Raw genomic sequence first — 113,156 nt, 5'->3', positions numbered from 1 at the left:
CGCGTGCGGCGGCGCGCGGCGTGTCGTGCACGCGAGCTGGAAACCTTCGGCCAGCAGCGCGGTCGAAATATGCGTTCCAATGAAACCGCTCGCCCCCGTCAGCAGTATGCGCATCGATGCCCTTTCCTGATGGGAGTTGGATTCGCCTTTTAGGTTTCAGTTCATTGCCGCATTCACCATAGGAGAACCACCATGCCATCCTTGCCTGCCACCCTGCGTCATGGCGCCCTGTCGGGCAGCCTTGCCTCCCTCCTGTCCGCCGCCGCCCTGGCCCTGTGCGGGCGGCGCGAAACGGGCAGCGTGTTCGCCGCCGTCAACGCCGTCAGCCACTGGCTGTGGGGCGACGAGGCGGCGCGCCGCGACGACGCCTCGCTCAGGCACACCCTGGTCGGCTATGTCATCCACCATTGCAGCGCCATGTTCTGGGGCGTGCTGTTCGAGCGTTATGCGGCGCGCATCCTCGACCGGCGCCGCGTGGCGTCCACCGTCGCGGCGGCGGCCGGCGCCACGGCCGTGGCCTGTTTCACGGATTACCAGCTGACGCCGCACCGTTTGCAGCCCGGCTACGAGATGCGCCTGTCGCGCCCCTCGCTGCTGTTGGTGTACGGCGCTTTCGGCATCGGCCTGGCCGCCGGCGCGCTGTGGCTGCGGCGGCGCTGAGGCGCTGCGCGAGTCACTTTCCTACACGCCGGCCCGCCGCGCGCCTATCTTGCCGGCCGCTGCGCGCCAGTAGCATGGAACTTCATCCACTACCCGAGGAGAAGCGCATGCAGGAAAAACACGGTAATACGCCCCAGCACCCCACCGACCAGGGCCGCAACACGCGCATGGACAAGAGCGACGTCAATCAGTCGCAGGGCGATGCGTATGCCAACCAGGGCGGCGGCAAGCTGGCCAGCGGCAATGCCAACAGCGGCCACTGGGCCAACGACGTCATCACGCCGCAGGGCGGGCTTGACCCGGTGGAGCAGGAAAACCTGCCCACCCTGACGCAGCCCGATGGCAACGCCCACGTCAAGGGCGCGGCGCAGCGGCCGCAAAGCGAAGCGGGCAAGCTGGCCGACGACCGGCCGGGCCGCAACGAGTCGAAAGACATCCACAGATCACTGAATCAGCACGAGTAGACCGGCGTGCTGCGAACGAGGAGAGCACCATGTTTGCACACAACAAGCGACTGCAATACACGGTCAGGGTGGAGCAGCCCAATCCCGGGCTGGCCAACCTGATGCTGGAACAATTCGGCGGCCCGCAGGGCGAGCTGGCCGCCGCCTGCCGCTATTTCACGCAAGCTTTGTCCGAGGACGATCCGGGCCGCAAGGACATGCTGTTCGATATCGCCACGGAAGAACTGAGCCACCTGGAAGTGATCGGCAATATCGTCGTCATGCTCAACAAGGGCGCCAAGGGGCGGCTGGCCGAGGGCGTCGACCAGGCGGCGGAGCTGTACCGCAATATCACGGGCGCGGGCAACGACAGCCATGTGACGCAGGTGCTGTACGGCGGCGGCGCGCCTCTGGTCAACTCGGCCGGCGTGCCGTGGACGGCCGCCTACATCGACACCATCGGCGAACCGACGGCCGACCTGCGCTCGAATATCGCCGCCGAGGCGCGCGCCAAGATCGTCTACGAGCGCCTGATCAACCTGACGGACGACCCGGGCGTGAAGGAAGCGCTGGGTTTCCTGATGACGCGCGAAGTGGCGCACCAGAAGTCGTTTGAAAAAGCCCTGTATTCGATCGAGCCCAATTTCCCGCCGGGCAAACTGCCGGGCGACCCGCAGTACGCGGACGTGTATTTCAATATGTCGCAGGGGCCGGGCGAGGAACGGGGACCGTGGAACCAGGGCGGCAAGTGGCAGTACATTTCCGACCCGCGCCAGCAGATGGCCGTCGATGGCGGCACTGGCGAAGCAGAAGTGAAATTGCCGCAGGACGAACTGGCCACCGTGCAGCAGATGGCTGCGCGCACGGCGTCGAATCCCGATGCCGACCCGCTGACGGGCGCGGAGCTGGGGATGCGGCCCAACGGGCGCGATGGTGGCACCTCGTCCATGCCCTTGTAGCGCAGCTGGCCGGGCACCACCAGCGTGAATACGCCGCGCGCGCTGCAGGCCCTGGCCAGACACTGGTCCTGGCCCCAGGCACTGGGCTTTGCCTTGTGCGGCGGTGGCGCGCTGTGGTTGCTGTACGCGCTGGCGACCGAGCTGGCGCTGCGCCATGCCCATCTGGAGCCGGCCCTGATCGGCGGCAGCATGGCGGCAGCCGCCACGGCGTTGGGGACCGTGCCGGTGCTGCTGTCGCACAAATTTTCGCAGCGCAACTACGACTGCTTCCTCGGTTTTGGCGCCGGCGTGATGCTGGCGGCCACCGCGTTTTCACTGGTGCTGCCGGCGCTGGCGGCGGCCAGGCAGCGCGTGGCAACGCCCATGCACGCCAGCCTGCTGGTGGCCTTTGCCATGGGCCTGGGCATGCTGCTGATCGTGGCGCTCAACCTGGTGGTGCGCGAACGCGTGCAGCACGGCGCGCCCGTCGCCGCCAGCAGCCTGAAAAGAGTGTGGATTTTTGTGCTGGCCGTCACTTTGCACAACCTGCCCGAGGGACTGGCGATCGGCGTCGGCTATGCCGGCGTGGAGTTGGAACGCGCCAATGCGCTGGCAGCCGGCATCGCTATCCAGGACGTGCCCGAAGGCCTGGTCGTGGCGCTGGCGCTGCGCAGCGTGGGTTACAGCCGGCGTCTGTCGGTGGCCATGGGCGCCGCCTCCGGCCTGGTTGAACCCGTGGCGGCGCTGGCGGGCCTGGCCCTGATCGGCCTCTCGTCCGCCCTGCTGCCGTGGGGACTGGCGGCGGCCGCCGGCGCCATGCTGTTCGTCATCGTGCACGACGCCATTCCCGAGGCGCAGCGCAGCGGCAATGGCGGTTTTTCCAGTATCGCGCTGGTGTTTGGTTTTCTCCTGATGATGGTGCTCGATACGGCCTTGAGCTGATGGCGCTGTGCGTGTGCGCTGCCGGAAGCACGATGTGCGTATCATGCGGTTCCTGCATTCGGAGAAAACAAAGATGCGCATAGACACGACATCGGACTCGCCAAGCTGGACCAAGGTCTTTGACATTGGTCATGAACTGCGGCAGCTTGGTCCCTTGATGGAAGAAAAATATCCTGCCCTCGACTGGGAATTGTTTGTGTGCCTGCGCTGCGTGCCGAAAGACTTGCAGAGAAAAACCTTTTGCCGTTACTACGCCAGCGACAACATGTTCGGCCTCGATATCGCCATGGACGAGGAAGACTTCGTGCCGGTGAAAAAAGACACGCCGGGACAACGCAAATTGATCGGCGCCGCTTTCTTCACTTTTTTTGCAGCCAGCATCCGGAAATACGAGAAAAAACTCCCGGGACTCCAGCCGGTTTCAGCACAATTGACCGCCGACGTGCGGCAATGGTGTGTCGAGAATCAGTGGCTCGATTCCGCCGCCTGATCCACCACGCACACACGGCCACTCAACTGAGATCGTGCAAGTCTTTTTGCAGCGCCGGGCCGGTGGAAAACTGCGAAAACACGACTTCAAGTCCAGCGCGTTCCGGCGTGCAGCACATGGGGCCGACGAGGTAGCGCGATGCCACGGGAAACGGCGCCAGGCGCAGCAGCGGCCACAGCTTGCCATCGGTCGAATACTGCACGCGGATGGCGCCTTTTTCCACCGTCACGCGCAGCCAGAAACCGTCCGGCATGGCGGGCGCCAGGCTGACGGCCCAATCGGATGTATCGACCGTCAGCACGGTGCTCAACAAGAGCTGACCGTCGGAAAATTCGACGCCGCACTTGATCCAGTTTTCCGCATCGATGCGCACCATCAGGCCCGCCTGGTCGTACAGCGCTGCGTACTGCGCCGACACATGCAGCTGCGCCGTGAAATCGCCCTCGATGCCGGTGCCGAAAAAGTGGCCGCTGTCGCGGATAAAACCATACGAGGTCTTGCGCCAGAAATCCGTGTTGGCGTCCGTCGTCACGCGCAATTGCGCGCCGTCGGCGGACCAGTTTTCCGGTGCATTGAGCCAGCTACCTTGCGTGAACATCGTCTCTCCTTTTGATCGAAAATACTACATAGTTTGCCCCCATCCCAGCGCCTTGTACAGGGCAATCGCATCGATGTAGGACGCCGTTTCCGCCAGCAGCGCTTCGCGCCGGATATCGTACAAGGCGCGCTGGTTTTCCAGCACGGCCTGGTAGCTGCCGGAACCACCGTGATAGCGCGTGCTGGCGATGCCGAGGGCCGCGTTGCCATGGCGCGCCGACTGCAGCAGGGACGCCAATCGCGTCTGGTTTTCCGCCAGTTGCGTGACGGCGTTTTCCACGTCTTCCTGCGCCAATAACATCGTCTGCTCATAGCGCGCCAAGGCACCTTGCGCTTCGGCCTGCGTGCCGCGCAAGCGTGCCTTGACGCTGCCCAGGCGGAAGGCCGGATAGCTGACCGATGGCGTCACCTCGAACGCGCGCGTGCCGCCGTCGAATACACCGCTGCCGCGCAGCGCAAAGAAGCCGAGGAAACCGCCCAGGCTCAGGCGCGGATACAGGTCGGCCGTGGCGGCCCCCACGTCTTCGCTGGAGGCGGCAAGCAGGCGCTCGGCGCGCACCACGTCGGGACGCTGCTTGATCAGGCGGTTCACGTCGCCGAGCGGCAGCTGGCCCGCCAGCGGCGCCTGTTGCCGCGGCGTGGTCGCCAGCGCGATGGCGCCCGGGGTTTGACCGCTCAAGACATCGAGCCGGTACTGCGCCTGGAGTAAACCCGCTTGCAAGGGCGGCAGCATCGCCTCGCTGCGCGCCAGGTTGGCCAGCGCGTTATGGCGCTCTTCCGGCAAGCCGCTGCCGGCGCGGATGCGCGCGTCGGTCAATGCCACCGTATCGCGCCAGCTGTGCACCTGCGCCTGCGTCAGCGCCAGGTTTTGCTGGTAGCCCAGCGCCTCGTAGTAATTGCGCGCCACTTCGGCGGCGATCGTCAGCTGCACTTGCCGCAAGTCCGCCTGCGCCGCGTCGGCGCGCGCCTGCGCCGAACGGCTCATGTGCCCGAGGCGGCCGAACAGGTCGATCTCCCATTGCGCGTCGAACCCTATGCGCGTGCTGGCGCTGGCGGCGCGGCTGTCTGGCGTGTCCTGCTTGACTGCGCGCTGCCATCCTGCCTGGCCCGTGACGGTGGGCAGTTCATCGAGCCGGCGTTCGTCGAAAACGGCACGCGCGGCCAGCAGATTCGCCTGCGCCTGGGCGATATCGAGGTTGTGTTCGAGCGCGCTGGTGATCAGCCGCGACAGGCGCGCATCGTCGAAAAACGTCCACCAGGCGGCCTCGCTGACGGCGCTCGCGCCGGGTGCGAATAGCGCTTGCTGCGGACTGGCCAAATGGATGGCGGGCGTGCCCGGCGTGACATAGGCGGGGCTGACGGCGCAGCCGGCCAGCACGGGGAAAAGGGCGATAAGATAACGGTAATGTTTCATGGGGATTCCTTCAGCGCCTGCGACAAATCGCGCGCACGCGGCGTGGCATGGTCGGCCGTGTGGCGGCGGGCCAGAAAGGTGTAGACGGTGGGCAGCACGAACAGGGTAAAGAAGGTGCCGATCAACATGCCCGAGACGATCACCACACCGAGGCCGAAGCGGCTGTTGGCGCCCGCGCCCGAGGCGAACAGCAGCGGCACCAGGCCCACCACCATGGCGGCCGTCGTCATCAAAATCGGGCGCAAGCGGATCTGCGCCGCCTTGCGGATGGCCGTGATGCGGTCCAGCTGTTCATGCACCTGCAATTCGTTGGCAAATTCCACCATCAGGATGCCGTGTTTGCTGATCAAGCCGATCAGGGTCACGAGACCGATCTGCGTGTAGATGTTGACGGTGGCGTAGCCGAGGGCCAGCGGAATCAGCGCGCCGCAGATCGACAGCGGCACCGTGATCAGGATGATCAAAGGGTCCGTCAGGCTTTCATACTGCGCCGCCAGCACCAGGTAGATGACGACGACGGCCGCCAAAAAGGCCAGCAACAGCGCATTGCCTTCCGTGGCGAACTGGCGCGCGTCCGACTGCCAGTCATAGCTGAAGCCCGGCGGCAGGGTCTTGGCCACGCCATCGAGGAAGGCGACGGCGTCGCCGAGGGTCACGCCCGGCGCGGGCACGCCCTGGAAGGTGGCCGCATTTTGCTGGTTGAACTGCGTCAGCATGTTCGGTTCGATCTGTTCGCTCACAGACACGACGGCGGACAGGGGCAGCAGGCTGCCATCGTCGGCGCGCACGTACTGCTGCGTCAGGGCTTGCGCCGTGAGCCGCTGTTCGCGCGGGCTTTGCGCGATGACGTCATACGCGCGGCCATCCATGCCGAAGCGGTTCAGGTAATTTTCACCCACCAGCACGGCCAGCGACTCGCCGATATCCTGCATGCGGATGCCCAGGCTGTTGGCTTTTGAACGATCCACGCGCACTTTGACCACCGGGTTGTTGTAATCGAGGTCGCTGTCGACGACGGCGAACAGGCCGCTGTCGCGCGCGCGCTGCTTGACGTCTTCCATGGTGCGGAACAGGGTGGCGTAATCCTGCGCGCTGCGCAGTACCATCTGCACGGGCAAGCCACCGCTCGATCCCGGCAAGGGCGCCAGCTGGAAGGCGAAGATGCTCGTGCCTTCCACGTCGCCCACGGCATGCTGCAATTCGGCCTGGATGACGGCCGCATTGCGCGCGCGTTCGGCCCACGGCGTCAGGTTGATGCCGCCGATGCTCGATGCCGGCCCTTCGCCGCCGTTGATGATCCAGCGCGAGTCCGTTTCCGGGATATTTTTGTAGATGGCATCGAGCTTGTACGAAAAGCGCTCGACGTAATCGAGGTTGGCGTGTTGCGGCGCCTTGATCGCCGTCAGTACGCTGGCCTGGTCTTCCGCCGGCGCCAGTTCGCGCTGCGGCAGCAGGTATAAAAACGGCAAACTGACCATCACCAGCGCGGCGAAACCGGCACTGAGCCAGCGGTGGTGCAGCGAGCGGTCCAGCAGGCGCGCATAGCGGCTGGTCAAGCCTTCGAAGAAATGCTCGGCGGCGCGTGCCATGCGCCCTTCCGATTGTTTGGGCTGCAGCAGCAGGGAGCTCATCACGGGCGACAAGGTCAAGGCCACCACGCCCGACACCACCACGGCGCCGGCCAGCGTGAGCGCGAATTCCTTGAACAGCGCACCCGTGAGTCCCCCCATCATGCCGATCGGCGCATACACGGCGGCCAGGGTGATCGTCATGGCGATCACGGGGCCGGCCACTTCGCGCGCGCCGACGAGGGCGGCCGCCACGGGCGTCTTGCCTTCCTCGATATGCCTATGGACGTTTTCCACCACGACGATGGCATCATCGACCACCAGGCCCACGGCCAGCACCATGGCCAGCAGGGTCAATAAATTGATGCTGAAGCCGAAGGCCAGCATCAGCGCCGCCGCGCCCAGCATCGACAACGGGATCGTCACGACGGGTATCAGCACGGAGCGCAAGGAACCCATGCACAGGTAGATGACGATGACGACGATCAGCAGTGCTTCGAGCAGGGTATGCGCCACCTCGTCGATGGACGACTGGATGAAGCGCGCCGTCTCGAACGCCAGTTCGACTTTTACGCCCGGCGGCAGGGTTTTCTGGATTTCGGGCAGCAGCTTCTTGATGCCGTCGACGATCACCAGCGGATTGCCGCCTGGTGTGGGCGACAGGCCCAGGTACACGGCCGGCACGCCGTCCATGATGCCGCTCGTCTCCGTGGCGGCCGCGCCCAGTTCCACCGTGCCCACGTCTTTCAGACGCACGAGCGACGCGCTGTCATCGCCGCCCTTGCGTATGACCATGTCGCGGAACTCCGCCACGCTGGTCAGATCCGTGTTGACGCTGATGTTCGAGACGACGAATTGTCCTTTGACTTTGCCGGGCGCCGCCTGGTAGTTATTGCGCCGTACGGCGTCGGCCACATCGGCCGCCGTCAATCCGCGCGCCGCCAGTTTCGCCGGGTCGATCCACAGGCGCATGGCCAACTGCTGGCCGCCATATACGTCGACTTTCGCCACGCCGTCGATGGTGGCGAACATCGGCTGCACGACGCGCGCCAGGTAGTCCGTCAGCGCGGGCGCGGACACGCTCTCGCTGGCAAAGCCGACATAGGCGACGGCCGAGGAATCGCCGGCCGAGCGTTCGATGACGGGGTCGAAAGCCCCTTCGGGCAGCTTGTAGCGCACCTGGTTGACCTTGGCCATCACTTCCGTCAACGCCTGCGTGGAATCGCGGTTCAATTCCATGCGCACGGTGACCGTGCTGCTGCCCTGCACCGATGACGAGGTGAGGTAATCGATGCCCTCCACCGACGATACGGCTTGCGCGATCGGCTGCGTGACAAAGCCCTGCATCAGTTCCGCCGAAGCGCCCGGATACGTGGTTTTCACCGTGATGGTCGACGATTCGAGCATCGGGTATTGACGGATCGGCAGTTGCAGGATGGCGACCACGCCCAGCATCAGAATCAAGGTACTGATCACCAGCGCCAGCACGGGGCGGCGTACGAATAAATCGGTAAATTTCATGGTGATGTTTTCCTTTACGAGCCGGTTTTGGGCGCGGCGCGTTTTACTTCGTCCAGGGTATTGGCGACCGCTTGCACGGCCATGCCGTCGGCCAGTTTCAGCTGGCCCGAAGCGACCACGCGCTGGCCTTCGCGCAAGCCGTCCAGGATGGCGATCCGGCCCCCTGCCCGCTCGCCCAGTTTCACGCCCACGCGCTTGACGGTGAGCGGCTGTTTCCCTTCCTGCTGCGCGACGAAGACCGTGTCGCCATACGCGCTGTAGGTCACGGCCGTTTCCGGCACCGTCAACTGCTGGCCCGCCTCACGCGCCACGCGCACGTTCGCGTACATCCCCGCTCTGAGCGCGCCGCGCGGATTGGCGAGCACCGCTTGCACCTGCACCATGCGCGAACGGGCGATCAGCGGGTCGATGGCGTTGATCTTGGCCGTGAAGATGTCATCGGGATAGGCGTCCACCAGCACTTGCACGGCCTGGCCTGGCGCCAGTTTCGCGCTGCTCTGTTCATCGAGGGCGAAGTTCACCATCAGCGACTGCGTGTCGATCAGGCTGGCCACCGTGTCGGCCGCGTTCAGGTACTGGCCCGCGTGCACCTTGCGGATGCCCAGCTGTCCGGCGAACGGCGCGCGGATGGTCTTTTGCGCGATCAGCGCCTGCGTCTGGCGCACGTCGCCCAGCGCCGCATCGCGCGCTGCCAGCGCACTATCGAGCTGCTCCTGCGTGGCTGCCTTTTCCTTGACCATCTGCGCGGTGCGCGCATGGCTGCTTTCCGCGTTTTTCAGTTGCGCGCGCTGGCGCAGCAGGGCCGCCTGTTCCGGCGCATCATTGAGCTGCACCAGCACGGCGCCGGCCGCCACGCTTTGCCCCGATGCGAAGCGGATCCGCGTGATGCGCCCGCCCGTTTCGGCCGCCACCTGCACCTGGCGCGCCGCTTCCAGTTCGCCTACGCCAGCGAAGTAGCGCTCCTGCGTGCCCAGCACGACGGGCACCAGCGCCACCTTGGTGGCGGGGTAGGCGGCGGCATCGGCCGCATGCGCAGCGGCTTGTGATTCAGCGCGCGGATACAGTACGGCGCCGGCGACGGCCAGGGCGATGGCCAGCGCGCAGGCGCCGACGATTTTCGTATTCATGATGAAGTCCTTTACAACTGGGAAGAAGAGGCGCAGCGGAGGCTGATCAGGTCCGCTGCGCGTTGAAAAGAAAGAACAGGCCGAGGGTCCACAGCAGCAGCACCAGGTGCGTCGTCTGCAAGCCTTCCTGTGCGATCCAGTAGCCGAACCACAGGCCGCCCAGGTGCATCAGCAGCAAAAAGGCGGCCATGGCGCACAAGGCAAGGTTCAGCCAGGGCAGCGCCTGCGTCAGGGAAGTGTCGAAGAACAGTGCCACGCCCGTCCAGGCGGCGATGGCGGCTAGCAATTGCAAGGCCAGCACCACGCCCAGCGCCAGCCGGTGCAGGCTCAAGGACGTGAGCGCACGGCGCAGCAGCGGCGTCTGGATGGTCGGGTCCTGGCGCAGCGGGTCCATGCGCATGGTGTTGCCGATGGCCCAGACAGAGCCGTGGAAGGCGTGCAGGTTGTTGATCGCGGCCAGGGTCAGCCAGGTGGCCAGGCCGGTAGCGAGGATGGCGTGAAACAGCCAGATCGAGTGCTGCAGCTGCATGGGATTCCCGTCCAAAGAGTGTCTTGCTGGCATGCGGACGTGGAAACTCCTCGACAGCGGGGAGCTACCGGCCTATTATGCAAGCAATTAGTTGGTTAACTGGCCCCATGATAGTTGAGCGAAATGAATTACACAAGTAAACGTTTGGATAATAGCGAGGCGCCGCAAACGACGGAGCGCATCCTGTATTTCATCAAGACCAAGGGACCCGTCTCCACGGCGACCCTGGCCAAGACCCTGGACATGACGGGCGAGGCGGCGCGCCAGCAAGTGCAAAAGCTGGTGGCGGCGGGTTTGATCGAGGGGCGCCAGGAAGCGCAGGCGGGCGCCGGCCGGCCGCGCCAGAACTGGGTCTTGACGGAAGCGGGCAATGCGCGCTTTCCCGACACGCATGCGCAGCTGACGATCAAGCTGATCGGATCCGTGCGCCAGCTGTTTGGCGAGGCGGGGCTGGACAAATTAATTACCCAGCGTGAAGAGGAAAGCCGCGGCGCATATGCGCTGGCGTGCTCGGCGCCGGACTTGCCCACGCGGCTGCGGCAACTGGCGGCCGTGCGCGACGAAGAGGGTTATATGGCGCGCGTGGAGGCGGACGGCGACGACTGGCTGCTGATCGAAGACCACTGCCCCATCTGCGCCGCCGCGCGCACCTGCCAGGGCTTTTGCCGCTCCGAATTGCAGCTGTTCCAGGAAGTGGTGGGACCGAACGCCAGCATCGTGCGCGAGCAGCACGTGCTGGCCAATGCCATGCGCTGCGTGTACCGGATCCGGGCGCTGCCCTAGGCTTTCGGAAACAGCGGGCGGGCCAGCAGCGCCACCAGCCCCGCCAGCCACCACACGACGGGCCAGTTGCTGGCCGCCAGCAAATGCGGGATGGCAATCGGCGTGAGGAACAAGCCCACGTAGACGGCCGTGTTTGCCATGCCCAGCGCCGTGCCCGCGTTGGCGCCGCCCGCTTCCGTGGCCAGCTCCGTGTAGGCCACGCCATGCCAGGCGGACACGGCGATGCCGGCCAGCACCACGGCGCTCATCAAGACCCAGCCCGGCGCATCGCACGCGGCGGCCATGCCCAGCAGCATGAACGTGGCCAGCGCCACCAGGGCCGAGCCGCGCAGGTAGGCGGGCCGGTTCGCGTGGCGGTCCGTGTGGCGTCCGCTCCAGATGCGCATCACCATGGCGCCCACTTGCAAGGCCACCATCACGGCCGTGATTCCCGCCAGGCCCAGGTGGCCATGGTCGTGCAGGAACACGGTGGCATAGCTGAGCACGGCAAACTGCGGCACGCACAGCAAGCCGATGGCGGCCACCATGCGCCAGACTTTACGATTCTGCAGGGGCCGCGCAGGCTGGACCGCAATCAGGCCCGTGGAAGCGTTGTGCGGCTCCGTGGCGGCCTCGGCAGAGAAATCGGGCTCATGCATCCAGCGCCACGTAAAAAACGCCGACAGGCCGCATACGAGGGCCAGGGCGCCAAATACTGGCATGAAGCCATAGCGTGAAGCCAGGCTGGGCAGGACGAGGGCGCCGAGGCCACCGCCGAACGGCACGGCCGTCTGGCGGATGCTCATGGCGAAACCCCGTTCGCCGGCGCCGAACCAGCGCATCACGGCGCGGCCGCTGGCGCCATTCACGCTGCCGCCCAGCACGCCGACCAGGGCCAGCCCGGCCGCCAGCGCCCATAGGGGCGGCACGGCGCCGTCAGCGGGCGTGATCCACAGCAGCAAGGTCAACAGCGCCAGCATGGTGCCCAGCAAGCCGGTCAGCAGCACGGGGCGGTCGCCCCAGCGGTCGGTGGCCATGCCCCACGGCAATTCGGTCAGGGCCACGCCCAGACCCATGGCGCCCAGCGCCACCCCCAGTTCCGTATTGCTCAGGTGATAGCCGCTGCGCAGCCAGATGGCCGTGGTGGGCATGCCATTGGCGGCGGCGGAAAAGCTGGCATTGGCCGCCACGCCGACGGCCAGCACTTTCCAGCGGTGGGCATCGCCCAAGGCGGGCGTGGTGACGGGGACAGGAACAGGAACAGGAACAGGAACAGGAACAGCTTGGCAATTGGTGCTCATGGCAAGGACAGGAAAGTGGTTGACCCTGACAGTGTTGCGCAGTACGATCATTCTGAATATCAGATAATTTACGTTAAACCATCCCATAAAACCGGACAATTGTATTGATGCCATGAGCTTGCTGAATTTCGACATCGCCTTTCTGCGCAGCTATGTGGCTGGCATCGAGCTGGGCAGCTTTGCCCGCGCGGCGGACAAGGTGGGGCGTTCCACCTCGGCCGTCAGCGCCCAGCTGAAAAAACTCGAGGAGCAGGCGGGCATGCCCCTGTTCCGCAAGGATGGGCGGGGACTGGCGCTGACGCCGGCCGGCGAAGTCTTGCTCGGCTATGCGCGCCGCCTGCTGGAACTCAACGACGAGGCGGCCGTCGCCTTGCGCGGCGCGGAACTGGAAGGCTGGATCAGGCTGGGCTTGCAGGAGGATTTTGGCGAAGCCTTGCTGCCTGACGTGCTGGGGCGTTTTGCCCGTGCGCATCCAAAAGTGCGGATCGAGGCGCACGTGGCGCGCAACACGGCCTTGATGGAAGGCCTGGCCATGGGGCAGCTCGACCTGGCCCTGCTGTGGGGCGGCGCGTGCATCGCCGACGTGGCCGAGTATCCGCCGCAGCAGCGCCAGCATATCGCCGAACCGGCCATGCGCTGGATCGCCTCGTCCAGCCTGGCCTGGCGGCCCGAATCGGGCGAGCCTTTGCCGCTCATTGCGTTTGACCGCGAATGCCTGTTCCAGCGCTGCGCCACGCAGGCGCTGGACCGGGCCGGCATCGCCTGGCGCACGGCGTTTACCAGTCCCAGCCTGGCGGGACTGTGGGCGGCGGCCGCAGCGGGGCTGGGCGTGACGGTGCGCACGGGCCTGGGCTTGCCGTCTTCCGTATGCGCGCTCGATCACGTGGCGGCCGGCTTGCCCGCCCTGCCCCCGCTGTCGCTGGAACTGCTGCGTGCGTCACAAGTGAGCAGGCCGCCCGTCGAGCGGCTGGCGGACCTGATCATCGAGTCGCTGCAGCAAGACGCGGCTTAGAACGACTGCGCCGTCGGGCGCAGCACGATTTCATTGATGCTCACGTCGTCCGGCTGCTCGATCGCATATGCGATGGCGTGCGCCACCGAAGCGGCGGGAATGGCGATCTCGTAGAACTCCTTGACGGCCTTGGCGCTCTCGGCGTGGCTGCTGCCCTCGCTCAATGGCGTGTCCACGGCGCCCGGCAAGATGGTGGTGGTGCGGATGGTGCCGCCGCTGGCCGCCAGCTCATGGCGCAAGCCTTCCGAAATGGCGCTGACGGCAAACTTGGTGCCGCTGTAGACGGTGCCGCCCGGACTGAAGACTTTTTGTCCCGCCACCGACGAGATATTGATGAAGTGGCCGCTGTTTTGCGCCTGGAAATACGGCAGGACGGCGGCGATGCCATTCAACACGCCTTTGATGTTGATATCGATCATGTTGTTCCACTCGTCGACCTTCAAGGCGCTCATCGGTGCGATGGCCATCAGCCCCGCATTGTTGATCAGCACGTCGACCTTGCCGAACACGGCCAGGGCCGTGTCGATCAAATTCTTGACGTCGGCAGGCACCGTGACGTCGGTCTGGGCGATGGCGGCCTGACCACCGGCCGCCGTGATTTCCTCGGCGATGGTGGTGAGCAAGTCCATGCGGCGCGCACCGAGCACGACAGAAGCGCCCAGCGCAGCCAGATGGCGCGCCGTGGCTTCGCCCAGGCCGCTGCTGGCGCCGGTGATGACAACGACTTTCCCTGCGATATGTAGACTCATGATGGATTCCCTGTGGAGGCAGCGGAGTGCTGCGGATGACATCGATCAATGCTGGCACAGCTTAGCGCATTTGCATCCTTTTTTGCTATAAAAAAGATAATTACCAAATGGTAATTGTTAGGTACGAGCAATCAGCACTTGCACGGGCGCCATGGGAAAATCGCTGGCGCCGTATTGCTCCACTTGCTTCCAGCCCGTGTCGCGCAGCAGCTGCGCCAATTCTCCGTGCCGTGTCACCGTGCGGCCCAGCATGCGCATCGGCAAGTAATACGGCAGCACGCGCGCCGCATCGCCCGGCGCCGGGGCGATTTCCGCCTGCACGCAGACGAGTACGCCACCGGGTTTTAACGCCGCCTGCATCTTGCGCAAGGCGGCCGCCATGTCGGGCACGAAATGCAGCACGGACGAGCACCAGATCAGATCGTAATCGCTGCCGATATCGTCGCAGCCCAGATCGCCGCCCACCGTTTCCAGGCGGTCGGATAGTTGCGCATGGGCGATGTTGGCGGCCGCCACGGCCACCGTTTCCGGCCAGTCGAAAACGCAGCCGTGCAAGCCCGCATGGGCTTGCGCCAGCGCAATGGCAACCCAGCCCGGCCCGCCGCCCACGTCGAGCAGGCGCAAGGGCGTGTTGCCGTCCGCAAACGGGGCGATGCGCTGCATCACGGACAGGGCCGCGCGCATGGTGATGGCGCGTTGTTCCTGGCCGATTTGCTGCTGTGCGGCGGCGGCCCAATTGATGCCATTGGCCGTGCTGTACGGCGCCGCCTTGCCGCCGTCGCGCACCAGCGTACTGAGCTGCGTCGCGAAGTGGCGCAGCGCATGCAGCCGGTACAGCCAGGCGTCGCCGCAAAAGGCCACGGAGTTGCGGCAGAAATACTGCAAGGTGCTGGCCGTGCAGCGGTAGCGCTGGGCATCTGCGTCGACCCCGTCGCGCTCCAGCATCTGCATGCTCCAGAGCAGTTCCAAGAGCAGGGCCGTGTGGGGCGCATGCAGCGACAGGGTGTCGGCCAGCTGCGCCGGCGTGTGCGGCGTGGCCAGCACATCGAAAATGCCCAGTTCCAAGGCGGCGGCCAGCCCGTCCGCCTGCACGGGCGCGACGGCCAGGTCCCAGTACGGCTGTAAAGTGTGTTGCGACGTGAATGGCATGGTGCTTCCTTTCGGCGAGATGGGCATGGAAGCTATTTTATGCAACAATGAGAATAATTATCATTTGCATTTGTATGCGACACGGCGCATTTCGTATGCGCGACGGCGCGCAAGGACAGGGAGGAGCGATGATGGAACAGGACAGGGAAGCGGCAGGCTGGACGCGGCGCCAGCTGGACCCGGGAATGGGCGAATGCCGCGCCGACCAGCGCCAGGTCGACCAGGGCTTGCTGCTCGTGCATTCCGATTACCGCCCGCGGCTGGCGCTCGTCGAGCAATCGAAGCATGACGACGCGGGCGGCATGGTGATCACCATCGGCCTGGAAGGCGCGTCCGCCTACGTTACGCGCGATGGCGAACAATTGCGTTTCCGGGGCGGCCATACGACGGTGACGGCGTTTCGCCACACGAGCGGCGAGCGCCGGTTCGAGGCGAATCAGCGGGCGGCGCAATTGCGGGTACTGGTGGGCGAAGAGGCGCTGGCGCGCTACTGGCCGGAAGGTGTGGCGTCCCTGCTGCCCGACGGCGGCGCGCGCCAGCTGGCGCATACGGCCACGACGGCTGCCTCCACCCAGCACGCCCGCGCGCTGCTGCGCGCGACGGACCCGCTGGCCGTGCATATCGGCGTGCTCAGCCTGCTGGCGGAACAGCTGCGGGCACTGCGGCCGGTACCCTCTGCCGTGCCGCGCTGGTCCGAGACCGATATCGCCAGACTGGAACGCGTGCACGCGCTGATGCAGGAACAGATGGCGCAGGAACTCACGCTCGATTACCTGTGCGCGCAAGCGGGGCTGAGCTTGTTCAAGCTCAAGCAGGGATGGCGCTACCGCTACAACGACAGCCCGCAGCGCACCCTGCTGGCGCTGCGCATGCAGCGGGCAAAATTACTGCTGGAAAATCGTTGCCAGGTGGCGCAGGCGGGCTGGCAAACCGGCTATCGCTACCCGGCCAATTTTAGCGCCGCGTTCAGCCGCTATTTCGGCTACGCGCCGAAGACCGTGGCGCGCTCGAAGGGCTGAATAGCCGGTGTAGAATCGGCGGGCAGCACATACTCATACGACCCACAAGGAGACATGATGGCCCGCAAAATATTTGTCAATCTGCCCGTCCAGTCGCTGGAACGTTCCGTCGCGTTTTTCACGGCGCTGGGCTTCAGTTTCAATGCCCATTTCACGGATGAAACGGCGACGTGCATGATCGTTGCCGACGACATTTTCGTCATGCTGTTGACGCACGACAAATTCAAGCAATTTACGCCCAAGCAGCTGTGCGACACCAAGGTGGCGACGGAAGTGCTCGTGTGTTTGTCGGCAGAGAGCCGCGGCGAAGTCGATGAGCTGGTGGCGAAGGCCGTCCAGGCGGGCGGCAGCATCTACAAGGAGCCGATGGATTTCGGCTTCATGTACGGACATAGTTTCCAGGATCCGGATGGGCATCAGTGGGAGTTGATGTATATGGAACCGAGCGCAATATCGCAATAGCAGTAGCGTAGGTCGGATTAGCGGCGGCACGCCGCGTAATCCGACACGATCCGCCTGCCCAGCTTAAGAAGCCAGCGCCAGCAGATCGACCACTTCCAGCCCGGCCAGGTCTTGCGTCGTATTGCCCGCAAACGCGGCGCGGCTCGGCTGGCCGTTTTTCAGCCAGGTGCGCGTGACGGCCTTGATCTGGTCCAGGGTGCAATTGAGCACGCCGGTGCGGAATTGCTGGCGCACGGCTTCCGTCGTGCCACGCTGCTGCATGTTCCACGCCGTCAGCGCTTCCGCGTACGGCGAGTGCGGCTTGTCGAGGCCCTTGATGACGCAGATGATGGCTTCTTCCACTTGTTCTTGCGAGAAATCGCCGTCGAGGATTTGATCGAGGGTCGTGCCGAAGTCGGCGAACGTGCCGGCCAGGCGCGGATCGCGGTAGGAACTCAATGTAAACGTGCCGGCACCGGCCGCATAGCTGGCGCTGCCGCCATACGCGCCGCCTTTTTCGCGCAGGGCCGTATGCAGCACCTGGTTGGTCATCAGTTCGGCGGCGACGGCCAGGGCCGAAGCGTCCGGATTGTGCACGCCCGGCACGGCCCAGGAAACGAAGCAATGGTTGATCTGGCTCGTTGCATGCAGGGCCGTGTTGGCCAGCGGCAAAGCGGCCGGTGCGACGGTTTCCGCCGGTGCGATGGCATCTGTGGTCGCTGCAGGCAATTCCAGCAAACGGGCCAGGGTGATGCCATCCTGCTCCAGGCCTGCGCACAGCACGGTCGGTTGCTGGGCGATGATGTGCGCGTGCAGGGTGTCGAGTTCGCGCGCGATTTCCTGCAAGCCTGCGGATGTTTTGCTCAGCTGCTGCAAACGGCGGTAGAACGGCAAGGCGGCCGGGCCGCCGACGATGTCGTCGAAGCGGCGCGTGGGCGACAGCGGTGCTGCCGAGGCCAGCATGGCGTAGCGGTTGCCGGACTCGGCCAGGCTGGAGAGTTTGTCTTGCACCAGGCTTTCGATCAGGAAAGCCAGGCGCTCTTCTTCATCGAAGCGTGGCTTGGCGATCCAGGCCGACAGCACGGCGGCGATCGCCGCGTGTTCTTCGCGCAAGCCGCTGGCCGAGAACGACAGTTCCACGCGCATCGCTTGTTGCGGACGGGGAATGGCTTCCAGGCCGATGTGGAACGAGGGCACCATGCTCTGGCGCCAGGCGCTGGCGTCGTCGAACGACATGTCGCCCACGCCCAGTTCCGGCGCCAGGTCCGTGTACAAACGCAGCCATGGCCACGACGCTTCCGGCAGATTCGACACGTCGTACAGCACGTTGGCATAGCTGATGCCGTTGGAAGCAATGCTGAACGCCACGGCGCCGTCGACGGCGGCAGGAATCGGCAAGGCCGGACGCGGCAAGGCGCTGACGTCGCCAGGGCGGATGCGCGGCAAGACTTCGGAATTCGATGGCAGTTGCTGATGTGCTTCCAGCGCGGCGGACTCGGCCACGATGTGCTCGCGCTCGGCATCCGTCAGCGTCGCTTGCAGGGCCGCCAGCTTGGCGTCTTCCTGCGCGGCGCGGTCCGTGAAGTAGGCGCTGTCGGGCACCACGTGCGTCGTCAGGCGGGTCGGATTGGCGATCAGCTCGCGCACCAGCTGTTTGAAGAATTCCGGATCCTCGATCTGCTGTTCCAGGGTTTCCAGGATGGCCGCATTGTCGAAGGCGTCCATCACGTCGCCGCCATACATGGCCAGCGGCAAGGCGTGCAGCAAGCGGCCCAGGCCGTAAGGCATGCGGCCGCTGCTGATTTCGCGCTGGCTGTACTTGATGTCGCGCAAGGCGGCGTGCAGCACGGCGGCGGGAATGCCCTCTTCCGCCGTCTCTTCCAGGGCCGTCCAGATGCGCTGGTGCGCATCGGCGATCTGTTCTTTGGTTAAACCTTCCATGCCGATGTGGAACACCATCTGGCGGATGCCCGCGTCGCGGCCATTCATGTCCGATGGGCGGCCATAGCCGGCCGATTCCATGGCGCGCATGACGGGCGCCGACGATTCGCCGAGCAAGCCGTGCGACAGCAGATGTGCGTGGTAATAGGCGATGGGGTCGCTCGACTCACCCATCAGCCAGGCGAATTGCAGGCCGAACTCATCGTCGCGCGCTTCCTGCGACGGAATCTTGACGATGTTTTCCTGTGGCGCCGTCCACGCGGGCGCCAGCTGCGGCAGGCGGCGTTCGGAGAAACCGCTGAGTTTGGACAACACACGCTCGGCGACTTGTTCCTGCACGGCCGACGCTTCGATATTGCCGGCGGTCATGATCACGGCTTGCGAAGGGTGATAGTGGCTGGCGTGGAATGCTTTCAGCATGTCATGCGTCAGTTCGGGGATGTCGAGCGGGTCGCCGCCCGATTCCACTTCATACGTCGTTCCTTTGAGCAAGGCACTGGCGATGCCGCTGTCGAGCGCGCGCATGGGGCTGTTGAAAGCGCCCTTCATTTCATTGAAAACGATGCCCTGGTACACGAGCTTGTCGCCTTCGAACGCATGGCGCCAGCCTTCCTGGCGGAAATTCAGGTAATCGAGGTTCGGGAAGAAGGCCGCATCGAGGTACACGTCGAGCAGGTTGAAGAAATCCTTGCGGTCGGTGCTGGCGAACGGGTACACGGTGCGGTCCGCATAGGTCATCGCATTCATGAACGTGGCCGTCGAGCGGCGCAGCATCGAGAAGAACGGGTCGCGCACCGGGTAGCGCGACGAGCCGCACAAGGCCAGGTGTTCGAGAATGTGGGCGCGCCCGTCGCTTACTTCGGGCACAGTGGGAAAGGCCACCAGGAACACCATCTCAGCCTGCTCGGTATGCATGTGGATATGGCGCATGCCCGTTGCTGGCTCGACATATTGCTCGATGGTTGCCTGCAAGACTGGAATGAAGTTGCTGCTGACTTTTTCAAATGTGCTCATGCGGTATGGGATCTCTGCGGTAGGTGATTCGGAGTGTCGGTGGGGCTGCATCACATGTGGGGGCAAAATGGCGCAATGCCAGGGCCGGCGGCCACTTTGATGCCTGTATGAAGTTTTTCCCTATTGTACTAGGAGTATCTGCGCGCCGCCGCCGACGCTTGCTTGTGGGACGCAAAAGCAACAAGGTTGCCAAATCGGCTATTTTTGACAGCTGGCGCCCCGCAATGGAGGCTTAGCGTACCATGCGCCTTTTGCATTCCAGACTGAACCGAAGGCGCCTACCTTGTCCCGACTTTCCTTTCGCCAACTGTTATTTGCCGCCTTCATTTTGACGACGGGTATTTTGACGGCCACCTCCGTGCAAGCCCTGCTGACCCTCGAACACCTGGCGCGGCTGGGGCGTGAGACGGCGGCGCAGGCGATTGCCCTGACGGAACAGTCGCAGCGCCTGTCCGAGCGCACACTGGCCATGGAGCGCAGCGCGCGCCAGTTTCTCGTGCTCGATGATCCCGTGTTCCGCGAGCGCTTCGCGGCGGCCCGCGACGAAGCGACGGCGGCGCTGCAAGTGCTGAACCGTGCCACGCCCGAGTTCGCTCCCCAGCTGGCCGACGAATGGACGGTGCAGGCGCAATCGGCCTGGGAAGTTTTACAGGCAGGCAAGCGCCGCAAGCGCGATGGCCACGCCGTCGTGTACCGCGCATTTGCCCGCATGACGCAGATCAATGACAGCCTGGCGCGCGAAAGCAAGACGGAAATCGGCAGCCGCAACGACGCCCTGCTGGCCGAGCTGGAACGCCAGCGCCGCCTGCTGGGCGTGCTGGTGGGCGGCGCCGTGCTGCTGGCGGCCGTGCTGGCCACCTGCTTCGGCTTCCTGCTGTCGCGTCCGCTGCGCCGCATCGAGACGGCCATCGAGCGCCTCGGTGACAAGCGCTACGACCAGCCCATCGTCGTCGGCGGCCCGGCCGACACGCGCCGCCTGGGCCAGCAGCTGGACTGGCTGCGCCAGCGCCTGGCCGACCTCGATGCCGACAAGGAACGTTTTCTGCGCCATATTTCGCATGAGCTGAAAACCCCGCTGGCGGCCCTGCGCGAAGGCGTGGCCTTGCTGGAAGACGAGGTGGCAGGCAAGCTCAGCGATAGCCAGCGCGAAATCGCCGGCATCCTGCAGCAAAACACGGCGTCCCTGCAAACCCAGATCGAGGACTTGCTGCGCTACAATACCGCCGCTTTTGACGCCCAGCACTTGGCGCACAGCAAGGTCGATTTGCTGGTCTTGCTGCAAGATGTGGTGGCCGGGCAGCGCCTGCAATGGCTGGCGCGCCGGTTGACGGTCGAGGTGCAGGGTGTATCCCTGATCGTGCAAGCCGACCGCGACAAGCTGGCGACGGCCCTGGCGAATTTGCTGTCGAACGCCGTGCGCTTCAGCCCGGAAGGCGGCACCGTGCGGTTTGCCCTGTCTTGCGCAGGCGGCCGCGTGCGCATCGATTGCATCGACGAGGGCGCCGGCGTGGCGCCCGAGGATGCCGCGCGTATTTTTGAACCGTTTTACCAGGGAGTGCGCCAGGCGGCCGGCGCGCGTAACGGCAATGGCATCGGCCTGTCCATCGTGCGCGAATATATCGCCGCCCACGATGGCAGCGTCACTCTTTTACCGCGCCCCGCCGGCGCGCATTTTCGGATAGAACTGCCCTTATGATGACGAGAATTTCCCTGGCCGCCATGGCCGCCTGCGTATTGCTGTTGGGCGCTTGCGCCGCCAAGCCCCCCGTCCAGACGCCCGTGCTCGTGCAAACGCCGCCGCGCGTCGTGGTGGTGGCCGATCCCCAGCTGACCGAACTGCTCGCGTATCAAAGCGCCCTGCGCCTGATGACGCCGTCGGAACTGGTAAAAGCGCAACTGGACCTGGCAAAAGCCGACCATGCGCCGCACAACACCATACGCCGTGCCATGCTGCAAGCGGCCTTGCGCGGCCCTGGCGACCTGGCCCGCGCGCAAGCCTCGCTGGAACCGCTGGCCACGGCCACGGGCAAGGATGCGCAACTGCTGGCGCCGCTGGCGCAATTGCTGGGCAGCCAATATGCGGAGCTGCGCCGTCAGGAAGAGAGCATCGACAAGCTCAACACGCAGTTGCGCGACGCCCAGCGCCGCATCGACTTGCTCAATGAAAAACTCGAGGCGCTGAAAAACATCGAGCGCAGCCTGTCCGTGCGCCCTGCCGCGGGAGCGCCGAAATGAGCGAGCATGCCCACATCTTGTTGGTCGACGACGATCCCGACCTGCTGCGCCTGCTGACCATCCGCCTGAAGGCGGGCAATTATCGGGTCACGGCCGTGGGCAGCGCGGAAGCGGCGCTGGCGCGCCTGGCCGTGGAATTGCCGGCCCTGGTCATTACCGACGTGCAATTGCCGGGCCGCGACGGCCTGGCCCTGTTCGATGAAATCCGCCGCCAGCATTCGGCCCTGCCCGTCATCCTGCTGACGGCCCACGGCACCATTCCCGACGCCGTCGACGCGACGGCGCGTGGCGCGTTTGCCTACCTGACGAAACCGTTCGACGGCAAGCTGCTGATGGAAAAAGTGGCGTATGCCATCAACTTGTCCACCGTCATGCCGGCGCAAGCGTCCGGCGACGAGAGCTGGCGCGCCGAGCTGATCAGCCGCAGTTCACAGATGGCCGAGCTGCTGGCCGAAGCCAAGCTGGTGGCGGGCTCCGACGCCAGCATCCTGATTCGCGGTCCCAGCGGCACGGGCAAGGAATTGCTGGCGCGCGCCCTGCACAACGCCAGCCGCCGCGCCAAGGCGCCATTCATCGCCGTCAACTGCGGCGCCATTCCCGAGCAGCTGCTGGAATCGGAATTGTTTGGCCACGTGAAGGGATCGTTTACGGGCGCCGTCGGCAACCGCGAAGGCTTGTTCCAGGCGGCCGATGGCGGCACCCTGTTTTTGGATGAGATCGGCGACATGCCCTTGCCGCTGCAGGTGAAACTGCTGCGCGTGCTGCAGGAGCGGGCCGTGCGCCCCGTCGGCGCCGACCAGACGCGTCCGGTAGACGTGCGCTTGCTGTCGGCCACGCACCGCGACCTCGACGTGGCGATGGCCGAAGGGCAATTCCGCGAAGACCTGTATTACCGGCTCAACGTGGTGACCTTGACCTTGCCGCCGCTGGCCGAGCGCCGCGAAGACATCGCCCTGCTGGCGAACCATTTCCTGCAGAAACTGGCGGCCAAGTATCAAAAACCGTTGAACGGCTTCGCGCCCGACGCCTTGACTGCCCTGGTGGCGGCGCCATGGCCCGGCAATGTGCGCCAGCTGGTCAATGTCGTCGAGCAAGTGTGCGCGCTGGCCACGGCGCCGCTGGTGCCCTTGTCCCTGGTGCAGCGTGCGCTGCGCGTGCCGTCGCTGGAAGCGCTCAGCTATAACGAAGCGAAGCAGCGCTTCGAGCGCGACTATCTGATTCAGTTGCTGCGCTTGACGGACGGCAACGTGGCCGATGCCGCCCGCCTGGCCGACCGCAACCGCACGGAGTTTTACCGCTTATTGCAGAAATATGAGCTGACGCCGGCCCTGTTCCGGGCCGATGGCGACCCTGTCGCTGAATAGCGACAAAAATAAAGCGTTAAAAATCAGGGGCTTGGCGTAAAACATTGACGGTCTTGCCACAAGCTGTCGCTGCCAGGCGACAAAAAACCCCATTTTTCCGGCCAGATCGGCGCGAAACGGGCCGGAAAAATCGAGATCGAATGTAAGTTCTTGATTTTAAACGAAATTTAAAAGCTGGCACGGCGCTTGCTGTATGGGTAGATGTGACGCTTCAAAGTGTTGCTTTATCCAAGTAAGAAGCTTTTAACTTCATTGAGAGGAACTACCATGCAAACATCGAAACTGTTCAATACCCTGGTTGCCGCTATCGTACTGTCGGGCGCCTCGATCACCGCTTCGCATGCCGCTGACTCCGCACCAAAAGCACAAGCTCCTGCTGACACCGTCGTGGCCGCCAACGCTGCCGCTGCCGTCCCTGATGAAACCATCACTTCCTCGGCCAAGGCCGCCCTGAGCGCCGATGCGCAAGCCGCTGCCCTGCCGGTCAAGGTAGCAACCCAGCAAGGTGTGGTCGTCCTGTCGGGCGACGTACCGAGCGCCGAAGCGGGTGACCGCGTCGTGCAGATCGTCGCTTCCGTGAGCGGCGTGAAAGAAATCAAGAACGAGCTGAAAGTCAAAGCCGCCGGTTAATCCCCTCGCGCTGTACTTTACTCCGGGTTGCCCTGTCTGCGGACAGGGCATTTTTCGTTTACACCAGCAGTGCGTAGGTCGGGTTAGCGCAAAGCGCGTAACCCGACAACATTGTTGGCCAGCGCTGGTGATGTTTGTCGGATGACGATCCTGCGGACCTAATCCGGCCTGCAAATCGCCCTCCATTGCGCACGGTACGCGGTGAAACCATCCACTTCCATCATGGGCTCCAGCGTCGCCTCCATCGCCGGCACCTCGCCCCAGCGGTGCAGCATCCAGCCGCCGCACGTCGTGCCGCTGGCGTCTTGCGACACGCTCACTTGCTGCCCTGGCCGCAAGGCCGCCAGCAGGGCGGCGAAATGCGGGTTGTCCGTGAAACTGCCTTCCACCGTCACGGTCCCTTGAGCATCGAGGGCATCGAGGCAATAATCGCTCATCAGCGCGCAATACAGGGTGGCCAGCGCATAGCGTTCCTGGGCCGTACGTGGTGCCGGTCCGGCGATGCGCCCCGCCTGCCCGACGAAGGGGCCGCCGGAGACGGCAAAACAGGGCAGCGCCAGCGTACCCTGCTTGACCAGGCGGGCGATATCGTCCACGCCGCAGACCTGCGGCGAGGCTCCCGCCAGCACGGCAAATTCGCGCCCGCCCATGAAGCGCATGCAGGCCACGGGTTGGCCCAGCGCATGCACGTTGGCCAGCATGTCGGCCGTTTCATCGAGCCGGCCGAGGGGCGCGCCCAAGGCGGCGGCAATGGCCCAGGTGCCAGTCGACAAGACCGTGCGCGGCTGGGCTTGCTCTTGCGCATCGAGATAGCGCAGCAAAGAAGCATTGCTGTCATGGATGCCGCACAGCACCTGGCAATCGGGCAGCAAGCCATTGCTCTCGCGCCACTGCGGCAGAACGGGTCCCAGCGCCGTCCATGCCGATTGCAACGGCGCAAATAATGGCGTCCAATCCATGGTCTCCACCAGTGACGAATAGGCCCCTTGCTGCGGCTGCCATAAATCCGTATGGCAACCGAGCGAAGTCACTTCGCTGGCGGCCACGCCCGATAGCCGCCAGGCCCAGTATTGCGGATAGGTCAGGATATGGCGCGCGCGGGCAAATTCCTGCGGGTAGGTTCTGGCGAGCCAGAACAGTTGCAAGCCCAGGTTCAGGCCGCAGGGCAATTGCGGCGACAGGCTGTCGCCGAACGCGGGCCGCAAGCTGGCATACTCGGCCGCCAGCGATTGCGGCAAGGTCGATTCATAGTCGAGGATGGGCAGCACCAGGCCGGCATCGTCGACCAGCGCCGCCGTGGCACCGTGCGTGACGGGCACGATGGCGGTGACGTGCGCCAGGCGCGCGAAGGCGGCCAGGCCCGTTTGCAGCCAGTCCCACAGCCCTTCCGTATCGTGGTGCGGATACGGTCCTGCGTGCACGATGCGGTTCGGGCGGCGCTCTTCGGCCAGGATGGCGCCGGCGGCGTCGAGCAGGGTCAGCTTGGCATTCGTCTTGCCGATATCGAGTACTACGGTGGCGTCGATGGTCACGGCCGTCCTTATGCGAGGTGAAACATGGGGGTTAAAGGCACGGCGACGGGCGACGCATCGGCTTGCGTTTCCATCAGATCGGCCATATGTGCCCACCAGTGGCGCATCACGGGATGCTGCGGCAGCGCTTCCATCGTGTGGCCTTCCACCCGGCGCAGCACGGCGAACAGCGCGCCCGTCTCCTCATCGAGAAAGATGCTGTAGTCGCGCACGCCCGACTCCTGCAGCAGGCTGGCCAGCTCGGGCCAGATGGCGTCGTGGCGGCGCTGGTATTCGGCGGCATGGCCGGGTTTCAACTGCATCTTGAAAGCGATCTGTTGCATGGTTTATTTTCGTGTGTGTTTGCGGTTCAGCAGGCGCGGCAGTGCAATTGTGATCAAGAGCAAGATGCCGACGACAATCGTCATGATGACGCCAGGAATATTGAGCAGCGCCAGGCCATACGTCACCATGCCCAGCAGCAGCACGGCCAGCAGCACGCCGCCGATGCTGCCCTTGCCGCCGGCGATGCTCACGCCGCCCAGGATGACCATGGTGATCACTTCGAGTTCCCAGCCCATGGCGATGTTCGGGCGCGTGCTGCCGATGCGTCCCGTCAGCAGCCAGGCGGCCAGGCCCGCCATGGCGCCGGTGGCCACGAACAGGGCGAAGCGGTAGCGGTCCACGGCCACGCCCGAAAAGCGCGCCGCGCCCGGATTGCAGCCGATGGCAAAGATGCGCCGGCCCCAGCTGGTCGCATGCAGCAGCACGGCAAACAGCGCGCAAAACACCAGCAAGATGACGAAGGGGCGCGGCACGATGTCGAAGAAATAGCCTTGCCCCCAGTCGATCAGCAGTGGCGGATAGCCGGTGTAGGCCTGGTCGCCCAGGATCACGCTGGCCAGGCCGCGGAACAGGGCCACGGTGCCGATCGTCACGACGATCGACGGCAGGGCGAAGCGCGTTACGAGCACGCCGTTCAGGCAGCCGCAGAGGGCGCCCATGGCCAGCGCGACGAACAGCAAGCCTTGCGGCGGCACGCCGTGGTGATGCGCAAACCCCATCGCCACCGAGGACAGCGCCAGGATGCCGGAGACGGAAATGTCGATCTCGCGGCAAATGATCAGCAAGGCCATCGGCAGCGCGATCAGGGCCTTCTCGCTGAAATTGAAGGTGCTGTCGGCCAGATTGTAGGCGTCGAGGAAATTCGGCAGCAGCACGCTGTTTGCCGCAAACACGGCGATCAGCAGCAGCGCCAATAACGCTTCCCAATGGGCAAAATACTGGCCGAGACGGTGCGCCTTGCGGTCGAGGATGGTGTAGCGCGAACGCACGGGTACGCTGTCCGGCGCTTCGCTGTGCAAGGTCTGTGAAGTGGCGTTCATGCGGCGCTCCTGCGGGTCGAGGGGGCTTGCAGCGTGAGCGGCAAGATCTGGCGGCCCATGTTCCTGGTGCCGTGCGCATTGAGCAGCACGGCCGTGAGGATCACGATCCCTGTCAGCGCGCTTTGCCAGAAGGGCGAGACCTTGACGATGGGCAAGGCATTGTTGATGACGGCCAGGAACAGCGAGCCGAGCACTGCGCCACCCACCGTGCCGGCGCCGCCGGCGATGCTGATGCCGCCGATCACGCAGGCGGCGATCACGGTAAATTCAAAGCCATATGCGATTTCCGAATACGCCACGGCGTAGCGGGCCACCCACAGGTAACCGCACAGGCCGGCCATCAGGCCCGACAGGCCATACGTCCACAGCAGCCGGCGCGCCGTGGCGATACCAACATAGCGGGCCGCCTGCGGCTGGTTGCCGATCGCATACAGGTCGCGGCCGAAGCGCGTGTAGCGGGCCAGGAAACAGGTTGCCAGGATGGCCGCCAGCGCGATCCACACGAGGTGCGTCACGCCCAGCAGGCGCGCCAGCGGAAAGTCGATGAAGGCGGCCGGCATCTGGTGCGACGATACCCAGGCGCCGCCCGACAGCACGAATACCAGGCCCCGGTACACGCTCATGGTGCCCAGGGTCACGACGATGGGCGGCAGGTCCAGGTAGCCGATCAGGTAACCGTTGATCAGGCCCAGCAGCAGGCCGATGCCCAGCGCCGCCAGCACCACCAGCGGCAGCGGCAAGTGCGGATACTGCACGGCCAGCAAGGCCGACAGCATGCCCGACAGCGCCAAATTGGATGCCACCGACAGGTCGATGCCGCGCGTAATGATGACGAACATCTGCGTCAGCGCCAGCATGATCAGCAAGGTGCTGTCGGTGAGCAGGTTGGCCAGGCTGCCCGGGGTCAGGAAAACGGGCGAGCGCAGGCCCACCAGCAGCACCAGCAGCACGATCAGCAGTGCCAGCTGGATTTCACGTTGCTTCAGATAGCGCATGTCAATTCCTCGATCGGATGGCCGCTGCCGGAAGCGGCGGCGACGACGTTTTCCGGGGTCGCCTGGGCGCGCGGAAAGACGCGGTGGATATGGCCCTGGTGCATGACCACGATGCGGTCCGCCATGCCCAGCACTTCCGGCAGCTCGGACGACACGAGGATCACGGACAGGCCTTGCGTGACGAGCTCGCTGATGAAGCGGTGCACGGCCGCCTTGGAACCGATATCGATGCCCTTCGTGGGTTCATCGAGAATGATCACGCGGGGCCTGGTGGCCAGCCATTTGGCCAGCACGACTTTTTGCTGATTGCCGCCCGACAGTTCCGACACCATCTGCGTAAAGTGGCTGGCCTTCAATTCGAGCTGCTCGCTCAGGTGGCGCGCGATGGCCGTCTCCTGCGCGCGCCGTGGCCGCAGGAAAAAGCCGATGCTGTCCAGAATCGGCAAGGTGATGTTTTGCACGATGGACATCGACAGGTGCGCGCCCTGATGCTGGCGGTCTTCGGGCACATACGCGATGCCGTGCCGGATGGCGTCGCTGGCGCAGCCGATGCGCACTTCCTCGCCGGCGATGGTGATCGTGCCCCGCACGCCCTCGGTCAAGCCGAACAGCGCTTGCATCACTTCCGAACGGCCCGCGCCGACCAGGCCGTAGAAGCCGACGATCTCGCCTTGCCGCACGGAGAAACTGACGCCGTGAAATTCCGTCGCATGGCACAGTTGCGACACTTCCAGCAAGGTTGGTCCCAGGGGGACGTCGACCTTGGGAAACACTTGCTGAATGGTGCGCCCGACCATCAGCGACACGAGCTGCGGTTCGCTGATGTCGGCCATTGCGCCGGCGGCGACGAAATGGCCGTCGCGCAGCACTGTATAGGTGTCGGCGACGGTAAAGATTTCATCGAATTTGTGCGAAATGAAAATCACCGCCGTGCCCGCCGCGCGCAGCTGGGCGATGATGCGGTACAGCTCATGGATTTCGCGCTGCGACAGCGAGGCGGTGGGCTCGTCCATGATCACCACGCGCGCCTCTTGCGACAGGGCGCGCGCGATTTCCACGAAGTGGCGTTGCGCCACGCTCAATTCCTTGACCTTGGCCAATACGGGTAACTGCACTTCCAGGCGCGCGAAGATCTGCTCGGCCTCGGCCGCCATGCGTGGCCAGTCTATGCGCGGCGGGAAACCCGTTTGCGGCTGGCGCCCGATATAGATGTTTTCGGCCACCGTCAGTTCGTCGAACATCATGGTTTCCTGGTGCACGGCGGTAATGCCGGCATCCATCGCATCTTGCGGATTGGAAAACAGCACAGCCTTGCCGCCCAGTTCCATGCTGCCCGCATCCGGTTGATAAATGCCCGTCAACGTCTTGACCAGGGTCGACTTGCCGGCGCCGTTTTCACCGATCAGCGCCATGACTTCACCGGCGCGTACCGTCAGCGCCACGTCTTTCAGCGCGGTGACGCCATGGAAGTGCTTGCAGATGCCATGCAGGCGCAACACCGGCGCCGCGTTCTGCGCAATAGGGGGATTCTGTGACATAGCCATTCACACTTGAGAGATATTCGCACGTCGGGTTAGCGCGCCAGCGCGTAACCCGACAACATTGTTGGCTTTACCGGTGATATCGGATTACGGCGCTTCGCGCCTGATCCGACCCACGGCCGTCGGTACACAAACAAATCAGAATATCTTCGAGAACTTGTCGACGTTATCCTTGTTGTAGGTGAACGGCGGCGCCAGCGCCGCTTCGCCGCCCGCATCGAGTGTCAGCTTGCCCATGCGGCCGACGGCGATGCTTTCGCCCGGCTTGCCGCTGGCCTTGCCGGTGACGAATTGATGGGCGGCATACGTGGCGGCGTAGCCGAGGTCGATCGGGTTCCAGATGGCAAAGCTTTTCACGGCGCCGCTCTTCACGTGGCCGGCCATTTCCGACGGTAAGCCCAGGCCCGTCACATACACCTTGCCCACGAGTTTCTCGTCGACCACGGCCTTGCCGGCCGCATTGATGCCCACGGTGGTTGGCGCGATGATGGCTTTCAGGTTCGGGTTGCTGCGCAGCAGGCCGATCGCTTCGCGGTAGCTCTTGTCGGACTGGTCGTCGCCATACACGGTGGCCACCAGCTTGATCTTGGCGTACGCAGGCTGGGCCAGCGTTTTTTTCATTTCGCCGATCCAGATGTTCTGATTCGTCGCCTGCGCCGTGGCCGACAGGATGGCGATCTCGCCCGTGCCGCCGATGGCGTCGGCCGCCATTTCAATCTGTTTCTGGCCGATCAGGGCCGGGCTGGACGGGTTCAGCTGCATCAAACGCCCCTCCTTGGCCAGGCCGCTGTCGAAGGAAATGACCTTGATGCCTCGCTGCATGGCTTTCTTGGTGATCGGCACGAGCGCATTGGCGTCGTTGGCGGAAATGACGATGGCGCTGACCTTCTGGCTGATCAGCGAGCTGATGATTTCGATCTGCCCTTCCGCCGTCGCCGTGGTGGGCCCCGTGTAAATGACTTCCACGTCGCCCAGCTGCTTGGCCGCCTCGTTCGCGCCTTCGTGGGCGGCGTCGAAGAAGCCGTTGCCCAGGCTCTTGACGACCATGGCGATCTTGATTTTTTCCGCCGCCTGGGCACTGGCGGCCAGGCAGCCGATCATGCACATGCTCAATGCCGTCACCATCATTTTTTTCAATTTCATGCCGCGTCTCCTTTTTTATTGTTGCTGCCGGGGCGGTAGACACCATGTCTCCAGCCCTCTGTTTTTGTCACTGACTAGGTATTGCCTATTGCTCTTGCCACGCCTGCTCCGCCGGCGACAGCGGCGCCGCCATCGCCTCGGGGGCGACGGCCAGTACCTTGACGCCCGACTGCTCCAGCATCTGCACGGCCGCGTCCGAAGCGCCCGTGTCCGTGATGACGCAGGACACGCGGTTCAGGCCGCACAGGATCAGGCCTGCCTTCCTGGCAAACTTGGAACTGTCAGCCAGGACAATCAACTCCTCGGCCTGGCTGATCAGGCGTTTCTCGGCCTGGATCAGCAAGGGATCCGCTTCCATCAAGCCCAGCATCGACAGGCCGTATACGCCCATGAACATTTTTCCCGCGTAATGATGCTGGCTGATGTCGTTGTCGAAGGGACTCAGGATGACGTTTTGCTCGCGATACACCTTGCCGCCGGGCAGGATGATTTCATTCTCGCTGGACATCAGCAGGCGCTCGGCCATCAGGAAGGAATTGGTGAGGATTTTCAGCCGCTTGTCGACCAGGAACTCGACCATGCGGTAGGTGGTGGTGCCGCCATTGATGATGATGGTGTCGCCATCGGCGCACAGGCCGCAGGCGTGGCGGGCGATGGCGCGCTTTTGCGCGGCGCAGCGGTCCAGGTTGTTTTGAAAGGTTTCGCCCGACAACGCAAACGTGCGCTGTTTTTTTTGCGGCAGGCTCTCGGCGCCGCCGCGGGTGCGGGTCAGCAAATTGCGCTCGGCCAGCCAGGCGATATCGCGCCGCACCGTCGCCGGCGAGGAATTGAGCCAGTCGACCAATTGGTCGACGCTCGCCACGCTATGTTCGGCGAGTAGTTTCAGCAAGCCTTTGCGGCGTTTGTGATTAACCACGTTGTCTCCTTTTTGAGTCCTCTCCCGTACCAGCTGCCCGGGGACGACTTCTTTATCGGTGAGCCAGCCTAAGCAGTTGAGCAGTGCATGTCAACAATCAATCAATCAACATCGTGATTATTTGGATAGCGCGCAAATGCGTGATCGGAGTTCCAATCAACCTGGTGATTATTTGCGTTTCCCTCACGTTTTTGATTGCTTGTTGATTGACATGATTGGCACGCTGGCTTCTACTGAGTGCTGCCGTCATGGCGTCCCGCACACAGATGCGGCCATGGCGATCCGCACGCATAACCAAGAATGGAGACACTGTATGACCGCCACGATGGACACCACACCACCTGCGCCCATGGCCTCGCTATGGGACGATGCGCACGCCGCGACCTTGAGCGAACCGGAGCTTTTGCTGTACCGTTCCAACCTGCTCGGTTCCGACATGCGCATCACCAATTTCGGCGGCGGCAATACCTCGGCCAAGATCCGCATGACGGATCACCTGACCGGCGACGAGGTCGAGGTGCTGTGGGTGAAAGGCTCCGGCGGCGACCTGGGCAGCATCAAGCTCGATGGCTTTTCCACCCTGTACATGGACAAGCTGCGCGCGCTGAAGGGCCGCTACCGTGGCCTGGCGCTGGAAGATGAAATGGTTGCCTACCTGCCCCATTGCACCTTCAATTTGAACCCGCGCGCGGCCAGCATCGACACGCCCCTGCACGCCTACATCGCGCGCAAGCACGTCGACCACATGCACCCGGACGCCGTGATCGCCATTGCCGCCTGCGCCAACAGCCAGGCACTGACACACAAGATTTTTGAAGGCGAACTGGGCTGGCTGCCGTGGCAGCGTCCCGGCTACGACCTGGGCCTGAAACTCGAAGCGCTGTCGCAGTCGCAGCCGCATTTGAAAGGCATCATCCTCGAAGGCCATGGCTTGTTTACGTGGGGCGATACGGCCAAGTCCTGCTACGAAACCACCTTGGCCATCATCAAGCGCGCGGAAGACTGGCTGGCCGCCAACACGACGCAGCCGGCGTTCGGCGGCGCCAGATTCGCACCCTTGCCGGCGCACGAGCGCGCGGCCCTGGCGCAGCGTTTGATGCCTGTGCTGCGCGGCAAGATCAGCCAGGACGAGTACAAGCTGGGCCACTTCGACGACAGCGCCAACGTGCTCGAATTCGTCTGCAGCGCCGACCTGCTGCCGCTGGCCGCGCTCGGTACCTCGTGCCCCGACCACTTCCTGCGCACCAAGATCCGCCCCTTCGTGATCGACTTCGATCCGGCCTATCCTGATTTTGACCGTTTGGTCGCCGGCCTGGACGAGGCGCTGGCCGCCTACCGCGCCGACTACCTCGCCTATTACACGCGCTGCAAGCACGACAACAGCCCCGCCGTGCGCGACGCCAACCCCATCATTTATCTGATCCCCGGCGTGGGCATGCTGTCGTTCGCCAAGGACAAGGCGACGGCGCGCATCGCCGGCGAGTTCTATGTCAATGCCATCAATGTGATGCGCGGCGCCAATGGCGTCGACACCTATGTGGGCTTGCCGGAACAGGAAGCGTTCGACATCGAATACTGGCTGCTGGAAGAAGCCAAGCTGCAGCGCATGCCCAAACCCAAAAGCCTGGCCGGGCGCATCGCCCTGGTGACGGGCGGCGGCGGCGGCATCGGCCAGGCCGTGGCGCGCCAGCTGCTGCAGGAAGGCGCTTGCGTGATGCTCACCGATATCGACGGCGCCGCGCTGGAAGAGGCCGAGCAGAGCCTGCTGAAGGTGGCGGGACGCGACAATATCGCCACGGTGCGCGCAAACATCACGGCCGAAAACGACGTCGAGGCCATCCTGAACGCGGCCGCGCTGCGCTTTGGCGGCATCGACCTGCTGGTGTCGAACGCCGGCATCGCTTCCTCGGCGCCGCTGGAAGAAACGACCCTGGAGATGTGGGAACGCAACCAGTCGATCCTGGTGACCGGCTACTTTCTCGTCAGCCGCGCCGCTTTCCGCATCATGCAGCAGCAGAAGCTCGGTGGCAGCATGGTGTTTGTCGCCAGCAAGAACGGTCTGGTGGCATCGGCCGGCGCCTCGGCCTATTGCACCGCCAAGGCGGCGGAAATCCATCTGGCCCGCTGCATCGCGCTCGAAGGGGCGCCGCACGGCATCCGCGTCAATGTGGTCAACCCCGATGCCGTCATTCGCGGTTCGCGCATCTGGGATGGCAAGTGGAAGGAAGAGCGGGCCGCCTCGAACAAGATCGAGACGGGTGACATCGAGGAATTCTATCGCCAGCGCAGCATGCTCAAGCGTAGCGTGCTGCCGGAAGATATTGCCGAAGCCGTGTATTTCCTTTCCAGCGACAAGGCTGCCAAGAGCACGGGCAATATCATCAATGTCGACGCGGGCAACGCGGCCGCATTTACACGTTAATCTAAAAAAACGACGCAGCCGGCCATGGCGCCGCTGCGCGCAAGGAGACAAGATGCATACCATGATCGACAGCGGCCTGGTGGCCGACCACAATGCCAAGCTGCAAGCGAACCTGGACGCCGACTATGCGGCCCTGGCCGGTGTGCTTGCCCGCCGCGGCCAGGACATTGAAAAACTGACGGCGCTGGCGCAGACGTTTGCCGTGGCCGTACCCAGCTGGGGCACCGGCACGGGCGGCACGCGCTTTGCCCGTTTCCCCGGCCTGGGCGAACCGCGCAACGTGTTTGAAAAGCTCGAAGATTGCGCCGTCATCAACCAGCTGACGCAAGCGACGCCCGCCGTCTCGCTGCATTTTCCATGGGACAAGGTCAGCGACACGGCCGCCCTGCGCGAGACCGCCCAGGCTTACGGCCTGGGCTTTGACGCCGTCAATTCGAATACCTTCCAGGACCAGGCCGGACAGGCGCAGTCGTACAAATACGGCAGCCTGACGTCGCACAGCGCGGCCGTGCGCGCGCAGGCCGTCGAGCACAATATCGAATGCATCGAACTGGGCCGTGCGCTGGGCTCGACGGCGCTGACGGTGTGGGTGGGCGATGGCGCGAATTTTCCGGGCCAGCACAATCTGCGCGGCGCGCTCGAGCGCTACCTCGACAGCATGCGCGACATCTACGGCGCCCTGCCGGCCGACTGGCAATTATTTATTGAGCACAAGCTGTTCGAGCCGGCCTTCTATGCCACCACGATCGCCGACTGGGGCACCAGCTTTGCCTGCGCCAGCGCGCTGGGACCGAAGGCCAAATGCCTGGTCGACCTGGGCCACCATGCGCCGAACACGAACATCGAAATGATCGTCGCGCGCCTGGCGCAGTTCGGCAAACTGGGCGGCTTCCATTTCAATGACAGCAAGTACGGCGACGACGACCTCGATTCGGGCAGCATCAACCCTTTCCAGCTGTTCCTCGTGTTCAACGAGCTGGCCGATGCGGCCGCGCGCGAGGGCGCCGCCTTCAACCCTGCCTACATGCTGGACCAGTCGCACAATGTGACGGACCCCATCGAAAGCCTGATGAGCAGTGCCGTCGAGGTGCAGCGCGCCTTCATCCAGTCCGCGCTGGTCGACCGCGCCGCCCTGCGCCACTACCAGGAAGCCAACGATGTGCACGCCTCGGCGCAAGCACTGAAACAGGCGTTCCGCACCGATGTGAGCGCCATCCTGGCGATGGCACGCCAGCGCTCGGGCGCCGCCATCGACCCTGTGGCCTGCTATCGCGGCAGCGGCTATCGGGAGCAGCGCGGCGTGGCGCGCCCCCCGAAGGCAGGCGCCAGCAGCAGCGGTATCGTGTAAGGCGGGTAGCGAGTGGGAGCCGTGCTGCTTCCAGGCAAGCCGCCTGGAAGCAGGTAGAATGGCTGGCACTGGCGCCGTTCCCGGCGCCGTTTGTCATCCCCGGCACAGCGTGTAAGGCTGCGCCGTTACCAGGCTACCGCATGTCTTCTTTTTCTCCCGCTGCCCTGCTGCGCAATCTGAAACCCGATAATTTCACCATCGCCCTGCTTGTCACCGTGGCGCTGGCCACCTTCCTGCCCTGCACGGGCCAGACGGCCGTGGTCTTCGGCAACATCACCACGGTCGCCATCGGCGCCCTGTTCTTCCTGCACGGCGCCAAGCTGTCGCGCGAAGCCGTGGTGGCCGGCGCCATGCACTGGCGTTTGCACTTGCTGGTGCTGGCCAGCACCTTTGTCCTGTTTCCGCTCTTGGGCCTGGCCCTGCGCCCGCTGGCGCTGACCTTCCTCACGCCCGACCTTTACATGGGCATCTTGTTCCTGTGCGCGTTGCCGTCCACCGTGCAGTCCTCGATCGCCATGACGGCCATGGCGCGCGGCAACGTGCCAGCCGCCATCTGCAGCGCCTCGGCCTCGAACTTCATCGGCATCTTCCTCGCCCCCATCCTCGTGGGCTTGCTGGTGGCCAAGGGCGCGGAAAGCAAGTCGTCGGTCGATGCCGTGCTGTCCATCGTCATGCAGCTGCTGCTGCCCTTCCTGGCCGGCCAATTCCTGCGCCGCTGGATCGGCCGCTGGGTCGACCGCCATAAAGCCACCTTGAAATACGTCGACCAGGGTTCGATCTTGCTGGTGGTCTACACGGCCTTCAGCGAAGCCGTCAGCGAAGGCCTGTGGCATACGATTTCCGTGGAAACCCTGGTCGCCCTGGGCCTGATCAGCACCTTGCTGCTGGCGCTGGTGCTGGGCATCTCGACCTTCGTCAGCCGCCGTCTGGGCTTCAACAAGGAAGACGAAATCGCCATCGTCTTTTGCGCCTCGAAGAAAAGCCTGGCCAGCGGCGTACCGATGGCCAAGGTGCTGTTTTCCACCCGTTCGCTGGGCATGGTGATCCTGCCGCTGATGCTGTTTCACCAGATTCAGCTGATGATCTGCGCCGTGATCGCGCAGCGTTATGCGCGGCGCGATGAGGGACAGGATGTGCCGGCCACGACGCTGTGATGGCTATCCTGCTCTAGCCGCAGCGCCTGCCGCAGCCCCGCCAATATGACCGCGTAAGCCTGCCGCCGGCTGGACTCATCCGGCGCGCGCAGCACATACGCCGGGTGATACACGGTCACCACCGAGCGTCCCGCATGCTGGACCGGCGTGCCGATCAGCGGCGTCATGCTCGTCGCGCCATCCTGCAGGATGGACTTCAAGGCCGTGCTGCCCAGCGCCACGATCACCTGCGGCTGGACGCGCTCAATCTCTTCTTCCAGCCAGCCATGACAGGCGAGGATCTCGCGTTGCGCGGGCGTCTTGTGCAGGCGGCGCTTGCCGCGTGGTTCCCATTTGAAATGCTTGACGGCGTTGGTCAGATAGATGCTGTCGCGCGCCATGCCCGCTTCCTGCATGGCTTGCTCGAGCAGCGCGCCGGCCGGGCCCACAAACGGCAGTCCCGCCAGGTCTTCCTGGTCGCCCGGCTGCTCGCCCACGAGCATGATGCGCGCCTGTGCCGGGCCAATGCCGGGCACGGCTTGCGTGGCGCTTTTCCACAGTTCGCAGCGGCGGCACTGGTCCAGGCTTGTCGCTACCTCGCGCGCCGGCTGGGCGCGCTCGGCGGCAATCGGGATCATGGCCGCGCCGCTGCGCTGGCCCACGCTGGCCGTCTGGCCCGTGCGGCGTTCGCCGTTGGCGGCGCCGCTGAGCATGGCGGGCACGATGGCGCCTTCCGGCAGGTTTTTCCAGAAACGCGAGGGGATATGGCTGTGCAGCAAATCCGCATTCACGCGCGCGGGATTGAAGATGCTGCGGTAGTAGGTCAGCCATAGCGCTTCGCCCGCATCGTCGATGTCGGCCGCGCCTTGCATCAGTGCGGGGCCCGCGTGCAAGGTCGTGCCATCCCACAGCATGCTGGCGGCGGGCGTGGCGATCATCCAGCTGGTAGCTCCCATGCGGCGGGCAAAGTGGCGCGCCACCTGCGGCAGCACCTCGTGCACGGGTTCGAACCAGGCGACAAAACGGGGCGCGCCCTCGCATTCTGGCCGCTCGCGAAAGCGCACATACGCATGCATGTCGTGCTCCTCGCGGTGCACGGCCTTGACCATGGCGTGCAGGCGCGCGCCGTCCGCGTCGGCCGGCGACATCACGTCGTGCTGGCCCAGCTGCCAGCGCCACAGCACCTGGTACAAAAAGGCCCAGCGGTCAGGCACGTTGAAGCAGGCGGCCGCCTGCAGCAGTTCCACCAGGGGACGAGGCAGCCGCAGCCGTGGCGCACTGGTATCCGTGGCATCCGGCGCGGCGGAAAACAGGTCGCCCTCACCGCCTTGCGACTGCCAGGCAACGTCGGCAGGTGGCACGCCAAGCGCGATCAGTTCCCTTGCTGCAGCGCGCCACTCGTCGAACGACTGCGCCAGCCGCACCACCGTACTCATGCGGCTTGCAGCTCCGGCCACAGATTCATTTGCTGCGGTGCCTCCGCCATGGCACGCCGCAGGTGTTCCGAGGCGGTGGTGTCGCGTGCGGGAAAGTAGTCGGCCGTGATGATGAAGGGGGCGATTTTCTTCATGCTGCAGCGCAGGCGCGACAGGTCGGCGTAGCGCACCTGCCGCAGCCTTCGCAGGTCGACGATGCGCTGGGCATTGCGCAAGCCGATACCGGGCACGCGGGCGATCATGTGCTGCGCCGCGCGGTTCAAGTCCAGCGGAAAATGTTCGCGGTGGGCCAGCGCCCACGCCAGTTTTGGGTCGATATCGAGCGCCAGGTTGCCGCCCGTGGCGGGCAGCAGTTCGCTGGCCTGGAAACCATAGCTGCGCAGCAGGAAATCGGCCTGGTACAACCTGTGTTCGCGCAACATCGGCGGCGGCGCCAGCGGCACGCTTTTCGGGCTGTCGGGGATCGGGCTGAAGGCCGAGTAGTACACGCGCTTGAGTTTATAACTGCCGTACAGGGTCTCGGCCGTGGAGAGGATCTGCTGGTCGTCGCTGGCGTCGGCGCCGACGATCATCTGCGTGCTTTGCCCGGCCGGCGCGAAACGCGGCGCGCGCGGTTCTTCCGCTTTCTCGTCGAGCTTGCGGCGTATCGACCCCATCGCCAGCTTGATCGTGTGCACGCTTTTTTCCGGCGCCAGCTTTTGCACGCTGTCCTGCGTCGGCAGTTCGATATTGACGCTGAGCCGGTCGGCATAGCGGCCCGCCTGCGCGATCAGGGCCGTATCGGCGTCCGGAATGGTTTTCAAATGGATGTAGCCGCGGAACTGATGCACCTCGCGCAACTCGCGCGCCACCTGCACCAGTTGTTCCATCGTGTAGTCGGCCGACTGGATGATGCCGGAACTGAGGAACAGGCCGTCGATGTAGTTGCGCAGGTAAAAGTCGCTCGTCAGTTTCACCACTTCGGCCACGGTAAAGCGCGCGCGCGGCACGTTCGACGTGCGGCGGTTGACGCAGTACTGGCAGTCGTACAGGCAGTAATTCGTCAGCAGCACTTTCAGCAGCGAGACGCAGCGCCCGTCCGGCGTGTAGCTGTGGCAAATGCCCATGCCCGAGGTGGCACCAAAGCCATCCTTGCCGATGGAATCGCGCCTGGGCGCGCCGCTGCTGGCGCAGGACGCATCGTACTTGGCCGCGTCGGCCAGGATTTCCAGCTTGTCCGTCAATTCCATGGCTCACCTCAATATACTGTGTTTATATACAGTATATCAGGGAATGCAGCTTGCGCTGGCTTGACCTGTGCGATGGCAGAGCGCTATATATCGGTGTATATTACGGACCTGGTTCTCTTCTCATCAAGGATACGATCATGCGCCTCACCTCCCTCGCCACACTGCTCGGCGCCGCCCTCTTCGCCACCGCCGCCTCGTCCGCCCTTGCCGGTGAAGTGGTCGTGTCGGCCGCGGCCAGCCTGACGAATGCATTCAAGGAGGCGGCGCAAAGCTACGAGGCGCAGTATCCGGGCAGCAAGGTATCCCTGAACTTCGCCGCTTCGGGCGTGCTGCTGCAGCAGATCGTCAAGGGCGCACCCGTGGACGTGTTTGCCTCGGCCGACCAGGAAACCATGGATGCGGCGCAAAAGCAGGGCTTCGTCTTGCCGGCCGAGCGCATGGACTTCGTCGGCAACAGCCTGGTGCTGATCGTGCCGCACGATAGCAAGCTGGGCATCAAGAGCCTGGCTGACCTGACGCACAAGGGCGTGACCCGCGTGGCCATCGCCAATCCAGCCAGCGTGCCCGTCGGCCGCTATTCCGAAGGCGCGCTGAAGAAGGCGAAGCTGTGGGACGCCGTGCAACCGAAAGCCATCGGCACGCAGAACGTGCGCCAGTCGCTCGACTACGTGGCGCGCGGCGAAGTCGATGCGGGCTTTGTCTACGCCACCGACGCGGCCATCATGAAAGACAAGGTGAACGTGGTGCTGGAGGTGCCGCTGGACGCGCCCGTGCTGTATCCGATCGCCACCATCAAGGGCAGCGGCAATGCCGCCGAAGCGAAGCGCTTCGTCAGCTATTTGCAGACGACGCCGGCGCAAGCCATCCTGGCCAAGTACGGCTTTAAAAAGCCATAAAGCAAACGAACGCGCATGGATATCGCCTGGACCGCGCTGGCCCTGTCGCTCAAAGTGGCGGCGTGGGCCACGGCGCTCAACTTGTTGCTCGGCATCGGCACGGGCTATCTGCTGGCGCGCACGCGTTTTCCCGGGCGCGAATTGCTCGACGCCCTGTTGACCCTGCCGATGGTGATGCCGCCCACCGTGCTCGGCTACTACCTGCTGGTGCTGCTGGGCCGGCGCGGCACCCTGGGTATCTGGCTGCAGGACAACTTCGGCATCAACCTCATCTTTACGTGGCAGGGTGCCGTGATCGCTTCCACCGTGGTCGCTTTCCCTCTCGTCTTCAAGCCCGCGCGCGCCGCCTTCGAGGCCGTCGACGGCCAGCTCGAGCAGGCGGCCCGCGTGCTGGGCATTTCGGAAATGGCGATTTTCTTTCGCGTCACGTTACCGCTGGCCTGGCGCGGCATCCTCGCCGGCGTGCTGCTGGGATTCGTGCGCGCGCTGGGCGAGTTTGGCGCCACCCTGATGGTGGCCGGCAGCATTCCCGGCAAGACACAGACCCTGTCGGTGGCCGTGTATGAAGCCGTGCAGGCGGGCCAGGACGACGTGGCCAATACGCTGGTCGTGATCATCTCGGTGGTCTGCATCGTGGTGCTGCTGTCGGCTGGCCGCCTGGCGCCCGGGCGCGTCGCGCACAAAGGACGCTGAGGATGACGCCCATGCAACTCGACCTCGACATCCGCGCCACCTTGCGCTCCGGCAAACGCCGCTTCGACCTGCAGGTGCAATGTACGTCCGGCAGCCAGCGCATCGCCATGTATGGCCCGTCCGGCGCCGGCAAGAGCATGACCCTGAAAGCCATTGCCGGACTCTTCACGCCGAACGAAGGCCATATCCGCCTGAACGGGCGCACCTTGTTCGACTCGGCCGCCGGCATCAATTTGCCGCCGCAGCAGCGCAATGTCGCCTACCTGTTCCAGGATTACGCGCTGTTCCCGCACCTGACGGTGCGCCAGAACGTGGGCTTTGGCCTGAGCCGCGGCTGGTTCAATCCGCGCGCGCGCGAAAAATTACAGAAGGTCGAGCATTGGCTCGACGCCTTCCACTTGCAGGAACTGGCGCACCAGTTCCCCGACGAGTTGTCCGGAGGCCAGCGCCAACGGGTGGCGCTGGCGAGGGCGCTCGTGGCCGAGCCGTCCGCGCTGCTGCTCGACGAGCCGTTCGCCGCCCTCGATCCGGCCCTGCGTGTCAAAATGCGGCTGGAACTGAGCCAGTGGCAACAGCGTCTGGACGTGCCCATGATCCTGATCACGCACGATCCGGAAGATGCGCGCATCCTGGGCGAGCACGTGCTGTACTTGCGCGACGGACAGATCGATAACAGGGAAGACCACATGGCATTGGGTGAACGCATTGGATAAAATCGGCTTGCAAGGCTCGCTATGGATGACGGTGGGCGGGGAAAACCTGGGCGGCGCCGGCAGGGTGGAATTGCTGGGCGCCATCGCCGAATGCGGTTCCATCACGCAGGCGGCCAAGTTGGTAAAGATGAGCTACAAGGCGGCCTGGGACGCCATCGACGCGATGAACAACCTGGCCGGCGAGCCGCTGGTCGAGCGCCTGACGGGCGGCAAGGGCGGCGGCGGCACGCGGCTCACGCAACGGGGACGCCAACTGGTCGACAATTTCCGCATCATCGAGCGCGAACATGCCCGCTACCTGCGCCAGCTGGGCAGCCAGGCCGAAGGCATCGCCGACGATCTTTTACTCATACGGAGAATGGCCATGAAAACCACGGCACGCAATCAATTCCTGGGCAAGGTGGCTGAACTGAAACCGGGCGCCGTCAACGATGAAGTCACCCTGGAATTGCCGGGCGGCCAGCACATCGTTGCCATCGTCACGCAGGGCAGCAGCGCAAGCCTGGGCCTGGTGCCGGGCGCGGAAGCGTTTGCGCTGATCAAGGCTTCGTCCATCATCCTCGTGGCCGACAGCGAAGGCGCACGCTTTTCCGCCCGCAACCAGCTGGCCGGCACGGTCACGCGCGTGCAGACAGGTGCCGTCAACACGGAAGTGGTGCTGGACTTGCCGCGCGGCGGCACGATCGCCGCCATCATCACCAACCAGAGCTGCACCGACCTGGGGATCGCCATCGGCGGCAGCGTGACGGCGATGTTCAAGGCGTCGAGCGTGATTCTCGGTGTACCGGCATAAGTGCGTAGGTCGGATTAGCGCAGCGTAATCCGACAACATTGTTGGCGCGTCCTGTCGGATTACGCGCGTAGCGCTAATCCGACCTACCCTTTTAATCCTTCAACCGCGACAACCAATCCGCCGCCGCCGCCAGCGCCAGTTCCAGCTCCTGCGCCGTGCGCGCCAGCAGGCTTGGGACTTCATCCAGGCGACCCGCGTCGATGGCTTCCTCGGTGGCGAACGCGGCGCGGATCAGGCGTTTCGTGCCCAGGGTGCCCACGGAGCCGCGCACGCTGTGCAGGATGCGCGCCACGTCGCTGTGGCGGCCCGCCTGCAATGCCGTTTCCGCGTCGCGCACGGGCGTCATGCCCTTGTTCAGCGCGTCTTCGACCATGCGCCGCAGCACGCCGCGCCCCTTCGCGTCGCGTCCCATCACGCGCATCAGCGGCGCCATGGAAAACACCTCTTCATCGGCGACGCGTACGGGCTCGGCCGTCTGCACTTGCGGGCGTTTGGGCAGGTGGCGCAGGATGACTTCCATCATCTCTTCCACCACGACGGGCTTGGCGATGAAGTCGCTGATGCCGGCCGTCATGCAGCGCTCGCGCTCGGACGCCAGCACGCCGGCCGTCATGGCGATCACGGGCAGGCTCAGGCGCAGTTCCGTGCGGATGATGTGGGTGGCGCTGAAACCGTCCATGACGGGCATCTGCATGTCCATCAGCACGATGTCGTAGCGCAGCGCTTCCGTGCGCAGCCGTTCCACGGCTTGCAAGCCGTCGCCCACCACGTCGAGGGTGGCGCCCATGTGTTCGAGGATGCCGCGCGCCACGGCCTGGTTCAAATGATTGTCTTCCACCAGCAGGAAATGCACGCCGGCCAGTTCCGTGCCCAGCGGCTGGTGCAGGATGCGCTGCTCGCCGCCGTCGTTCTTCGTGATCAGGGCCTGATGCAGGGCATCGAACAGGCTCGATCCCGTGATCGGCTTCATCAGCACGACGTCGGCCTCGGCCGCGCTGGAGATTTCCTCGAGGTGGTTGCGGGCGAAGGCGTTGACCATCACCACGATGGGCTGGCGCTGGCCGCTGGCCGCCTGGCGGATGGCCTTGGCCGTGGCCAGGCCGTCCATGACGGGCATGTGCCAGTCGGCCAGCACCACGTCGTACGGTTGCTGCTGCGCCAGGCGCTCGCGGTACAGTTCGATGGCGGCAAAGCCGGAATCGACTTCGTCGGCCAGCCAGCCCCATGCCTCGATCAGCTTGACGATCAGTTCGCGCGTGGTGCGGTTATCGTCGGCCACCAGCAGGCGCAGCTGGCCCAGGGCCGGCGTGCGCCGCGTTTCGGCCGGCTGCGCCAGCATCTCGAACGGCACGCTGAACCAGAAGCGGCTGCCCTTGCCTTCGCTGCTGGCGACGGCGATGTCGCCGCCCATCATGTGGATCAGCTGCTTGCTGATGGCCAGGCCCAGGCCCGTGCCGCCGAAGCGGCGCGTGATGCTCTGGTCGCCCTGCGAAAACGCGGCAAACAGCTGCTGTTGCTGCAGTTCCGTCATGCCGATGCCCGTGTCGCGCACTTCGAAGCGCAGCCAGGCGCGGCCGCTCTCGCTCCTGCTCTCGGCCAGGCTGACGGCCACCACCACTTCGCCGTTCTCCGTGAACTTGATGGCGTTGCCGGCCAGGTTGACGAGGATTTGCTGCAGGCGCTGGGCGTCGCCCACGAGGCGCCGCGGCACGTCGGGCTCGACGGCGATGGCCAGTTCCAGTTCCTTTTCGCCCGCATTCATCGTCATCGTCGTGGCCAGGGTATTCATGACTTCGTCGAGGTCGAATTCGACGGGCGACAGTTCCATGCGGCGCGCCTCGATCTTCGAATAATCGAGCACGTCGTTGAGGATGCCCAGCAGCGACTGGCCCGCCACGCGCACCATGGTCAGATACTTGCGCTGTTCCGTATCGAGCTTGGTATTGCCCAGCAAATACACCATGCCCAGCACGGCATTGAGGGGCGTGCGGATTTCATGGCTCATGTTGGCCACGAAATCGCTCTTCGCGCGGTTGGCGGCCTCGGCCCGGTCGCGTTCCTGCTCCAGTTCGGCCGCGCGCGATTCGAGTTCCTGCTGCAGGCGGTCGCGCTCGCTCATCAGGCCGTTGAACGCCTCCGTCAGTTCGCCGATCTCGTCGCGCTGCTGCACCGGCACGGGGGTGAAACGGCTGCCGCTGGTACGCAGGGCCAGCAGGGTGTCGCGTAGGCGCACCAGCGGCGACAGCAGGCGCACGGTGACCCAGCCCAGAACAAATGCGGCTAGCAGCGAAGCGAGGATGCTCCACAGCACCAGCCGGTACAGCACGCCATCGAACGGTTCGAAGGCGTCCGCGACGGGCAGCGAGGTAGCCAGCAGCCAGTTCACCGATTTCAAACGCTTGAAGCTGTTGACGGCCGTGATGCCGCGGCTGTTCGTGCTGACCATGCTGCCTTCGCCATCTTCCTTCAGCAGCTGGGTCGTCGTCAGGTTGGCGTTCGGCTGGCGCGGCTGCAGCAAGCGGCTGGTATCGGGATGCAGCACGTAGCGCGGCACGGCGCCGCGCGTGAGGATGAAGTAATAGCCGCTCTTGCCGATCTTTTCCGAGCGCAGGCGTCCCAGCAGGTTGTCCTTGTACAGGCGCAGCACGCCGATCACCACGCCGGCCACCTGGCCATCGGCGGCCAGCACGGGCGCGACCATCTGCACGATGGGCATGCCGCTCGACTTGCCGAGCATCGGCTCGGTGATCATGGGCTGGCGCGTGCGCAGCACGGTCTGGAAATACTCGCGCTCGGCAACGTTGATGCCGGCGCGCCCCGCCACTTCCGGCATGTCGGCCACGACGGCGCCATGTGCATCGAGCACCAGCACGTCGTCGAACAGCACCAGCATCGAGCGGCGCGAATAGTATTCGCGCAATTGGGCCGGCTGGGCCATCAGTTCCGGCGGCTGCTGCCTGGCCGTCAGGGTGACGATCTGCAGCAGCATGCCCAGCTTGTCGTCGAGCTCGGCAGCGGTGCGGCTGATCAGGGATGACTGCTGGCTCAGCAGTACTCGGGTGAAGTCGTCGCGCATGTGCTGCACCTGGATCATGGTGACCAGCGCGATCATGGCGATCGAGGTCAGGCTGGTGGCCAGCGCGACTTTTGCTTTGATGCCGAGAGGCTTCATGATTTCCTTTTCAGTACCGGGCGGCACAGGCGGCAGATAATGCTGTTAGGAATTTTCCTATCAATACATCAAGTTGGCAAGCGGCGCCGCGCAAATGGCCCTCCCCGCATGGGCTTTTGACGATGTTGCCATATAATTAAAGTCGGAACGTCGTTTATTCGCCGAAATTGCGGTGAAATTGGCACACGGCAACCCTGTATGCAGTAAACTTGTTGTTGCATTTTCTAAAAGGTACCGACATGACTGAAGCGCTACTCACTCCAACCTTGCCCACAGTGACCGTGGAAGCGTTGCGTGCGCGATGCTCGACCTGCAGCATGCATCAATTGTGCCTGCCGATGGGCCTCGATATGGGCGACATGGACAGGTTGGACCAGATCATCGGCCGCCGCCGCAAGATCGTGCGCGGCGCCTCGCTGTTCCGCATCGGCGACTCGTTCCAGAACCTGTACGCGATCCGCCTGGGACACTTCAAGACGTACCAGATCAATCCGGGCGGCGAAGAGCAGGTGACGGGTTTCCAGATGGCCGGCGAACTGCTGGGCATGGACGCCATCAGCGCCGACCGCCACCACTGTAATGCGGTGGCGCTCGAAGACAGCGAAGTGTGTGAAATCCCGTTTTCCAGCCTGGAACAATTGTTGGGCAATATGCCGACCCTGCTGCGTCATTTCCACCGCATGATGAGCCAGGAAATCACGCGCGAGCAAAGCGTGATGCTGTTGCTGGGCAATATGCAGGCGACGCAGCGTTTTGCCGCCTTCATCGTCAACCTGGCGTCGCGCTACGAAGCGCGCGGCTATTCGAGCAGCAAATTCCAGCTGCGCATGTCGCGCGAGGAAATCGGCAACTACCTGGGCCTGACCATCGAGAGCGTCAGCCGTTTATTGTCGAAATTCAAGAAGGAAGGCTGGCTGCGCGTCTCGAACCGCGAGATCGAGATCCTGCAACCAGCCAAGCTGAAAGCCATTACGGCAGGCACGGACGTCTGCAAGTAAGGCTTATAACTCTTCGTCCGCATGCAGCGCGATGCTGCGCTGCACGGGCCAGGTCCAGATGCCGGACAGGCGCCACTCGCGCTTGTCGTTTTCCACCAGCACCTGCCAGCGGCTGCGCTCGAGCATCGGCAGCGCGACCGAGAAATTGCCGGCCGCATCGGGCTGCACCAGCAGCTTGATATCTTTTTCCGGCAGGGTCGCATGCGCCAGGTGCAGCTGCAGCGGTCCCTGGTAGGCCTTGCCGAAGCTGTGCACGGAACCGCTCAGGCGCGCTTGCGCCACGTCGTACGCCAGGCTCGTATCCATGGCCAGGTCGCTGGCGATCGTGTCGCGCTTCAAATCCTGGTTGATCGCCTTGCCCTGCTTGTAATAATCGCCCACCACCAGCGCGTCGGGCTGCGTAAAGGCGATATAGCCCATGAAGCTGCCGACGACCACGGACAGGCCGGGACCGATCATCAGCAGCCATGGCCAGCGATGCTTGTACCACGGTGCAACGGGAGGCTGCAGTTTCAGACTGTCGGACATGGTATTTCTCCTCTGTAAACGGCCAGCCCCCGTGCGGGGACCGGCCTTCCTGCATCACCGCGGCACGATGAAGACCGCGCTTTCACGCACATGCAGCGACGGGTTGTCCAGCGATTGCAATTCGATCGCAATCTTGTTCGACCCCTTCTCGCCCACGCCGTGCGGCACGCGCAGGCGGATCGGCCAGCCCAGCGTTTCCGTCGGCTGCAAGGTCACTTCTTCGCGCGTCAGCAAGGTCAGGCCCGGCAAGCCGGAAGCGCTGATTTTAAAATGCTGGCTTTGCTCGGACGTGTTCATGATCTGCAGGCGGTAGACGTTTTCGATCATGCCGTCTTCCACTTCGCGTCCCATCGAACCGCGGTCGCGGATCACGTCCATTTTCAGGGGCGTGCGCAGGGCCAGCGACGTACATACGGCGATGATGATCAGGGCCAGGATGGAAGTGTAGATCAAGACGCGCGGGCGCATGGCGCGCTGGCGTATCTGCTTCGAATTGAAGTTGTTTTCCATCGCATGGTCGGTGCTGTAGCGTATCAGGCCACGCGGCCGCTCGACCTTGTCCATCACGCTGTTGCAGGCATCGACGCAGGCGGCGCAGCCGATGCATTCATACTGCAGGCCGTTGCGGATATCGATGCCGGTCGGACACACCTGCACGCACAGGGTGCAGTCGATGCAGTCGCCCAGCTTGTCGTTGTTGCCGGCCTTCTTGCTCATGGCGCCGCGTGGTTCGCCGCGCTTGGCATCGTAGGTGATGATCAGGGTGTCCTGGTCGAACATGGCGCTCTGGAAGCGCGCGTAGGGGCACATGTATTTGCACACCTGCTCGCGCAGCCAGCCCGCGTTGCCGTAGGTTGCCAGGCTGTAGAACAAGACCCAGAACCATTCCCAGGGACCGAAATTCAAGGTGACCACCGATTGCGCCAGTTCCTTGATCGGCGTGAAGTAGCCGACAAAGGTAAAGCCCGTCCACAGGGCGATGGCGCCCCATACCACATGCTTGGCCGTCTTCTTGAATGCCTTGCGCACGGACGGGCCCTGCTTGTCGAGGGCCATGCGCGCGCTGCGCGTGCCCTCGATGCGGCGTTCGACCCACAGGAAAATTTCCGTGTATACCGTTTGTGGGCAAGAGAACCCGCACCACACCCGCCCGGCAATGGCCGTGACGAGGAACAACAAATACGCACAGATGATCAGCAGGGCCGCCAGATAGATGAAATCCTGGGGCCACAGCACGACGCCGAAAATGTAGAACTTGCGCGTGGTCAAGTCGAACAGCAGGGCTTGCCTGCCATTCCAGGTCAACCACGGCAAGCCGTAGAACGCGAGCTGGGTAAGCCATACGCATACCCATCGCCAGGTAGCGTAGCGTCCTTTGGCCTCGCGAGGGTAGATCTGCTCGCGGGCCGCATACATCTTGATGACTTGAGGTTCCATTACATCATTTCACGGGCGTCTGAGGATTCGACAGGCTCCAGACATACGCCGACAGCACGTGTACCTTGGATTCGCCGAGGAAATCGCTGAAGGCCGGCATGGTGTTGCTGCGTCCCTTGCGTACGGTTTCCATGATGGTATCGGCGCTGCCGCCGTACAGCCAGACCTTGTCCGTCAGGTTCGGAGCGCCCAGCATCTGGTTGCCCTTCGCATCGGCGCCATGACAGGCCATGCAGGCGCCAAACTTGGCTTTGCCCAGCACGGACTTGACGGGATCCGAGGTCGAACCGGACAGGCTCAGCACATAATGGGCCACGTTCTCGACATCCTTTTCGGAACCGAGGGCGGCGCCCATCGGTGGCATCTGCCCATTGCGGCCGTGCAGGATGGTGGTCTTGATGATGTCGGGTTCGCCGCCATACAGCCAGTCCTTGTCCGTCAGGTTGGGGAAGCCCTTGTTGCCGCGCGCATCCGAACCGTGGCATTGCGCGCAGTAGGTCAGGAACAGGCGCTGGCCGATGGCTTGCGCCTGCGGATCGGCGGCCACCGTCTTCAAGTCCTGGCTCAGGTACTTGTTGAACAGGGGGCCGTAGTCGGCTTCCGCCTTCTTCAGCTCTTCCTCGTACTGGCCCGTCGATTTCCAGCCCAGGCTGCCGGCATAGTTGCCCAGGCCCGGATACAGGAACAGGTAGGCCAGCGCGAAGACGATGGTGATGTAGAACAGCCACATCCACCAGCGCGGCATCGGCGTATTGAGTTCCTTCAAGTCCTCGTCCCAGACGTGGCCCGTGGTGCCGTCGGCGGGGGCGCCGGCGACCACTTTCACTTTCGACTGCGAGTACAGCAGCACGCCACAGCCGATGATGCCCAGCAGGGACAGCACGATGATGTAGATATTCCAGAAGCCATTGGTAAAGTCAGCCATGGTTATGCTCCTTCGCCAGGTTCATCTCGGCCTCGGCCGGATAGTCGAGCGCGTCGTCGGCGAACGGCAGGCGTGCCGCCGCGTCGAAGTCGCTGTTGCTGCGGCTGAACGTCCACCACAGGATGCCCACGAACGTCGTAAAGGAAACCACCGTCATGACGCTGCTGGCGCTGTCAAACAGGTTTTCGATTGCCATGCTAATTCCTTGTTTTGATTAATGTACCGAGGCCTTGCAGATAGGCGACCAGGGCGTCTTCTTCCGTCTTGTCCTGCAGCTGCGCGGGGCCGGCGGCGATCTCTTCCTCGCTGTACGGCTGGCCCAGGCGTTTCAGGGCGCGCATCTTCGGCACGATCTCGTCAGGCACCAGCTTGGTCTTCGCCAGCCACGGGTAGGACGGCATGTTCGACTCGGGCACCACGTCGCGCGGGTTGTTCAAGTGCGTGCGGTGCCATTCATCGCTGTAGCGGGCGCCCACGCGGGCCAGGTCGGGCCCCGTGCGTTTGGAACCCCACTGGAACGGACGGTCATAGACGAACTCGCCGGCGACCGAATAGTGGCCATAGCGTTCCGTTTCCGCGCGCAGCGGACGCACCATCTGCGAGTGGCAGTTGTAGCAGCCTTCGCGCACGTAGATGTCGCGGCCCGCCAGGCGCAGCGGCGAATACGGCTTCAGGCCGGCGACCGGTTCCGTCGTGCTCTTCTGGAAGAACAGGGGGACGATCTCGACGGCGCCGCCGATGCTGATCACCACCGTGACCAGGGCGATCAGCAGCCAGGGGTTTTTCTCAATCCATGCATGTGAAAATTTCATTTGCTTTCGCTCCTATCAGGCGTGCGCCGCGTTCAGTTCCGGAATGCGGGCGACGGGGAGTTTGCTGCCGCGCAGGGTCATCCAGGTGTTGTAGCCCATGATGCACATACCCGACAGGTACAGCAGGCCACCGGCCACGCGCACCACGTAGTACGGATACGTCGCTTTCACGCTCTCGACAAAGGTGTAGGTCAGGGTGCCGTCCGGATTGACCGCGCGCCACATCAGGCCCTGCATCACGCCGGCGATCCACATGGCGGCGATGTACAGCACGATGCCGATGGTGGCCACCCAGAAGTGCACGTCGACCAGGCGCGTGCTGTGCATCTGCGTGCGGCCAGCCAGGCGCGGCAGCAGGTAGTAGATCGAACCCATGGTGATGAAGCCCACCCAGCCCAGAGCGCCCGCATGCACGTGGGCAACGGTCCAGTCGGTGTAGTGCGACAGCGAGTTGATGGTCTTGATCGACATCATCGGACCTTCGAAGGTGGCGATGCCGTAGAACGACAGCGAGACGATCATGAATTTCAGGATCGGGTCGGTGCGCAGCTTGTGCCAGGCGCCCGACAGGGTCATGATGCCGTTGATCATGCCGCCCCAGCTTGGCGCCAGCAGGACCAGCGAGAAGACCATGCCGATCGATTGCGTCCAGTCAGGCAATGCCGTGTAGTGCAGGTGATGCGGGCCCGCCCACATGTAGGTGAAGATCAGTGCCCAGAAGTGGACGATCGACAAACGGTACGAGTACACGGGGCGCTCGGCCTGCTTCGGGATGAAGTAGTAGACCATGCCCAGATAGCCGGCGGTCAGGATGAAACCCACCGCGTTATGGCCGTACCACCACTGGATCATGGCGTCCTGCACGCCCGCATAGGCGGAATACGACTTGGTGAACGAGGCTGGCATGACGGCGCCATTGACCACGTGCAAAATCGTCACGGCCAGGATGTAGGCGCCGAAGAACCAGTTGGCCACGTAGATGTGCTTGACCTTGCGCTTGATCAGCGTGCCGAAGAACACGATGGCGTAGGCGATCCAGACGACGGCGATGAGGATGGCGATAGGCCATTCCAGTTCCGCGTATTCCTTGCCGCGTGTCATGCCCATGGGCAGGGTAACGACGGCGCACAGGATCACGGCTTGCCAGCCCCAGAAGGTGAAGGCGGCCAGTTTGTCGGAAAACAGGCGCACCTGGCAGGTGCGCTGGACAACGTAGTACGAGGTAGCGAACAGGCCGCAGATGCCGAAGGCGAAAATCACCGCATTCGTGTGCAGCGGACGCAGGCGTCCGTATGTCAGCCATGGTATGTCGAGGTTCAGGGCAGGCCAGGCCAGCTGAGCGGCGATGATAACGCCAACCAGCATGCCGATGATGCCCCATACCACAGTAGCGACCGCGAATTGCTTCACGATCTTGTAGTTATAGTTCAGCGATTGATCCACAAAGACTCTCCCTGGAATTACTATTTATGATGGTGGCCAGAGAGTAAGTGTTTGACCGTGAAAAAACTTTGATGTGGATCAAAATTCCCCGGATGAAATAAGCGTAGCGAACTGGCATCGAAATAAAGCGGTATTTCGGTCAAATTCCGCTCAAAAAAGCCATACAAGATCCCTGCAATCCGGGCGGATTGGGGGCAGACGCGCCGGCCGGGCTGGGAGGTCAGGGATGCGGTTCGCCGGGCGCCGGCTGGGGCGGCGTGTCGTCGTCCTGCAGCACGCGCAGGCCCGGTCCGACGAGGTCGTCGAACTGGCCGCCGTCCGAGGCCGTGAAATACACCCACAGGGCGATGAAGACGACCACGACGCTCAAGGGGATGAGGAGATACAGTGCTTCCATGTTCAGGCTTTCCGCAGGCGCAGGGCGTTGGCGATGACGACGGCCGAGCTGGCAGCCATGCCGACGCCGGACAGCCAGGGGTTCAAGAAACCCAGCGCGGCGGCCGGGATGGCCGTCAGATTGTACAGGGTAGCCCAACCCAGGTTTTCGCGGATGATGCGCATGCTGCGCGCGGCCGTCTTCGCCGTGTCGAGCACGGACACCAGTTGGCTCGACAGCAGCACCGTGTCCGCATGCGCCTGCGCCAGCGCGGCGCCGGAACCCATGGCGAAGGACACGTCGGCGCCGCTCAGCACGGCCGCGTCGTTGATGCCATCGCCCACCATCGCCACGACGGCGCCCGTTGCCTGCAGTTGCTGCACGAAATCGAGCTTTTCATCGGGCAGGCATTCGCCGCATGCCGTGTTGATGCCCAGTTCCGTCGCTACGCTTTGCGTCAGCGCTTCCTGGTCGCCGCTGAGCAGCACGACCTGCTTGCCGTGCCGGTGGAAATACGCGACGACGTCGCGCGCTTCCGGGCGCAGCGCGTCGCTGAGCAGGAAACGCGTGAGCCAGCGGCCCTGGGTGCCCAGGTACAGCGGCGTCATGCCCTGCATGCCGACGGCCGTGTCGCCCAGCGGCGGCCCGGCGATGGCGGCGACAAAGGCCGCATTGCCCAGGCGGTAGCGCACGCCATCGACGATGCCTTCCAGGCCCTGGCCTTGCACTTCCTGCAACTGTTGCGCATGCATGCGAAGTTGCTGTCCTGGCAACTCATCCGCTGCCGCCAGGATCGCCTGCGCCAGCGGATGGGCGCTGCCCGCTTCCAGCGCGGCGGCCACCTGCAGGCATGCGTCTTCGCTCAGGCTGCCGAGCCCCTCGATTTGCCGCAGCACGGGCCGGCCCAGGGTCAAGGTGCCCGTCTTGTCGAAGACGATGTGGGTGGCGCGGTGCAGGGTTTCCAGGACGTGGGGCTGGACGATCAGCACGCCGCGCCGCAGCAGGCTGTCGGTGGCGGCCGCCAGCGCCGTCGGCGTGGCCAGCGACAGTGCGCACGGGCACGACACAACCAGCACGGCAATGGCCACGGGCCAGGCCTGTGTCGGGTCATGCCAGCTCCAGAAGGCGAACACGGCGACGGCGAACAGCAGCAGGCCCAGCACGAACCAGGCGGCGACCTTGTCGGCCCACTGCGCGATCTGCGGCTTGCCGCTGCCGGCCCGCTCGATCAGTTTCAATAAATCGGACAAGGTGCTTTCGCGCGCCGGTTTCAGCACGCGCAAGATGAGTGCTGCGCTGGCGTTGATGGCCCCGCCCGGCACCCGTTCTCCCGTTTTCCTGCGCTGCGCCGCGCTCTCGCCTGTCAGCAAGGACAAATCGAGCGCGCTCGTGCCCTCGACGATGACGCTGTCGGCGGCGATCGCTTCGCCCGGCTTGACCAGGATGATGTCGCCGACGGCCAGGCTGCCGGCCGGCACCAGGGTGGTGGCGCGGTTGTCGGGAAAGCCCGCCATCAGCGAAGCGGAGGCTGGCAAGGCGTGCTGCAGGCGCTCAAGCGCGGAAGCGGCCTTGCGGCGCGCCTGCAGCTCGAAATAGCGGCTGCACAGCAGCAGGAAGATGAACATCGTGGCCGAGTCGTAATACACCTCGCCGCGGCCCGTGAAGGTCGCCACCACGCTGCCGAAGAAGGCCGCCAGGATGCCCAGCGCGACGGGCACGTCCATGCCCAGGGTGCGCGCGCGCAGGCTGGCCCAGGCGCCCTGGAAGAACGGCATGGCGGAGTAACAGATGGCGGGCAGGGTCAGCAGCAAACTGGCCCAGCGCATCAGGCTGGCCATATTGTCGTCCAAGGTGCCATCCTCGGCCAGGTAGGCAGGCGCCACGTACATCATCACCTGCATCATCGACAGGCCGGCCACGAACAGCTGGCGGCCCAGGGTCTTGCTGGCTTTTTGCAGGCGTTCGCCATGGCGCACGGCGTCGTACGGATAGGCCGTGTAGCCGACTTGCCGCACGGCTTGCAGGATGTCGCCCGGCTCGCACTGGGCGCGGCTCCAGCGCACGTACAGGCGCTCCGTGGCAACGTTCAGGCTGGCCGCCTGCACGCCGGGCAGGCGCGTCAGTTGACGCTCGATCAGCCAGACGCAGGCGGCGCAGCGGATGCCTTCGACGGACAGGGTCGCTTCGCAGCTGCTGGCGTCGCGCGCGAATTGCGCGTCGTCATTGCTGTACAGGCGCAGTTCGGGCGGTACCATGGTCGCATCGGCCGCATTGACGGCATATTCGTCGCGGTCGCGGTAGTAGGCGCTCTGGCCGATGTCGACGATGGTTTGCGCCACGGCTTCGCAGCCGGGGCAGCACATGGCGCGCGGCACGTCGTCGATGGTGACGTTCCAGCTGGAGCCTGCGGGCACGGGCAAGCCGCAATGGAAGCAGGCGGAGGGTTGTAAAACAGCATTCATAGGTTTGTTTTCAAGCGTCTTTTCATGGATGGCCCGTGACGCACAGGGCGTCGAGCCAGCCCAGCGAGACGCCATTCGCGGCGCGCAGCAGGCCCAGCAAGCCAAAGCCCAGCACCAGCAAGCCGCTGGCGATGCGCACGGGACGGCGCTGCATCTGCGTGCGCAAGCGCGTGCCCAGCAAACCCATGCCCAGCAAAGTGGGCAGGGTACCCAGGCCGAAGGCGGCCATCGTGGCCGCGCCGTTCAGGGCAGAACCCTGCATCATGGCCGTCAGCAGCGCGCTGTAGACCATGCCGCACGGCACCCAGCCCCACAGCCCGCCCACTGCCAGCGCCTTGAACGGCGTATCCATCGGCATCAACGGTTTCAGCAGGGGGCGCACGCGGCGCCAGACGACGTTGCCGGCCGCTTCCAGATGGGCCAGGCCACGCCAGGCGTCCATCAGGTACAGGCCCAAAGCAACGAGCATCAGGTTGGCCAGCCAGTAGCCGGCCACTTGTAGTGACGCCAGGTGCAGCATGCCCGCGCCCGCCAGGCTGCCGGCCAGGGCGCCGGCCAGCATGTAGCTGACTATGCGCCCGCCGTTGTAGGCCAGCACGCGCAGCACGTTCGATTGCAAGGTTGTCTGCAATGCCGGCCGTGCCACGGCGATGGCGATCACGGGACGTGTTGGGGCCGGTGCGCCGCCGCCCAGCGACAGGGCGCCCACGATGCCGCCGCACATGCCGATGCAGTGCACGCTGCCGGCCAGGCCGACGAGGAACATGGGCACGAGGCTGAGGGCGTTCATCGCGTGGCGCTACACCGTTTTCGAGTAACGCAGCGGCTGCACCGCGTCCGGTGCCGTATTGGCGCGCGCCATGGTCAGGTAGCGGTCGAAGACCATGCAGATATTGCGGATCAACAAGCGCCCTTTCGGCGTCACCGTCAGCCAGTCTTCCTCGATGACGAGCAAGCCGTCGCGCGCCAGTTCGCGCAGCTTGTCCAGCTCGCTGGCAAAGTAGCTGCGAAATTGCACGGGGTGTGCCTGCTCGATGCTGGCGATCGACAATTCGAAATTGCACATCAGCATCTGGATGATGATACGGCGCAACAAATCATCGGTGTCGAGCTTGATGCCGCGCGCGATCGGCAGTACGCCTTCGTCGAGCTTTTCATAGTACGCGTCGAGCGTCTTTTCATTCTGGCTGTAGACTGCGCCGACGGAACTGATGGCCGACACGCCGCAGGCGATCAGGTCCGCTTCCGCGCGCGTCGAGTATCCCTGGAAGTTGCGGTGCAAACGGCCCTGGCGTTGCGCCACGGCCAGGTCGTCCGTCGGCTTGGCGAAATGGTCCATGCCGATGTAGACATAGCCGGCGGCCGTCAGGCGCGCGATGCACAGGCCCAGCATGGCCAGCTTGGTGGCGCTGTCGGGCATGTCGGCGTCGAGGATGCGGCGCTGCGGCTTGAACAGATGCGGCATGTGCGCGTAGTGGTACAGGGCGATGCGGTCGGGACTGGCGTTGATCACCTTGCGCAGCGTTTCCGTCATCGTTTCCAGGTTTTGCTTCGGCAAGCCATAGATCAGGTCGATGCTGATCGAGCGGAAACCGGCGTCGCGCGCCGCCTGCATGATGGCTACCGTTTCCGCTTCCGGCTGGATGCGGTTGACGGCCTTCTGTACGTCGGCGTCGAAATCCTGCACGCCCAGGCTGATGCGGTTGAAACCTTGTGCGCGCAGCGAAAACACGCGCTCGCGCGACACGGTGCGCGGGTCGATCTCGATCGAATACTCGCCGTCTTCATCGGAAGCGAATTCGAAATGCTGGCGCAAATGCGCCATCAGTTCGTCCATCTGCTTTTCGCTCAGGTAGGTGGGCGTGCCGCCGCCGAAGTGCAATTGCTCGATCTGGTTCATGCCGGCAAACAGCTTGCCCTGCATGGCGATTTCCTGCTTTAAATAGCTGAGATAGGTGGCGGCCTTGCTGCGGTCTTTCGTGATGATCTTGTTGCAGGCGCAGTAGTAGCACAGGGTGTCGCAGAACGGCACGTGCACGTACAGCGACAGCGGACGGCGGCCGCCGCGCATGCGCAGGGCGGCCAGCGCTTCGAGGAAGTTGCCATAGCCAAAGTCGGCATGGAAACGGTCGGCGGTCGGGTAGGACGTGTAGCGGGGGCCGGACTGGCTCATCTTGCCGATGATGACCGGGTCGAATTCGACGACGGCGTCCAGGTCGGCGGAAGCACTGCTGAGTAGTGTAGGCATGATGTGTATGAAGTCTTGAAAGGTTTAGGCGGCCAGGCGTTTCATGGCGGGTTTGCCGGCATTCGCGGCACCCGCAGCACCCGACTTGCCGCCGGGCGTGGCGACGCGGCGCGGTGGCGGCATCTTGCCGAAATTGAACAGGCTCACGGCTTGCGACAGGCTGGCCGCTTCTTCCGCCAGGCGCGTGGCGGCCGCGGCGGCTTCTTCCACGAGGGCCGCGTTCTGCTGCGTCACCTGGTCCATATGGGCGATGGCCTGGTTGACCTGGTCGACGCCGATGCTCTGTTCGCGCGAAGCAATGGAAATTTCCTGCATGATGGCCGTCACCTGCTTGACGGAGCTGACCACCTGTTCCATGGTGGCGCCGGCGCGGTTCACCTGCAGCATGCCGGCACCCACCTTGCCGACGGAAATTTCAATCAGTTGCTTGATGTCCTTGGCCGCCACGGACGAGCGCTGCGCCAGGTTGCGCACTTCGCCCGCCACGACGGCAAAGCCCCTGCCCTGCTCGCCGGCACGCGCCGCTTCCACGGCCGCGTTCAGGGCCAGGATGTTGGTCTGGAAGGCGATGCCTTCGATCAAGCCAATGATGTCGACGATTTTCTTCGACGAGGTGTTGATGTCGTCCATGGTGGTGATCACTTCGGAGACGATCTCGCCGCCCTGCACGGCCACTTTCGAGGCAGCCACGGCCAGTTCATTTGCCTGTACCGAATTGTCCGCGTTCTGTTTCACGGTCGACGAGAATTCCTCGATGCTCGAAGCCGTCTCTTCCAGGCTGGCCGCCTGCGATTCCGTGCGGCCCGAGAGGTCCATATTGCCGACGGCAATTTGCCTGGTGGCCACGGCCATGGTTTCCACGTTGATGCGCACGTCGCGGATGGTGGCGATCAGGTTGCTGTTCATCTGTTGCAGCGCGCGCAGCAATTGCCCCATTTCATCCGTGCTGTCCGTCTCGAAACTGCCCGACAGGTCGCCGGCGGCAATCGCCCGCGCGCCGTTCAGGGCCTTGCCCAGCGGCTTGAGCACGGACATGCGCAAGGTGTACCAGAGGAAGACGTTGATCAGGAAGCCGAACAGGGTGGCGCCGAAGATGGCGTAATTGGTGATCTTGCCGCCGCTGGCGAACAGGCTGATGACGCACACCAGCAGTTGCAGACAGTTGACGATGGAGGTGGCGGCCCAGATGCGCAGGTTGAGCGACATGTGCGTCAGGTTGTGCAGCAGGTGCGCCAAGCCCGGGCGCACGATCTGGCCGTGCTTGATGATGATGTTGCCGCCTTCCTTGTTGCGGATGGCCGCGTAGGCTTCCTCGGCCGCTTTCACCTGATCTTTGTCCGCTTTCACGCGCACGGACATGTAGCCGATGGTCTTGCCCGCTTCGCGGATGGGCGTGACGTTGGCGCGCACCCAGTAAAAATCGCCGTTCTTGCAGCGGTTCTTGACCAGGCCCGTCCACGGCGTGCCGGCCTGGACCGAGGCCCACAGGTCGGCAAACGCTTCGGCCGGCATGTCCGGGTGGCGCACGATGTTCTGAGGCGAACCGAGCAGCTCGGCCTCGCTGAAGCCGCTGACCTGGCTGAAGTACGGATTCACATACACGATATTGCCGTTCATATCCGTTTTCGACACGATGGCCTGATCGTCCAGGACGAGGACTTCACGGTTAGTCACTGGCAAATTTTGTCGCATGGTCGCGGCTTCCTGATCAGTTGAATAGCTAATTGGTGAGTAAGACTTGCACGATTGCAAGAATGGAGATCAGTGTAAGGAGTCGCCTGCGCAAATTTATTGATGTAGATCAAAATCCTCCAGATTGGTCGTGCTTGCACGCATTTAGCGATAGCAATGCGGCATTGTTTTAAAGCTACTGGTTGCCGTTGGTGGCTAATCCACGCCCGCCGTCAGCGGGCGCAGGCTGCCCACGGCGTAGCCTTGCGCGTAGTCGATGCCCAGCTCGCGGATGACGGCCAGGGTGGCTTCGTCTTCCACGTATTCGGCCACCGTTTTCAAGCCCATCACGTGGCCCACTTCATTGATGGCCTTGACCATGGCGCGGTTGATGGCGTTGCTGGCGATGTCGCGCACGAAGACGCCGTCGATCTTCAGATAGTCGACGGGCAGGGCCTTCAGGTAGCCGAACGAGGAAAAGCCGCTGCCGAAGTCGTCGAGCGAGAAGCGGCAGCCCATGGCCTTGAGCTGGCGCATGAACACTTGTGCCTTGGGCAGGTTGGCGATAACGGCCGTTTCCGTGATTTCAAAGCAGAGCTGCTCGGGCGCGATGGCGAATTGCACGAACTGCTCGGTGATGTAGTCGTGCAAGCCGGCATCGGCCAGCGACATGCCCGACAGGTTGACGGAATACAGGGCCGGTGCGCGGCGCCGGCTTTCCGCCATCGCTTCGATCGGCGGCAGGCTGTCGCGCACGCTCTCGATATGCGCGCAGACGGCACGGATGACCCAGCGGTCGATGGACAGCATCATGTCGTAGCGCTCGGCGGCGGGGATGAAGGCGCCCGGCAAGATCAGGTCGCCCTGGCTGTTGCGGATGCGGATCAGCACTTCGTCGTGGTGTTCCTGGCTGTCGTTCAGGTGCACGATGGGCATGGCGTACAGGCGGAAGTAATCGTGGGCGAACGCTTCGTTCAGGCGCGAAATCCACAGCATTTCGCCGTGCCGCTGGGCCAGCATGACGTCGGACTCCTGGTAGACATGGATGCGGTTGCGGCCCTGCTCCTTGGCCAGGTAGCAGGCCTGGTCGGCGGCGCTCAGCAGCTCGCTCATGGACTTGCTGTCCTGGCTGATTTCGACCATGCCGATGCTCACGCCCAGCTCAAAACTGCGGCTATCCCAGGCGAAACGGAAATCGCGGATGGACTGGCGCAGCTGTTCGCCGATCTGGCGTGCATGGTCGAGCGGACAGTGCGGCAACAGCACGCCCAGTTCGTCGCCGCCCAGGCGCGCGAGGATGTCGCTGTCGCGCATTTGTGCCTGCAGCATTTTCGCCAGCAGCTGCAGCAGCACGTCGCCGGCGCCATGGCCGCAGGTATCGTTGATGACCTTGAACTGGTCCAGGTCCAGGTACAGCAGCGCATGCACGTGGCCATCCTGCTTGGCCGTGTGCAGGGCGCCGGCAACCAGGTGTTCGAATTCGCGCCGGTTGATCAGGCCCGTCAGGGTATCGTGCGTGGCGTGCCACGACAGTTGCTGGCTCAGCTTGCGCTCATGGCTGACGTCGCGGAACACGACGACGGCGCCGAGGATGTCGCCGTCGCGCGACCAGATCGGCGCGGCCGAGTCTTCCACGGCGATGTGCCGTCCATCGCGCGTGACCAGCTGCGAATGCGCTGAAATGCCGATGGCCTGGCGCTGCTGCAGGCATTTGTATGCCACGTGTTCGAGCGCTTCGCCCGTGCGTTCGTCGACCAGCGGCAAGGTCTGGCTGATATCCATGCCGCGTGCCAGTTCGTTGCTCCAGCCCGTCAATTGCTCGGCCACCCGGTTCAGGTAGCGTGTCTTGCCGTACGGATCGGTGGTGATGACGCCGTCGCCGATGGAGCTGAGTGTCACTTCGGCCAGTTCCTTGCGCTCGGCGATCAGCAGTTCGCGCAGCATGTGCTCGGTGATATCCCAGATGATGCCCAGGGTGCGGTCGGGCTGGCCATCCGCATCCGTGAACACTTGCGCCTTGGCCGCCAGCCAGCGTTCGCTGCCATCGGGCCAGACGACGCGGTATTGCAGGGCGTAGCCGTCGCGCTGGCGCACGGCTTCCTGCAGCACGCCGAGCACCTTGCCTCGGTCGTCGGCGTGCACGCAGTCGAGAAAGCTGCGGAACGGTTGCGTCAGCGGGCGCTCTTCCAGGCCCAGCAAGGTGGCGCCCCTGGCCGACCAGCTGACCGTGCCGTCGATCACCTGGCCATCGACGATGCGCGAATCCCAGATCGCCATGTGTGCCGCGTCCAGTGCCATCTGCAAACGTTTTTGCTGGTCGCTCATCGCCGCCTCCTTACGTGGATACACAGGTAGACGCGCCGGCGCGATTTAGGTTCCCGGCACTTCGGCAGGCGTCGCGCCCGAGGCGCGCGCCACGTCGCGCACATTCTTTTGCACGGCCACGGCGGCAAACAGGCTGAGCAGGAATGCCATCGCGTAGAAACCCTTCTCGCTGTTTTGCAGGGTGGCATTCCACAGGCCGACCGTCAGCAGCAGCAAGGCCAGCAGCACGGAAATCCAGCACAGGCCGAAATAGATGCCCGTCACGGCGATGCCTTCGGCGCGGTCGCGCACGGATTTTTGCAGCGAGATGGCGGCGAACAGGCCGTACATGAGGATCGTGAAGTAATAGCCCTTCTCGTTGAGCGCCATGCTGGCGTTCCACAGGCCGGACAGATAGGTGATGACGCCGATCAGCAATGCCGCCCAGGAGGCGCCGATAAAGGCGCTGCTGGGACGTTGGATGGGGGAAGTCTGCATAGGGTCTCCATGGACGGACGGCGCCGCCGGCATGGCCGGGGCGGCAGGCACGGATGCGCCTGCCGCCCCATCAGACCAGAAAGTTTATTTGCTTGACTTGACCATGCGCAACAAAGCCGACACGGCCGTGACGCCGGCCAGCACCAGGCCACCAGCGATGAGGCCGGCTACCGCGTTGATCAGGCTGGGCGTGACGGCTGCCAGCACGGGGCCGATGCCGGCCACGCCGCCGACGGCTGCTTCCGCGTGGTGCAGCATGCCGCTGGCCCACGGCCAGCCGTGCGTCAGAATGCCGCCGCCGACCATGAACATGGCCAGGGTGCCCACGACGGAGAGAAATTTCATCAGTTTCGGCGCCGCCGACACGAGCATGCGGCCAAAGCCGCGCACGCCATCCATCAGCGCGCCCGCGCCCTTGCGCGCCGCCAGGTAAAAGCCCGCGTCGTCGAGCTTGACGATACCGGCCACCAGGCCGTACACGCCGACCGTCATGATGAGGGCGATGCCGACGACGACAGCCACCTGCTCGGCGAAGGTGGCCGCGGCCACCGTGCCCAGCGCGATGACGATGATTTCCGCCGATAAGATGAAATCGGTGCGGATGGCGCCCTTGATCTTGTCTTTTTCCAGCGCGACGAGGTCGACCTGCGGGTCGCGCAGCGCCTGGGCAAGCTCGGCCTTGTGGCTGTCGTCCGGGTGCAGGTATTTATGCGCGATCTTCTCAAAACCCTCGAAGCACAGGTAGGCGCCGCCCACCATCAAGAGCGGCGTGATGGCCCACGGCGCAAACGCGCTGATGGCCAGCGCGGCGGGCACGAGGATGGCCTTGTTCTTCAGCGAACCGACGGCGACGGCCCAGACGACGGGCAATTCGCGTTCGGCGCGCACGCCGGCCACTTGCTGTGCGTTCAGGGCCAGGTCGTCACCGAGCACGCCGGCCGTCTTCTTGGCGGCCACTTTGGTCATCAGGGAAACGTCATCGAGGATGCTGGCGATGTCGTCGAGCAGGGCCAACAGGCTGGAGCCGGCCATCTCAGCGCGCTCCCGCTTTGGTGGCAGGGAATCGTGGAGCGAGGAAAGTGTTGTTTTTCATGATGTTATTCTTGGTTGTACGGCAAGGGATGGCCCAGGTAAGGCATGACTGCGATCTTACCTCAGGGCGGGCCGGCAAGGCCGCACTGAGCGGGTTAAAATTGTTGATCTCCACCATTTTTTGGAAACCGCATGCCATTTGCTACCTGGATCACCTTTGTCATCGCCGCCTCCATCATCGCCGTCTCACCCGGCTCGGGCGCCGTGCTGTCGATGTCGCACGGCCTGTCGTACGGGGTGAAAAAGGCCAGCGCGACGATTCTCGGCCTGCAGCTGGGGCTGCTGGTGGTGCTCGGTATCGCCGGCGCCGGCGTGGGCTCCCTGCTGCTGGCCTCCGAAGTGGCGTTCAATATCGTCAAGACGGTGGGCGCCCTGTACCTGATCTACCTGGGCCTGTCGCAGTGGCGCGCCAAGGTGGCGGTGGCCGGCGACCTGCATGCCGACGCCGTGGTGCCGTCCTGGCGCCGGCGCGTGCTGACGGGTTTTTTGACGAACGTGACGAATCCGAAGGGCATCATCTTCATGGTGGCGGTGTTGCCGCAATTCATCAGCCCTACCGCGCCCTTGCTGCCGCAACTGCTGATCCTGGCCGTCACCATGTGCACGATCGATCAGATCGTCATGCACAGCTATGCCTTCCTCGCCTCGTCAATGCAGCGTTTTTTCCGCGATGCCAAGGCCGTGAAAAAGCAGAACCGCTTCTTTGGCGGCTTGCTGATGGCTGTCGGCGCGGCCCTGTTCTTCGTCAAGCGCGGTGGCCAGACGGCATCCTGAACGAAGTCAATATGCAAACATTTGTAAGCCCGCTTGCGATGTCCGCCTGATGCGGATGTAATCGGAGCATGTTGTCCTTGTAAGTCCTGCCTGGAGCGCTGCCATGCGTCCTATCCTGTCTTTCCCTCTGCTCAACACCGTGTGCGCCGTGCTGCTGTCGTCGGCATGCTCCCTGGCCTTGGCCGAGGATCCGCCCGCCCGCGTGGGGCGTATTTCCACCGTCGAAGGGCAGGTGCTGGTGCGCGCCGGCGATGGCGATGCGCAAAACGCCCTGCTGAACTGGCCCGTCACGACGGATAACCGTTTGAGCACCATGCGCGGCGCGCTGGCCGAGTTTCGCGTGGGCGCGGCCGCCGTGCGCCTCGATGGCGATTCCGAACTGGAAGTGAGCGAGCTCGATGACGACAGTTTCAAATTGCACCTCAGCTATGGCACGGTCAGCGTGCGCGTGCGCAATCCCGACGCGCTGCGCGGCTTCGAGCTGACCACAGCCCAGGCCCGCGTGATCCTGACCCAGCCGGGCTGGGTGCGCATCGAGGCGGGGCGCCAGCCCGGCGCCAGCGTTGTCAGCGTGCTCGACGGTGCGGCCGACGTGGATGGCGCGACGGGCAGCGTGACCTTGCGTGCCGGCAAGCGCGCCGAGCTGACGGACGAGGAGCTGCGCACGGGTGCCTTGCAGCGGATCGCCTTCGACAACTGGCCCGAAGCCTTGCCTGCCGCCGCGCCGGCCTTGCGCTATGTCACGGACGATACGACCGGCTATGAAGAGCTGGACCGCTACGGCGCCTGGCAGGAAGATGCGGAATACGGCCCCTTGTGGCTGCCCAGCGCGGTGCCGGCCGGCTGGGCGCCGTACAGCGACGGGCGCTGGACGTGGATCGCGCCGTGGGGCTGGACCTGGGTCGACAATGCGCCGTGGGGCTATGCGCCCTCGCACTACGGCCGCTGGGTGCTGCTGGGCCACCGCTGGGGCTGGGCGCCGGGACGTGAGCGCGGCCGCGTGCCCTGGGCGCCGGCCCTGGTGGGCTGGGTCGGCGGTAATCATGGACCACATAACGGACCACATCATGGCCAGCGCCCCGGCGTCGGCTGGTTTCCTTTGTCGCCGCATGAGCGCTACGTGCCCGGCTACCGCGCCAGCGCCGAGTATGAGCGCCGCATCAACCGGATGGCCGAGGGGCGCCGCCCCGTGGCGGGTGAGCGCGAACGGCGCGAAGGCATGACGATGCTGCCCGGCGAGCGTTTTGGCGGCTCGCGGACGGTCGACGTGCCGCGCCGCAACCGCACCACCATGCCGCCGCCCGTCATGCAAAGCTTGCCGTTGAGCACGGCGCCTGCGCCGGCTGGCAACTGGCAGCGTCCCGTTGATGCGCCGCGCGGCGACAGGGAGCCCCGGCGCGACTGGGTGAACCGTCCCGGCCGCTTGCAGACGGACGATGGCCTGACGCACATGGCGCCGCGTCCCCTGCAGCCGAACCGGCCGCCCGTGCCGGCCCAGCCACCGGTGCCGCAACAGCCCCTGATGCCGGCCATGCCGGCTTTGCCGCCCGTGCAAGATCATGTGGCCCGCCCTGAGTGGCGTGGCGGGGAGCGGCCCCGCGCCGATTGGCACCGCGCCGAGCGTGGCTCCCGCCGCGAAGCGTTGCAGACGGCGCCGCCGCCGTCCTTGCCTGCCCCGCCGCCCGTGGCCCAGCCGCGCCCCGCGCCGCCGCCGATGCCGGCCCCAGCCGCCCGTCCGCCCCAGGAAGCGCGCGGTGCCGAGCGCGCCAATCCGCCGCGTGAGCGCAACCATGAGCGTAACAACGAGCGCGGCGGTCCCGGCCGCAATGGCCGGATGCAGGAGGTGGAGCGCTGACGGCCGCGCCGTCTGTCGCCCCGTATCGACATTCACACCGTGAAATGCGCAGTTCGTCACATACCGGAGGTAAAGCCGCCGTGGTTTGTCTACAGTACGACCACTGCTTATCCTCCAAGTGACAGCATCGCTTTTCCGGCTATTTTGTCCAAACGAAATAGTTTTCCGCCAGCTTACCCAGCTGGCTTTTTTTTTGCCTTGCCGTCTGCGCCATGGCGGCTGGCGCAGCCGCCCTCAAAGTTGGCTACAATACGCTTTTATGCAGCCGCCGCGCGATAAGCGCTGCCTGTTCTGACCGGCACTGATTGGATTTCCCATGCAAACGACCCCACCGACCGAAGTGACGATTCCCCCTAGCGAATCGCTGATCGAATACCCGAGCGATTTTCCCATCAAGATCATGGGCCCGACGCATGTCGATTTCGCACCGACCATGCTCGAGCTGGTCATCAGCCACGACCCGACCTTCCACGCGGGCCGCATGGAAGAGCGCCCATCGGGCAAGGGCAATTACACGGGCCTGACCGTCACCGTGCGCGCCATCAGCCGCGAGCAGCTCGACGCCCTGTACACGGCGCTGTCGGGCCACCCGATGGTCAAGATCGTCATGTAAGCAAGGTGGGCGCTTCGCGTGCCTGGAAGGCGGCGATTTCTTCGCCCAGCCAGGCACGGAAGGCGCGCACCGGCTCGCGCTGCGCCGCAGCGGGCGGGCTGACCAGGTAATACGCGTCGGCGCAGGGCACGGCCATATCGAACAGGCGCACCAGCCGACCCGCCGCCACCTCCTGCAGCGCCACCACATGGCGCACCAGCGCCACGCCGTCGCCATCGATGGCCGAGCGTATCAGCATCGACAAATCCTCGTACAGTACGCCGCCCACGGGTTCGGCCAATGGCAAGCCGGCCGCCGCCAGCCATGGCCGCCACGGTTCGAGCGAGCGCAGCAAGGTCGCCTGCGCCAGTTCGGCCGGCGTGGCCGGCAAGTTGCCGCCCCGGTAATGGGGACTGCAGACGGGGTAATACACGTCGCCCATCAGTGGCTGCACCAGCAGGCCCGGATAATGGCCGCGGCCGAAGCGGATCCCCACGTCGATGCCCTCGCCTTCCAGGTCCTGCAAGGCGCCGCTCGTTTGCAGCAGCACTTCGATGCCGGGATGACGTTCGATGAAATGCCCGAGGCGCGGCGCCAGCCAGCGCGCCGCAAACGAGGGAATCGCCGTGATCGTCAGCCGCGTATTGGCGGGCGCGGGCCGCAGCGCTTGCGCCGCCGTGGCGATCTCCGTAAAAGCCTTGCCCAGCACCAGCGCAAATTGCCGCCCCTGCGGCGTGACCGTCACGTGGCGGCCGTTGCGCAGGAACAGCGGCAAGCCCAGCTCTTCTTCCAGCTTGCGCACTTGGTGGCTGATGGCGCCATGCGTCAGGTGCAGCTCCTCGGCCGCGCGCGAAAAATTACCGTGGCGGGCGGCCGCCTCGAAGGCGCGTAATGCTGAAAAATTAGGCAGTCTGGACATGGCGTTTGATGTGAATAAAAGTAACAACAACAACGAATATAACTCGTTTTGTTAGCTTCACACGGCGCTTTATGATGAATCCTGTTCACTTATCCAAAGGAAGGCCCGCCATGTCTCTCATTTTGTATGTCGACCGCAACCGCATCAGCCCGTACTCCCTGTCCGCCTTTGTCGCCCTGAGCGAAAAGCGGGTTTCCTTCACAGTGCAGGACGTCGACCTGGACGCGGGCGCGGCGCGCCAGCCGCCGTTCAGCACCCTGAGCCTGACGCAGCGCGTGCCCGCCATCGACCATGATGGCTTTATTCTGACGGAATCGAACGCCATTGCCGACTACCTCGACGACGTCTTTGCCGCGCCCGACTATCCATCGGTGCTGCCGCGCGACGTACGCCAGCGGGCGCGGGCGCGGCAAGTGCAGGCATGGCTGCGCAGCGATCTGCTGGCGCTGCGCAACGAGCGCGATTCCACCGTCGTGTTCCACCCGCCCCGCGCGGACCATGCGCCGCTGTCGCCGGCGGCGCAGGCCGCGGCCGCCAAGCTGCTGCAGATCGCGGGCGAACTTGTGCACGGTGACTACCTGGCTGGCGCCTGGAGCATCGCCGACACGGACCTGGCCCTGATGCTGTTGCGTTTGATCAAGAGCGGCGAGCCGGTGCCGCCTGCCCTGCGCGACTATGCGCTGGCCCAGTGGCAGCGGGCTAGCGTGCAGCAGTGGCTGGCGCAGGTGCCGTTGCCGCAACTGGCTTAGTCAGCCGCCACACGAGGGCAAAGGCCGCGCTGGCCGCCGCCGTTACCCACAGCAGCGGTTTTTCGCTGCCGTCCGTGATGGCGGCGATGACGGCGCCGCAAACGGCCGTGATGAGCATCTGCACGAAGAAGAACAGGCCCGAGGCGCTGCCCGCCTGGTCGCCATACGGCTGCAGCACGGCCAGCTGGCAGGCGGGAATCGCCATGCCCACCGACACCATCACCAGCAGCATGGGCGCCACGAGCGAGGCCACGTGCTGTGGCGCCAACGTACCCGCCAGCAACAGGCTGGCCGCGCCCGCTACATTGATCATCACCGCCACGCCCAGCATGTAATCGGCGCCCAGGCGCGGTCCCAGCGCGCGAAACAGGCTCGATCCGGCGATATAGCCGCTGACCGTCAGCGCGAACACCAGCGCATACGCATGCGGCGACAGATGCATACCCCTTTGCAACAGCACGGACGATTCCGCGATGAACGGGAAATACGTGCAATACACGCAGCCGATGGCCAGCGCATAGCGCAGGAAATACGCATCGCCCAGCAGGCGGCGGTACAGGGCCAGGGTATGTCCTTGTGGTACGACGCTGGCCGGCCTGGTTTCCGGCACATACGCGGCGATCAGCCCCAGCGACAGCGCCCCCAGCAGGCACAACACGCCAAACACGGCGCGCCAGCCGAATGCCGCGTCGAGCACGCTGCCGGCCAGCGGCGCTAGGATAGGTGACAAGCCCATCACCATCGAAATTTTCCCCAGCATGCGCGCCTGCGTGGCGGGATCGAAGCGGTCGCGCACCATGACCCGGCCGATGATGGTGCCGCTGCAGCCGCCGAACGCTTGCAGCACGCGCGCGGCGATCAGCACGTGCACGTCGCTGGTCACGGTGCAGACGATGCTGGCGAGCACAAAAATGCCAGTGCCGGCCAGCAGCACGGGACGGCGTCCGTAGCGGTCGGCCAACGGCCCGCAAGCGAGCATCGAGGCGGCCGAACCGGCCATGAACAGGCTCAAGGTCAATTGCAACTGGGCATCGCTGGCATGCAGGGCATCGGCCATGGCCGGCAGCGAAGGTAAATAGATGTCGATGCTGATGCGCGACAGGCAGACCAGCAGCAGCACGATGCCGCCCCAGGCCCATACAGCGATTTGTTTCTGCATTGTTTATACGATCCATACAAGCGTGCGCCCCGCTGGCGCACCGGAACGGTGAGAGTAGGATGGTTGTGGTGTAATGCGAAGTGCCACTCATCAGAAAACTCATTGGACCACTTGGACGATTATCATGCCGCGAGGAAAATCACCGCACGCCCTGGACTTGCCTCGCCCGACCAGCTGGCTCGACAAGGAAGGCGTCAACAAGCAGGATGGCGCGTATGAAGCGCTGCGCTCGGCCATCCTGACGAAGATGCTGCCGGCCGGCAGCCGTTTGCCGTCCAGCCGTACCCTGGCCGAACGGTGGGAGTTGTCGCGCGGCACCATCGAAACCGTGTTCGACCGCCTGCACGCGGAAGCGTACGTGACCCGTGTGCCCGGCTCCGGCACGCGCGTGTGCGCCGTCGTGCCGGAACGTTTTTTGATGGCAGGATTTGGCGAGGCCACCCTGGCGGCACCGGCTGTGGCGCCCGCGCCCGCATCGGACACGGGCGTGCGCGACGGATTGCCGTTTGTTGCGCGGCGCGCCGACGCCAGCCTGTTTCCCATGGCCGCCTGGTCCAAGTGCGCCACGCGGGCGCTGGCCGCCGTCACGCCGGAGCAGCTGTGCAGCGCCGAGCCGGCCGGCCTGCTCCAGCTGCGCCAGCAGATCGCCGATTTCCTCGCCAAGTACCGCGGCATCCGCTGCGACCCGCAGGACATCGTCGTCACGACCGGCATCCGCCACGCGATCGACTTGCTGGCGCGCGGCATCGTGCGCGACGGCGATAAAGTCTGCCTGGAAGATCCGGGCTACCCGGCCGCGCGCGCCCTGTTCGCCCTGGCCGGCGCCGTGCCGGTGGACATTGCCGTCGACGCCGAGGGCATCGATTGCGCCGCTCTGGCCGCGCACGCGGACGCCTGCCTCGCGTATGTGACGCCGGCGCACCAGTCGCCGCTGGGCGTGACCATGTCCGTCACGCGCCGCCTGGCTTTGCTGGAATGGGCGAACGACAATGGCGCCTGGGTGGTGGAAGACGATTACGACAGCGAATTCAATTACCACAGCGCGCCGCTGGCGGCCCTGAAGGCGCTGGACCAGTACCAGCGCGTGATTTACTGTGGCAGTTTTAATAAAACCCTGTTTGCCGGCCTGCGCGTGGGCTTCATGGTGCTGCCGCCCGCTTTGTGCCCGCAGTTGCTGCGCATCGTGCAGTTGACGGGCCGCTCCGTGGGCGTGACGGAACAGCTGGCGCTGGCCGCCTGGATGGAGGAAGGCGCCTTCGTGCGCCACTTGCGCCAGGCGCGCCTGGCCTACAAGGAGCGGCGCGACCTGTTGCTGGCCTGCCTCGAGCAGACCGCGCCCGGGCGCTACACGGTCACTGGACAGCAGGCGGGTTTCCATTGCGTGCTGTGGCTGCCGCCGGACAGCGACGAGCAGGCGTTTTGCGCGCGCGCCGCGCAAGAGGGACTGGCGCTGCAGCCGCTCGGCGACTTTTGCCATGGCGCCAGGCTGGCACCGGCCGTGCTGCTCGGTTATACGGCCTTGAGCCTGGCCCAGGTGCGCCATGCTGCACAAAAATTGGGCAGGTTGCTGTTGGTGCCAGAGTCCGCCCCGGAATGAAATGGCCGCCTGGCTTATAATCACGGCTTCGCCGCAGCGTCCGCAGGGCGCCGGCAGCTGATTACAGAATCTGTCATGACCACCACCCGCACCGAAACGGCGCTGATCCGCGAGCTGGGCCGCGTCGATTACGAGCCCACCTTTGCCGCCATGCGCACCTTTACCGACGCGCGCACGACGGACACGCGCGACGAACTGTGGATCGTCGAGCATCCGCCCGTGTTTACGTTGGGCCTGGCGGCCGACCGCGGCCATCTGCTGGCCGGAGCGGACGCGATTCCCGTGGTGCAGACGGACCGGGGCGGCGAAGTGACGTTCCACGGTCCCGGCCAGGTGGTGATTTACCTGCTGATGGACTTGCGCCGCAACAAGCCGGGCGGCAAGCTGTATGCGCGCCAGTTCGTGCATAAAATCGAGCAAGCCATCATCAACGTGCTGGCGGCGTATAATCTCGCTGGCGAGCGCATCGATGGCGCGCCTGGCATCTATATTGCCGGCGGGCCAGACAAGGGTGCGAAGATCGCCGCGCTGGGCTTGAAAGTGCGCGGCAACGGCTGCACCTACCATGGCGTATCGCTCAACGTGGCGATGGACCTGGCGCCGTTTTCCTGGATTAACCCTTGCGGCTATTCCGGTCTGAAGACGGTGGACATGCGCAGCATGGGCGTGGTGGCGCCGCTGGCCGAAGTGCAGCGGGCCCTGGCCCATGAATTGACCGTATTACTCGATGTAAGCGAAGCAAACAGCGCCGCAGGCGCGCCTCAGGCAGCGGATGCCTGAGCAAACAAACCAAACTTTGCCCCTCAAGGGCTTGCAGCCATGACTTCTGAGACCATTTCCAGCACCGCCCCCGCCGCTCCCGCCTACAACCCGAGCGAAAAGCAAAAAGGCGCCAGCAAGACGTCGCGCATCCCGATCAAGATCATTCCGATCGAGCAAGTTGAGCGCCTGAAAAAGCCGGACTGGATCCGCGTCAAGGCCGCGTCGGCCTCGACCCGTTTCTATGAAATCAAGGACATCCTGCGCGAAAACAAACTCGTCACGGTGTGCGAGGAAGCCAGCTGCCCGAATATCGGCGAGTGCTTCGGCAAGGGCACGGCCACCTTCATGATCATGGGCGACAAGTGCACGCGCCGCTGCCCGTTCTGCGACGTCGGCCATGGCCGTCCTGATCCGCTGGACAAGGAAGAGCCGGCCAACCTGTCGAAAACCATCGCCAAGCTGCGTTTGAACTACGTCGTCATCACCTCCGTCGACCGCGATGACTTGCGCGACGGCGGTGCCGGCCATTTCGTCGAGTGCATCCAGCAAACGCGCGCCCTGTCGCCGAATACCCGCATCGAAGTGCTGGTACCGGACTTCCGCGGCCGCCTGGAAAAAGCGTTGCTGTTGTTCAAGGATGGCTTGCCTGACGTCATGAACCACAACCTGGAAACGGCGCCGCGCCTGTACAAGGAAGCGCGTCCCGGTTCCGATTACATGCACTCGCTGAAGCTGCTGAAAGATTTCAAGGCCATGTATCCGGACGTGAAAACCAAGTCCGGCATCATGGTGGGCCTGGGCGAGACGGACGAGGAAATCCTGCAAGTCATGCGCGACATGCGCGAGCACGACATCGACATGCTGACCATCGGCCAGTACCTGGCGCCATCGAACAGCCACCTGCCCGTGCGCCGCTACGTGCACCCGGACGTCTTTAAAATGTTTGAGGAAGAAGCGTACAAGATGGGCTTCACCCACGCCGCCGTCGGCGCCATGGTGCGCAGCTCGTATCACGCGGATGAACAGGCGCACAGCGCCGGCGTGGAATCGGCGCTGAATTTCTAAGCACTTGAGTTGTATCAAAAACCGTCCGCTTCAGCCGGGCGGTTTTTTTTTGCCTGTTCGTATCGTGTCACCTTATGCGGCTGAGCGTCCTATACTGGCATGCTGAAAAAGCATGGTTGATGGATAAGTTATGAGGTGACGCATGGACGTACGCATCGACGCATCGTGGAAGGCGCGGCTGGAGGGCGAGTTTGCCCAGCCCTACTGGGAACGCCTGGCCGCCTTCGTGAAGCAAGAGTATGCGGCGGGGCCGTGTTTTCCGCCGGGTAAAACGATCTTCCGCGCGTTCGACCTGACGCCGTTCGAGCAAGTCAAGGTCGTGATCCTGGGGCAAGATCCGTATCACACGCCCGGTGCGGCCATGGGGCTGTGCTTCTCGATTCCCGATGGCACGCCGCCGCAGCCTAGCCTGCAAAATATCTTCAAGGAGTTACACAGCGACATGGGCGTGGCGCGCACGCGCACGGATTTGTCTGACTGGGCCGAGCAAGGCGTGTTTCTGCTCAACAGCGTGCTGACGGTGCGCGCCGGGGCGGCCGGTTCGCACGCGGGCAAAGGGTGGGAGAAATTGACGGACAGCGCCATCCGCCACCTGTCCGCCGAGCGGGACAATCTCGTGTTCATCCTGTGGGGCGGCTATGCGCAAGCCAAGCGCACCCTGATCGATCCCGGCAAACACCTGGTGCTGGCGGCGCCGCATCCCTCGCCATTGTCGGCCAGCAAAGGTTTCTTTGGCAGCAAGCCGTTCAGCCAGGCGAATGCGTATTTGCAGGCGCATGGCCAGGAAGGCATCGCCTGGGGATAACTCCTTAGTTGACGGCAACCGACAGCGGCAGGCGTTGCTCCCTGCCGCTGTCTTCGCGCGTAACGGTTAAAAGCTGGTTGAGAGGCCGGCATAGATGCTGCGGCGGGCGCCGTACTGCGGCGCTCCCACGCCCACGCCGGAACCGTCGCGCAGCAGATACGATTTGTCGAACAGGTTGATCAGGGCCAAACGTCCTTCCACCTTGCCGACCGGCGTGTTTTTCCACGTATGCGTGAGCGCCGTGTTGACGGTGAAGTAACTTGGCAAATGGCCGGAATTCGGCGCGCCACCGTCCGGGGTCATGCGCAGGCCGCTGCCGTAGAGGAAGTCAGCGCTTACTTGCGAATCGCCAAAGTGATAGTGTCCACCACCCGACAAGGTGTATTTCTGGTCATGATCGAGGTAGACATAGTGTTGGCTGATGTAGTTCAACTCATCGGCGCCAAACAGGGCCTGGCCCGAATTGATGTTGCGGCCCTGCGCCTTTTGCGTGCTGGCGTTGAGGAACAGGCCCCAGTTTTTCTCGCTGTAGATGGCCGATAACTCCAGGCCCTTGGCGTAGCCGTCCGCATAGTTGAACGGCGTCAAAATCAATGCCTGGCCGAACTGGCCTTCGTCGAGCAGGTTGTTGATCTTTTTATAGTACACATCGGCCGTCACGGTCAGTTTCGAATTGACCTGGTGGCTGATGCCCACATCGTAGTAATGCGTGCGTTCGGCCTTGACGTTGTCCGACTGGCCGATTTCCGGCGCATTTGTCGTGTTCGCATACAGGTCGATGCTGCCCTGGGCCGCCAGTTCCTGCGGCGGCGGCGTGAAGTAGCGCGAATAGCCGGCGTGCAGGGCCGTGCCTGGCGCCAGCTGATAGGCCAGATTGACGCGCGGACTCCATTGCTGTTCGCTCGTGTAGGCCGAGACCTTGTCGAAGCGGGCGCCATAGTTCAGGGTCAGCGGCTTGCTGATATGCCATTCATCTTGCAAGTAAAAGCTGGCCAGGGTGCCCGTCTTGCCGCTGTTGTCCAGCACCGTGATCGGTGTGGTGGACGTTTGCGCGCCGTCGATCGCGGGGAAGACGGCCACCGTGTTGTCGCTCGTCGTCTTCTGGCGCGTGTAGGCCAGGCCCGCGCGCACGGTATGGTCCTGGTGCAATTTGTAGCTGATGTCGAACTGGGCACCGGAAGCGCTGTTCGCGCGGCGCGAGTCCGAGGCCACGCCGTTGTAGATCAGGTCGCCAATGGAATCGGGCGTGAAGTGCAGTTCCGAATACTGGTGGAAGGCCGAGACCTGGTAATTGACGTCGCCCAGGCTTTTTTGCAGCGACAGCACGAGGAAGCGGTTCACCTCGCGCTGGTTTTCATTGAGCTGCGACGACGGTAACGTGGACGTGCCCGCCTGTGCATCGTTGTGGCCATCGAGCGAGAAGGCCGGCGCCTGGTTCGGGTTGTTCGGGATCTGGAAGCGGCCGTTATACGTGCCGAACATGGCGCCCAGGCGCGTATTGTCATCGAGGAAATACGACAGGCTGCCGAACGATTTGTTCTGGCGCGTCTTGTCGTGCAGGGCGCTGCGCGTGTCTTGCGGGTTTTCCACGCCCAGGGAGTTACCGAGGTAGCTGCCGGACAGGTAGTAATTGAACTTGCCCACGCTGCCGAAAAATTCGGCACTCGGCTCCACGTGGTCGTGGCTGCCGACCATGATGCCGATGCGCCCACCTGGTGTCATGCCACCCTCCTTCGTTTCAATATCGACAATGCCCGCCGTGCGCAGGCCGAACTGGGCCGGCAAGGCGCCCGTCATGAAATCCGTCTTGTCGATCAAGCGCGTGTCGATCGACTGGCCAAAGCCGGTGATGCTTTCCGGCAGTTGCACGCCATTGATGCGGTATTGCACGTTGGCATGGTCGTCGCGCACGTGCAGGGCGCCGGAACCTTTCGAATCCTGCGACACGCCCGGTAGGCGCAGCAGCACTTCATTGAATGGCGTGTTGTCGCCCTGGCCCAGCATGTCGACCATATGGCTGTCGATGCTGTAGATGGTGGTGCCGACTTTCGGCGACAGCTCGATGCGCGCGCTTTTCAGGTGGGCAGAGGTGACTTCGACCTTTTGCATGTCTTGCGGGGCAGCATCGGTATTGGCCTCGGCAGGCTCGGCGGCGTGGGCGGAAACGGTAAACAGGCTGGCAAGGGCGAGCGACAGCGCGCTCAGACGGGGAGTGTGTTGCATGATGAACCTCAAAATAGTCAACGCCAGGCGGCCCGGCGCGCATGAACGCGCGACTAGGGGCAGCCTGAAAAAGGAAAAACAGCGTGGGAACTACAGTGAGGCGGCAGGCGGGCCGCGCACGGGCGGCAGGATCAGGGCGGCGACGGGCGCCAGGGTGGCGGGCGCGATGGCCAGCAAGCGGTACGGCAATAACTGGGCGGGCGGCTCGGCGATGGCCGGCGGCACGGCAATGTCGGCCACCTTGTCGATGGCCGTGGCGCACAGCGCGCACTCTTCCGTGTCGAGGGTGGTCTTGTGCAGGTGCGAGGCGGCCGTCGACAGCAGGAACACGAGGGCCAGCGCACTGAACAGCGCCACGCACAGCCGCCACGGCGTGCGCGCGAGGGCGGCGGCACCGTGATGAGCAAGCTTGCGGGTGGGCTGGCGGGAAGACATGGGCGCATAGTAGCAAGAAAATCGCCCCGTTGTCAGCGCTTGTTGCAATTGATTTGCGCTAGAGGGAGCTACAGGGTGGCGCGCAGTGCGCGCGGCGACAGGCCGTAGTGCTGGCGGAAACGGGCCGCGAAGCGCGATGGCGAGGCATAGCCGCAGGCGGCCGCGATGTCGCCGATGGGTAAGATGCCAGATTGCAATTCCTGCAAGGCCAGTCCCAGCCGCACGTCTTCCAGGATGGCGCGGAAGTGGCGCTGCTCCAGGGCCAGTTGGCGGCGCAGGGTGGACGCGCCCAAGTGCAGATGGCTGGCGACTTTGGCCACGCTCCAGTCGGCGCCCGGGTCCAGCAGCAGCACTTGCTGCACGCGCGCAGCCAGCGGATCGCGGCGGTCCAGCAGCAGCGGGCCGCAATGGCCGCCCAAGGCCAGGGCCAGCAGCAAGCCTTCCGCCTGGTGCGCCAGCAGCGCGGGCGGTGTGTTACTCGCCAGGCTGGCCATCAGCTGGTCCCAGGCCAGTGCCGCATGCACGTCGAGCGGCACGCACAGGCTGGCCGTGGCCGCATGGCGCAGCTGGGTATCGACGAGGCCGCCATGGCGCGCGCGGAAACGGGCGATCAGGGCCGGTGAAAAACTCAGCACTTCAGCCCGGTAGCCTTGCGCGCCGGGCAGGTTGGCCACGCCCAGTTCCTGTCCTGCCGGCATCAGCACCACGTCGTGCGTGCCGGCGCGGGCCTGGCGAGCGCCCCATTCCAGCAGCTTCGTTCCCTGCCGCACGCGGCACAGGGCGCTCTGGAAGACGGGCACGCGGCGCAGGGTTTGCGCGCGGCGCGCCTCGATGGTGCCGTGGGCGATGCGCAGTTCGCTCAGGGCCACCGCGTCGATCTCATCGGCCATACAGTCCCGTCAGCTGCGCCTTGCCCAGCGCGTTGGCGTTGAGCATGTAGCCGAGCATGGCGCCGCTGGCGTGCTGGTCCAGCGGCAACTTGTCCACGCTCAATGCCCACACGGTGATCTGGTAACGGTGCGCCTTGTCGCCCGGTGGCGGGCAGGCGCCGCCGTAGGCGCTGTCGCCGTAATCGTTGCGTCCTTGCATGGCGCCCGCCAGCAGGGTGCTGGCCGTGGTGGCGCCCGGCAAGGAAGTGGTGCTGGCAGGCACATTGAACACGCTCCAGTGCCACCAGCCGCTGCCCGTGGGCGCGTCCGGGTCGTACAGGGTGACGGCGTAGCTTTTGGTGCCGGCCGGCGCACCGTGCCACGACAATTGCGGCGACAGGTTGCCGCCCGTGCAGCCGAAGCCCTGGAATACTTGCGCCGGCGCCAGGGTCTGGCCCGGCGCGATGTCGGTGCTGGTGACGGTAAAGTCGGCGGCGTGGGCGCCCAGGTGCAAAGCGAGACCCAGCGTGATGGCAAGCAAACGGGAGGTGGTCATGGTTTTCCTTTCGATGAAGTATAGGGGAAAGTGTATGCCGTGCAACAGTTACCCGCGATGCCGATGCGCTCGATGATGGTGCCAAAACGCTCGTTTCTACCTGATTTCAATGTTCCCATGAGCGTGTTGTTGCGTTTGCCGTTTCCTGCCTGCGCATGATTTTCACTGCGGAGCTTTCATGCTATCGTTCTGCAGCCCAAATTTCCCCGAATCGCCTCCCCATGTCCAAACGCCCGATCAAGTGGTTGTTCACCAAGCTGCACCTGTATGCGGGCCTGTGGTTCGGCGCCCTGTTCGTCCTGCTGGGCTTGACGGGTTCCGCCATCGCCTGGATGCCGGAGCTCGACGCATACCTGAATCCGACCCTGTTGCAGGCGAGCACGCCCGCGCCCGGCCAGGTGTTCCAGGTGACGCCGCGCACGGTGCAAGCGGTGGTCGATGGGCTCGCGGCCGACCCCGCTTACGGCAAGCCGGCCCAGCTCAATCCGCCCGCCGATGCGCGCGACGTGTACGTGGCCTCGTACCGGCAAGCCGGCAAACCGTCGCCTTTCAGCCAGGCCATCGTGCGCCAGGTGATGGTCGACCCCTACACCTTGCAAGTCAAAGGCGAGCGCGACTGGGGGCGTTTCGGCCTCACGCGCCCGCTGCTGATGTCGGGCATGTTTCATCTGCACCGTTATTTATTGTCCGGCGAGGTGGGCAAGACCATTACGGGTATCTCGGGCGTGATGTTGCTGCTGATGGCCTTGAGCGGCATCTATCTGTGGTGGCCGCGCCTGCAGTGGACGGCGATCAAGCGCGCGCTGACGGTGTCGCATGGCGGTTCCTGGCCCCGCTTCAACTACACGTTTCACAAGGCGGCCGGCTTTTTTGCCGCACCCGTGCTGGCCATGCTCGCTTTTTCCGGTATCTATTTCAATTTGCCGCAGCTGATCGTGCCGCTGGTGGAGCTCGTCTCGACGGCGCCGGACAAGGCCAAACTGAAAAATCTGCGGCAGGATGGCGACCTGCTCGATGCGGGCCAGGCCATGGCCGCCGCGCAACAGCTGTATCCGCAGGCGCGCGTGTCGCGCATCGTGCTGCCGGCCAGCAAGGACCAGCCGTATGACGTGCGCGTGCGCCAGCCCGGCGAAATCGCAGAGGGCGATGGCGCCACGCGCATCACTGTGGACGCGCGCAGCGGCTTGCCCCTGCGCATACGCGATCCCTTGCGGGCGCCGGCCGGAGACGTTTTCCTGGGCTGGCAATTCCCCCTGCACTCGGGCCAGGCCTTTGGCGTGGCCGGGCGCGGTTTTATTACCGTGTTCGGCCTGATGCCGCTGCTGTTCATGCTGACGGGGACATTGGTGTGGTGGAAACGGCGGCGCGGCCGGAAATAAGCGGTCGCCAGACCATTGCCGGGAAAGTTGCTATCATCATAGTATTTTCCGGCGTATCACCGACTCACCCGCACAAGGACCAGCATGAGCAATCCCGAGATCACCGTAGCAATGTTGAATGAACGCGGCACCGGCCGCCTGCCCGGCCACTTGGGTATCGTCATCACGGAAGTGGGCGACGGCCAGCTGACGGCGGAATTGCCCGTGCTGCCGCATTTGCTGGCGCCGAACGGCTACCTGCACGCGGGCAGCGTGGTGACCCTGGCCGACACGGCTTCCGGCTACGGCTGCATCGTCAACCTGCCCGAAGGGGCGACGAATTTCACGACCATCGAATTGAAATCGAACCACCTGGGCACGGCCCGCGAAGGCACGCTCACCTGCACGGCCAAGGTCGAGCACAAGGGCCGCAACACGCAAGTGTGGGATGCCGTGGTGAAAAGCAAGGAAACGGGCAAGACGATTGCCCTGTTCCGCTGCACGCAGATGATTTTATATCCCAAATAAACCGACACCCTAAATCAACTGCTGGGGTCAGACCCGGCGGGGGAATTTGTCCCAATGGGGCAAATTCCGATCCCGAAGGGACTGACCCCGGATTTTTGCCTTCGGGTTAAATTTTCACCCAGTTACCCTTGTACAAGATCGGTCCCGTCGGTCCATTCGGATCCGGCGAACCGCCTTTCGGCTCCAAGGTGACGGCCAGCAAGGCCACGTCGTTGCCGATGGCGCGCTGGGACAAGGCCAGTTTCACGTTGCCCTTGTCGGCCAATAAACCCAGGGAGCGCGGGTTACCGCTCTTCGGCACGGCCCACAGTTCCAGATCCTTATCGCTCGGCACGGGTGCGTTGCCCACCATGCGCACCTCGAGCGCGCCGTGGCGGCTGTCGGCCGTCAACAGCAGGGCCGTTTGCGCTTTCTCGTCCGTCAGGCTGGCCACATAGCTGATTTGCGGCGCATCCATCACGCGCGTGGCCACGACGATGACCAGCAGTGCGGCGATGGCGCTCGAGGCCATGCCCAGCGAACGCCAGAACGACAGGGAATCGCGGAACAAGGACCAGCCGCCCTGTGGCTTCAGGTGCAGGCGCTGCTCGATCTGCTGCCACACGCGCTTGGGCGGCGCCACGGGCGTGGCAAATTCGGCCATCGGTTCCAGGCGCTGGCGCCATTCGGCGGTGATATTGCGCAAGTCGGCGTCGTTGTGCAGCCAGCCTTCGAAACGCCGGCGCGCGCCCCCTTTTAAGGTGCCCAGCACGTATTCGGACGCCAGTTTCTGACGCAGGGTGTCATTGCCGCGGATATTCATGATGCCTCCCGTTTCGCCAGACACGTGCGCAGCCGTTCCAGGCTGCGGCGTATCCAGGTCTTCACGGTGCCGATCGGCAGCGACATCTGCTGCGCCACTTCGCTGTGCGACAGGTCGTGATAGAACGCCAAGGCGACCACCTGCCGGTGCAGCCCTTCCAGGGCGGACATGCAAAACGCCAGCGCCTTGGCGTCACCGCTCAGTTGCAGTGATTCGATCGGCGTGGCTTGGGGGTCTCGGAGTGCATTCATGACTTCGCTATCAAACTGTTCGGCATCGATTTCCACGGTATCGTCGCTGCGCCGCAGCACATCGAACGCCTTGTTGCGCACGATGGTGGCCATCCAGGTCATCGGCGCCGCCAGATGGCTTTGATACGTGGCGGCGTTGTTCCAGATGGCGACGAAACCCTCTTGCAAGGCTTCTTCTGCGAGCTCTTGCTTATGCAATATACGCAGCGCGAAGCCAAACAGTTTCGATGAGGTGGAGTTATATAGCTGGCGGAACGCGGTGGCGTCCTTGTTGCCGGTGGCGAGCAGCCAGGTTTTCAGTTGCTGCGGGTCGAGCGATTGAGCGGCTAGGGGCACGGCTGGCCTTCACAAGGTGAGTGGGATCACGCCTGGGAAGGTTATAACAGGTTGATAACACTTGGCAACAAGGTTTTGTGCGGTGCCGAGCCTTAACCGGCGATGGCCGTTTCCAGCAGCTTGTGCAGTTCCGCGAATTCCGGCTTGCCCACGTAGCGCTTGAGGATCTTGCCCTGCTTGTCGAGCACGAAGGTGGTGGGCGTGAGGGCCACGTCGCCATAGGCCTTGGCCGCTTCGCCCGTCACGTCGAGCGCCACCTTGAACGGCAGCTGGCGCGTTTCGGCGAAGTTCAGCACGTAGTTGGCCGGATCGTATTTCATGGCCACGGCCACGAATTCCAGTCCCTGCCCCTTGTACTTGTTGTAGGTGTCGACCATGTCCGGCATTTCCGCCACGCAGGTGGTGCACGAGGTGGCCCAGAAATTGACCATTACGACCTTGCCGCGCAGGCTGGCCGACGTGATTTTTTCGCCATGGATGCCGTGGAAGGTCACGTCCGGTGCGCTTTGCTTGTCATTGAGCGACAGATAAGCGGCGGCGGCCACGCCCGCCACGAAGACGGCGATCAGGGCTGGCTTGACCCAGGACTTGCTTGCGGATGGCGAAGTTGACATGGTTTTTACTTGAAAAGCGCGGCGATGCGGCCATTATAGCCATATCGCCGCATCAAAGCCGTAGGTCAAACGGAGGAGGCGTTTATTGCTGCGCCGTGTCGCCAGTGCTGGTGGTGCGTGCTGGCGCCGGATCGGGCTGCAACTGCTTCAGTTCCGATTCCGAAATGTAGTCGAACAGCTTGACTACTTTCTGCACGCCGCCCACGCCGCGCGCCACGTCGGCCGCGACCGTGCCTTCGCGCTGGGTGACCCGGCCCATCAGGAAGACGGTGGCGTTTTCCGTGACGACCTTGAACGAGGCGGCCGAGATGGTTTTCATGTCGACCAGGCTGGCCTTGACCTTGGTGGTGATCAGCGCGTCGTTCGAGCGCGAGGTGTAGCTGGCCGGACCGGCGATGATCAATTCATTGGCCACCGATTCCACGCCTTCGATATTGCGCACTTCGCGCTCGACGGCATTTTTCATCGCCTCGTCGCGCACTTCGCCCGTCAGCAGGACGCGGCGGTTGAAGCTGGTGACGTTCACATGGCCCACGTCGCCGGTGATGGAGGGGATGCGCGACTCGCCTTTGACGGCGATCGACTTGTCTTCGGTCTGGGCGCCCAGGGTGCGGCGGTCCGCTGCGGCAACGCCGCCCATCACCGCGCCGCCGACCATCAATTCGATGCAGCCGGTGAGCGAAGTGAGCATGGCGCCGCACAGCAGTGCGGTGGCCAATGGGCGTTGTACGCGTTTCCAGCCTGGGCCAGTACCGAATTTAGTCATTCACGTCTCCTCCGAATAGCGCGACGTCGATGCCGTCGCAGATGCAATGTATGGTGGTCAGGTGGACTTCCTGGATGCGCGCCGTGCGCTCGGCCGGCACGCAGATATGCACGTCGGCGTCCGTCAGCATCTTGCCGATGGCGCCGCCGTCCTTGCCTGTCAGCGCCACGACGCGCATTTCGCGCTCGAGCGCCGCTTCCACGGCGGCCATCACGTTGGCCGAATTGCCCGACGTGGAAATGGCCAGCAAGATGTCGCCGGCCTGGCCGAAGGCCTGCACCTGCTTCGAGAAGATCTCGCGGTAGCTGTAGTCGTTGGCCACGGCCGTCAGGATCGACGTATCCGTCGTCAGCGCCAGGGCCGGCAGCGGAAAGCGCTCGCGTTCGAAGCGCCCTACCAGTTCGGCCGCGAAATGCTGGCAGTCGGCGGCGGAACCGCCGTTGCCGCAGGCGAGAATCTTGTTGCCGTTGGACAATGCATAAAACATCAGGTCGATCGCCTGCGCAATGGGTTGCGCCAGTACGGTGGCTGCCTGGATCTTGAGTTCGGCACTTTCGTGGAAGTGCGAGAGGATGCGTTGATTATTCATAGTCTGCCGATTATAGTGCAGGCGCGCGGCATGGCGGACAAGCACTGTTAAAAATGCTTACATATCGAGGATGTTCTTCAGCCAGCTGATGCGCCCGCCATCGATGGCCAGCGCGTCAAAACGGCACGGCGGCACGGTTTTTTGCCGCAGCAGCCAGGTTTGCGCGGCCACCACCATGCGCCGCTGCTTGGCTGGCGTGATGCTGGCCAGGGCGCCGCCGAAGGCTGCACTGCTGCGTAGCCGCACTTCGACGAAGACGACCGATGCGCCATCGCGCATGATCAGGTCCAGCTCGCCACCCTTGCACAGATAGTTGCGCTCCAGCAGCACCAGGCCTTGCAACAGCAGATACGCGAGCGCATCGTCTTCCCCTTGCCGTCCCCGTGCCTGTTTATTCTGGAAAGGCAGGGGTGGCATGGCGTGTCCTTATTGGGCCGGCGGCACAGAGGCAGGCGCCGGCGCGGCCGGTGGCCAAGTGCCCAGCACGCCCTGCTGATAGGTGGCGGCCTGTTCCGTGCGTTCGAATACGCTTTGATCGTTCTCGAAGCGCACGGCCAGGCGGCCCGTCACGCCATCAAGGGTAAATGGCGCGTTCGGCCGCAGCGCCACTTCGCGCGCCACGCGGAAGGCATCGATGCCCAGCGCGTACAGCCGTTCCATGTCGGCCGTCAGGCGGGCGTCGGCCGGTTGCGGCGGCTGCGGATACACCATGACTTGCGGATGGTCGCGCTGCACTTGCCATGGCAGGTCCAGCAGGCGCGCGCCGTCGAGCTCGGGGCCGCTGGCGCCGCGCCCGGCGCCGGGGTTCAAGGACGAGGTGCCATACAGGGGCAGATCGCTGCCGATGGCCACGCGCAGCTGGCGCGCCTGGTCGGCGTCGAGCGCGGCAAACAGCAGGCCCGGCGGCGTGGCGGCCAGGCGCGCGCGCAGCTGCACCAGCTCCGCATCGCTCAGGTAGCCATTCGTGGCCGTCAAGTCCATCGTCTCGATCTTGCCGCCCTGGCGCAGCCATTCCTGTTTGAAGGCGGCGCTGATGCGGCGCTGCGAGGGCGAACCTGCCGACAGGACCAGTGCGCTGGCGCCCGGCTGTTCGCTGGCGGCCCAGGCGGCGACCTGGCGCGCTTCCGCCTCGATCGACAAGCCCATCACCAGCAGCTTGGCCGGCAGGCGCGCCTCGCCGCGGTTGTCGGGGTGGTTCAGAGCGATCGTCGGCTTGCGTACCAGGTCGCTGTTGGCCACGGCCGTGACGGCCGAGCGCGACAAAGGCCCGACGACGATGTCCTGTTCTTCCTGTGCTTGCGCGAATTTGTTCAGCACGTCGCTGCTGCCGTCGCCCGTGTCGATCACCGTCACTTCAAAGCCGCTGCGGTCGCGCTCATACGCGGCCATGAAGCCGGCGCGCAGCAGCTCGGCGGCCGGGCCCAGGGAAGCGGAGCGCAGCGGCAGCAGCAGGCCGATGTGGTGGACCTTGCCGTCGGATGGCGCCGGCGCCGTGGCAGCCGGCATGTCCTGCGGCGTGCCGGTCGCCGGCTTGGTATTGATGGGCGCCAGCGGCGCGCCATTGCCGTCGTAGGCGGTAATATCGGGTACGGCCACGGCAAACGTCACCGGTTCGGGCGCGGGCGGCTTGGGCGGCACGGGCGGTGGCAGCGGCTTCGGTGGCGGCAGCGCCCTTGTGTTAGATTCAATAGGCGCGCACAATTGCCCGGGCGCGTCGCAAGGCGTGCTGCAAGCGCTCAGCATGCCGGTCGCGGCACAAACAAGCAGTAACTTCACACTATTAGCAAGCATTTAACCTCCAAAATGACCGTACAAGAAATCAGTTCCATCGCCAGCCTGCCCATCATGACAGAGGCGGCGCACCAGGTCTATCCTATCGCAACATTGTATATAGTGGCCACGCCGATCGGTAATGTGACCGATATCAGCCTGCGCGCGCTGCATCTGCTGAGCCTTGCCGATGCCGTCGCCTGTGAAGATACGCGCAACACGGCGCACTTGCTGACGCGCTTTGGCTTGAACAAGCCCCTGATTGCGGCGCATCAACATAACGAGCGCGAAGTGGCGCAAACCCTGATCGCCCGCCTGCACGCCGGCGAGCGCATCGCCCTCGTTTCCGACGCCGGCACGCCCGCCGTGTCCGACCCTGGTGCACGCATCGTCGACGCCGTGCGCGCGGCCGGCCTGCGCGTGCTGCCCCTGCCCGGCCCATCGGCGGCGATTACCGCCATTTCCGCCAGCGGCCTGTTGAATGACCAGTTCTACTTTGTCGGCTTCCTGCCCGCGAAAGCCAAGCAGCGCGAAAATATGCTGCACAGCCTGCGCGGCGTGACGGCCACCATGGTGTTCTATGAAGCGCCGCACCGCATCCTCGATTGCGCCACGGCCTTGGTGGAAGCGTTCGAACCGACGCGCCAGGTGGTGTTCGCGCGCGAACTGACGAAAATGTTCGAGGAAATCCACCGCTGCCCCCTGTCCGAAGCGGAAAGCTGGATCCGCGCCGACGCGCACCGGGAAAAGGGAGAATTCGTCGTCCTGCTGGAAGGCGCGACGCAAGCGCAGGACGCGGAAGACGTGGAAGCGGAGCGCATCCTCAATATCCTGCTGGCCGAATGCAGCGTCAAGCAGGCGGCGAATTTGACGGCGCAAATCACGGGCCGCAAGAAGAATGCGTTGTATGAGCGGGCCTTGCAGTTGAAGGGGCAGGAATAAGGAAGTTACAATGGCGGCGGGACATCCAGTACCTTTGCCGCCGCGAGTAACAGTTCCACATGTTCGATCAGTTCATCGACAAAGCCTGCCGTGACATCCAGTTCGCCCTCATATTCGGCCAGCTTGCGCTTCTTGTGCGCCTGGTTTAACAGCAGCCACTGCTGTGGCGTGAACCCCAGCGTGTGTTCCAGGCTTTGAAAGACCAGATAGCGGTTATCGCTGCGATAACCATGTTGACGCAGTGCAGACAAGGCGGCCGCATGCGCCGCGTTATACGCCAGATCGAAGCGGCTTTCCAGCGACAGTATCACTTGCCTGGCATCGTGCAGGCGCACGCTGGCCGAGCGCAGCAAGCCGGCCCGTTCGCGTGCGTCGGGTGGCTCAGCCTTGAGCTGGCCGATGCGCGCCAGATTCGCCAGTGCCTGCGAGCTTGATGAATTCATCGTCGCCCCCTTTGACAAAAATCTTGGGCTGTTCGAGGACGCGCACGACGAACGACTTGCCCTCGTCTATTCTTTGCCGCCATTCTTCTGGCGTGTACAAGGTCGGGTTGATGCTGCGCCCCAGCTGCTGCTGTGCTGGCTGCAGTGCTTCCAGCAACTGGGCGTTCGACGCCATGCCGCCAATCAGCATCAGGTCGATATCGCTGTGCGCCTGTTCCGTGCCCTTGGCCATCGAACCGTACACGAAAGCCAAGTCGATTTCCTGCCAATGCGGCTGCAGCGCGACGCGCAGCACATCGGCCACGCCGAAGGTTTTCAGTACGATGCTGCGCAGCTCATCGAATATCGGCGCATCGTGATTTGCCTGGTAATGCTTCTGGTTGCCTACTTTTTTCACCGTGACCAGGGCCGATTTCACCAGCTTGGCCAGCTCGCGTTGCACGGCGCCGGAGCCGATAGCCGCGAAGGCAATGATTTCATTCGCATAGAAAGACCGTTGTGCCTGGCCAAAGAGCAAGGCCAGCACGCGCTGCTGTGTCTTGGAAAACAATGTGTCTGCATAAATACCCATATTGGGTATGTTAGTACCCAATATGGGTATAGTCAAGTCAACCCTCACCACTTGCAGCCGCTATCCTTCTTGTCCAATAACATCAACACGGGCGCCAGCAAGCCTGCGCCTGAGTAGGCGGTGCGGCAATCGCCGCGCTTACCCTGCGCGATGTCGCGCGCCAGCTGGGTTTCCGTTTGCAGCGGCTTGTCGGGGATTTGCCCCACGGCCGTACCCACCTTGGATGGATCGCGCTCGCCGGCCATCTTGCGCGCCGTTTTCCTGGCCGCTTCCATGTCGAACTTTGGCGTTTCCGGCGTTTCTTGCCTGGCGGTATCGGGACTGGCCGCCGGCGTGGCCGGTGATGCCGGCACGACCGTGACGGATTGCGGGCTCGATGTTGGCGCCGTGGGCGCCGCCGGCGTTTCCCGGGTCGTGGCGAGTTTCGGCTTGCTGATGGGTTTTGGTTCGCGCTTCGGCTTGACGACTTCGACGGGCGGCGGGGGCGGCTTGGCGGCCAGCGGACGTATCCACACGGCGATCGACTCCACGCGCGGGGCCGTGTCCGGTGGCGCGGCTGGCTGCACATGGCGCCACAGAGTGATCAATGCGCCATGCAGCAGCAAGGACACGGCGATGCCCAGCACGATGCCGCGGCGGCTCGGCATGGGCTGGCCGCCGCCGCTTCTTTCTATCCTGAACTCCATTGCCGTCGTCGCCTTCATGTCTGATCGGGAAAACTTGCCAAGCCAGTGTCGCATATTTCCGGCATGTTGAAAAATACATGGGTCTCAGTGCCGCGCGTAAATAATTTACAGAGAGTTTCACCTGACCCTTGACCGAAGTCGATACGGCCTGTATTATCTTGGTCTTCGGAGTGTGGCGCAGCCCGGTAGCGCACCTGGTTTGGGACCAGGGGGTCCAAGGTTCGAATCCTTGTACTCCGACCAAATTTGTAGAAAAAAACCCAAGAGTTTCGGCTCTTGGGTTTTTTTTCGCCTGTACGGTTCACGTAGGTCGGGTTAGCGCGCAGCGCGTAACCCGACAACAGTGTTGGCCATGTCCTTGGTGGCGTCGGATTACGCGCTTGCGCGCTAATCCGACCTACACAGCTGCGCGCTTCGCCGCGATGGCGTTGCCGGCGCGGCTCGATCCCTTGCGGCCCAGCTGCTGCGAGATGAACTGCCCCGCGTCCACCACCAGGTCCAGATCGATGCCGGTGGCGATGCCCAGTCCCTGCATCATGTACAGCACATCCTCGGTGGCCACGTTGCCGGTGGCGCCCTTGGCGTACGGGCAGCCGCCCAGGCCGGACACGGACGAGTGATAGATCGCGATGCCCGTTTCCAGGCTGGCGTAGATATTCGCCAGCGCCTGGCCGTAGGTGTCGTGGAAGTGGCCGGACAGCCCGCCCACGTGGAAGGCGGCAATCGCGCGCTCCATCACCGCCTGCGTCTTGCGCGGCGTGGCCACGCCGATGGTGTCGGCGATGTCGATCTCGTCGCAACCGAGGTCGCGCATGCGGCCCACCACGTCGGCCACGGCGTCCAGCGGCACGTCTCCCTGGTAGGGGCAGCCGAAGGCGCAGCTGATGCTGCCGCGCAGGCGCAGGCCGTGTTCCTTGGCCGCCTTCGCCACGCCTTCGAAGCGGGCGATCGATTCGGCGATCGAGCAATTGATGTTCTTTTGCGAGAAGGCTTCGGACGCGGAACCGAAGATCACCACTTCATCGGCCTTCGCCGCCAGCGCTGCGTCAAAGCCTTGCATGTTCGGCGTCAGCGCGGAATAGATGGTGCCGGCGCGGCGCGCGATCTTGTCCATCACTTCCGCGCTGGTGGCCATCTGCGGCACCCATTTCGGCGAGACGAAGGACGCCGCCTCGATGTTGACGAAGCCGGCCTGCGTCAGGCGGTCGACCAGTTCGATCTTGACGGCGGCGCTGATGGTTTCCTTTTCGTTTTGCAGGCCGTCGCGCGGACCCACTTCGACGATCTTGACCTGCTTGGGCAGACTGGTAGTAGGATTCATCTCAATATCCTTGCAAACGGTTGACAATGCCGGCGACAGAGTCTCCGGCTTGCAGGCGGCGCATCTTGGCGGCGATCTGCGCCACGCTTTCGCGGCGCAGGGTGGCGGCCGAAATATGCGGCGTGATGGTGATGCGGGGTTCTTGCCAGAACGGGTGCTGCTGCGGCAGCGGCTCGTTGCGGAACACGTCCAGGGTCGCCCCCGCGATATGCCCGGAGCGGATCAGCGTCAGCAAATCCGGTTCGGCGATATGCGCGCCGCGCGCCACGTTGATGACGTAGGCGCCCGGCAGCAGCATCGACAGGCGTGCGCGGTCGAGCAGGTTGTGCGTCTCTGGCGTGAGCGGCAGCATGCACACGAGCACGCGCGTGCCGCGCAAAAATGCTTCGAGCCCCTCTTCGCCCGCAAAGCACGCCACGCCATCGGCATGTTTTGGGCTGCGGCTCCATCCGCGTAGCGGGAATTCGAATTGCGCCAGCGCTTGCAGCACGCGCGTGCCCAGCACTCCCATGCCCAGCACGCCGATAGGAAAGTCCGCCTTGTCGAACGCAGGCAGCGGCTGCCAGATGCCCGCGCGGCCCTGCGCCTCGTAGTCGTCGAAACGGCGGAAGTGGCGCAGCACGGCGTGGCTCACATATTCGGCCATTTGCACGCCCATGCCCGCGTCATCGAGACGGACCAGTGGAACGTGAGCGGGCAGCGCGTCGCCAAATTTCAGCAGCGCGTCGACGCCGGCGCCCGTGTTGAAGATGGCTTTCACGTGAGTCAGTTCGGGCAGCATGGCGGCGGGCGGCTGCCACACGACGGCATAGTCGCATGGTTCAACCGCTTCGCCTTCGCGCCAGAAGATAATGTCGGCTTCGGGCAGCAAGTCGCGGAAGTCGCTGATCCACGCCGCTTCCTTGCCGTCCGAACGTTGTAACAGGATGCGCATGTGCTTACCTCTATGCGGCAGCCTTGAAGGCCAGCAGCGGCGCGCCATCGGCCACCTGGTCGCCGACCGCATACAGCACGTCTTCCACCAGGCCGTCGTGCGGCGCGGCGATCGTGTGCTCCATCTTCATCGCTTCCATGATGACCAGAGGCTCGCCCTTCTTGACGTCCTGGCCCTTGTTCACCAGTACGGCGACGACCTTGCCCGGCATCGGCGCCGTCAGTCGCCCGCCTTCCGCTTCCACTTCGCCCGCATGCGCCATCGGATCGTTGTAGTGCAGGGTGTAATGCAAGCCGTTGGTAAATACGTGGAACTGTTCGCCGTCGCGGCGCACGGTGCCGTGCACGGCACGCTCGCCGAGCTTGATGTGCAGTTCCAGGCCAGCGTTCGCCGTCAGGGAGAGTGGCTGGCCGTTGAACAGCCAGCCATCCGTCTTGTAGGCAACGCGTGCCGCGTAGGCCTTGCCCTCGCCAGCCAAGGTGAATTCATCGGCGAACGACAGGCTGCGACCCAGGGTGCTGTTCAGACGCCAGCCCAGGGCATTGCCCCACGGGTCGGCGCGGTTGGCCGATTGTGTTTCGGCCGCCGCTTTTTCTTCCAGCAGCAGGGCGACGGACGCCAGCGCCAGGGCCGTGTCGGGCGCCGCTTGCAAGGCGGGGAACAGCGACGCTTGATTGCGTTCGATGAGGCCCGTGTCGAGGTCCGCGCTGGCAAATGCCTGGCCTTCGACCAGGCGTTTCAAGAAGGCGATATTGCTGGCCAGGCCCACGATCTGGTAGTCGGACAGCGCCTGCGCCATGCGCGCCAGCGCTTCGCGGCGGTCCGCGCCCCAGACGATCAGCTTGGCGATCATCGGGTCGTAGAATGGCGAGATCGCGTCACCCTCGCGCACGCCCGAATCGATGCGCACGGCGGCGGGAATTGTCGTACCACCGAGTTCGAACGTGACGGCCGATGGCGACTGCATGTGGCGCAGGGTGCCGATCGACGGCAAAAAGCCCTTCTCCGGATTTTCCGCGTAGATGCGCGCTTCGATGGCGTGGCCGTGGATCGTCAGTTCGCTCTGTTTTTTCGGCAGCGGTTCGCCAAAGGCAACGCGCAACTGCCATTCCACGAGGTCGGTGCCGGTGATCATTTCCGTGACCGGGTGTTCCACCTGCAGGCGCGTGTTCATTTCCATGAAGTAGAACGAACCATCCTGGTTGGCGATGAATTCCACCGTGCCCGCGCCCACGTAGCCGACGGCCTTGGCGGCGGCAACGGCCGCTTCGCCCATGGCCGCGCGCCGTTCGGCCGGCATGCCCGGCGCCGGTGCTTCTTCCAGCACCTTTTGGTGACGGCGCTGCACCGAGCAATCGCGCTCGAACAGGTAGATGCAGTTGCCCAGGGTATCGGCAAACACCTGGATTTCGATATGCCGCGGACGCGACAGGTATTTTTCGGCCAGCACCTTGTCGTCGCCGAAAGAGCTGATCGCTTCGCGCTTGCACGAGGCCAGCGCGGCCTTGAAATCATCGGAATGCTCGATGACTCTCATGCCCTTGCCGCCGCCGCCAGCGGACGCCTTCAGCAGCACGGGGTAGCCGATCTTGTCGGCCTGCCCATGCAGGAAGTCCGCATCCTGTTCTTCGCCGTGGTAGCCGGGCACCAGCGGCACATTAGCTTTTTCCATCAGCGACTTGGCGGCCGACTTCGAGCCCATGGCGCGCATGGCCGATGCCGGCGGGCCGATGAAGACCAGGCCCGCAGCGTGGCAGGCGTCGGCAAAGTCGGCGTTCTCGGACAGGAAACCATAGCCGGGGTGGATCGCCTGCGCACCTGTCGCCAGCGCCACGGCGATGATCTTGTCGCCGCACAGATAGCTTTCCTTGGCCGGCGCGGGGCCGATCAATACGGCTTCGTCGCACACGGCGACGTGCTTGGCATTGGCGTCCGCTTCCGAATACACGGCGACGGTCTGGATGCCCATGCGGCGCGCGGTAGCGGCCACACGGCAAGCGATTTCGCCGCGGTTGGCGATCAGGATTTTAGTGAACATGGTCTCTCTCTATTCTCTCAAAAAGGGGCAGCTGTCTCTTGGCGGACCTTGTCTGCTGGTGTGTCGGTTTACGCGCTACGCGCTAAACCGACCTACGCATGGTGAGGCTGGATATCGTAGGTCGGGTTAGCCGGCACGGCGTAACCCGACAAGGCTGGCATCAGCAGCCGCACTTCTCTTTCTGTACCGATTCCAGCATGGCGCCGCGCGTCTGCAAGCCCAGTTTGCCGAGCAAGACGCGGTCGTCTTCCGCTTCCGGGTTGTCGGTGGTGAGCAGCTTGTCGCCGTAGAAGATGGAGTTGGCGCCAGCCAGGAAGCACATCGCCTGCACGGCTTCGCCCATCTGGCGGCGGCCGGCCGACAAACGCACGCGCGCTTTCGGCATGGTGATACGGGCCACGGCGATCGTGCGCACGAATTCGAATGGGTCCAGCGCTTCCAGGCCAAACAACGGCGTGCCTTCGACCTGCACCAGGTGGTTGACGGGCACCGATTCCGGATACGGATTCAGGTTTGCCAGCTGGGCGATCAGGCCCGCGCGTTGCAGACGCGTCTCGCCCATGCCGACGATACCGCCGCAGCATACTTTCAAGCCTGCTTCACGCACGCGGCCCAGGGTATCCAGGCGGTCCTGGTATTCGCGCGTGGAGATGACGTTGTCGTAGAACTCGGGCGCCGTGTCGAGGTTGTGGTTATAGAAGTCCAGGCCCGCGTTCTTCAGGCGGTCCGCTTGTCCCTCTTCCAGCATGCCCAGGGTGGCGCAGGTTTCCAGGCCCAACGCTTTCACTTTGCTGACCATCTCTTCGACTTTGTCCATGTCGCGGTCTTTCGGGCCACGCCAGGCGGCGCCCATGCAGAAGCGCGTGGCGCCATTGGCTTTCGCCTGGCGGGCCGCGTCGAGTACCGTGTCGATGTCGAGGATTTTTTTCGCTTCCACACCCGTGTCGTAGCGGGCCGCCTGCGGGCAGTAGCCGCAGTCTTCCTCGCAGCCGCCCGTCTTGATCGACAACAGGGTCGCCAGTTCCACGTCGCCGTCGGGGAAGTTGACGCGGTGGGTTTGCTGGGCCTTGAACATCAGGTCATTGAAAGGCAAGTCGAACAGGGCCAGCACATCATCGATGGGCCAGGTGGCCGCTTCGGGCAGGGTGATGCGCGCCGCGGGGCGGTGCAGTTCGACGGTTTTTGCTGCTTCTTGGACTAAAGACATGGTGATTCCTTCGCTTCTATTTTTTAGCTACGTTAAGTGTTCGGTTTAATTCTGCTGCGCCGGCCAGTTGGGCAAGCCGGTGAAATCGAGATACGCGGCCGCCGCTTCCGCGCTCGGGTGCGCCAGGCGCGGTACCCTGCCCAGCAGCGGCGCCGGGATGCGCTCGATCAGCGCATCGATATTTTCGTCGAGGAAGCGCATTTCCACTTCCAGGGTGTTGGCGACCCAGCCGATCACCGTCAAGCCGCGCGCTTCGATGGCTTCCACCGTCAGCAAGGCCTGGCTGATGCAGCCCAAACGCATGCCGACGACGAGGATTACGGGCAGGTCGAGCTGCTGCGCCAGGTCGGCCGAATCGAAATCGCTGGAGAGCGGCACGCGGAAGCCACCCACGCCTTCGACCACGACGGCGTCCGAGGCGGCGGCGATTTCCAGGTAGGCGGCCAGGATCGGCACGGACTCGATGCTGATGCCCTCGAGCGCGGCGGCGATGTGCGGCGCGGCCGGTTCCTTCAGCATATAGGGCGTCGTCAGGCTGCGCAGCATGGTGACGTTGCCGGCGGCGATCAGGCTGTCGGCGTCTTCATTATGCAGCTCGCCGTTGCGCATTTCGGCGCCGGCGGCCACCGGCTTCATGCCGCAGGCGCGCACGCCGCGCGCGACCAGCGCGTGCAGCAGGGCCGACGATGTCAAGGTCTTGCCGATTTCCGTGTCGGTGCCGGTGACGAAACAGGCAAAGCGCGATGGCAGGCCGGTGGTGGCCGGTGCCGGTTGCACGGCCGGCGCCAGGTCCGCCAGCACTTCCGCCACGATAGGATCATCAAGGCTCATGGCGAGTCCTTTCCAGGGTGTTGACTGCGTTGATCAATTGCGCCACTTCCTGCGCCGTGTGGCCGGCCGACAGGGTCACGCGCAGGCGCGCCGATCCCGCCGGCACGGTGGGCGGGCGGATCGCGCCGACCCACAGTCCCTGCTGGTACAGTTGGGCGGCGACGGCCAGCATGTCCGCATTTTCGCCGATGATGACGGGCTGGATGGCGGTCACCGACGGCAAGGCTTGCCAGCGCCGCAGCTGCAAGCCATCGTTCCACTGCGCCACCAGCGCGGCCAAGTGAGCCCGGCGTTGTTTTCCTTCTTCCCCGGCGATGATGTCCAGGCTGGCCAGCAGCGCATGCGCGAGCGCGGGCGGGGCCGCCGTCGTGAAGATGTAGGGGCGCGCCTTCTGGATCAGGGTGTCGATCACGGCTTCGTGCGCGCACACAAAGGCGCCGCCCACGCCGGCCGATTTTCCCAGGGTGCCCACATACACGAGGTAGGGCGAATGCAGGTCGAAGTGTTCGAGCGCGCCACGGCCATTGGCGCCCAGCGCGCCGAAGCCGTGCGCGTCGTCGACCACCAGCCAGGCGCCATAGCGCTCGCACAGGGCCAGCAGCGCGGGCAGCGGCGCCAGATCGCCATCCATGCTGAAGACGCTGTCGGTGACGACGATTTTCGTTTGTGCCGTGCTGGCCGCCAGCAGGGCCGCCAGGGTATCGAGGTCGGCGTGCGGATACACGCGCGTCTTGACGCGGGCCAGGCGCGTGCCGTCGATCAGCGAGGCGTGGTTCAGCGCTTCCGAGAAAATCTCGGCGTCAGGATCGCCGGCCGACAGGGCCGTGAGCACGGCTAAATTCGCCATATAGCCGGTGCAGAAATACAGGGCGCGCGCCTGTTCCAGGTTGGCGCCCACGAAAGCGGCCAGCCGCTCTTCCAGCTGCGCGTGGGCGCGGCTGTGGCCACTGATCAGGTGCGAAGCGCCGCTGCCGGCGCCATACAGGTCGGCACCCTCTTTCAGCGCTTCCACGATGCGCGGATGCGCGGCCAGGCCCAGGTAGTCGTTGCTGCAAAAGGCCAGCATGGCGCGCCCGTCGACCGTCAGGCGCGGCGCGCATGGCGTGTCGACGGTGCGGCGGCGGCGGATCAGGCTACGCTCTTCCAGCCCTTGCAGCTGCAGTTGTAATCGCGCGATCAGTTCCATCTCAGGCCCCGATCACATGATTGAAGACGGCCAGGGTCTGCTGGCCCAGGCCCGCGATTTCCTCGTCGTCGAGGATGTACGGCGGCATCAGGTAGACGGTGGAGCCGATGGGGCGCATCAACAGTTCGTGTTCCAGCGCCGTGCTGAAGAAGCGGCGCGAAAAATCCGGGGCAGCGTCCACCGCATCGAAGGCCCAGATCATGCCCTGCTGGCGGAAGTGTTTTACGCGCTCATGCTGCGCCAGCGGCGCCAGGGCGCGCGTGATCTTGGCGGCGCGTGCGCGGTTGGTGACCAGTACATCGTCTTCCTCGAAGATCGACAAGGTTGCCAGCGCGGCGCGGCAGGCCAGCGGGTTGCCCGTGTACGAATGCGAGTGCAAAAAGCCGCGGCGCATGTCGGTGCTGTAGAACGCCTGGTAGATGTCTTCGCGCGTCATCACGAGGGACAGGGGCAGATAGCCGCCGCTGATGCCCTTCGACAGGCAGACGAAATCGGGCCAGATGCCGGCCTGCTCGCACGCAAAGAAGGTGCCCGTACGGCCGCAGCCGACGGCGATTTCATCGAGGATCAAATGGACTTGATAACGGTCGCACAGGGCGCGCACCAAGGACAAATACAGCGGGTCGTGCATGGCCATGCCGGTCGCGCATTGCACCAGCGGCTCGATGATGATGGCGGCGATCTTGTCCGCTTTTTGCTGGAACAGCTGCTCGACTTCGGCGGCCGCGCGGCGCGCCACGTCCTCGGCGGTCTCGCCCTCGGCTGCCTGGCGGAAGTCGGGCGACATCACCGTCTGCGTGGCGCGCAGCAGGGGGCCGTAGGCATCCTTGAACAGGGCGACATCGGTGACGGCGAGGGCGCCGATGGTTTCGCCGTGGTAGCTGCCCTTTAAACAGACGAATTCCTGTTTCTCGCTCTTGCCGCTGTTGCGCCAGGCGTGAAAACTCATTTTCAGGGCGATTTCCACGGCCGATGCCCCGTCGGACGCGTAAAAGCTGTGGCCAAGCACGCCGCCGGTTAATGCAGAGAGTTTTTCCGACAGTTCGATTACCGGTTCATGCGTGAAACCGGCCAGCATGGCGTGTTCCAGGCGGTCCAGCTGGTCCTTGAGTTCCGCATTGATGCGCGGATTCGCATGGCCGAACAGGTTCACCCACCAGGAGCTGATGGCGTCCAGGTAGCGTCGGCCTTCGTGGTCGTACAGCCAGGCGCCGCGGCCATGGCTGACGGGGATGAGCGGTACAGTCTCGTGATGCTGCATTTGCGTGCACGGATGCCACACGCTGCGCAGACTGCGTTCGACCCAGCCCGATTGTTTTTCTGCTTTCAAAACTGCTCCAATGATATTGCTAGCCCATGAGCCAACTCGGCTTGCGCTTGTCGAGGAACGATTGCACGCCTTCGCGTCCCTGCTCCGAGGCGCGGATTTGCGCGATGCGCTCGGCCGTGTCGGCCAGCAGCGCGTCGTTGACCGGCTGGCCGACGATCTCGCGCACCAGCGTTTTCGCTTGCGCCACAGCGTGCGGGCTGTTGCCCGTCAGCGCCTTGAGCACCTCGGCCGTTTTCGCGTCCAGCGCGCTTGCCTCGACTACCTCGTGGGCAAAGCCGATGCGCAGCGCCTCTTGCGCGGAGAATCGCTCCGCGGTCAGGAAATAGCGGCGTGCCGCGTTTTCGCCCATGGCCTTGATGACATACGGTGAAATAGTGGCCGGGATCAGTCCCAGCCGCACTTCGCTCAGGCAGAAATGCACGTCTTCCGCAGCCAGAATGATATCGCATGCGGCGACCAGGCCCATGCCGCCCGCATAACAGTCGCCCTGGATCTTCGCCACAACGGGCTTGGGACACAGGTAAATCGTGCGCAGCATCTGCGCCAGCTGCAGCGCGTCGGCCTGGTTTTCGGCATGCGTGTAGCCGGCCATCTTCTTCATCCAGTTCAGGTCCGCACCGGCGCAGAAGGCCGCGCCATTCGCCGCCAGTACGATGGCGCGCACCATGTCGCTGCGTCCCAGGCCCTCGAAGGCGCGCGCCAGTTCGGCGATCGTCGTCTCGTTGAAGGCATTGCGCACGTCGGGACGGTTCAGGGTCAGGGTGGCGACATTGCCCTCGATGACCAGCTTTAAGGTTTCAAATTCCATGGTCTTCTCTCCTTATTGCCCGTTACATGCGGAATACGCCGAACTTCGTGTCCGGAATTTCGGCGTTGAGCGCGGCCGACAGGCCCAGGCCCAGCACCATGCGGGTGTCGGCCGGGTCGATCACGCCATCGTCCCACAGGCGCGCGGTGGCGTAGTACGGGTGGCCCTGGTGTTCGTATTGATCCTTGATCGGCTGCTTGAAGGCCGCTTCCTCGTCCGCGCTCCACTGTCCGCCCTTGCCCTCGATGCCGTCGCGCTTGACGGTCGCCAGCACGGAAGCGGCCTGGTCGCCGCCCATGACGGAGATGCGCGCATTGGGCCACATCCACATGAAACGCGGGGAAAACGCGCGGCCGCACATGCCGTAGTTGCCGGCGCCGAAGCTGCCGCCGATGATGACCGTGAATTTCGGCACGGCGGCCGTCGCAACGGCGGTGACCATCTTGGCGCCGTTGCGGGCAATGCCCTCGTTTTCGTATTTGCGGCCCACCATGAAGCCGGTGATATTTTGCAGGAACACGAGCGGGATCTTGCGCTGGCAGCATAATTCGATGAAATGCGTGCCTTTCAGCGCCGATTCCGAGAACAAGATGCCGTTGTTGGCGATGATGCCGACTTTGACCCCATAGATATGCGCAAAGCCGCAGATCAGGGTGGTGCCGTAGCGGGCCTTGAATTCGTCGAAATCGCTGCCGTCGACGATGCGCGCGATCACCTCCCTCACATCGAATGGTTTGCGCGTATCGACGGGGATCACGCCATACAGTTCCTGCGTCGGGTATTTCGGTTCGACTGACTCGCGCAGCGCCATCTGCTGCGGCTTGGTGCGGTTCAGGTTCGAGACGATGGTGCGCGCCAGCGACAGCGCATGCAGATCGTTCTGCGCCAGGTGGTCGACAACGCCGGACAAGCGCGTATGCACGTCGCCACCGCCCAAGTCTTCGGCCGTCACGACTTCGCCTGTGGCCGCTTTCACCAGCGGCGGGCCGCCGAGGAAAATCGTGCCTTGCTCCTTGACGATGATCGATTCATCGCTCATGGCCGGTACGTAGGCGCCGCCGGCCGTGCAAGAACCCATCACGACGGCGATCTGCGGGATGCCCTTGGCCGAGAGATTCGCCTGGTTGTAGAAGATGCGGCCGAAATGGTCGCGGTCGGGGAAGACGTCGTCCTGGTTCGGCAGGTTGGCGCCGCCCGAATCGACCAGGTAAATGCAGGGCAGGTTGTTCTGGTCGGCGATTTCCTGGGCGCGCAAATGTTTTTTGACCGTCATCGGATAATACGTGCCGCCCTTGACCGTAGCGTCGTTACACACGATGACGCATTCCTGGCCCGAGACCCGGCCGATGCCGGTGATGATGCCGGCGGAAGGCGCCGCATCGACACCCTTGGCGTCCTGGTACATGGCGTAGGCCGCCATCTGGGAAAACTCGAGGAAGGGCGTGCCGGGATCGAGCAGCATCTGCACACGGTCGCGCGGCAGCAGTTTGCCGCGCGCCAGGTGCTTGGCGGCAGCCGCTTCGCCGCCGCCGGCCGCGATCTTTTCCACCTTGTCGCGCAAATCGTCGACGATGGCTTGCATGGCCGCGGCATTGGCCTTGAAATCTTCACTGCGCGGATTGAGTTTGCTTTCGATGTGCGGCATTGCGGTTCCTTTTTATTATCGCCCGGTCTCTCGGGTCGCGCTATTCGGGAAAACTGCCGTCGAGATAAAACCAGCGCATGCCGCCGTCACCAGCTTCACGCACAAAGCGGCTCACTTCATGCAGGCGGTGCGCGCGGCCGTTGACCTTGTAGCGGGCCACGAATTCGACGCTGTCGCGGTTTGTCTCTTCGGTTTGATCGTCTGATTCTGCTTTACGTTGACGTAAACGTAAAGCAGATTTTACCTCAAGTCCCAGCCAGTGGACTTTTTCTTCTTCGGCAAATAAGGCGTCGGTGGGACGGGTGCTGGCATGCCAGGTGGCAAGCAGATACGGCTCGTCGCGGAAGGTAAACGCCGTGTAGCGCGAACGCATCAGGGTTTCGGCCGTCGGCGGCAAGGCGTCGCCCGCGATATACGGGCCGCAGCAGCTGGCGTAGGAGGCGCCGCCACAAGGGCAGGCGGCAGATGTCGAGAGTGTGGGCATGCGCTGGCAAATAGGGGAACTGAAAAGTTCCGCAATTATCCGCCATAACGGCGGCGCCGGTCGCCGCTGCCGCCAGTCCGCCTATTTTTGAGGCGCGAGGAAGTCCAGCGCGAACGGCGGCGCCTTGCCGGCCATCAGGTCGGCCAGGATGCGCGCCGTGCCGGCGGCAAAGGTAAAGCCCAGCGGGCCATGGCCCACGTTCAGCCACAAGTTTGCCACTTTGCTGGCGCCCACCAGCGGCGCGCTGTTCGGCGTGGCGGGGCGCAGGCCGGCCCAGGCCGTGGCTTGGTCGTAGTCGGCGCCGTGCGGCATGGCTTCGCGCGCCAGCCGCGTCAGGCCGGCGATGCGGCCCCAGTCGATACTGTTGTCGGCGCCCACCATGTCGACCATGGCGGCCACGCGCAGGTCGCTGCCGATGCGCGCATACAGCACCTTGCGTTCGAAATCCGTGATGCTGATCTCGGGCGCACGGTGCTGGGCGCGGATGGGCGCCGTCAGGCTGTAGCCCTTCAACGGATACAGGGGCAGGTAAATGCCTGCCGTGGCGGCCAGGTCGCGGCTCTGGATGCCGGCCGCTAGCACGTAATGGTCCGCCTGCAATAGGCCCAGGCTGGTGTCGACCCCCGTGATCCTGCCCTTGTGCGTGACGAGGCGGCGCGCCTCGCCTTTTAACAAGAGCGAACAATTCGGGTGCTGCAGCAGGCGCGCTTCCAGCGCCAGGCAAAAGGCGTGGCAATCGGCCACCGCTTCGCCCTGCGTAAAAATGCCGCCCGCCAGGGAACCCTGCAAGGCGGCCAGCGCCGGTTCGCGCTGCACGGCTTCCAGCGGCGACAAGACGACACGCGCCTCTTCCGATTCCGGCCGCGCCACGGCACGCTGGAAGATGGCGGGCGAGCGGTAGACGATGAGTTTACCCGCATCGCGGCGGGCATACGCTTCCGGCGGCACGGTCAATTCCAGCTGGGCCATGCCGGCGCGGCTCCATTCTCCCAGTTGCAGCAGCTTGGCCGTCGTGCGGGCATTGCTGGCGCTGTTGCAATTGCGCAGGAAACTGGCCATCCAGCGCCATTGGCGCCAGTCGGCCTCGGGGCGGAAGCGCAGCGGACCGTCTTTCTGCAGCAGCCATTGCAGGGCCTTGAAAGGCACGCCCGCGTCCGCCAGCGGTGCCACATAGCGATAGCTGAGCTGGCCGCCGTTGCGGTAGCTGGCGGCGATCGCCACCTGTTCATTGCGTTCCAGTAAAGTGACCTTGTAGCCGGCCTCGGCCAGCCACCAGGCCGATGTCAGACCGACGACGCCGCCGCCGATGATGATGACTTGTTGCTGCATGTTGCCTCGCTGCGTTGCGCTCCCATGGTGCGGGAGCATTCGGGAAGAGCTTAGAGGCTGGCCGCCAACGCAGCCAATGAAACATCATGGTGCAGCCATAACTTTCAGGAATGCACCATTTCAATGCAAGGATGGATTGTTGTCCATCGCACCACGGTATAGGGTGGTGAGTATCCGTTCCTCGCTGCGCCCCATGGCGGAATACGTGCCAGGGTACTGTTCGGGATCGCTGCCCGTGCCGCCCACCAGCATCACCATGCCGTTTTTTTTCTGAAAATCGAGCACGAAGGCGGAGACGAGCCCATACGCGTCGCCCAGGTGGCCCACGGCCGTGAAGCTGGCGCCCTCGACCAGATGGTTGCCCTGCCCCGCCACCGCATCGAACTGCTGGTTGCCCAGGCCCCAGGCGCGGTACAGGCCCCGTTCGCTGTCGCCATTGCCGCCATCGGGCGCCAGCTGCCATTGGCGGCCAAACATCAGGGCGATGCTGGCCGGCTGCAACAGTTGCTGATGTTGATAGCGGCCGCCGTCGAGCAGCATTTGCATGACCTTGCCCAGTCCCGCGGCGGAAATGCGCAAGCCGCCCGTGGGACTGAAGACGGTGGCATTGCTGCCGATCACATAGCTGGCCAGGGCAGTCGGTGGACGCTGGTAAAAATCGTCGGCTTGCGCGATCCACGGGCCTTGCGGCTGCCACACTTCTGTCTCGAGCGTGCGCTTGCGGTACAGCGTGGCCGTGTTCGCCACGTCTTCCGCCGGGAATGCGGCCGGGTTGTAGCCGCCGCGCACATCGAGCGGATCGAGCAGCAGGCGCCGCATCAGCAAGTCGAAGCGCTCTCCCGTGACTTTTTCCATCACGGTGCCGATCACGCCCCAGTTCAGGTTGGCGTACGTGAAATAGCGGCCCGGCGCCGTTTGCTTGTCCCACATGCTGTCGCCGCCGGCCGTAAAGACGTCGCGCAGGCTGCGTTCCGGCCCCCATGCATAGCCGCCCGCGTCGCGCAGCGAGGAGGTGTGGCTGAGCAGGCTGCGCAAGGTCAGCGCTTGCTGGGGGAAATGCGGGTTGCGCAGGGAAAAGCCCAGATAGATGCCGACGTCCTGATCCAGGCTCAGCTTGCCCTGTTCGACCAGCCGCATCAGGCCCAGTGTGGTCATCATCTTCGAAACCGAGGCGATGCGGAACAGGGTGGCCGGCGTCACGGGCAAGCTGTCCGCCCGCGTGGCGCCGATGTGCCGGTAGCCAAATTGTTGCTCATACGACACCTTGCCGTGGCGTATGGCCAGCACGGACAGGCTGGCCAGCGGGTGGAGCGGATCATCGACGATGGCCGATAGCGTGGCATCGAGCGCGCGCTGCTGGTCGTTGCCGCCACCGGGCGGGGCGGCCAGTGCGCTCCAGGTCGTGCCCAGCAGCAGCAAGCCCAGCAAACCCGTCATTTTATTGTGCATGTTTCCCTGTTTCACGGCGTAGTGGAGGCATCGCCAGCATAGGGCGGGATGCTTCACGACGCCAATGAAAATTGCTTATTTATCTATAATGCAAAGCTATACGTACGGTAAAACATTGTTTTTTTAAGTGTATAACCGTTATTTATGGCCATTTTCCATTTATTCATGGGTGGACGGGCCACGCACAAGCGCCATCGCTATTACACTAGGAGGACAAGGAGAACTGTATGAGCCAGACCAGCGTAGAACTCAAGGTCGATTTAAATGACAATTCGCCTTTATATATGCAGATCGCCCGCAAGCTGAGCGATGACGTACGCAACGGCCGCTACCAGGTAGACCAGGCCCTGCCATCCGAACGTACCCTGTCCGAACTGCTCGACGTATCGCGCGTGACTGCCCGCAAGGCCATCGACCAGCTCGTCGAGCAAGGCCTCGTCGTGCGCCGCCGTGGTTCGGGCAACTATATTGCCCCGCGCATCGAGCAGCCGCTGTCAAACCTGTCGAGCTTTTCCGAACAGCTGCAGCAGCGCGGCTACCGCCCCGGTTCGCGCTGGCTCAAGCGCGAAGTCGTCATTGCCAGCAGCGATGAACAGCTGAGCCTGGGCCTGGCGCAGAACACGAAGGTGGCGCGCCTGGAGCGCTTGCGCCTGGCCGACGACGTGGTGATGGCGTATGAAGTGAGCGTGTTGCCGTTCAGCGTGGTGCCGGACCCGGACGCCATGGGCGACTCGCTGTATGAATACTTGAGCAGCATCAAGAAGGCCCCCGTGCGCGCCTTGCAGCACATCCGCGCCATGAATGCGACGGACGTGCTGGCCAAGCAACTGGGCATCCCCGATGGCCAGGCCGTGCTGTTCATCACGCGCATTGCCTACCTGGAGACGGGTGAAGCGGTGGAACTCACGCATTCGTATTGCCGCAGCGACCATTACGATTTCGTGGCGGAAATGCGCCGCGCGCCGTAAACTTATTGCTCGAACAGGCGGATCATGGATTCCGCCACGCCGACGGACGACTCCCAGCTCATGCCGGTCACCAGTCGGCCATCGACCTCGACGTGGCTCTGTCCGCTGGCGCCGTGCCTGAAAATGCCGCCCTGGCGCTTGATGCTGCCTTCCGCCGAAAAGGGATAGGCCTTGTAGATCGGCGATTCCTTGTTGAGAAACGCATCGGGGAACGAGGTGAGCACCTTGCCCTGGATGAGGAAAGTACCGTCGCTGAGCTTCAGGTTCTTGATGCCCTCGGTGCCATGGCAGATGGCCGCGATCACCCCGCCTTGCTGTTCGTAGATACGCAAGGCGATGTCCTGCAGCGGCTTGTTGTCCGGGATGCCGACGATGGCCGCGCCGCCGCCGACGAAAGCCATGCCCGCATACTCGTCTGCCTTGACCTCGGCGACGGGTTTGGTATGGGCCAGTGCCCACATGAAATCACTGTCGTACAGATACTTCTTGAGCAACTCGTCCGACGTGACGATCATTTCCAGGGGAACGGCGCCACCCTCGGGACTGACGAAGTCGACCGCGTAGCCTGCTTTGCGAAATGCATCATAGGTATAGGCAAGCTCGGGGAAATTATTGCCTGCGTTAACTTTTGTGCCGGGATATTGATGCACATTCGACACGACCAGCAACACCTTGCGTGCGTGCCGCGCGGCTGGCTCGCGATCGGCCGACTTGCTGACGATCTTCCAGTTGCCGGCGATCTTTTTCAAAAGGAATACATCCACATAGCGGACCCCTTGTCGGGGAATGTGGATCTCGGCCTTGGCCGTGGCCACCTTGCCGTTCACCTCTACATTGATCAACCGCCCGTGGCGCCCATTGAATTGCCCTTTTTTCTCATCGCTAAAGAGTTTGGCGTATTCCGGACCGCTCAACTCCCATTCCGTATCGTCTTTGCCGTCCAGGTAAAGGCGGGCGCTGGCATGGAAGGCCTGGTTGATCTCGCCCTGCACATTGAAGCTGGTGCCATGCAGATACAAGTGCACGGTTTCCTGGATGGCATGTTCGTCCTGGTCCGCGGTGGCGGCGGTGCTGACGGCGGTGATGCCAAGCAGGCAACAGGCGAGTACGGTTCGTACTAAAAACTGGATCATGGTTTTACCCTGCATGAAGAATTTCGTTTATCGGAGCAACGACTATTTCAGATCGCTGGTGGTCGATAATTTATCGAAGCGCAGGGGACTTGATGTCGCCAAACAGGATGTCAGACTCCGGAATGGCGATTCCGGAGCGGTTTCATGCGGAAATGGCCGGGACCGCCTGGCTGGATTGAGCCCGGAAGCTGGCGGGAGTCTGCCCAGCCACTTTCTTGAAGGTCGAGTAGAAGGTGGAACTGGAATTGAACCCGCAGCGCTCGGCAACGGTATCCATGTTCAGTTGTGGCTCGCCCGTCAATACCTGTTTCGCCTCGGCGATACGGTATTCGTTGACGTAGGTAGTGAAGCTCTTGCCCAGCTTGTCATTGAGTACCTGCGACACCTGCGCCTGCGTGCATCCGGCCCGCTTGGCCAGTTGGGCCAGGGTCAGATTCGGATTCAGATAGGATTTCTGCCCGCTCATCTGTTGTTCCAGCGCAGCGAGCACGGCAAGCGCATCGTCGTGCGTCAGGCGGCTATGCTGGTACTTCTGTTTTGGCTCGGCAGGCGTCGAGGTTTCTTTTCTCAGCAGAAAAACCATGACCGCGACATGCAGCGAGAAGGTGAACGACAAGGCACCGACGATATAGGACGTGAACGGCGTGCTCGCGTACGCCGCCAGCATGACACAGCTGCCTGCAAAGACGCTCAGCAGGAGCACGTTGCTGGTCGCCATCCGTTGTCCGTCGTTCCACCATGCGCGGCGGCTTTGCCAGAGCAGCCGGGCGGCCGCCAGCAGGTAGCCTAGCCAGAACACATGAATGGCATGACTCGACAGGTTCCACACAGAACGATACGCGGCATACGGAAAGGCAACGCCAATGCCAATGAGCAGGCAGGACAAGCCGAGATGCCAACGCCATTGTTGTCCAACAGGTAATTGTCCGAGCCCGGCCAGAAAAGCGCGCACATACAGATAGGTCAAGGGACCGATCAGCAGGCAGGCCGACAGGCCCAGCTGGCGAAATTCCAGTGCGATCGCCGGGTTGAAGAAGAGGAAGGCGGATTTGGCGGTGCGCACCCCGACGGCCAGCAGCAATGCACCGAGCAGGCAGTCGGCGAGGCAGCGAGGCCGGCGGCTGAAAAAATAGACGGCCAGAAAAATGCCGTTGATGGCGCCAAGGGCGCTAAACAGGAACAGCAATTGGCGAGCGATCATGGGGATGTCGTTGATGTTGGCGTCGAACCCAAGTATAGACACAAACGGAACCGTATCGAAGTACAAGTAGTACCCGCCGTTCCTGCACCAGCCATAAACTCCCGTTATGCCCGCCCGCCAACCTTTCATGGCTGATATTGCTCGTTGGTATTAAACTGGTTTCACCTTCAACCATGTTCTAAAATCATGTTGAAAACTGAAACCCCGAGCCGGCGGCATCCGGATCTGGACCTGTATCCGGTGGAGCAGCTGGTGGCGGCGCTGGTCGATGATCAGTTCTGGGCCGTCGAGGCCGTACGGCTGGCGTCGCCCGACATCGCCGCCGCCATCACGGCCGCCCTGCCCCGCATCGCGGCCGGTGGACGGCTGCTGTACGTGGGTGCGGGCACGTCGGGACGCCTGGGCGTGCTCGACAGCGTTGAATTGAATCCCACGTTTTCCTGGCCGCCCGAGCGGGCCGTCGCCATCCTGGCCGGCGGCGCGGGCGCCATGTTTACGGCTGTGGAAGGCGCGGAAGACGATTTGCAGCAAGGCGAGGCGGATTTACTGGCCTTGCAGCCGCACGTCAACGACGTGGTGATCTTGCTGGCCGCTTCCGGCGCCACGCCGTATGTGCTGGGCGCCTTGCTGGCCGCGCGCCAGGCGGGCGCCTTGACGATAGGCATCGCCAATAATGTGGACGCCCCCGTGGCGCACGAGGCGCAATGCGGCATCGTGCTCGACACGGGTACGGAAGTCATATCCGGCAGCACGCGCCTGAAAGCGGGCACGGCGCAAAAAATCACCCTGAACACGATTTCCAGCGCCCTGATGGTCGGTTTGCATAAAACTTACGGAAACTTGATGGTAGACTTGAAGCCGACCAACGCCAAACTGATCTGGCGGGCGGTGCGTCTGACCATGCACGCCACCGGCGCCAGCGAAGTGCAGGCCAGAACCGTGCTGGAGCAATGCCACTATCACGTCAAGGTGGCGATTGTTGCCTTGATCAAAAAAATCAACACAAACCAGGCACAGGCATTGTTGGCCGGCGCGAACGGCAGTGTGCGGGCGGCACTGGCGGCGTGATCCGATGGCGCGGCATTCTTCTGTCTGGGAGACAAAGAAGGATGTATGGAGCTAGTGAAACAAACCGCCGCGGCGCGCGCAAATAAGCCGTGGCTGTGGATCCCTTCCCTGTATTTCGGCCAGGGCATCCCCTATGTAGTGGTCATGACCTTGTCCGTGATCATGTACAAGAACTACGGTTTCAGTAATACCGATATCGCGCTGTATACGAGTTGGTTGTACTTGCCGTGGGTCATCAAGCCGCTGTGGTCGCCCTTCATCGATATGTACCGCACCAAGCGCTTCTGGATCGTCGGCTTGCAGCTGGTGATCGGCGCCGCGCTGGCGCTGGTGGCCCTGACGACCTCCTTGCCGCACTTCTTCCAGATCAGCCTGGCCATCTTCTGGCTGATGGCTTTCAGTTCCGCCACGCATGACATCGCCGCTGATGGCTTTTATATGCTGGGCCTGGAAGAGCACCAGCAGGCGGCCTTTGTCGGCGTGCGCAGCACGTTTTACCGCCTGGCGATGATCGCTGGCCAGGGCGGCCTCGTGTATCTGGCCGGCTATCTGACGCATGCGACGGGCAATGTGCAGCTGGCCTGGTCCGTCGTGTTCGCCATTCTGGCGGGCCTGTTCATCGCCCTCTTCCTGTACCACTATTTTGTCTTGCCGAAACCGAAAGATGACCGCCCCAGCATCCAGGGCGCCGGTGTTTCCCCGTTGCAAGAATTCGTCGCCACCTTTGCTTCCTTCTTCAAGAAGAAGGACATTGTCGTCATCCTCGGCTTTTTGCTGCTGTTCCGCCTCGGCGAAGCGCAACTGCTCAAATTGGCCGCGCCTTTCCTGCTCGACCCCGTCGCCAAGGGCGGCCTGGGCCTCAGCACGGAACAGGTGGGCCTCGTCTATGGCACCATCGGCGTGATCGCCCTGACCTTGGGCGGCTTGCTGGGCGGATTCATCATTTCCCGCTTCGGCTTGAAACGCTGCCTGTGGATCATGGTGTTGTCCGTCCACCTGCCCGACCTGGTGTTTGTCTATCTGGCCAGCGCCTTGCCCAGCAGCATTTATGTGATCGCTGGTGGTATTGCGTTGGAGCAATTCGGCTATGGCTTCGGTTTCGCATCCTATATGTTGTACATGATCATGGTCTCCGATGGCGCGCATAAAACGGCCCATTACGCGATCTGCACGGGTTTCATGGCCCTGGGCATGATGTTGCCGGGCATGGCCAGCGGCTGGATCCAGCAAATGCTCGGCTACCAGCACTTCTTTATCTGGGTCTGCATCGCCACCATTCCTGCCTTCATCATGGCTGCGCTGGTCAAGATCGATCCCGAATTCGGCAAGAAGGCCGAGGCCTGATTCTTTTGAACCGTGCGCCCGCATGGATGGCGGGCGCACAGTAAAATGCCCGCACCGATAGACCTGCGCTTCACCACTGCAAGGAATTGTTTTGTTGTCTACTTTTAAAAAACGCCTGAGCGCCAGCGCCGGCGTATTGGCCGCGCTGGCCACCGCCACATTGCTCAGCAGCTGTACCAGCACCAGGATCCCCTCCGCAGCGACGCCGGGCGAAGCGGGTTTGCCGGCCGTGCCGCCCGTGCAGCACATCACGGGTGAAGTGCCGCCGCCGGCGCCGCGCGAATTCCGCGCCGCCTGGGTCTCGACGGTGGCCAATATCGACTGGCCCAGCCGCAGCAATTTGCCTGTCGCCAAGCAGCAAGCGGAAGCGCTGGCCATTCTCGACCGTGCCAAGTCCCTGAATCTGAACGCGATTGTGCTGCAAGTGCGCCCTAGCGCCGACACGATTTACCCGTCGCAACTGGAGCCGTGGTCGGAATACCTGACCGGCAAGCAAGGCCAGCCGCCATTGCCCCTGTATGACCCGCTGGCCTTCTGGGTGGCCCAGGCGCATGCGCGGGGCCTGGAATTGCATGCCTGGTTCAACCCGTATCGGGCCCGTCACGCGACGGCCAAGTCGCCGCTGGCGCGCGACAGTTTCGCTTCCACCAACCCGGCGTCCGTCAAGCAATACGGCCGCTACCTGTGGATGGACCCGGGCGACGCCGCCGCCTCCAAGCACACGACGGACGTGGTGCTCGACGTGGTGCGCCGTTACGATATCGATGGCGTGCACATCGACGATTACTTTTATCCGTACCCGATCGACGCGCCTGGCGCCGGTGCGGGGGCCGAAACAGCCGCGCTGGACGCGGGCAATGGCGGCGCCAAGCGCGAACTGCCGTTTCCCGATGAGCCTTCCTGGCAGCAATATCTGCTGGCCGGCGGCCAGCTGGACCGCCCTTCCTGGCGCCGCCAGAACGTCAACCAGCTGATCGAAGCTTTATATACAGGCATCCACCGTGAAAAGAGCTGGGTGCGCTTCGGCATCAGCCCGTTCGGCATCGGCCGCCCGGACCGTCGCCCTGCCGGCATCGTCGGCTTCAGCCAGTACGATAAATTGTATGCGGATGCGGAATTGTGGCTGGCCAAGGGCTGGCTCGATTATCTGTCGCCGCAGCTGTACTGGCCCGTGGCGCAGGCGCCGCAAGCGTTTGGCGTATTGCTCGACTACTGGCTGGCGCAAAACCCGTATGGCCGCCATGTTTGGCCTGGCCTGTACACGAGCCGTATCGACAATTCCGCCAAGTCCTTCACGCCGCAAGAGATCATCAAGCAGATCGAAGTGACGCGCACGCGCCCCGGCGCGAATGGCCAAGTGCATTTCAGCATGGTGCCCCTGATGCAGAACCGCAAGGGTGTCAGCGAGCAACTCAAGGCGACCGTGTATCAAAGCCCTGCCCTGATTCCCGCCACGCCATGGCTGGGCAAGGAAGCACCGGGTACGCCCGTGCTGGCTCTGCGCCGCGATTCCACCAGCCTGAACATCAAATTGACGGCGGGCGGCGGCAAACCCGTGGCGCAGTACGCGGTCTGGGCCCGCTACGGCGAAGACTGGCGCTTTACCGTGGTCACGGGCGTGCAAGGCGAACTGACCCTGGTCGACGATGCCATTGGTAAAGTCAATGCGGTGGTGGTCAGCGCCGTGGACCGCCTCGGCAATGAAAGCCCCCGCGTCACCGTGCGCGCACCGTTTACGGTCGTCGCCAAGTAATTTTGCCGGTTTACCGGCAATCCATAACCTGCAGGCATGAAACATGCGCAAGCTTTCATGCCTGCAAGCTCCGCTTGGCTTTACACTCATGCCATGATTTCCTTCCCTGCAATCAATACTGACATGGCCGTACTCGGGCTGGGCATCGACGCGGGCGGCACGCAAACGCGCTGGGCTTTGGCCGGCGCGGATGGCGCCATCGTGGCGGACGGGGCCGTGGAAGGCTTGTCTGCCTTGCAAATGAGCAGCGAAGCGGGCCGCGCAGCTGTGCACGCCACGTTTGCGAAATTGTCTCAGGCTGTGCTGGCCATTGGCCAGCCGCGCGCCGTGGTGGCGGGCTTGACGGGGTTTGGCGGCGACGATGTGACGCTGGCGCACATGCTGGCGGAGTTGCTGGCGCTGGACGCCGTCGACGTCCGCTTGGGCAATGATATCGACATCGCCTATCGCGACAGTTTTGAACCCGGCGAAGGCTATCTGGTCTACGCTGGCACGGGCTCGATTGCGGCCTGGATCGATGCGGATGGCGTGTTTCACCGCGCGGGCGGTCGCGGCGTGCTGCTCGACGATGGCGGCGGCGGTTACTGGATCGCGCGCGAAGCTTTGCGCCACATCTGGCGCCGCGAAGACGAGGCGCCCGGCAGCTGGCAAGCGTCGCCCATGGCCGAGGCCGTGTTTGCGCAACTGGGCGGCAGCGATTGGTCATTGTCGCGCGCCTTCATGTATGGCCAGGACCGGGGCGCCATCGGCCGGCTGGCGCTGGCCGTGGCCGCCAGTGCCGATGCCGACCCGTTGGCGCTGGACATCTTGCAGCGCGCGGGACAGGAACTGGCGCGCCTGGCCATGGCGCTGGTATCGCGCCATGGTCCGCGTCCCGTGGTGCTGGCCGGCCGCGCGGCGCAGTTGCACCCGGCCATCGCGTCAGCCATGCGCGCCGCTTTGCCTGTATCGTTGACGATGGAACAGAAAGTTGCCCGTCCACATGACGCGGCGGCCAGGATAGCCGTCAAGGCGGCGGTCAATACACAGGCCAATACTGAACATTTTATTAACCCGAACACGGATCTTTCATGAAAAAAATCGCCCTCGCCCTGCTGGTGGCCCTGCTCTCCGCCTGTACCACGCCTGCGCCGCACCTCGACCATAGCTTGAACGCGCGCAGCCAGAGCCCGCGCGTGAAATTCATCGTCATCCATTACACGGTCAGCGACCTGCCCCGTTCGATCAAGATCCTGACGGAACAAGTGGTCAGCAGCCATTATTTGCTGACGGACACGGACAAGCCGAAGTTTTACGTGCTGGTCGACGAATCGCGCCAGGCCAATCACGCGGGTGTGAGTAACTGGAAGACTTATACACAGTTGAATGTCAGCTCGATCGGTATCGAGATCGTCAACCCTGGCTACAAAGACACGCCGGAAGGCCGCCTCTGGTATCCGTTTCCCCAGGCACAGATCGATGAGTTGATTCCACTGTTGAAAGATATCCAGGCCCGCTACAACATCGCGCCGGAAAATATCCTCGGCCATAACGAGATCGCCCCGCAGCGCAAGCAGGACCCGGGTCCGCTGTTTCCTTGGCGCCAGCTGGCCGATGCGGGCCTGATCGTCTGGCCCGATGCGAACCGTGTTGCCGCGCAGCGCCTCATTTTTGAGCAGCAAGTACCGGACGCCGTCTGGTTCCAGAAAAAGCTGGCCCAGCACGGCTATGCGACGCCGAATACGGGCGTGTTCGATGAAGCGACGCGCAATGTACTGATCGCCTTCCAGATGAAATACCGCAACACCTTGTTCGATGGCACGCCCGATGGAGAAACGGCGGCCCTGCTGGAAGTGCTGACGACGCCGGCGCCAGCTGTTGTTGCAAAGTAGCATAGCCGTTCCAGCCCATGACTTTTTCTTATATGCTGAACGTTGACGGCCCAGGCGGCCACGGCAAGGTAAAGGAATAGCTCATGCGGCTGCGTCATATCGAAGTGTTTCACGCCATCATGCAAGTTGGCACCATCAGCGGCGCCGCCCAGGTGCTGCATATCTCGCAGCCGGCCGTGACCAAGGTCTTGCAGCATTGCGAGTTGCAACTGGGCATGCCGCTGTTCGAGCGCGTGCGGGGCAAGCTGTACCCGAAACCCGAGGCGCACCGCCTGTTTGTCGAGACGGAAAAGCTCAACCGCGATTTATTGGGCATCCGCCGCCTGGCGGCCAGCCTGAAGGGGCATGCGGTGGAAACCATCCGCCTGGTCTCCACGCCGACGATTGCCATCAGCGTCTTGCCGTTTGCCATGACGGAGTGGCGACGCGACTTTCCCCACACGCGTTGCCAGCTGGCCACACATCACACGGGAGAGATCGTCAATACCTTGCGCCTCGGTGAAGCGGACCTGGCCGTGTCGCTGCAAGACCCGCGCCATCCGGGCATCGTGGCCGAACCGATCGCGCAGGGCGTCATGACGGTGATCGCGCCAGCCGGCACCTGGCGCGCGGCCGATTGCGGCACCCCGTTGACGGCGCATGGCCTGAACGGCGAGCTGATCGGCCATACGGATAACGATCCGCTGGGTGAATTGGTGATCGCCGCTTGCGAGGCGCAGGATATCCACCCCGTGTTTTCCACCGTAGTGCAGACCTATCAAATCGCCCGCTCGCTGGTGGAAGCGGGCGCCGGCATGGCCGTGGTCGATCCGTTTACGGCCGCGTCCGGCTCGCCCGAGCGGCTGCAGCGCCGTCCCTGGGCGCCCACGATACCGATCCAACTGTATTTATTGACGGCGAGCCACTCGCCGCTGTCGCATGGCGCGCGGCGCCTGGCCGACAGCATTGGCGTGGCGGCGCGCAATTGCCTGGAAAGAGGAGTCTGATGTCTGTTGCAAGTTTGCAATTGGAAGCGGTCGGCAGCGATCCGCAATTTCGTCATCTGAGCAGCATCGCCGGCATCGCTGTCGATTTGCGCTATGCCACGCCCGACAATTTTGTCGGCCGCGACTTATACAGCCCCATCGATTGCGCCTGGCTGCACCGCGATGCGGCAGTGGCGCTGGAGAAAGCCGTGGCCTGGCTGGCCGAGCGGCAGCCCGATCATCATCTGCTGGTGCTCGACGCCCTGCGCCCGCAGCGGGTGCAGCAGCAACTATGGGATGCGCTGCAGGGAACGGAGTTGCTCGGCTACATCGCCGAGCCATCGCGCGGCTCGATCCACTCGTTCGGCATGGCGCTCGACATCACCATCGTCGGCCCGGACGGGCAGGAACTGGACATGGGCACGGGTTTTGATGACCTGAGTGAGCGCTCGCATCCGGCACTGGAACTGGTGATGCGGGAAAGGGGAGAAATTACGGAGCAGCAAGTGGACAATCGCCGATTGTTGCGCGACGCCATGTTCCAGGCGGGCTTCTTTGGCATCAACAGCGAATGGTGGCATTTCGATTGCGGCGACCGGGTGCTGGTGCGCCAGACCTACACCCGGGTACTCTGATTAAAAGACTTTCAAACCCTTCAGCATCACGATCAGGATCAGCACGGGCGAGATAAAGCGCAGCAGGAACAGCAGCACATGTGCCAGTTGCCTGTTCTGCAACTGGCCGTGATTGCTGATCGCATCGATGAAATGCTGCTTGCCCCAGGCCCAGCCTGTAAACAAGGCAATCGCGATGCCGCCCACGGGCAAGAAGATATTCGATGAGACGAAGTCGAACAGATCAAACATATTCAAATCAAACAGCTTGAAGTCCGCCAGAGTGCTGTTACTCAGCGCGCACACGGAACCGAGCACGGCCAGCAGCAGCATGGTCACGACCGTTGCCTTGGTGCGTGTCCAGCCGAAGCGTTCATGGAAAATCACCACGGGCACTTCCATCAGCGACAGCATCGCGCCCGTGGCGGCGACGGCGGCCAGGATAAAGAACACCACCATCAGCACTTGTCCCATGGGAATCTGCGAAAACACGGCCGGGATGGTGATGAATACCAGCGACGGTCCCGCGCTGGGCGCGAAACCGAACGTGAACACGGCGGGGAAGATGGCGATGCCGGCCAGCATCGATACACCGAGGTCGGCCGCCATCACGCGCAAGGTCGTGACGGGGATATTCTGGTCGTCGCGGAAATAGCTGCCGTAGGTCATCATCGTGCCCATGCCGACAGACAATTTAAAGAAGGCCAGGCCCATGGCTGTCAGCACGACGGAAGCTGTCAGCTTGGAAAAATCAGGACGGAACAGGAATGCCAGGCCTTCGCCCGCCTTATCGAGCGACAGGCTGACCGCGCAGAGCAGGAGCAGCAGCAGGAACAGCAGCGGCATGAGTTTCTTGGCGATCGCTTCGATGCCCTTGGTCACGCCCAGCATCAAGATGCCGCCGATAAACAGCAGCACGCCCCATTGCCACAACAGCGATTGCAGGGGATCACTGATCAGGGAGGCGAAGGCCGTTTCCGTCACCAGTTTGTCGCTGCTGAGAATGGAACCATCGATGGCCTTGGCAATATAGGCGAACACCCAGCCCACCACTTCCGAATAGAACGCGACGATCAGGAAGGCGGCGACCATGCCGATGACGCCGACCAGCCACCAGGGCTTGCCCTTCGGTGCCAGCTGCTCCATGGTCGAGATGGGATTGACCTTGGCCCGGCGTCCGAGGGTGATTTCCGCGATCATCACAGGCAGTCCCACTAATAAGGTAGCGAGCAGATAGATGAGCAGGAAGCCGGCGCCGCCATTGGCGCCTGTCAGATAGGGGAACTTCCAGATGTTGCCGAGACCGACTGCGGAACCGAGGGTGGCGGCGAGTACGCCGAAGCCAGTGGTAAAGCCAGCCCGTTTCAGGGTCAGGCCTGATCCTTGAGCTTGTTGTTTCATGGTGAATCTTCTATGGTGGGACGCGAATTTGCGCTGAGGGGGCGAAATTGTAGCAGTTGGCCGCAAATACCCGGGAAAAGCCTTGCTACTCCTGGGGCGCTTTGCTATAGTTCGCCTCCCCAATGAGACGCAGTCACTGCGGCAGTTGAGGATCACCGGAAACGGCGATGTAGTAAAAAGAAGGAGTTGACGGATTTAGCGAAATGCTTCATACTCTTCCTTCTTCGCAGCTGACAAACACAACGCTTTGTCGATAGCGCGAAAGTAGTACCGAATACAGTTCTTTAACAATTA

General features: G+C 63.8%; 105 protein-coding genes and 1 tRNA gene (1 of these 106 running past the window's edge). 41 read left to right on the top strand and 65 right to left on the bottom strand.

The genetic code is table 11. The features are described from left to right. On the bottom strand, positions 1 to 114 hold the 5' end (the start) of the coding sequence (locus V3C40_RS18020) for an SDR family oxidoreductase (protein WP_331778169.1). Its footprint begins 1,197 nt before the window's first position; the window shows 114 of its 1,311 coding nt (coding positions 1-114); it begins with the start codon at positions 112 to 114; its stop codon lies beyond the left edge, outside the window. Between the two features lie 78 nt (positions 115 to 192). Between V3C40_RS18020 and V3C40_RS18015 the strand changes: the two genes are divergently transcribed. The 5 genes from V3C40_RS18015 (at position 193) to V3C40_RS17995 (ending at position 3,473) form a co-directional block, all read left to right on the top strand. Then, on the top strand, positions 193 to 660 hold the full coding sequence (locus V3C40_RS18015) for a hypothetical protein (RefSeq protein ID WP_128140702.1): 468 nt from the start codon (positions 193 to 195) through the stop codon (positions 658 to 660). A gap of 107 nt (positions 661 to 767) precedes the next feature. Beyond that, on the top strand, positions 768 to 1,124 hold the full coding sequence (locus V3C40_RS18010) for a hypothetical protein (RefSeq protein ID WP_331778168.1): 357 nt from the start codon (positions 768 to 770) through the stop codon (positions 1,122 to 1,124). A 29-nt stretch (positions 1,125 to 1,153) separates the two neighbouring features. Next, positions 1,154 to 2,062 carry a manganese catalase family protein gene (locus V3C40_RS18005; RefSeq protein ID WP_034752585.1) on the top strand — a complete coding sequence of 303 codons (909 nt, stop codon included), beginning with the start codon at positions 1,154 to 1,156 and terminating at the stop codon, positions 2,060 to 2,062. A gap of 24 nt (positions 2,063 to 2,086) precedes the next feature. Further along, positions 2,087 to 2,983, top strand: coding sequence for a ZIP family metal transporter (locus V3C40_RS18000; protein WP_051991321.1), 897 nt, complete (start codon positions 2,087 to 2,089; stop codon positions 2,981 to 2,983). Between the two features lie 73 nt (positions 2,984 to 3,056). Next, positions 3,057 to 3,473, top strand: a complete 417-nt coding sequence (locus V3C40_RS17995) for a hypothetical protein (protein WP_034752584.1) — start codon at positions 3,057 to 3,059, stop codon at positions 3,471 to 3,473. A gap of 22 nt (positions 3,474 to 3,495) precedes the next feature. Here V3C40_RS17995 and V3C40_RS17990 read toward each other — a convergent pair whose 3' ends face one another. Genes V3C40_RS17990 through V3C40_RS17970 form a run of 5 tightly spaced genes read right to left on the bottom strand, consistent with a single transcriptional unit; the run spans position 3,496 to position 10,229 of the window. Next, positions 3,496 to 4,071: a DUF1349 domain-containing protein gene (locus tag V3C40_RS17990; RefSeq protein ID WP_331778167.1), complete on the bottom strand. Its 576-nt coding sequence runs from the start codon at positions 4,069 to 4,071 to the stop codon at positions 3,496 to 3,498. Between the two features lie 24 nt (positions 4,072 to 4,095). Next, the gene (locus V3C40_RS17985; RefSeq protein ID WP_331778166.1) at positions 4,096 to 5,484 is read right to left on the bottom strand and encodes a TolC family protein; all 1,389 of its coding nucleotides are present in this window, start codon (positions 5,482 to 5,484) and stop codon (positions 4,096 to 4,098) included. Beyond that, positions 5,481 to 8,573 carry a MexW/MexI family multidrug efflux RND transporter permease subunit gene (locus V3C40_RS17980; RefSeq protein WP_331778165.1) on the bottom strand — a complete coding sequence of 1,031 codons (3,093 nt, stop codon included), beginning with the start codon at positions 8,571 to 8,573 and terminating at the stop codon, positions 5,481 to 5,483. Before V3C40_RS17980 ends, V3C40_RS17985 begins: the two co-directional genes overlap by 4 nt. Positions 8,574 to 8,587: 14 nt before the next feature. Beyond that, positions 8,588 to 9,700: an efflux RND transporter periplasmic adaptor subunit gene (locus V3C40_RS17975; protein ID WP_331778164.1), complete on the bottom strand. Its 1,113-nt coding sequence runs from the start codon at positions 9,698 to 9,700 to the stop codon at positions 8,588 to 8,590. A gap of 46 nt (positions 9,701 to 9,746) precedes the next feature. Beyond that, positions 9,747 to 10,229: a DUF2165 family protein gene (locus tag V3C40_RS17970; protein ID WP_331778163.1), complete on the bottom strand. Its 483-nt coding sequence runs from the start codon at positions 10,227 to 10,229 to the stop codon at positions 9,747 to 9,749. Between the two features lie 123 nt (positions 10,230 to 10,352). On the opposite strand from V3C40_RS17970, the gene V3C40_RS17965 reads away from it, so the two are divergent. Then, on the top strand, positions 10,353 to 11,012 hold the full coding sequence (locus V3C40_RS17965) for a helix-turn-helix transcriptional regulator (RefSeq protein ID WP_331778162.1): 660 nt from the start codon (positions 10,353 to 10,355) through the stop codon (positions 11,010 to 11,012). On the opposite strand, the gene V3C40_RS17960 is transcribed toward V3C40_RS17965, so the two are convergent. Continuing rightward, complete coding sequence (locus tag V3C40_RS17960; RefSeq protein ID WP_331778161.1) at positions 11,009 to 12,292, bottom strand: MFS transporter; 1,284 nt, start codon at positions 12,290 to 12,292, stop codon at positions 11,009 to 11,011. The genes V3C40_RS17965 and V3C40_RS17960 overlap by 4 nt on opposite strands. Positions 12,293 to 12,404: 112 nt before the next feature. Here V3C40_RS17960 and V3C40_RS17955 point away from each other — a divergent pair, with 112 nt between their 5' ends. After that, on the top strand, positions 12,405 to 13,304 hold the full coding sequence (locus V3C40_RS17955) for a LysR substrate-binding domain-containing protein (protein ID WP_034752566.1): 900 nt from the start codon (positions 12,405 to 12,407) through the stop codon (positions 13,302 to 13,304). Here V3C40_RS17955 and V3C40_RS17950 read toward each other — a convergent pair. Further along, the gene (locus V3C40_RS17950; protein WP_331778160.1) at positions 13,301 to 14,053 is read right to left on the bottom strand and encodes an SDR family oxidoreductase; all 753 of its coding nucleotides are present in this window, start codon (positions 14,051 to 14,053) and stop codon (positions 13,301 to 13,303) included. The genes V3C40_RS17955 and V3C40_RS17950 overlap by 4 nt on opposite strands. Before the next feature lie 117 nt (positions 14,054 to 14,170). Further along, positions 14,171 to 15,202, bottom strand: coding sequence for a methyltransferase domain-containing protein (locus tag V3C40_RS17945; protein ID WP_331778159.1), 1,032 nt, complete (start codon positions 15,200 to 15,202; stop codon positions 14,171 to 14,173). Between the two features lie 128 nt (positions 15,203 to 15,330). Between V3C40_RS17945 and V3C40_RS17940 the strand changes: the two genes are divergently transcribed. Both V3C40_RS17940 and V3C40_RS17935 read left to right on the top strand, forming a co-directional pair. Continuing rightward, on the top strand, positions 15,331 to 16,221 hold the full coding sequence (locus tag V3C40_RS17940) for a helix-turn-helix domain-containing protein (RefSeq protein ID WP_331778158.1): 891 nt from the start codon (positions 15,331 to 15,333) through the stop codon (positions 16,219 to 16,221). Between the two features lie 57 nt (positions 16,222 to 16,278). After that, positions 16,279 to 16,683 (top strand): VOC family protein, encoded by a 405-nt coding sequence (locus tag V3C40_RS17935; RefSeq protein ID WP_319992287.1) that lies wholly within the window; start codon positions 16,279 to 16,281, stop codon positions 16,681 to 16,683. Between the two features lie 63 nt (positions 16,684 to 16,746). Here the strand turns inward: V3C40_RS17935 and V3C40_RS17930 are convergent, their stop codons facing one another. Beyond that, positions 16,747 to 19,617 carry an insulinase family protein gene (locus V3C40_RS17930; RefSeq protein ID WP_331778157.1) on the bottom strand — a complete coding sequence of 957 codons (2,871 nt, stop codon included), beginning with the start codon at positions 19,615 to 19,617 and terminating at the stop codon, positions 16,747 to 16,749. 283 nt (positions 19,618 to 19,900) lie between these two features. Between V3C40_RS17930 and V3C40_RS17925 the strand changes: the two genes are divergently transcribed. The 4 genes from V3C40_RS17925 (at position 19,901) to V3C40_RS17910 (ending at position 23,846) form a co-directional block, all read left to right on the top strand. After that, positions 19,901 to 21,313, top strand: a complete 1,413-nt coding sequence (locus V3C40_RS17925) for a HAMP domain-containing sensor histidine kinase (protein WP_070303184.1) — start codon at positions 19,901 to 19,903, stop codon at positions 21,311 to 21,313. Beyond that, positions 21,310 to 21,852 carry a hypothetical protein gene (locus V3C40_RS17920; RefSeq protein ID WP_070303183.1) on the top strand — a complete coding sequence of 181 codons (543 nt, stop codon included), beginning with the start codon at positions 21,310 to 21,312 and terminating at the stop codon, positions 21,850 to 21,852. The genes V3C40_RS17925 and V3C40_RS17920 overlap by 4 nt, the downstream gene beginning before the upstream one ends. After that, complete coding sequence (locus V3C40_RS17915) at positions 21,849 to 23,216, top strand: sigma 54-interacting transcriptional regulator (protein WP_034752548.1); 1,368 nt, start codon at positions 21,849 to 21,851, stop codon at positions 23,214 to 23,216. The genes V3C40_RS17920 and V3C40_RS17915 overlap by 4 nt, the downstream gene beginning before the upstream one ends. Positions 23,217 to 23,483: 267 nt before the next feature. After that, complete coding sequence (locus V3C40_RS17910; RefSeq protein ID WP_034752546.1) at positions 23,484 to 23,846, top strand: BON domain-containing protein; 363 nt, start codon at positions 23,484 to 23,486, stop codon at positions 23,844 to 23,846. A 158-nt stretch (positions 23,847 to 24,004) separates the two neighbouring features. On the opposite strand, the gene V3C40_RS17905 is transcribed toward V3C40_RS17910, so the two are convergent. From V3C40_RS17905 to V3C40_RS17875, 7 genes are all read right to left on the bottom strand, one after another. Further along, on the bottom strand, positions 24,005 to 25,378 hold the full coding sequence (locus tag V3C40_RS17905) for an FGGY-family carbohydrate kinase (protein WP_331778156.1): 1,374 nt from the start codon (positions 25,376 to 25,378) through the stop codon (positions 24,005 to 24,007). Between the two features lie 8 nt (positions 25,379 to 25,386). Next, positions 25,387 to 25,701 carry an L-rhamnose mutarotase gene (rhaM, locus tag V3C40_RS17900; RefSeq protein WP_331778155.1) on the bottom strand — a complete coding sequence of 105 codons (315 nt, stop codon included), beginning with the start codon at positions 25,699 to 25,701 and terminating at the stop codon, positions 25,387 to 25,389. A gap of 3 nt (positions 25,702 to 25,704) precedes the next feature. Beyond that, a complete protein-coding gene (locus V3C40_RS17895; protein ID WP_139092106.1) occupies positions 25,705 to 26,742 on the bottom strand; it encodes an ABC transporter permease in 1,038 nt (345 codons plus the stop codon). Then, on the bottom strand, positions 26,739 to 27,737 hold the full coding sequence (locus V3C40_RS17890; protein WP_331778154.1) for an ABC transporter permease: 999 nt from the start codon (positions 27,735 to 27,737) through the stop codon (positions 26,739 to 26,741). Before V3C40_RS17890 ends, V3C40_RS17895 begins: the two co-directional genes overlap by 4 nt. After that, positions 27,725 to 29,275 carry a sugar ABC transporter ATP-binding protein gene (locus V3C40_RS17885; protein ID WP_331778153.1) on the bottom strand — a complete coding sequence of 517 codons (1,551 nt, stop codon included), beginning with the start codon at positions 29,273 to 29,275 and terminating at the stop codon, positions 27,725 to 27,727. Before V3C40_RS17885 ends, V3C40_RS17890 begins: the two co-directional genes overlap by 13 nt. A gap of 141 nt (positions 29,276 to 29,416) precedes the next feature. After that, complete coding sequence (gene rhaS / locus V3C40_RS17880; RefSeq protein WP_331778152.1) at positions 29,417 to 30,421, bottom strand: rhamnose ABC transporter substrate-binding protein; 1,005 nt, start codon at positions 30,419 to 30,421, stop codon at positions 29,417 to 29,419. Positions 30,422 to 30,506: 85 nt separating this feature from the next. Continuing rightward, positions 30,507 to 31,337 (bottom strand): DeoR/GlpR family DNA-binding transcription regulator, encoded by an 831-nt coding sequence (locus tag V3C40_RS17875; RefSeq protein WP_219328629.1) that lies wholly within the window; start codon positions 31,335 to 31,337, stop codon positions 30,507 to 30,509. A 313-nt stretch (positions 31,338 to 31,650) separates the two neighbouring features. Here V3C40_RS17875 and V3C40_RS17870 point away from each other — a divergent pair, with 313 nt between their 5' ends. The 3 genes from V3C40_RS17870 (at position 31,651) to V3C40_RS17860 (ending at position 36,261) form a co-directional block, all read left to right on the top strand. Further along, a complete protein-coding gene (locus V3C40_RS17870) occupies positions 31,651 to 33,759 on the top strand; it encodes a bifunctional rhamnulose-1-phosphate aldolase/short-chain dehydrogenase (RefSeq protein WP_331778151.1) in 2,109 nt (702 codons plus the stop codon). A gap of 52 nt (positions 33,760 to 33,811) precedes the next feature. After that, positions 33,812 to 35,107: an L-rhamnose catabolism isomerase gene (gene rhaI / locus V3C40_RS17865; protein WP_331778150.1), complete on the top strand. Its 1,296-nt coding sequence runs from the start codon at positions 33,812 to 33,814 to the stop codon at positions 35,105 to 35,107. Between the two features lie 140 nt (positions 35,108 to 35,247). Further along, on the top strand, positions 35,248 to 36,261 hold the full coding sequence (locus tag V3C40_RS17860) for a bile acid:sodium symporter family protein (protein WP_051991317.1): 1,014 nt from the start codon (positions 35,248 to 35,250) through the stop codon (positions 36,259 to 36,261). On the opposite strand, the gene V3C40_RS17855 is transcribed toward V3C40_RS17860, so the two are convergent. Continuing rightward, on the bottom strand, positions 36,213 to 37,676 hold the full coding sequence (locus V3C40_RS17855; RefSeq protein ID WP_331778149.1) for a UdgX family uracil-DNA binding protein: 1,464 nt from the start codon (positions 37,674 to 37,676) through the stop codon (positions 36,213 to 36,215). The two genes, V3C40_RS17860 and V3C40_RS17855, sit on opposite strands and share 49 nt — an antisense overlap. After that, complete coding sequence (locus V3C40_RS17850) at positions 37,673 to 38,905, bottom strand: putative DNA modification/repair radical SAM protein (protein WP_331778148.1); 1,233 nt, start codon at positions 38,903 to 38,905, stop codon at positions 37,673 to 37,675. The genes V3C40_RS17855 and V3C40_RS17850 overlap by 4 nt, the downstream gene beginning before the upstream one ends. A gap of 137 nt (positions 38,906 to 39,042) precedes the next feature. Between V3C40_RS17850 and modA the strand changes: the two genes are divergently transcribed. Genes modA through V3C40_RS17830 form a run of 4 tightly spaced genes read left to right on the top strand, consistent with a single transcriptional unit; the run spans position 39,043 to position 42,000 of the window. Then, the gene (gene modA, locus V3C40_RS17845) at positions 39,043 to 39,801 is read left to right on the top strand and encodes a molybdate ABC transporter substrate-binding protein (protein ID WP_331778147.1); all 759 of its coding nucleotides are present in this window, start codon (positions 39,043 to 39,045) and stop codon (positions 39,799 to 39,801) included. Positions 39,802 to 39,816: 15 nt separating this feature from the next. Continuing rightward, on the top strand, positions 39,817 to 40,494 hold the full coding sequence (gene modB, locus V3C40_RS17840; RefSeq protein WP_034752530.1) for a molybdate ABC transporter permease subunit: 678 nt from the start codon (positions 39,817 to 39,819) through the stop codon (positions 40,492 to 40,494). A gap of 11 nt (positions 40,495 to 40,505) precedes the next feature. Next, positions 40,506 to 41,207 carry a sulfate/molybdate ABC transporter ATP-binding protein gene (locus V3C40_RS17835; protein WP_219328634.1) on the top strand — a complete coding sequence of 234 codons (702 nt, stop codon included), beginning with the start codon at positions 40,506 to 40,508 and terminating at the stop codon, positions 41,205 to 41,207. Positions 41,208 to 41,232: 25 nt separating this feature from the next. Beyond that, entirely contained in the window at positions 41,233 to 42,000 is a 768-nt protein-coding gene (locus V3C40_RS17830; protein ID WP_442907303.1) for a TOBE domain-containing protein, read from the top strand. Between the two features lie 91 nt (positions 42,001 to 42,091). Here V3C40_RS17830 and V3C40_RS17825 read toward each other — a convergent pair whose 3' ends face one another. Further along, complete coding sequence (locus V3C40_RS17825) at positions 42,092 to 45,172, bottom strand: response regulator (RefSeq protein ID WP_331778145.1); 3,081 nt, start codon at positions 45,170 to 45,172, stop codon at positions 42,092 to 42,094. 239 nt (positions 45,173 to 45,411) lie between these two features. Here V3C40_RS17825 and fnr point away from each other — a divergent pair, with 239 nt between their 5' ends. Beyond that, on the top strand, positions 45,412 to 46,170 hold the full coding sequence (gene fnr, locus V3C40_RS17820) for a fumarate/nitrate reduction transcriptional regulator Fnr (protein WP_034752524.1): 759 nt from the start codon (positions 45,412 to 45,414) through the stop codon (positions 46,168 to 46,170). A 3-nt stretch (positions 46,171 to 46,173) separates the two neighbouring features. Here fnr and V3C40_RS17815 read toward each other — a convergent pair whose 3' ends face one another. The 14 genes from V3C40_RS17815 to V3C40_RS17750 all read right to left on the bottom strand — a co-directional run bounded on the left by V3C40_RS17815 (position 46,174) and on the right by V3C40_RS17750 (position 61,906). Continuing rightward, the gene (locus V3C40_RS17815) at positions 46,174 to 46,698 is read right to left on the bottom strand and encodes a FixH family protein (RefSeq protein WP_034752521.1); all 525 of its coding nucleotides are present in this window, start codon (positions 46,696 to 46,698) and stop codon (positions 46,174 to 46,176) included. Positions 46,699 to 46,752: 54 nt separating this feature from the next. After that, positions 46,753 to 48,135, bottom strand: coding sequence for a cytochrome c oxidase accessory protein CcoG (ccoG, locus tag V3C40_RS17810; protein WP_331778144.1), 1,383 nt, complete (start codon positions 48,133 to 48,135; stop codon positions 46,753 to 46,755). A 4-nt stretch (positions 48,136 to 48,139) separates the two neighbouring features. Next, positions 48,140 to 49,060, bottom strand: a complete 921-nt coding sequence (gene ccoP, locus V3C40_RS17805) for a cytochrome-c oxidase, cbb3-type subunit III (protein WP_034752517.1) — start codon at positions 49,058 to 49,060, stop codon at positions 48,140 to 48,142. Beyond that, entirely contained in the window at positions 49,053 to 49,256 is a 204-nt protein-coding gene (locus V3C40_RS17800) for a cbb3-type cytochrome oxidase subunit 3 (RefSeq protein WP_034752515.1), read from the bottom strand. Before V3C40_RS17800 ends, ccoP begins: the two co-directional genes overlap by 8 nt. 1 nt (position 49,257) lies before the next feature. Then, the gene (gene ccoO / locus V3C40_RS17795) at positions 49,258 to 49,872 is read right to left on the bottom strand and encodes a cytochrome-c oxidase, cbb3-type subunit II (RefSeq protein WP_034752513.1); all 615 of its coding nucleotides are present in this window, start codon (positions 49,870 to 49,872) and stop codon (positions 49,258 to 49,260) included. Positions 49,873 to 49,887: 15 nt separating this feature from the next. Then, positions 49,888 to 51,315, bottom strand: a complete 1,428-nt coding sequence (gene ccoN, locus V3C40_RS17790; protein WP_034752511.1) for a cytochrome-c oxidase, cbb3-type subunit I — start codon at positions 51,313 to 51,315, stop codon at positions 49,888 to 49,890. 220 nt (positions 51,316 to 51,535) lie between these two features. Continuing rightward, positions 51,536 to 51,712 (bottom strand): cbb3-type cytochrome oxidase assembly protein CcoS, encoded by a 177-nt coding sequence (gene ccoS / locus V3C40_RS17785; protein ID WP_034752510.1) that lies wholly within the window; start codon positions 51,710 to 51,712, stop codon positions 51,536 to 51,538. A 2-nt stretch (positions 51,713 to 51,714) separates the two neighbouring features. After that, the gene (locus V3C40_RS17780; RefSeq protein ID WP_331778143.1) at positions 51,715 to 54,153 is read right to left on the bottom strand and encodes a heavy metal translocating P-type ATPase; all 2,439 of its coding nucleotides are present in this window, start codon (positions 54,151 to 54,153) and stop codon (positions 51,715 to 51,717) included. A 22-nt stretch (positions 54,154 to 54,175) separates the two neighbouring features. Further along, entirely contained in the window at positions 54,176 to 54,943 is a 768-nt protein-coding gene (locus V3C40_RS17775) for a sulfite exporter TauE/SafE family protein (RefSeq protein WP_034752507.1), read from the bottom strand. Positions 54,944 to 54,952: 9 nt separating this feature from the next. Then, a complete protein-coding gene (gene hemN / locus V3C40_RS17770; RefSeq protein WP_058050068.1) occupies positions 54,953 to 56,401 on the bottom strand; it encodes an oxygen-independent coproporphyrinogen III oxidase in 1,449 nt (482 codons plus the stop codon). 24 nt (positions 56,402 to 56,425) lie between these two features. Then, positions 56,426 to 58,093 (bottom strand): methyl-accepting chemotaxis protein, encoded by a 1,668-nt coding sequence (locus V3C40_RS17765; RefSeq protein ID WP_331778142.1) that lies wholly within the window; start codon positions 58,091 to 58,093, stop codon positions 56,426 to 56,428. A 195-nt stretch (positions 58,094 to 58,288) separates the two neighbouring features. Further along, positions 58,289 to 60,397, bottom strand: coding sequence for an EAL domain-containing protein (locus V3C40_RS17760; RefSeq protein WP_331778141.1), 2,109 nt, complete (start codon positions 60,395 to 60,397; stop codon positions 58,289 to 58,291). A 45-nt stretch (positions 60,398 to 60,442) separates the two neighbouring features. Beyond that, on the bottom strand, positions 60,443 to 60,874 hold the full coding sequence (yiaA, locus tag V3C40_RS17755; RefSeq protein ID WP_331778140.1) for an inner membrane protein YiaA: 432 nt from the start codon (positions 60,872 to 60,874) through the stop codon (positions 60,443 to 60,445). A gap of 84 nt (positions 60,875 to 60,958) precedes the next feature. Continuing rightward, the gene (locus tag V3C40_RS17750; protein WP_331778139.1) at positions 60,959 to 61,906 is read right to left on the bottom strand and encodes a DUF808 domain-containing protein; all 948 of its coding nucleotides are present in this window, start codon (positions 61,904 to 61,906) and stop codon (positions 60,959 to 60,961) included. A 192-nt stretch (positions 61,907 to 62,098) separates the two neighbouring features. Between V3C40_RS17750 and V3C40_RS17745 the strand changes: the two genes are divergently transcribed. From V3C40_RS17745 to V3C40_RS17735, 3 genes are all read left to right on the top strand, one after another. After that, positions 62,099 to 62,740, top strand: a complete 642-nt coding sequence (locus V3C40_RS17745; RefSeq protein WP_331778138.1) for a LysE family transporter — start codon at positions 62,099 to 62,101, stop codon at positions 62,738 to 62,740. A gap of 103 nt (positions 62,741 to 62,843) precedes the next feature. Next, the gene (locus V3C40_RS17740) at positions 62,844 to 64,595 is read left to right on the top strand and encodes a DUF6600 domain-containing protein (RefSeq protein ID WP_331778137.1); all 1,752 of its coding nucleotides are present in this window, start codon (positions 62,844 to 62,846) and stop codon (positions 64,593 to 64,595) included. 316 nt (positions 64,596 to 64,911) lie between these two features. Further along, entirely contained in the window at positions 64,912 to 65,208 is a 297-nt protein-coding gene (locus V3C40_RS17735) for a DUF493 family protein (protein ID WP_034752493.1), read from the top strand. Here V3C40_RS17735 and gcvA read toward each other — a convergent pair. Beyond that, complete coding sequence (gene gcvA, locus V3C40_RS17730; RefSeq protein WP_331778136.1) at positions 65,201 to 66,106, bottom strand: transcriptional regulator GcvA; 906 nt, start codon at positions 66,104 to 66,106, stop codon at positions 65,201 to 65,203. The two genes, V3C40_RS17735 and gcvA, sit on opposite strands and share 8 nt — an antisense overlap. A 110-nt stretch (positions 66,107 to 66,216) precedes the next feature. Between gcvA and yfcF the strand changes: the two genes are divergently transcribed. Next, on the top strand, positions 66,217 to 66,855 hold the full coding sequence (gene yfcF / locus V3C40_RS17725; RefSeq protein ID WP_331778135.1) for a glutathione transferase: 639 nt from the start codon (positions 66,217 to 66,219) through the stop codon (positions 66,853 to 66,855). Here yfcF and V3C40_RS17720 read toward each other — a convergent pair. After that, entirely contained in the window at positions 66,806 to 68,014 is a 1,209-nt protein-coding gene (locus V3C40_RS17720) for a multidrug effflux MFS transporter (RefSeq protein ID WP_331778134.1), read from the bottom strand. The two genes, yfcF and V3C40_RS17720, sit on opposite strands and share 50 nt — an antisense overlap. A gap of 124 nt (positions 68,015 to 68,138) precedes the next feature. Between V3C40_RS17720 and pdxR the strand changes: the two genes are divergently transcribed. From pdxR to ung, 4 genes are all read left to right on the top strand, one after another. Further along, positions 68,139 to 69,611 (top strand): MocR-like pyridoxine biosynthesis transcription factor PdxR, encoded by a 1,473-nt coding sequence (gene pdxR, locus V3C40_RS17715; protein ID WP_331778133.1) that lies wholly within the window; start codon positions 68,139 to 68,141, stop codon positions 69,609 to 69,611. A gap of 75 nt (positions 69,612 to 69,686) precedes the next feature. Further along, positions 69,687 to 70,391, top strand: a complete 705-nt coding sequence (gene lipB, locus V3C40_RS17710; protein WP_034752485.1) for a lipoyl(octanoyl) transferase LipB — start codon at positions 69,687 to 69,689, stop codon at positions 70,389 to 70,391. 39 nt (positions 70,392 to 70,430) lie between these two features. Next, complete coding sequence (gene lipA / locus V3C40_RS17705; RefSeq protein WP_034752483.1) at positions 70,431 to 71,438, top strand: lipoyl synthase; 1,008 nt, start codon at positions 70,431 to 70,433, stop codon at positions 71,436 to 71,438. A gap of 142 nt (positions 71,439 to 71,580) precedes the next feature. Beyond that, a complete protein-coding gene (gene ung, locus V3C40_RS17700; RefSeq protein WP_331778132.1) occupies positions 71,581 to 72,243 on the top strand; it encodes a uracil-DNA glycosylase in 663 nt (220 codons plus the stop codon). 66 nt (positions 72,244 to 72,309) lie between these two features. On the opposite strand, the gene V3C40_RS17695 is transcribed toward ung, so the two are convergent. From V3C40_RS17695 to V3C40_RS17680, 4 genes are all read right to left on the bottom strand, one after another. Then, positions 72,310 to 74,466, bottom strand: coding sequence for a TonB-dependent receptor (locus tag V3C40_RS17695; protein ID WP_331778131.1), 2,157 nt, complete (start codon positions 74,464 to 74,466; stop codon positions 72,310 to 72,312). Positions 74,467 to 74,556: 90 nt separating this feature from the next. Further along, complete coding sequence (locus V3C40_RS17690) at positions 74,557 to 74,901, bottom strand: hypothetical protein (protein WP_319991926.1); 345 nt, start codon at positions 74,899 to 74,901, stop codon at positions 74,557 to 74,559. A 68-nt stretch (positions 74,902 to 74,969) separates the two neighbouring features. After that, complete coding sequence (locus tag V3C40_RS17685) at positions 74,970 to 75,791, bottom strand: helix-turn-helix transcriptional regulator (RefSeq protein WP_331778130.1); 822 nt, start codon at positions 75,789 to 75,791, stop codon at positions 74,970 to 74,972. Further along, positions 75,781 to 76,326 carry a YbhB/YbcL family Raf kinase inhibitor-like protein gene (locus V3C40_RS17680; RefSeq protein ID WP_331778129.1) on the bottom strand — a complete coding sequence of 182 codons (546 nt, stop codon included), beginning with the start codon at positions 76,324 to 76,326 and terminating at the stop codon, positions 75,781 to 75,783. Before V3C40_RS17680 ends, V3C40_RS17685 begins: the two co-directional genes overlap by 11 nt. 221 nt (positions 76,327 to 76,547) lie before the next feature. Here V3C40_RS17680 and V3C40_RS17675 point away from each other — a divergent pair, with 221 nt between their 5' ends. Together V3C40_RS17675 and V3C40_RS17670 are read left to right on the top strand one after the other, a co-directional pair. Next, positions 76,548 to 77,705 (top strand): PepSY-associated TM helix domain-containing protein, encoded by a 1,158-nt coding sequence (locus V3C40_RS17675; RefSeq protein ID WP_331778128.1) that lies wholly within the window; start codon positions 76,548 to 76,550, stop codon positions 77,703 to 77,705. 84 nt (positions 77,706 to 77,789) lie between these two features. Then, on the top strand, positions 77,790 to 78,212 hold the full coding sequence (locus tag V3C40_RS17670) for a PaaI family thioesterase (protein WP_331778127.1): 423 nt from the start codon (positions 77,790 to 77,792) through the stop codon (positions 78,210 to 78,212). Between the two features lie 106 nt (positions 78,213 to 78,318). On the opposite strand, the gene V3C40_RS17665 is transcribed toward V3C40_RS17670, so the two are convergent. From V3C40_RS17665 to V3C40_RS17635, 7 genes are all read right to left on the bottom strand, one after another. Further along, positions 78,319 to 79,014, bottom strand: a complete 696-nt coding sequence (locus V3C40_RS17665; RefSeq protein WP_331778126.1) for an anti-sigma factor — start codon at positions 79,012 to 79,014, stop codon at positions 78,319 to 78,321. Then, positions 79,011 to 79,601, bottom strand: coding sequence for a sigma-70 family RNA polymerase sigma factor (locus tag V3C40_RS17660; protein WP_034752469.1), 591 nt, complete (start codon positions 79,599 to 79,601; stop codon positions 79,011 to 79,013). The genes V3C40_RS17665 and V3C40_RS17660 overlap by 4 nt, the downstream gene beginning before the upstream one ends. 92 nt (positions 79,602 to 79,693) lie before the next feature. Further along, positions 79,694 to 80,215: a peroxiredoxin family protein gene (locus V3C40_RS17655; protein WP_034752467.1), complete on the bottom strand. Its 522-nt coding sequence runs from the start codon at positions 80,213 to 80,215 to the stop codon at positions 79,694 to 79,696. An 82-nt stretch (positions 80,216 to 80,297) separates the two neighbouring features. Next, positions 80,298 to 80,981 (bottom strand): BON domain-containing protein, encoded by a 684-nt coding sequence (locus V3C40_RS17650; RefSeq protein ID WP_034752466.1) that lies wholly within the window; start codon positions 80,979 to 80,981, stop codon positions 80,298 to 80,300. Continuing rightward, positions 80,974 to 81,570 (bottom strand): phosphoheptose isomerase, encoded by a 597-nt coding sequence (locus V3C40_RS17645; RefSeq protein WP_034752465.1) that lies wholly within the window; start codon positions 81,568 to 81,570, stop codon positions 80,974 to 80,976. Before V3C40_RS17645 ends, V3C40_RS17650 begins: the two co-directional genes overlap by 8 nt. Positions 81,571 to 81,627: 57 nt before the next feature. Beyond that, positions 81,628 to 81,987: a YraN family protein gene (locus tag V3C40_RS17640; RefSeq protein WP_099403908.1), complete on the bottom strand. Its 360-nt coding sequence runs from the start codon at positions 81,985 to 81,987 to the stop codon at positions 81,628 to 81,630. A gap of 9 nt (positions 81,988 to 81,996) precedes the next feature. Then, entirely contained in the window at positions 81,997 to 83,208 is a 1,212-nt protein-coding gene (locus V3C40_RS17635) for a penicillin-binding protein activator (protein ID WP_331778125.1), read from the bottom strand. A 165-nt stretch (positions 83,209 to 83,373) separates the two neighbouring features. Between V3C40_RS17635 and rsmI the strand changes: the two genes are divergently transcribed. Beyond that, complete coding sequence (gene rsmI, locus V3C40_RS17630; RefSeq protein ID WP_331778124.1) at positions 83,374 to 84,282, top strand: 16S rRNA (cytidine(1402)-2'-O)-methyltransferase; 909 nt, start codon at positions 83,374 to 83,376, stop codon at positions 84,280 to 84,282. 5 nt (positions 84,283 to 84,287) lie between these two features. Here rsmI and V3C40_RS17625 read toward each other — a convergent pair whose 3' ends face one another. The 3 genes from V3C40_RS17625 to V3C40_RS17615 all read right to left on the bottom strand — a co-directional run bounded on the left by V3C40_RS17625 (position 84,288) and on the right by V3C40_RS17615 (position 85,943). Continuing rightward, on the bottom strand, positions 84,288 to 84,725 hold the full coding sequence (locus V3C40_RS17625) for a hypothetical protein (RefSeq protein ID WP_331778123.1): 438 nt from the start codon (positions 84,723 to 84,725) through the stop codon (positions 84,288 to 84,290). Further along, the gene (locus V3C40_RS17620; RefSeq protein WP_331778122.1) at positions 84,664 to 85,275 is read right to left on the bottom strand and encodes a nucleotidyltransferase domain-containing protein; all 612 of its coding nucleotides are present in this window, start codon (positions 85,273 to 85,275) and stop codon (positions 84,664 to 84,666) included. Before V3C40_RS17620 ends, V3C40_RS17625 begins: the two co-directional genes overlap by 62 nt. A 65-nt stretch (positions 85,276 to 85,340) precedes the next feature. Next, positions 85,341 to 85,943, bottom strand: a complete 603-nt coding sequence (locus V3C40_RS17615) for a hypothetical protein (RefSeq protein WP_331778121.1) — start codon at positions 85,941 to 85,943, stop codon at positions 85,341 to 85,343. A gap of 205 nt (positions 85,944 to 86,148) precedes the next feature. Here V3C40_RS17615 and V3C40_RS17610 point away from each other — a divergent pair. Then, positions 86,149 to 86,225 (top strand) — tRNA-Pro (locus tag V3C40_RS17610). A 154-nt stretch (positions 86,226 to 86,379) separates the two neighbouring features. Here V3C40_RS17610 and V3C40_RS17605 read toward each other — a convergent pair. The 12 genes from V3C40_RS17605 to V3C40_RS17550 all read right to left on the bottom strand — a co-directional run bounded on the left by V3C40_RS17605 (position 86,380) and on the right by V3C40_RS17550 (position 100,544). Then, complete coding sequence (locus V3C40_RS17605) at positions 86,380 to 87,303, bottom strand: hydroxymethylglutaryl-CoA lyase (protein WP_331778120.1); 924 nt, start codon at positions 87,301 to 87,303, stop codon at positions 86,380 to 86,382. A 1-nt stretch (position 87,304) separates the two neighbouring features. Continuing rightward, on the bottom strand, positions 87,305 to 88,237 hold the full coding sequence (locus V3C40_RS17600) for a 2-hydroxyacid dehydrogenase (RefSeq protein ID WP_331778119.1): 933 nt from the start codon (positions 88,235 to 88,237) through the stop codon (positions 87,305 to 87,307). Between the two features lie 10 nt (positions 88,238 to 88,247). Then, entirely contained in the window at positions 88,248 to 90,275 is a 2,028-nt protein-coding gene (locus V3C40_RS17595) for an acetyl/propionyl/methylcrotonyl-CoA carboxylase subunit alpha (protein WP_331778118.1), read from the bottom strand. A 160-nt stretch (positions 90,276 to 90,435) separates the two neighbouring features. Further along, positions 90,436 to 91,482, bottom strand: coding sequence for a biotin synthase BioB (gene bioB / locus V3C40_RS17590; RefSeq protein ID WP_331778117.1), 1,047 nt, complete (start codon positions 91,480 to 91,482; stop codon positions 90,436 to 90,438). Between the two features lie 45 nt (positions 91,483 to 91,527). Further along, the gene (bioD, locus tag V3C40_RS17585; RefSeq protein ID WP_331778116.1) at positions 91,528 to 92,313 is read right to left on the bottom strand and encodes a dethiobiotin synthase; all 786 of its coding nucleotides are present in this window, start codon (positions 92,311 to 92,313) and stop codon (positions 91,528 to 91,530) included. Next, a complete protein-coding gene (gene bioF / locus V3C40_RS17580) occupies positions 92,303 to 93,499 on the bottom strand; it encodes an 8-amino-7-oxononanoate synthase (protein WP_331778115.1) in 1,197 nt (398 codons plus the stop codon). The genes bioD and bioF overlap by 11 nt, the downstream gene beginning before the upstream one ends. Position 93,500: 1 nt before the next feature. Next, on the bottom strand, positions 93,501 to 94,829 hold the full coding sequence (bioA, locus tag V3C40_RS17575) for an adenosylmethionine--8-amino-7-oxononanoate transaminase (protein WP_331778114.1): 1,329 nt from the start codon (positions 94,827 to 94,829) through the stop codon (positions 93,501 to 93,503). Between the two features lie 19 nt (positions 94,830 to 94,848). Then, the gene (locus V3C40_RS17570) at positions 94,849 to 95,637 is read right to left on the bottom strand and encodes an enoyl-CoA hydratase/isomerase family protein (protein WP_331778113.1); all 789 of its coding nucleotides are present in this window, start codon (positions 95,635 to 95,637) and stop codon (positions 94,849 to 94,851) included. A gap of 22 nt (positions 95,638 to 95,659) precedes the next feature. Continuing rightward, the gene (locus V3C40_RS17565) at positions 95,660 to 97,282 is read right to left on the bottom strand and encodes a carboxyl transferase domain-containing protein (protein ID WP_331778112.1); all 1,623 of its coding nucleotides are present in this window, start codon (positions 97,280 to 97,282) and stop codon (positions 95,660 to 95,662) included. Between the two features lie 40 nt (positions 97,283 to 97,322). Beyond that, positions 97,323 to 97,766: a YchJ family protein gene (locus V3C40_RS17560; RefSeq protein ID WP_331778111.1), complete on the bottom strand. Its 444-nt coding sequence runs from the start codon at positions 97,764 to 97,766 to the stop codon at positions 97,323 to 97,325. Between the two features lie 81 nt (positions 97,767 to 97,847). Continuing rightward, the gene (locus V3C40_RS17555; protein WP_331778110.1) at positions 97,848 to 99,134 is read right to left on the bottom strand and encodes a D-amino acid dehydrogenase; all 1,287 of its coding nucleotides are present in this window, start codon (positions 99,132 to 99,134) and stop codon (positions 97,848 to 97,850) included. An 81-nt stretch (positions 99,135 to 99,215) separates the two neighbouring features. Beyond that, positions 99,216 to 100,544 carry a serine hydrolase domain-containing protein gene (locus V3C40_RS17550; protein ID WP_331778109.1) on the bottom strand — a complete coding sequence of 443 codons (1,329 nt, stop codon included), beginning with the start codon at positions 100,542 to 100,544 and terminating at the stop codon, positions 99,216 to 99,218. A 227-nt stretch (positions 100,545 to 100,771) separates the two neighbouring features. Between V3C40_RS17550 and V3C40_RS17545 the strand changes: the two genes are divergently transcribed. After that, complete coding sequence (locus tag V3C40_RS17545) at positions 100,772 to 101,512, top strand: GntR family transcriptional regulator (protein ID WP_034752424.1); 741 nt, start codon at positions 100,772 to 100,774, stop codon at positions 101,510 to 101,512. Positions 101,513 to 101,514: 2 nt separating this feature from the next. Here V3C40_RS17545 and V3C40_RS17540 read toward each other — a convergent pair whose 3' ends face one another. Together V3C40_RS17540 and V3C40_RS17535 are read right to left on the bottom strand one after the other, a co-directional pair. After that, positions 101,515 to 102,660 (bottom strand): nuclear transport factor 2 family protein, encoded by a 1,146-nt coding sequence (locus V3C40_RS17540; protein ID WP_331778108.1) that lies wholly within the window; start codon positions 102,658 to 102,660, stop codon positions 101,515 to 101,517. Between the two features lie 127 nt (positions 102,661 to 102,787). Next, positions 102,788 to 103,912 (bottom strand): helix-turn-helix transcriptional regulator, encoded by a 1,125-nt coding sequence (locus tag V3C40_RS17535; protein WP_331778107.1) that lies wholly within the window; start codon positions 103,910 to 103,912, stop codon positions 102,788 to 102,790. 120 nt (positions 103,913 to 104,032) lie between these two features. Here V3C40_RS17535 and V3C40_RS17530 point away from each other — a divergent pair, with 120 nt between their 5' ends. From V3C40_RS17530 to V3C40_RS17500, 7 genes are all read left to right on the top strand, one after another. After that, entirely contained in the window at positions 104,033 to 104,914 is an 882-nt protein-coding gene (locus tag V3C40_RS17530; protein ID WP_034752419.1) for an N-acetylmuramic acid 6-phosphate etherase, read from the top strand. A 45-nt stretch (positions 104,915 to 104,959) separates the two neighbouring features. After that, a complete protein-coding gene (locus tag V3C40_RS17525; protein ID WP_072456197.1) occupies positions 104,960 to 106,258 on the top strand; it encodes an MFS transporter in 1,299 nt (432 codons plus the stop codon). Positions 106,259 to 106,349: 91 nt separating this feature from the next. Further along, complete coding sequence (locus V3C40_RS17520; RefSeq protein WP_331778106.1) at positions 106,350 to 108,011, top strand: glycoside hydrolase family 10 protein; 1,662 nt, start codon at positions 106,350 to 106,352, stop codon at positions 108,009 to 108,011. A gap of 123 nt (positions 108,012 to 108,134) precedes the next feature. Next, entirely contained in the window at positions 108,135 to 109,085 is a 951-nt protein-coding gene (locus V3C40_RS17515) for an N-acetylglucosamine kinase (protein WP_331778105.1), read from the top strand. After that, positions 109,082 to 109,882 carry an N-acetylmuramoyl-L-alanine amidase gene (locus V3C40_RS17510; protein WP_034752412.1) on the top strand — a complete coding sequence of 267 codons (801 nt, stop codon included), beginning with the start codon at positions 109,082 to 109,084 and terminating at the stop codon, positions 109,880 to 109,882. The genes V3C40_RS17515 and V3C40_RS17510 overlap by 4 nt, the downstream gene beginning before the upstream one ends. An 83-nt stretch (positions 109,883 to 109,965) precedes the next feature. Continuing rightward, on the top strand, positions 109,966 to 110,868 hold the full coding sequence (locus tag V3C40_RS17505; RefSeq protein ID WP_034752410.1) for a LysR family transcriptional regulator: 903 nt from the start codon (positions 109,966 to 109,968) through the stop codon (positions 110,866 to 110,868). Continuing rightward, positions 110,868 to 111,482, top strand: a complete 615-nt coding sequence (locus tag V3C40_RS17500; protein WP_331778104.1) for a M15 family metallopeptidase — start codon at positions 110,868 to 110,870, stop codon at positions 111,480 to 111,482. Before V3C40_RS17505 ends, V3C40_RS17500 begins: the two co-directional genes overlap by 1 nt. Here the strand turns inward: V3C40_RS17500 and V3C40_RS17495 are convergent, their stop codons facing one another. Next, complete coding sequence (locus V3C40_RS17495) at positions 111,483 to 112,862, bottom strand: sodium-dependent transporter (RefSeq protein ID WP_331778103.1); 1,380 nt, start codon at positions 112,860 to 112,862, stop codon at positions 111,483 to 111,485. Positions 112,863 to 113,156 lie beyond the last annotated feature (294 nt).

This window comes from Janthinobacterium sp. LS2A (assembly GCF_036543145.1).
Taxonomy (GTDB): domain Bacteria; phylum Pseudomonadota; class Gammaproteobacteria; order Burkholderiales; family Burkholderiaceae_D; genus Janthinobacterium; species Janthinobacterium aestuarii.
Note: the sequence above shows the minus strand (reverse complement) of the source record. Positions and strands in the feature narration are given on the sequence as shown.

Coding starts and splice junctions, on each gene's coding strand:
- V3C40_RS17940 (WP_331778158.1), top strand. CDS start 15,331: ATGATGGAACAGGACAGGGAAGCGGCAGGCTGGACGCGGCGCCAGCTG.
- V3C40_RS17650 (WP_034752466.1), bottom strand. CDS start 80,981: ATGACTAAATTCGGTACTGGCCCAGGCTGGAAACGCGTACAACGCCCA.
- pdxR (WP_331778133.1), top strand. CDS start 68,139: ATGCCGCGAGGAAAATCACCGCACGCCCTGGACTTGCCTCGCCCGACC.
- V3C40_RS17540 (WP_331778108.1), bottom strand. CDS start 102,660: ATGCAGGGTAAAACCATGATCCAGTTTTTAGTACGAACCGTACTCGCC.
- modA (WP_331778147.1), top strand. CDS start 39,043: ATGCGCCTCACCTCCCTCGCCACACTGCTCGGCGCCGCCCTCTTCGCC.
- V3C40_RS17655 (WP_034752467.1), bottom strand. CDS start 80,215: ATGTCAACTTCGCCATCCGCAAGCAAGTCCTGGGTCAAGCCAGCCCTG.
- V3C40_RS17760 (WP_331778141.1), bottom strand. CDS start 60,397: ATGAGCGACCAGCAAAAACGTTTGCAGATGGCACTGGACGCGGCACAC.
- V3C40_RS17995 (WP_034752584.1), top strand. CDS start 3,057: ATGCGCATAGACACGACATCGGACTCGCCAAGCTGGACCAAGGTCTTT.
- V3C40_RS17870 (WP_331778151.1), top strand. CDS start 31,651: ATGACCGCCACGATGGACACCACACCACCTGCGCCCATGGCCTCGCTA.
- V3C40_RS17685 (WP_331778130.1), bottom strand. CDS start 75,791: ATGGCCGATGAGATCGACGCGGTGGCCCTGAGCGAACTGCGCATCGCC.
- V3C40_RS17720 (WP_331778134.1), bottom strand. CDS start 68,014: ATGCAGAAACAAATCGCTGTATGGGCCTGGGGCGGCATCGTGCTGCTG.
- gcvA (WP_331778136.1), bottom strand. CDS start 66,106: ATGTCCAGACTGCCTAATTTTTCAGCATTACGCGCCTTCGAGGCGGCC.
- rsmI (WP_331778124.1), top strand. CDS start 83,374: ATGACCGTACAAGAAATCAGTTCCATCGCCAGCCTGCCCATCATGACA.
- V3C40_RS18005 (WP_034752585.1), top strand. CDS start 1,154: ATGTTTGCACACAACAAGCGACTGCAATACACGGTCAGGGTGGAGCAG.
- V3C40_RS17765 (WP_331778142.1), bottom strand. CDS start 58,093: ATGCGACAAAATTTGCCAGTGACTAACCGTGAAGTCCTCGTCCTGGAC.
- V3C40_RS17955 (WP_034752566.1), top strand. CDS start 12,405: ATGAGCTTGCTGAATTTCGACATCGCCTTTCTGCGCAGCTATGTGGCT.
- V3C40_RS17830 (WP_442907303.1), top strand. CDS start 41,233: ATGACGGTGGGCGGGGAAAACCTGGGCGGCGCCGGCAGGGTGGAATTG.
- V3C40_RS17975 (WP_331778164.1), bottom strand. CDS start 9,700: ATGAATACGAAAATCGTCGGCGCCTGCGCGCTGGCCATCGCCCTGGCC.
- V3C40_RS17510 (WP_034752412.1), top strand. CDS start 109,082: ATGAAAAAAATCGCCCTCGCCCTGCTGGTGGCCCTGCTCTCCGCCTGT.
- V3C40_RS17745 (WP_331778138.1), top strand. CDS start 62,099: ATGCCATTTGCTACCTGGATCACCTTTGTCATCGCCGCCTCCATCATC.
- V3C40_RS17930 (WP_331778157.1), bottom strand. CDS start 19,617: ATGAGCACATTTGAAAAAGTCAGCAGCAACTTCATTCCAGTCTTGCAG.
- V3C40_RS17665 (WP_331778126.1), bottom strand. CDS start 79,014: ATGAATATCCGCGGCAATGACACCCTGCGTCAGAAACTGGCGTCCGAA.
- V3C40_RS17980 (WP_331778165.1), bottom strand. CDS start 8,573: ATGAAATTTACCGATTTATTCGTACGCCGCCCCGTGCTGGCGCTGGTG.
- ccoS (WP_034752510.1), bottom strand. CDS start 51,712: ATGGAAGCACTGTATCTCCTCATCCCCTTGAGCGTCGTGGTCGTCTTC.
- fnr (WP_034752524.1), top strand. CDS start 45,412: ATGACTGAAGCGCTACTCACTCCAACCTTGCCCACAGTGACCGTGGAA.
- modB (WP_034752530.1), top strand. CDS start 39,817: ATGGATATCGCCTGGACCGCGCTGGCCCTGTCGCTCAAAGTGGCGGCG.
- V3C40_RS17740 (WP_331778137.1), top strand. CDS start 62,844: ATGCGTCCTATCCTGTCTTTCCCTCTGCTCAACACCGTGTGCGCCGTG.
- rhaI (WP_331778150.1), top strand. CDS start 33,812: ATGCATACCATGATCGACAGCGGCCTGGTGGCCGACCACAATGCCAAG.
- V3C40_RS17910 (WP_034752546.1), top strand. CDS start 23,484: ATGCAAACATCGAAACTGTTCAATACCCTGGTTGCCGCTATCGTACTG.
- V3C40_RS17835 (WP_219328634.1), top strand. CDS start 40,506: ATGCAACTCGACCTCGACATCCGCGCCACCTTGCGCTCCGGCAAACGC.
- ung (WP_331778132.1), top strand. CDS start 71,581: ATGGACGTACGCATCGACGCATCGTGGAAGGCGCGGCTGGAGGGCGAG.
- V3C40_RS17500 (WP_331778104.1), top strand. CDS start 110,868: ATGTCTGTTGCAAGTTTGCAATTGGAAGCGGTCGGCAGCGATCCGCAA.
- V3C40_RS17885 (WP_331778153.1), bottom strand. CDS start 29,275: ATGTCACAGAATCCCCCTATTGCGCAGAACGCGGCGCCGGTGTTGCGC.
- V3C40_RS17970 (WP_331778163.1), bottom strand. CDS start 10,229: ATGCAGCTGCAGCACTCGATCTGGCTGTTTCACGCCATCCTCGCTACC.
- V3C40_RS17525 (WP_072456197.1), top strand. CDS start 104,960: ATGGAGCTAGTGAAACAAACCGCCGCGGCGCGCGCAAATAAGCCGTGG.
- V3C40_RS17825 (WP_331778145.1), bottom strand. CDS start 45,172: ATGAAGCCTCTCGGCATCAAAGCAAAAGTCGCGCTGGCCACCAGCCTG.
- V3C40_RS17640 (WP_099403908.1), bottom strand. CDS start 81,987: ATGCCACCCCTGCCTTTCCAGAATAAACAGGCACGGGGACGGCAAGGG.
- yiaA (WP_331778140.1), bottom strand. CDS start 60,874: ATGCAGACTTCCCCCATCCAACGTCCCAGCAGCGCCTTTATCGGCGCC.
- V3C40_RS17570 (WP_331778113.1), bottom strand. CDS start 95,637: ATGGAATTTGAAACCTTAAAGCTGGTCATCGAGGGCAATGTCGCCACC.
- V3C40_RS17495 (WP_331778103.1), bottom strand. CDS start 112,862: ATGAAACAACAAGCTCAAGGATCAGGCCTGACCCTGAAACGGGCTGGC.
- V3C40_RS17965 (WP_331778162.1), top strand. CDS start 10,353: ATGAATTACACAAGTAAACGTTTGGATAATAGCGAGGCGCCGCAAACG.
- rhaS (WP_331778152.1), bottom strand. CDS start 30,421: ATGAAATTGAAAAAAATGATGGTGACGGCATTGAGCATGTGCATGATC.
- bioF (WP_331778115.1), bottom strand. CDS start 93,499: ATGGAACTGATCGCGCGATTACAACTGCAGCTGCAAGGGCTGGAAGAG.
- V3C40_RS17545 (WP_034752424.1), top strand. CDS start 100,772: ATGAGCCAGACCAGCGTAGAACTCAAGGTCGATTTAAATGACAATTCG.
- V3C40_RS17670 (WP_331778127.1), top strand. CDS start 77,790: ATGAGCAATCCCGAGATCACCGTAGCAATGTTGAATGAACGCGGCACC.
- V3C40_RS17595 (WP_331778118.1), bottom strand. CDS start 90,275: ATGTTCACTAAAATCCTGATCGCCAACCGCGGCGAAATCGCTTGCCGT.
- V3C40_RS17985 (WP_331778166.1), bottom strand. CDS start 5,484: ATGAAACATTACCGTTATCTTATCGCCCTTTTCCCCGTGCTGGCCGGC.
- V3C40_RS17850 (WP_331778148.1), bottom strand. CDS start 38,905: ATGGAATTGACGGACAAGCTGGAAATCCTGGCCGACGCGGCCAAGTAC.
- V3C40_RS18010 (WP_331778168.1), top strand. CDS start 768: ATGCAGGAAAAACACGGTAATACGCCCCAGCACCCCACCGACCAGGGC.
- V3C40_RS17645 (WP_034752465.1), bottom strand. CDS start 81,570: ATGAATAATCAACGCATCCTCTCGCACTTCCACGAAAGTGCCGAACTC.
- V3C40_RS17855 (WP_331778149.1), bottom strand. CDS start 37,676: ATGAGTACGGTGGTGCGGCTGGCGCAGTCGTTCGACGAGTGGCGCGCT.
- lipA (WP_034752483.1), top strand. CDS start 70,431: ATGACTTCTGAGACCATTTCCAGCACCGCCCCCGCCGCTCCCGCCTAC.
- V3C40_RS17675 (WP_331778128.1), top strand. CDS start 76,548: ATGTCCAAACGCCCGATCAAGTGGTTGTTCACCAAGCTGCACCTGTAT.
- lipB (WP_034752485.1), top strand. CDS start 69,687: ATGACCACCACCCGCACCGAAACGGCGCTGATCCGCGAGCTGGGCCGC.
- V3C40_RS17605 (WP_331778120.1), bottom strand. CDS start 87,303: ATGAATCCTACTACCAGTCTGCCCAAGCAGGTCAAGATCGTCGAAGTG.
- V3C40_RS17625 (WP_331778123.1), bottom strand. CDS start 84,725: ATGAATTCATCAAGCTCGCAGGCACTGGCGAATCTGGCGCGCATCGGC.
- yfcF (WP_331778135.1), top strand. CDS start 66,217: ATGTCTCTCATTTTGTATGTCGACCGCAACCGCATCAGCCCGTACTCC.
- V3C40_RS17915 (WP_034752548.1), top strand. CDS start 21,849: ATGAGCGAGCATGCCCACATCTTGTTGGTCGACGACGATCCCGACCTG.
- V3C40_RS17960 (WP_331778161.1), bottom strand. CDS start 12,292: ATGAGCACCAATTGCCAAGCTGTTCCTGTTCCTGTTCCTGTTCCTGTT.
- V3C40_RS17505 (WP_034752410.1), top strand. CDS start 109,966: ATGCGGCTGCGTCATATCGAAGTGTTTCACGCCATCATGCAAGTTGGC.
- V3C40_RS17560 (WP_331778111.1), bottom strand. CDS start 97,766: ATGCCCACACTCTCGACATCTGCCGCCTGCCCTTGTGGCGGCGCCTCC.
- V3C40_RS17565 (WP_331778112.1), bottom strand. CDS start 97,282: ATGCCGCACATCGAAAGCAAACTCAATCCGCGCAGTGAAGATTTCAAG.
- V3C40_RS17800 (WP_034752515.1), bottom strand. CDS start 49,256: ATGGCAATCGAAAACCTGTTTGACAGCGCCAGCAGCGTCATGACGGTG.
- V3C40_RS17945 (WP_331778159.1), bottom strand. CDS start 15,202: ATGCCATTCACGTCGCAACACACTTTACAGCCGTACTGGGACCTGGCC.
- V3C40_RS17950 (WP_331778160.1), bottom strand. CDS start 14,053: ATGAGTCTACATATCGCAGGGAAAGTCGTTGTCATCACCGGCGCCAGC.
- V3C40_RS17895 (WP_139092106.1), bottom strand. CDS start 26,742: ATGAACGCCACTTCACAGACCTTGCACAGCGAAGCGCCGGACAGCGTA.
- ccoP (WP_034752517.1), bottom strand. CDS start 49,060: ATGGCTGACTTTACCAATGGCTTCTGGAATATCTACATCATCGTGCTG.
- V3C40_RS17690 (WP_319991926.1), bottom strand. CDS start 74,901: ATGTCTTCCCGCCAGCCCACCCGCAAGCTTGCTCATCACGGTGCCGCC.
- V3C40_RS17815 (WP_034752521.1), bottom strand. CDS start 46,698: ATGTCCGACAGTCTGAAACTGCAGCCTCCCGTTGCACCGTGGTACAAG.
- hemN (WP_058050068.1), bottom strand. CDS start 56,401: ATGCCTACACTACTCAGCAGTGCTTCCGCCGACCTGGACGCCGTCGTC.
- V3C40_RS17530 (WP_034752419.1), top strand. CDS start 104,033: ATGTTGAAAACTGAAACCCCGAGCCGGCGGCATCCGGATCTGGACCTG.
- V3C40_RS17555 (WP_331778110.1), bottom strand. CDS start 99,134: ATGCTCCCGCACCATGGGAGCGCAACGCAGCGAGGCAACATGCAGCAA.
- V3C40_RS17735 (WP_034752493.1), top strand. CDS start 64,912: ATGCAAACGACCCCACCGACCGAAGTGACGATTCCCCCTAGCGAATCG.
- V3C40_RS17550 (WP_331778109.1), bottom strand. CDS start 100,544: ATGCACAATAAAATGACGGGTTTGCTGGGCTTGCTGCTGCTGGGCACG.
- ccoG (WP_331778144.1), bottom strand. CDS start 48,135: ATGGAACCTCAAGTCATCAAGATGTATGCGGCCCGCGAGCAGATCTAC.
- V3C40_RS17600 (WP_331778119.1), bottom strand. CDS start 88,237: ATGCGCATCCTGTTACAACGTTCGGACGGCAAGGAAGCGGCGTGGATC.
- V3C40_RS17990 (WP_331778167.1), bottom strand. CDS start 4,071: ATGTTCACGCAAGGTAGCTGGCTCAATGCACCGGAAAACTGGTCCGCC.
- V3C40_RS17775 (WP_034752507.1), bottom strand. CDS start 54,943: ATGAACGCCCTCAGCCTCGTGCCCATGTTCCTCGTCGGCCTGGCCGGC.
- V3C40_RS17890 (WP_331778154.1), bottom strand. CDS start 27,737: ATGCGCTATCTGAAGCAACGTGAAATCCAGCTGGCACTGCTGATCGTG.
- V3C40_RS17615 (WP_331778121.1), bottom strand. CDS start 85,943: ATGCCGAGCCGCCGCGGCATCGTGCTGGGCATCGCCGTGTCCTTGCTG.
- V3C40_RS17515 (WP_331778105.1), top strand. CDS start 108,135: ATGGCCGTACTCGGGCTGGGCATCGACGCGGGCGGCACGCAAACGCGC.
- V3C40_RS17920 (WP_070303183.1), top strand. CDS start 21,310: ATGATGACGAGAATTTCCCTGGCCGCCATGGCCGCCTGCGTATTGCTG.
- V3C40_RS17780 (WP_331778143.1), bottom strand. CDS start 54,153: ATGAATGCTGTTTTACAACCCTCCGCCTGCTTCCATTGCGGCTTGCCC.
- V3C40_RS17935 (WP_319992287.1), top strand. CDS start 16,279: ATGGCCCGCAAAATATTTGTCAATCTGCCCGTCCAGTCGCTGGAACGT.
- V3C40_RS17750 (WP_331778139.1), bottom strand. CDS start 61,906: ATGGCCGGCTCCAGCCTGTTGGCCCTGCTCGACGACATCGCCAGCATC.
- rhaM (WP_331778155.1), bottom strand. CDS start 25,701: ATGCAACAGATCGCTTTCAAGATGCAGTTGAAACCCGGCCATGCCGCC.
- bioD (WP_331778116.1), bottom strand. CDS start 92,313: ATGAGCCTTGATGATCCTATCGTGGCGGAAGTGCTGGCGGACCTGGCG.
- V3C40_RS17695 (WP_331778131.1), bottom strand. CDS start 74,466: ATGCAACACACTCCCCGTCTGAGCGCGCTGTCGCTCGCCCTTGCCAGC.
- V3C40_RS17860 (WP_051991317.1), top strand. CDS start 35,248: ATGTCTTCTTTTTCTCCCGCTGCCCTGCTGCGCAATCTGAAACCCGAT.
- ccoO (WP_034752513.1), bottom strand. CDS start 49,872: ATGAAATTTTCACATGCATGGATTGAGAAAAACCCCTGGCTGCTGATC.
- bioB (WP_331778117.1), bottom strand. CDS start 91,482: ATGTCTTTAGTCCAAGAAGCAGCAAAAACCGTCGAACTGCACCGCCCC.
- V3C40_RS17680 (WP_331778129.1), bottom strand. CDS start 76,326: ATGACCACCTCCCGTTTGCTTGCCATCACGCTGGGTCTCGCTTTGCAC.
- V3C40_RS18015 (WP_128140702.1), top strand. CDS start 193: ATGCCATCCTTGCCTGCCACCCTGCGTCATGGCGCCCTGTCGGGCAGC.